A 94,740-nucleotide genomic window follows, 5' to 3' on the forward strand; every position below is an offset into this window, starting at 1 on the left:
TTGATTACAAGGGAAAGCGGCATTTCTTACCCACAGGGATGCCAGAAGAGCCCTAATTTTTTGGTTTTTGTTAAATGTAATTCTCCGTTTTTCCTGTACTAACGCCTTCAATGTATATCCTTTGTAGAAAATATATAATGAAATAACGCCAACTAGATTAATTATAGTCCCTTTTATAAATAAATCTGCTTCCATCCCCGCTATCCCTTGTTCGGTTAAAATTTCCTGTACAATGATACCTGTTAACGCTAAGGGAGATAAAGTACCACCTACAGCACCTAGAGTAGCTAAGCCGCCCATTAAGACCGGTGATATATCTAATTGCTTGGCCAATGTGACACCGATAATAATAGCTATGGGAAGAACCGGGATTGCTCCAGGACCGACAGCACTAAGAATAAAAGCTAACAGGTACACAACAAAAGGTAATAGAAATAAATGCTTGCCTATAGACTGAACCGTGAAATCAGAAATTACTTCCAACGTTTTATTTTTCTGAAGCAAGCTAAAAAATAACATCGATCCTAACAAAGTAACAAATAATTTAGTCGGAAAGCCCCCATATACTTGCTTACTAGGAATACCAGCTATCTCTGCCAACACCAATGACATACCCACAGCGATTACGCCCACATTAATTCTACGCCATATTCCCAGTACTATAGAGCCGATTAGTATAAATAATGATACGCTTGCCATAAAAGATTCCCCTTTATCCTGCCGTTACTTCGTACAAAAAATGGGTAACTGCCAATAAATCCGCCGATCCTCCTGGGCTGATACGCCGACGGCTATACTTTGCATCCAAATCAGCAATAGCCTGAAGTCCTTCATCCGTCAACGCACCACCTAAGGCCATGATGTGCCGAGCATCCGCTTGCACGTCTCGCAATTGTTGGGGATTATGACGATGTACAATCGTAGTATCCTCCGTAACCGTCATGAGTGCCAGCAATGTATGTAGGAGCACCACATCATCATTAACGGCTGCCTTCTTTGCTGCTTTATACGCCGGTAAACCCGTATAGAGAACAGCCGGTAAGCCATCCTCTACTTCACCGCGAATGCCACGGATGCCGTATTGCTTAAACAATCGTTGCCCGGCGGTCATCGCTCCCTCATCAATCTGCATGGCTTCTAATTCTTCTGCTACCAAATTTCTGCACATCTCTTTTACATATGCGAGAATCTTTTTTGCTGTAATAGCTTCCTCATAACCATGCACTTGATGATAGACCGCACCTGTAGCAGCACATAAAATCCCCATAACAAACAGTAGTCCTTTTTGTGTATTGACACCATCAGTTGCAACAAACATATCTGTTTCTGCTTGACGGCCAATAGGACGTATGCGCCTCAATAAAGTAGAGGGACTATCCTCATGCATATAACCACAAGCCGCACATGAGTACATAGCCGGGCCCAAGGCTGCAGTACTCCGCATAAAGGTGAATATATCCATATCAGTATGGGCCCCGCTATTATAACGATCTACAAGACCTGGTGCCGGCGCACACACCGCTTCCATCAACATGGCCTCTACCGCTTTACTTCCAATATATCGCACGCAATCGTCATTTCTCATAGACGTACCGGTTTAATCTTTTTAACTACATCCAGTACGCTACCATCTCTTGCTTCAACAATAGCGATAACTTGATCCTCCCATTCTAATGCATCCGGCCGCCCTACCATGCTATAGGCTTTTTCTTTCAATGCTTCAATTGATACATGCGGTATACCGGCTGTATCAAGACACTCTATAATATCAGGACGCAACGGATTTACCGCAACACCGTAATCAGTAACTAATACATCCACACAGTCCCCCGGCGTCGTAACGGTAACGACCTTTTCACAAACGGTGGCCATACGCCCACGCATTAAAGGTGTGACGATAATACAACACTTGCTACCTGCCGCCGTATCAGGATGTCCCCCGGGCGCGCCGCGTAATACACCATCGGATCCAGTAATTACATTCACGTTAAAATCTGTATCGATTTCTAAGGCTGACAAGACAACATAATCAAGTTTATTAACATATGCCCCTTTATTAGAAGGATTGGCGTATTCATCTGTGGAAATTTCTATGTGCACATCGGGATGAGCCGCCAAATGAGCAATCGCTCCTTTATCAAAATCCTGGGTATCTAAGATTTTTCGCACTAAGCCCTTATCCTGCAACTGACACATAGCACTGCTAATACCGCCGAGGGCAAAACCCATCTGAATATTTTCTCGACGCATATGTGCTTCCAAGAATCGATTAACAGCTAAGGACGGACCGCCTACTCCAGTTTGAAATGAAAATCCATCCTTAAAATAAGGGGTAGCTGCAATAATATCCGCCACACGTTCAGCCATCATCAGTTCTCGCGGATTTTCAGTCATGCGCGCCTCCGCTGTGGCAATCTTAGCCGGGTTTCCCACCTCATCAACTACAACTACACAATCTACATCAATAGATGAAATTGTAGAAGGCATATTAGGAAACTCTACTAATGTATCAGTAACAATAACAACATGATCTGCATACCGAGCATCCGGTACAGCAAAACCGATGGACCCACAATTATTTTTACCGCCAATCCCCGATGCATTACCATAATCATCGGAAGAGGAAGCCGCCAGAAAAGCAATGTCGATATGTACTTCACCGGCAGAAATCGCCCGTGGTCGACCGCCATGGCTACGAATAATAGCCGGTGTTTTTAATTTTCCCTCTGAAATAACCTCGCCGATGCGCCCGCGAACGCCGGAAGTCTGCACGCCCGTCACAATGCCCTGCTCAATATAATCTGCAATCGCATCTTGTGCACTTCCCAGTGAAGTGGCAGCAATCGTAATATCCTTAATTCCCAACTCCTCTACCAAGGTTCGTACCGCAAGGTTAGCCACATAGTCACCATTTCTAAAATCGGAATGGAAGGAAATCGTCATTCCATCATGGGCACCACAACGAAGACAAGCCTCTTTTAGGGAAGCTACCAATTTACTAGCCCGTGGTTTTTCACAGATTCGTGTACGCGGCGCTAGTCGCTGAACATAGGTTCCATCATGGGTATACTTACCTTCATATATACGTCGTCCTTCTTTTAATACCTGTTCCGGTATATCTCTGCCTACTGCGTTCTTCATCTCTTTGCCTCCTATAAATCGCCATGATACACGCCGCACGCTTTCGCTAATTCAATAACCCGTCGTGCATCTTCAAAAAATGGAATGTCTACCATCTTCCCGTCAACCGTATATACGCCTACACCGGCATCGGCCTGTTCATTAAAGGAGCGCACTAATTTCTCTGCGTAAGCAATCTCCTTCTCAGTAGGTGCAAAGGTTTCGTGGACAAAGCGAATTTGTTTGGGGCTAATAATACTTTTACCATCAAAACCCATTTCGCGATTCTGTCGCACTTCTGATTCAAAGCCTTCCTTATCGTCCAAATGTGGAAACATTGTATCAAAGCATTGCACACCTGCTGCTCTAGCAGCTAATAGCATCTGACTACGGGCTGCTAACATTTCAATACCACCACGATTAATTTGTACATGCATAGACTTTCTAAAGTCACCGCCCGAAATTGCACAACCAAACATGCGATCCGATGCAGTAACAATTTCATAGGCGTTCATAATACCTTTCGGACTTTCTAAGGCTGCCATCAATAATGTTCGCCCTTCAGTCACACCAAACTCACGTTCCGCACGCAATACATGCTCTTCTACCAGCTTTACATCATCAGCACTTTCACACTTAGCTATACGGATACCATCAGCGCCACCGGCTACAACCACTCGAATATCCTCTTGCCAATGCGCCGTATCTAAACCATTAATACGGACAATCACTTCCGTATTACCATAATCAATCGTTTTCAATGCATGGTATAAAGAAAATCGAGCCGAGTCTTTCTGATTTTCTGCTACCGCATCCTCCAGATCCAAAATAATACTATCCGATCCATAAATATATGCATCACGAATCAAAGAAGGTTTTTGCGCATTCATAAACATCATCGTACGGCGCAATCGTACTTTTTTCGGTGTCGGTCTTTGAATCATCGTATCATCCCTCCCCAAGGAATATTTTTCTCTGACATATCACAGCTGCGAAAAACGGCACATTCTACACGAGCTTGAATGGTCCAATCCAATGCGCCCTTATCAACTACGATAATATGGCCATTGGTAACAGCCAAGCGCTGCAACGTTTCTTCAACCGTCTTCTTTATCTGACGACCATATTGATTCATAACACTGCTTTCTACATCAATCGTAAGGCCTTCTTCAAGTGGCAGTACCTGCACCTGCACATCACTAGACTCCAATGTACCAGCTACAGCCGGATGTTTGATTTCCATACTCGTTCCTCCTTATCCTACATAACTCAGCAATTAGTCAGACAAACTACCAATACATAGGCAAAGCATTTCTATATTTGCATATCTATTATGCATAATCTATCTTCCTCTTCATTTAACCATTCCACCTCATCCTTGTAAAATTCACAGTTTTCTTAGAAAACCATTCCATTTCTTCATTAAAGTTAATCTTCTATAATTCTCAAAAGACATGTAAAATAATGCTATATTCTACTATGACATATAGTATCAACGGAGGTTTCTATGGATGATCGCGATTACGAGATAATTATGCTGTTGGCTGAAACAAAAAATATTACCCACGCTGCCCAGCGCCTGTACATGTCACAGTCCACCTTATCCAAGCGCATTAAACTAATGGAAAAAGAATTAGGTCAAACCATTATGCTGCGATCTCGTCAAGGAGTTCACTTTACTCCAGCCGGAGAAATACTCATAACCCACGCCAAGAGTATCACTCAGCATATACGAACCTTAAAGCAAGAATTGGCCTTAGACAATGGCACCGTACACGGTACACTACGATTAGGAGTTTCTATCAATTTTGCCCATTTCTTTTTAGCCCGCACCTTACAAGCACTAAAGATACACTATCCTCGTATCACCCCTCATATAAAAACCAATCAAAGTCGCTATATATATCATGCCTTATGGCATCACCAGATTGATGCAGCCATCGTGCGCGGTGAATTTGCCGACTGGTCGGGACAACGTCTGCATTTATTTTCTGAGAAAATTTGCCTCATTTACAGTGAAAAAAAGGATATTGATTTCCGCAGTGCTCCCTATATCAGTCGTCAGACAGATTTACATATGGAAAACTCCGTCTTGCAATGGCTCCGCGAAAACAACTTATCCATCAATACCCTAAATACAGGTATTACCGTCGATGGAATTCAAACTGTCGTATCCATGGTCGAAGCCGGGTTAGGGTGGGCTATTGTTCCCGAAATTTGTTTATCTCATTTTAAGGGCTCCGTCATGCCCTTAAACTTTACTAATGGTCAGCCGCTAATACGTAATACATACCTTCTTTACACGATGGACATGCTTGCCCTTCCGCAGCTCCATGCCTTCGTTCAATTTTTAACTCATCACAAAGGAGACTTATATGTCTGATTACACTTTGACACGAATCTATCCCTCTCATACACAGGCAATGAATCAAGTAACTCGCTTATTAGCCGCTGAAGGATTACAAATAGATGCTCACCTTGATTACACCGCCGGCCTATACGACGGTGATACACTCATTGCTACAGGAAGTTTTTTTCGAAATACCCTGCGCTGCTTTGCTATCAACTCCAACTACCAAGGTCAAGCCTTACTTAATACTTTGGTTAGCCATTTAATAGAAGAGCAATTTCGTCGCGGCTATAGTCATGTATTCGTATATACCAAATTATCAAGTGCTCCCTATTTCAAGGCACTCGGCTTTCATGAGGTGGCTCAGGGCGGTACGCTCGTTAGCCTGTTAGAAAATCATCCCCATGCCTTTACCTCCTATGTGCAAGGACTATTGCAAGATACCGAGGCCGCCCTTTCCCAATGGCCTATTTCCAACATTACCAATCCCTTGCACGTTGCCATTGTCATGAACGCTAATCCCTTTACCTACGGCCATCTTCATCTAGTAGAAACCGCAGCGGTCCATGCCGATGTACTTCATCTATTTATAGTCAGTGAAGATGCCAGCTTTTTCCCCACCTTCGTACGAAAGCAATTGGTCATCGAAGGTACTCGTCATATAAAGAATATTGTCTACCACGATTGCGGACCTTATTTAATCAGTAGCACCGTATTTCCGTCCTACTTTCAAAAAAGCGAAAATGCTACTATCACGAGTCAAGCGCTGTTGGATACTGCTATTTTTAGCCGTATTGCTCACTCGCTAGCTATTACACATCGTTATGTAGGTGATGAGCCTTTCAGTCAGGTAACCGCAATATACAATTCCATTATGGAAAAACAACTTACAGCTTCAGGGATTACCTTGCACACAGTGCCTCGTCTTACGGACGAATCGGGTCACCCCATCAGTGCCTCCGCTGTACGTCAAGCACTATCTACCGATAATTCGTCAACCGTACATTCCATGGTACCGCCTACTACGTATCGTTTTTTACAAAGTCCCCAGGCGCAACCTATCCTATCTGCCCTAAAAGGAGTCGAAGATGTTACACACTACTAATCCAGAAAAACACCTTACCGTACCATCTATCATGTCTGTCTTTGATGATGGATATCCCGTCTCGTTAGCTGCCATGCTCGATCGTCGCGAAACACGAGTTAGGCAACAAGAAGCGTGGCGGCAACATTATAAAAGCGCACTACTTAGCTTTACGCTCAACATCCCTGGTCCAATAAAAACGAGTTCCATGATACACTGGGCATTTCAAGAAGGCTACCGACTTATCCGGCAAACGCTACTTCATTTGAGTTCCACCGCTATAATTGATGAAGAAGCCATCCATCTTCCCACCGGTAACGAATATCTTTGTGCCTTCCACGGCGAACCATCATCAATAAAAAAAAGGATGATGTCTATTGAAGAACATCATCCTCTCGGTCGCCTCTTTGATATAGATATCCTCTTGCCCTCTGGGGAAAAACTATCACGCCCTCGCTATCGTCGGTGCTTTCTCTGCCATGAACAGGCCCAAGTATGTACACGAAGCCGTGCTCATACACTCGATGAATTACAAACCGCTATTTCTCATCTCATCATGATTAGCTACTATGCTAGCGCAAAGTAATAAACAAAAAAGAAAACCTTCCCCATGTCACTCTATACACAGGGAAGGTTTTCTGATTTTTCATGCTTGCATGCATTTCTACATTTCTTACTCTCTTATTTTTACTTCGCCTTTATCTTATTGTTTATCCATCACATAGTCACGCACAATATGATTACTCATAAGTAATTTCATAATGCCTACGCCGATGACCGTCACCGCAATCAGCTCACCGATGCCGATATACAGCATGGTCAACAGTAATTCGCTGTCAAAGGGAATTTCTCCCAAATACGCCAACTCCAAGCCGATAATAATTCCGTTGGAAATCACCGGCATCAGCGAAGCTTGCCAAACAGTACGGCAATAGCGCATCGCATATAAAGCGATACAGGTGGCCAGCGTGCCAATGATCATATCCGTAAGACCAAAGGGACTTCCTATATTGGCGATAAAGCAGCCAATCACCAAGCCCGGAATATAGCGCGGATTATAAAACGCCGCCAATGTTAAAAATTCCGAAATGCGCACCTGAATCGGCCCATAACTAAGCGGTGCCAGTCCCAATGTCAACGCCGCATACAGCGCTGCCATACAGGCATTCATAATCATTGTTCTCGTATTCCACATACAAAAACCTCCTCTTGATTTTTATTTTTAGGAAGTGGGTGCCAAGATAAACACTTCCTGCGTCGGTCCATTGTAACATAGGTAAGGTAGCCTAGCAACCGAAACTTCTGCTTTTTCGTGCCGAATTGCGTACCGAGATACGCCTCTCACCCCTTACTCATCAAACACGGTAATATCCTCACCGTCCAAAATACGATTGATGTTTTTCACGGCGCAGAAGTTACCGCACATACTGCAAGTATCTTCCTTTTCCGGCTTGGAGCTTTCCCGATAGCGATGCGCCTTCTCCGAATCGATGGCTAACTCAAACTGTGCCGGCCAATCGAGGACGCGCCGTGCTTCCCCCATCTTGTAGTCCCATTCGATAGCGCCGGGAATTCCCTTGGCAATATCCGCCGCATGGGCTGCTATCTTCGTAGCCACAACGCCTTCCTTTACATCCTCCAGGTTGGGCAAACGCAAATGCTCCGCCGGCGTTACGTAGCACAGAAACGCTGCGCCGGATGCCGCCGCCAATGCCCCGCCGATGGCGGACGTAATATGATCGTAACCGGGCGCAATATCCGTTACGATAGGTCCCAACACATAGAACGGCGCCCCGTGACATAATGTCTTTTGAATTTCCATATTCGCCGCTACCTGATTAAGCGGTAAATGACCGGGACCTTCGATCATGACCTGTACGTTCTTATCCCATGCGCGCTTCGTCAATTCGCCAAGCGTAATCAGCTCTTCGATTTGCGCCGCATCCGTACCATCCTGTAAGGATCCCGGACGGCAAGCATCGCCGAGGCTCAAGGTTACATCATGGGCCGCGCAAATATCCAGCAGCTCATCAAAATATTCATAAAACGGATTTTCTCGGCCGGTCATCTCCATCCACGCAAACATAATCGATCCTCCGCGGGATACAATATTCATTTGCCGCTTATTCTTCTTGAATCGTTCCGCCGTAGCTCGATTGATACCGCAGTGAACAGTCATAAAATCCACGCCGTCTTCCGCATGCATGCGCACTACATCCAGCCACTCTTCGGCAGTAATGTCCTTCAGCGCCTTATGGTAATATACCACCGCATCATAAATGGGCACGGTCCCGATCATAGCCGGACACTTCGCCGTTAAATGGCGACGGAACACCTTCGTATCACCGAAGGAGCTAAGATCCATAATCGCCTCTGCCCCCATATCTACAGCCGTCTGCACCTTTTGGTATTCCATATCAAGATCCGTAAGATCCCGCGATGTGCCAAGGTTAACATTGATCTTTGTCCGCAGCATCGAGCCGATGCCTTCCGGACTGAGCGCACGGTGATGCACATTGCAAGGAATGATTACCTTGCCCTCCGCTATAAGGCGACGAAGTGTCTCCGGTTCCATATGTTCCTTTTCGGCAACCACTTTCATTTGCGGCGTAATAAGGCCTCTGCGCGCTGCGTCCATTTGTGTAGTAAATTTCATAGTGAGTCTCCTCCTGTAACAAACGACTACGCACCACTTCACCGGAAGTGATGCAACAAAAAAGAGAGGCCCTGATGAAGGGGACCTCCCAAAAATGTCTGTCCGTTTGCTTCCTACGTTGGCATTACCCACATCAGGTTACGGGTCGAAGCGCTAGCTTCCTCTCAGCCGACTCCATTGTCAGCTCCCCGGATTTTTAGTTCGCTTTCAGTATAAAAGTAAATATTTTTTCTGTCAACAAGACTATGCTGCCATCTATTGCAATCCACCAAGTATAAAAAGTTCGTCCTGTACAAACCCACCCCACTTTTAACTAAATTAATACCTCGTTTTGATAGACTGTTGAAGACAAAATAATCTCTACCGGCAACGCTATACAAAGTATACAAAATCCTATACAACATCATGGGGGTGACAACTTTCTATATCTATCCGTCATACGCATCGATGCCGGTATACGACTGTATTTCCTTGTCAAGTCACTACGCCCTTACAGATTTCTCATAGAAATGCCACCGAACTTGCATAAGGCTATGCCAATTTTGCGGTTGTCTAATCACGATATTGATAGTATAATTTACGTTGTCTTTTTCACTATATTGTGGATGGATATAACTTTATATAAAACAACCTACTATATATTGATTTTAAATTTAGCCGTATAATTGCGATACGCACCGCCGTTACGGGCTTCTTTGGTCAATGCGTAGGTTATGTATTTGTGTATATATCATCATGTAGTACCCTCGCTTCGGCAGGGGTATTTTGTTGTCTAACAAGTAAGGAGGATCTACCGGCAATGGGAATAATGATTAAAAAACGTGACGGACATTACGAGCCGTTATCCGTCGAAAAAACTAAAAAGATGATTGCCTTCGCTTGCCTGGGGTTGGAAGAAACCTGTGACCCTATCGAGCTGGAAATGGATAGTAAGCTGCAGTTTGTAGACGGCATGAGTACGAAGGAAATTCAAAAAATCCTCGTGCAAACCGCTATCGAAAAGGTCATCCAAAAAACCGACGACGGTTTCGGCAACATGGTCAATCGCATGAATCAGGATTGGCAGTTCGTCGCCGCTCGTCTGTTCCTGTTTGACCTATACAAGGAAGCCGCTATTAATCGCAAATATAAAGCCTTCGGTTACGGCAACTTTACCGCGCTTGTACAAACCTTGGTAGAGAATGGTCGTTATGCAGACTTCTTCCTTACCGAGTACACACCGGAAGAATTGGAAGAGCTCGGCGATTACATCAAGCCGAAGCGCGACTATCTGTTCAACTACGAAGGCATCAAGCTGTTGGCCGACCGCTATTTGGTAAAAGGCTATGACAAAGAAATTTACGAATTGCCGCAGGAACGCTTCATGGCCATCGCCATGCATTTAGCACTGATTGAAGGCGATCGCAAGGTCGAGTTTGCCAAAAAATTCTACGATCTCATGAGCCAGTTAAAAATGACCACCGCTACGCCGACCTTGGCCAATGCAGGTACGCCGTTCCATCAGCTGAGCAGCTGCTTCATTTCCGGCGTTGATGACAACCTGTGGTCCATTTACGATGTAAACTGCAAATTTTCGCAGGTGTCCAAACACGGCGGTGCTCTTGGAATTTATCTGGGCAAGGTGCGTGCGCTGAACAGCGACATCCGCGGCTATAAAAATTCCTCCGGCGGCGTTATTCCTTGGGTTCGCCTTTACAACGATACGGCCGTTGCCGTTGATCAGTTGGGCAAACGCAAAGGCGGCGCTACGGTAACGCTTGATATTTGGCATAAAGACTTTTACGAATTTGTTGAGCTTCGCACCAATAACGGTGACGATCGCCGTAAAGCCCACGATATTTTCCCGGCCATTTCCATTCCGGATATTTTCATGGAGCGCTTGCTCGCCCGCGAACATTTCACTCTGTTCGACCCGCATGAAGTAGAACGGGTAATGGGATTTGCCTTGGAAGACTTCTACGACTCTGACGACAAAAAAGAATTTACCAAGCACTATCTCATGTGCGAACAGAGTCCGGACCTGCACGGCATTGAAGTAGCCGCTTTGGACATGATGAAGAAAATTATGCGCAGTGCCGTAGAAACGGGAACGCCTTTTATTTTCTTCCGCGATACCGTAAACCGCATGAATCCGAACAAGCATGCCGGCATGATTTACGCCTCCAACCTGTGCCACGAAATTGCACAGAACGTAGGCTTCTCCAAGCAGGGCGGCGAAACCATTCATCCGGACGGTTCCATTACGACCACCACAATTACCGGCGACATGGTTACCTGTAACTTGAACTCCATCAATCTCGGCAAGATTACCGATGAAGAGTTGGAAGAAAACACTCGCCTCCAAATTCGCATGTTGGACAATGTTATTTCCATCAACCAGTTCCCGGTATCGGAAGCCCGCGTTACCAGTGAAAAATATCGCGCCATCGGTCTCGGCACCAGCGGGTACCATCACTACTTGGTGCGTCACAACCTGACTTGGGAAAGCGATGCCCATATCGAAGCAGCGGACAAGCTCTTCGAAGATATTGCGTACTACGCCATCAAGGCATCCATGGATCTGGCCAAGGAAAAGGGTTCCTACCCGGCCTTTGAAGGATCCGAATGGCAAACCGGTAAATACTTTGAACGCCGCGGTTATACCTCGCCCCGTTGGCAACAGCTAAAGGCGGATGTCGCCAAGTACGGTATGCGCAACGGCTATCTCATGGCCATCGCCCCTACAGGTAGCACGTCTAATATTGCCAATACCACCGCCGGTATCGATCCGATTTTCAAAAAATTCTTCATCGAAGAAAAGAAGGGCAGCTTCACACCGAAGACCGCACCGGATCTTGATAACAGCACCTTCTGGCTTTACAAGGAAGCGCACACCATTGATCAGCAGTGGAGCATCAAGGCCTGCGCCGCCCGCCAGCGTCACATTGATCAGGCGCAATCCTTCAATTTGTATATTACACCGCAGATGAAGGCCAAAGAAATTCTCGACCTCTATGTAGAGGCCTATAAGCAAGGCGTTAAGACGATTTACTACATTCGCAACCAGTCCCTTGAAATGGATGAATGCACCAGCTGCTCGTCTTGATGACACCGGTCGCCCTCACGCATCCGCTTGCGAGTACTGCACACAGTAACCGGTCCTCCGGAGGATGCCGAGCACAGTGACTACTCCTTTTGATAGCACTAGGCGCGGTGCCCAAGCTATATTATAATAAAAGTAACCGTATGTACGGGCAGTGTTTCACTGCCCGTCTGTTTATCTGATACCCATTACCTAGAAGGAGGTTCTTCCTAATGGATAAAAAATTAATATTCAACGAACACGGCGATCGTGGTACGGAAAGCATGATCGGCGGCAATACTACTAACCTGCGCGAATGGAACCGCATCAAATACGATTGGGCCAATACATTGTATCGCACCATGCTCAACAACTTCTGGATTCCCGAAGAAATTTCTTTAAACGAAGACGTTAAGCAGTTTCCTTATTTGACGGACAGTGAACGCCGCGCCTTCGATAAAATTATTTCCTTCTTAAACTTCCTCGACTCCATTCAAAGCGAAAATCTGCCGAACCTGAGTCGCTACGTAACGGCAGCCGAAGTAGCTTCGCTGCTCAACATCCAAGCGTTCCAAGAAGAAATTCATGCCCAAAGCTATTCGTACATTCTCGACACCGTAACCAATCCGATCACCCGCGATCAGATTTACGACGAATGGCGCACGGATGAACACTTATTGAATCGAAACCGCTTTATCGCCGACATCTATCAGCGGTTCAGCGATGATCCGTCGGAACATAATTTCATTCGCACCATTATGGCCAATTATATTTTGGAAGGCATTTACTTCTATTCTGGATTCAGCTTCTTCTACACCTTAGCCCGCCAAGGCAAGATGACGGCTACCAGTACGATTTTCAAATACATTAACCGCGACGAAGTAACGCATCTCATTTTGTTCCAGAACATCATCAAGGAACTGCGCACAGAACGGCCGGAATTATTTACGCCGGAGCTGGAAGACGAATTAGTCGACATGCTGCGCCAAGGTACGGAGCATGAAATCGCATGGGGTCAGTACATTACGGATGATAAGATTTTGGGCATCAACAATGTCCTTATCGAACGCTACATTAAATACCTGGCTAACCTGCGTCTCGATGCGATCGGCCTCAAGCCGCTCTACCCGGACATCAAGGAAAATCCTATGGCTTGGATTGAAAGCTTCTCCAATCTGAACAGCACCAAGACGGACTTCTTTGAAGCGAAGGTAACCAATTATACCAAAGCAGCCGCCTTCGACTTTGACGACTTGGAATAAGCATTGGTTTGAAAAATTTTTTGTTTTTCTAAAAAATACACTTGCTTTTTATATGCGTATGGCGTTACAATATTGCCAACACTTAAGCAAAAGGAGCGTGAATACGATGCATAACCGAGTAATGAGCAGCCCATACTTTTTTTGGTATTACTTCTTTACCAACTCTATTGGTAAGGATTGTTTGGGCTGCGCTAAAACTTCGGTTAAGTAATCCAACGCGCTTATAAAGCCAAAAGGCTACCCGTACATCCTTACGGGTAGCCTTTTTATTTTGCTGTAGCGTGTAACTATATTGTGTAGAATAGTAGAATGGTACATTGTTTTGGAGGTCATAACCATGATTGTAACAGTAAAACAAAACGCAAGAGAAGAAGAGATTCAGAGTTTAATTTTATGGCTGGAGTCGTTCGGCCTGCAGGTGCGTACATGGATTGGGGAAAAATATACCCTTATCGGTTTAATCGGTGATACCTCCTCTCTCGACGGCCGACTCATCGAGTCTATGCCGGTAGTAGAAAAAATTACGCGCATTCAGGAACCGTACAAAAATGCAACGCGTCGCCTTCATCCGGAAGATACCGTAGTCGATGTAAGCGGTGTTAAAATCGGCGGTGGTCACTTCGCTATGATTGCCGGCCCGTGCTCCGTAGAATCCCGCGAACAGATTATCGATATTGCCAAACAAGTAAAAGCATCCGGTGCTACCATCCTTCGCGGCGGTGCGTTCAAACCTCGTTCCTCCCCGTACTCCTTCCAGGGCATGGGTGCCGACGGCATTGAATTATTGTTGGAAGCAAAAAAAGAAACGGGACTGCCCATCGTATCGGAAATTATGGACATTTCCCAGTTGCCTCTATTCGAAGACGTAGATATGCTGCAAATCGGCGCGCGCAATATGCAAAACTTCACCTTGCTCAAAGAAGTGGGCAAATTGGATAAACCGGTCCTCTTAAAACGCGGTCTCAGTGCCACCTACGAAGAGTGGTTGATGGCAGCGGAATACATTATGAGCGAAGGCAACCATCAGGTAGTGCTTTGCGAACGCGGCATTCGTACCTTCGAAACGAAAACACGCAATACCCTGGATGTCACCGCCATTCCTATGATGCACGAGCTGACGCATTTACCGGTAATCATCGACCCCAGTCATGCCGCCGGCATGAGCCGCATGGTACATCCCTTATCCTTGGCAGCTACCGGTGCCGGTGCAGACGGCTTGATCATTGAAGTACACAACAATCCGGCCAAAGCATTATGCGACGGACCGCAAGCCTTGACACCGGATGCCTTTGATGAAGTCACTCGCGATGTAACAGCTTTGCGCAATGCGCTTCGCCGCTAGGAGGCTCTCATGAAATCTTCACTGCATCACCCAACGAACGAATCGGTCACAGCGACGCACACTATCGGCACGGAAGCACCGGCGCTTCACAGTGACACGCGGCGCATTGTGGTTCACACCGAGCCGACCTATACCGTTCACATTGAACACGGTCTGTTAGCCACCGTCGGTCATCATATGCGTGCGTTGTCCGTAACCGGTCATCCCGTCATCATTACCGACACCCACGTGGGACCTTTATATGCGGATACCCTCGTAAGCAGCTTACAAGCCGCCGATTATGAGCCCTTGGTATATACCTTGCCGGCGGGGGAAGAATCTAAAAGTCCGGAGCAGCTACTACACATACTCAACTTTTTAGCCGATCACTGCATAACACGTCGCGATGTTCTCATTGCCCTCGGCGGTGGAGTTGTCGGTGACATTACCGGCTTTGCCGCTGCCACTTACATGCGCGGTATTGCGTATGTACAGATTCCGACGTCGCTATTGGCTATGGTCGATTCCTCCGTAGGCGGTAAAACAGCGGTTAATTTACTGGCCGGTAAAAATTTGTGGGGTGCCTTTAAACAGCCTCGTGCCGTATTTTGTGATCCCGATGTGCTTCACACCTTACCCAGAGAAGAATTCATCGGTGGCTGCGGTGAAGTTGTGAAATATACCTTCCTGGATAATCCGGCCTTACTGGGCTTGCTCACTAAGGAACCGTTAACACCACAAAGCTCACATCTGACCGATGTCATCGCCCAATGCGTTGCCGCCAAGGCACGCATTGTAGCGGCGGACGAAACGGAACAAGGGCAGCGCCAATTATTAAATCTCGGTCACACCTTGGCGCACGGCTTAGAAAAATACAGTCATTACACGATGCCTCACGGCTACGCCGTTGCCATCGGGATCGCCTTGATGGCTCATTTGGGATTCACCCATTACGGTCTGCCTGCCGAAGAATATCGGCGGCTCATCGAATTGCTCCGCGCTCATCATCTACCGGTGACAACCGAGGTACCGCTGGACTATGTATTGGAAGCTGCCCGTCACGACAAAAAAAGTCACGGTCTTGATGTGACCATTATCGTACCTACATCACACGGTCACAGTGAACGCATCACCATACCGCATGCAACCTTGGCCGAACAATTAACGGCATCCTTAGCCGATGTTTGATTACTATACCATTAAGCAACACATAGTATTTTTAACATTGGATGAATCTATAATCGGATCAGCCTGCCGTTGATGTATACATCGTACCCTTACTATTCAATTAGTAGGTACACATGTAATTGAATTGGCATGTAGGTATATAGTATATAATTGATTACTATATATTACGTTATTATACATTACTAAAGGAGATGAACTATGCGCACCATTACGGCTGCTATTCCCGGCGGCACAATCAAGGCCATCCCTGCGAAGGCTCATGCGCACCGCGCTCTTATGGCGGCCGCGCTGGCAGACTCCGCTTCTCATATACGATTTCATCGCTCGTCTCGCGACATCGATGCTACCATTGATTCCCTGTGCGGCTTAGGCGCTACCATCGAACGAACCGAAGACGGTGTTCGTGTGCATCCTATTACAACGCCGGCTTCACCGGGGCAAGTACGTCCCCATGAATCGGGTACCACCTTACGTCTGTTACTTCCCGTAGCCGCTGCTTTATGCCGCACCACCGAAGTCGACGCGAAAGGTCGTTTGCCGCAGCGTCCGTTAGAGCCCTTACTGGGACAGATGAAAGCACACGGCGTTACCTTTTCCAACGATGCGCCTCCCTTCACCATGGCCGGACTCCTTTCGGGAGGTACCTTCTCCATGGCCGGCAACATTAGCAGCCAATTCTTCTCCGGCTTGCTTCTCGCTGCTCCGCTGCTGGGGGAAACTACCGTCATCAGTGAAGGTCCCTTGCAGTCGCGCGATTACGTGCGCCTAACCATTCGCGTCCTTCAGGATTTCGGCGTCACCGTCAACGTAACCGGCGATACCTTTCATATTCCCGAAGGCAGTCACTACCATGGTGTAAAGGACTATGCCATCGAAGGAGATTGGTCGAACGGAGCCATTTGGCTCGTAGCTACGGCACTGACCGGGCAAACCATTACGGTAACCGGCCTTACTGCCGATTCCGTACAAGCCGATCGCCGCAGTGCCACCATTATCGAAAAAGCCGGCACCACTTTGACCTATACGGATGGAGGCCTTACCGCCACCGGTAAAGCTACCCTGCCGCTTAACGTAGATTTAGAGCAATGTCCGGATTTGCTTCCCATCTTGTCCATCTTAGCTTGCGGCATCGAAGGACAAAGCCGCTTCTACAATGGCGCCCGTTTACGTCTCAAGGAATCCGATCGTCTGGCAGCCATGGCGGAGATGATTACTTCCCTCGGCGGCAGTGCCCACATCGACGGCGATACGCTGTATGTAAACGGCACCGGCCGACTTACGGGGGGCCGCGCCCATTGCTATAATGACCATCGCCTCGTCATGGCCGGCACGTTGGCGGCCCTCATCAGTGACAATCCCGTCACCCTCAGCGACAGCGAAGCCATTACTAAATCGTATCCGCAATTCTTTGATGATTGGCAAGCGTTAGGAGGTAACAGCTATGAGCTCTGATTTCGGTACTCACATTCACATATCCACTTTCGGTACATCCCACGGTACCGCTATCGGTGCCGTCGTTGACGGACTTCCCTGCGGACACACCATTGATCTGGAAGAACTGCGCCGCTTTATGAAGCGCCGTGCTCCCGGTCAAAGCTTAGTCACCACACAGCGCAAGGAAGCAGACGAGCCGGTGTTCCTATCCGGCATCGTAGACGGTATGCTCAGCGGATCGCCGCTGGCCTTTTATATTGCCAATACCAATCAGCGATCGGCGGATTACAATAATTTGCGCGATGTACCGCGCCCATCGCATGCCGATTATACGGCGCGCATGCGTTACGGCGATAGTGTAGACATGCGCGGCGGCGGTCACTTCTCCGGTCGTCTTACGGCACCACTATGTTGTGCCGGCGGTATTGCCTTACAGCTTCTCGCCAAGGAAGGTATTCGCGTAGGTGCGCATCTGCGTCGCCTGGGCACCGTTAACGATGACGAAGTAAGCTACACCGCTCCCGATATGGACGCTCTTCACAAGGCCGGCTTTGAAACCGTTGCCATGCTATCCCCTACGGCTCGCCTGAATGCGATCAATTTATTGGATCGCCTACGGAACGACTCCGATTCCACCGGCGGGATCATTGAAGTCTTTGCCACCGGCATTCCCTCCGGTCTTGGCAATCCTAACTTTGACGGCATTGAAAATCGTATGAGCCGTGCCATCTTCGGTGTTCCCGGCGTAAAAGGCGTTGCTTTCGGCACCGGTTTTGATGCCTGTGATCATCTGGGCAGTGAAGAAAACGATCCCTTCGTATTGGAAAACGGCATCGTAAAGACCATAACCAATCACTGCGGTGGTATCCAAGGCGGCATTACCAACGGCATGCCTATCGTCTTGCGCGTAGGTATGAAACCGACTGCTTCCATTTCCAAACCACAGCCCAGCTTCTCCTTTGAAAAGCAGGAAAATACATCCCTCTTAATTAAAGGTCGTCACGATCCGTGCATTGCCGTGCGCGCTGTTCCCGTTGTGGAAGCCGTCGTGGCCCTCGTTCTGTTAGACTTTTTAGTAGAAATAAAAAAGGAGCTGCGTTAACCAATGAGTCATACACCGGCCTTCGGACTGCTGGGACGAACCTTGGGGCATAGCTATTCTCCCGAGATTCACGCGGCCCTGGGCAATCCCGTTTACACCTTATTTGAAAAAGAACCGCATCAGCTGGAAAGCTTCTTAGCCGATCCCGAGCTGCGCGGCATTAATATCACCATTCCTTACAAGCAAGATGTCATGCCCTATTGTACCCGTCTATCCGATACGGCAAAAAAAATAGGCTGCGTAAACACCATGGTCCGCCGCCCTGACGGTTGGTTCGGGCATAACACCGACTATAACGGCTTTGTATTTTTATTAAAGAACGCCGGCATTGACGTAGCCGGCAAGGATGTTCTTATCCTCGGCGACGGCGCAACATCCGGTACAATCCACACAGTAGTAACCGATTTAGGGGCCGCTCATACCACACATGTATCACGCCATAACGCCCCGTTCTATGAGGACATTGCCGACTTTTACGATACTGCGCAAATCATCATCAACGCCACCCCGGTAGGCATGTATCCTAAATCACCGCGCCGTCTCGTAGACATTCGCCCCTTTAAACACTTGGAAGGTGTAGCCGATGTCATTTATAATCCGTATCGCACGCAGCTTCTCATTGATGCCGAAGAGATGGGCATTCCCTACAGCGACGGATTGCCTATGCTCGTTGCTCAAGGCGTGTACGCCGCAGAATTATTTATGAATACGCAGTTTCCCATCGAACGCATTCGCGAAATGATTACCGCCATGCGCTCGGCACAGGAAAATATTATTCTCATCGGCATGCCCGGCGTGGGCAAGACAACTATCGGCGAAGCCTTAGCCAAAGAGACCGGTCGTCCTTTACTCGACTGCGACGCCATCTTTGAAGAACGCTACGAACATCCGTCACAATACATCAAGAATCACGGCGAGCCCGCCTTTCGCAAGAAGGAAACAGAAATTCTAAATGATGTGTGCAAAGAAACCGGCGCTATCATCGCCACCGGCGGCGGCGTTATCACCCGTCCCGAAAACTATGCGTTGCTTCGCCAAAACGGACGCATCTATTGGATTCAGCGACCATTGGAATCACTGGACACGGCGGATCGTATTCTCTCCACCGGCGGTATCGGCCGACTTCGTGAACTGGCTCGCGTGCGCTATCCTTTATACGAAGCCTTTTCGCAAGCCCAATGCGACTGCACCGACGCCATGGCCACCGTGCGCTTCATCAAGGAGGAGTTTTATGAACATTTTAATCATCAACGGGCCTAATATCAATCTGTTAGGACTTCGCGAACCACAGCTGTACGGCAGCACCTCCTACCCGGCCCTCTTGGAGCGCATCAAAGCCCATGCGAATCATTGCGGCGTAACCGTTACTTGTCAGCAAAGCAATCATGAAGGGGATTTAGTCGATTATATCCAAGCCGCCTATGGCGTATACGATGGCATCGTCATCAATCCCGCCGCCTATACGCATACATCGGTAGCCTTGCTGGATGCACTAAAAGCTGTCGGCATCCCCACCGTGGAGGTGCATATCACCAACCCGTTGGAACGCGAAGACTTCCGACACATATCCTATGTAGGCTACTATGCGGAAAAAACCATCCGCGGTCACGGCTTGGATGGTTACATCGAAGCCATGGATTACCTCATTGAACGATACGGGGGATGAGGTAAGGGTTTCGATATGTATATACTACTTTTGCCTTACTGAAAAACCGCTATAACATTAGATAACTCTAGTGTTATAGCGGTTTTATATTTTTATTCCGAGATATTAACAAATAACTAAAACGAATCTGTTTTCTATCCTGAACAACTATGCACAGGGATTAATTTTTGGTCAGTATTTGGTTAGTTTTAGTCTGTGTTTGGTCAGTAGTTTGGTCAGTTTTTAGTTAGTTTAGTCAGTTGTTTGGTTAGTTTTTAGTTAGTTTGGTCAGTTATTTACTTACCATAAATCACCGGTTACATCTGTATTATCTATGCTAATCTCAGTTATCCGGTTATTGTCGTTGTAACCAAAGGTAATACCTGTGCGATTACCTGAAGGATGATCTAGAGAACCGTATATCCAGGCTTGTTTTTCTTTAATAATGAAATCCGGCGTTCCGTATACCTCATACACTTTTTCGAGAGAATCACCTACGGCAATACCCCTGGCAGTTGTAGCATCCCTATTGGTTAGCACTATGTTGGCAACTGTTGCGTTATTCCCTCGACCAATTAGACCAAAAGCAATCCCACCATACCTGATTATTGCAGACAGGCCATGCTTTTGATTTTCCCAACTGGTCGGCTTCCCCAGACTTTTTATCACCGCAGATACCGGGGTGCCAATATTGACACCAATAACATTCATATCCGCCGCACTCGGCGCTGTACCGAACGATTTCCCATAATCGGCATGAGTGAGTGTATACTTAGGACCACTCGGTAACGCAGCATCAGCAACTGTTGTCGCTCCAATAAATCCGACCAATCCCATAACACCAAATAACGAAACCATCCATTTAAATCTCACTTTATGTCCCCCTCTCTCCCTAGGAGCTATCTGCTATGATCTATACAATGTTCCCTTGTTTAATTAATTGCTAGAGAATATTGAACCTTAACTTACATCATAAACACCTAGAAAGCACACCGTTATAATCATCCTACTTATTTTTTATAATCGCCTTGCACAACTAAATCACCGGCATCGGTAAATACGTAGTCCGTAATATCCCATTTCTTCGTATCCACATATTTCTTTTGGAAGTAATCCTTAATGTGCTGCTGCATTTCTTCCTTGAACTTCGTCAAGTCTCCGTTTTCTACGGGAGCCATTGTCTGATTACCAGAAATTAGATTACCTGTCTTACTGTCTAACGTAAATTCAGTACCTTCGTCCGTATATAGCTTGCCATCCCGTTCCGTCATCTTGACCGCTTCCATATCCGTAGGAAGATGTTTAAATTCAAAATCTATTTCTACCTTTGGCATTACACCTGCCGCGTTAGGCTTCTCCGGAATCATAGACAACCAATAGAAAAAGCGATCACCTTTGGCATATTCTTCTTCGTTCAACAATTTAATATCTTTCTTCACATATTTATATTGTCTGAACGTAGATTCATAGGTATGCTCACTTTTCTTTGTCATAGTAATGACATACAACATATCCGAATCATACTTATAGTCGATATTCTTCTCATTCGGTTGCATCACATACGCCCATGTACCTTCAAAGTTAGTGGACGACAAGGAGCCACAACCACCGAGTACCAACGCACACAGCATGAGCACCATAGCAATGACTACACTTATGTATTTTCTCATCTATAACTCCCCCTTATGCAGCCGCTTGTCTGCGACGGTACCATACAAAACCACCGGCTACTACAACGATAGCCAAAACACCGCCGATGATCATCCCCCACGAACCGGATTTCTTAAATTGGAATTTAATCGGCGTACCTTGTGCGAACACAATAGTATCATCGCTCTTCACCATGCCCTTGCCTACGCTTTCTTTAATGATGGTACCCGGTACGGTAATCGTCGTCGTTCCCGATGCTTGTCCCAAATTAAACATGTACACATCCGGATCGTCGCCATACGGATAAATTACATTAATCGCTTTGTCTCCATTGCTGCGTCCGAAAGCAATCTTACTAATCGAGGCCAATTCGTCTTTGTTGGCAAACTTCGTTTCCAACTTCCAACTTTGTGAACGCATTCCCGGTGTATCCCCGCTGATTTCTTTACCCGTTGCATCTACCGGCACCAGCTTAATTTTTGTCACATCAATGGATTGTGTGCCTTCCTTTTTATCCGCCACTGCACTTAAAATATCGTCTTTACTGATCGGTGCCGGTGCTTGAATGGTAGCTTGCCAACTGCCACCAAAATCGGAATCCACCTTAATCTCCGATGTCACCTGCGCACAACCGGCTACCAGCAGCGCCATAACAAATACACACAATAGCATGAGTCGTTTCATAACATCCTCCCCTTACATAAAACAAGATTCTATACCAAATAGTATATTTAATTATGCCTTTAGTGTATCATTAGATATCGAGTAGTTCAACCTCAATAAAAATTATCAGCAATGACACTATGTATCTATATCTGTAGTTTCTTATATTATAGTAAGTTTCTTCTTATATATCTGGGTAGATAAAAATTATATTGATGGGAGGGTTATGCATCGCGATAACAAAAATAGAGAAAAGAAAGAGAGCAGTGATGAAAATTTTCATTACTGCTCCCTTATCACAACTATTTAATTACGATGCAAATTTTTCTATTTTCTAGGCCAGGCTTTAATGGCCAGTTCAGCAAATAAGTTTTGCCTATCTTGAATATCCCGTTCCGTCCACTGTTTTCGTTCTTTCCCACGGCTGTCTTTCCATATAGTCTCATTTAAATCAATTTTGGAAGTTTTATATAACTCTACTTTTTCTTTAAAAAGATTGTTAGACGCCTCTTTATTAATTTTACCGCTGAGCAAGGTTAGGTTTCCTAAGCGCCAAAGATACTCCGAATGAATTTCATCATCTATCTTCCACTTACTATTATTATCCGGCATGATATGTTCAAGATGTACCTTATTATTATCTTTTGTGACTTCCATCTCACCCGTTTCATTCATTTCATAATTAAGTTTTCTTAGAATATACCGGTTAATTGTTCTATTCTGACTACACCATTCCTTAAAGGCTGTTTTAAACTCTTCATCAGTTACTATTTCCTTTTCTATAGCCTTACATACTTCCTCTACTGTAGTAATCTCACCTCTATAAATTCTCAGCGCCGTTTCTCCCATAAATCTTTCTGTGTTATTAGCCGTTCTTTTACATATAGTTGCATTACGAAATACATAGTTTTCTATGGTGTTCGCTACTTTACTTATATCTTTTTCTGTGTACTTCAATCCATCTTCTTTTTTATTTGTCTGATACATAGCTAATATAAGAGGCGTAAATGTTTTAGCATTTAGAATAGATAAGTTCTCCAAATGTTGAATCAATGTATCATCCTCTATAACAGATGCAGATGTCGGAAATATTAAATCATGATAAATCGCTGCATAACCAGCGAGATTCTTTAATAATTCCTTGGCTTCTTCTACCGTTTTTGTATTGCTCACTATTTTTCGGTATAAGGTATTCATACGCGTTAATTCATTGCTGGAGTTCCAAAAATGTCGAATATAGGTAGTTAAATCAATCTTATCCAAATCATTTGTCATAGTATTCCAGAGTTCTTGATAGCTTACTATAGAGTCTTTGTCTGCCTTACTAAATATATAATTTTTCAACAGATCCGATGTCTCCAACTCTTTCCCCCGAGCATTAAGAGTTTCAAAAATAACAAATGCTTCATCTAATTCTGTTGCTTCCATATACATGATTTCAAATCTTTTTGTAAACGCTTCAAAATAGTTATTGAGACATTTAAACTTTTCCTCTATGCTCGACTTCCCATCAACTTTTAATTTAAGATATGCCAAGAATTTACTAAATGCTTTTCTCATTCTTGCTTGGGATCTCTTTTTTGCTTTCTCACTCCCCGGACTGTCCTTTTTAAATATTTCTTCAACAAAAAACTTATTGTCACCCTCACCTAATATCAACCGTATGGGTTCTTCTTCATCAGAATCGTCACCATATGCTCCAATAATACCTTCTATTTTATATGACTTTTTAATTCCTTTTTCCCTATATGAAAGGGCTTCAGAATTATTTGAAAATTCTTTTTTGTAAAGTATAGACAAGGCTCTTAAAAAAATGACAGACGTAATGGTACGTTGTTGCCCATCAATAATATATTTTTTATTCGCTCCTTGATCATCATGCACTACTATCTGTCCAAAAAAATGTTTCTGATTGCTGTCTAATATGCTTTCCATATCTGAAAGAAAATCAGTTAACTCGTCATCTTCCCAAGAATATTCTCTTTGATAGTTGGGAATATAATAAGTTTTATTAAGAAAATCTTCCATCTCTTTCTTAGCAACATTTACTATACTCATTTTGAAACTCCTCCGTCGATCCCTAAAGACATCTATTATACTTTTATTAGATCATAAATTTAAATTTCATACAAGATCTTATGTCTCCCCCCTCTTGCTATCCCCTTGCCTTTGATCTACAATGAACTATACTTACTTATTTAATTTTTCAAAAAGGATTCTACTATGAACACATTACAACCGCTCGAACAAAAATTATTACAACGCATTTCCACTTCTGATAGTGAGGGAATTATTTTTATTTCTTTAGATGATATAGAGCTCACTCAAGTGCCCGTCAAAATTAGAGACATCTCCATTGTCTATTGGGATCTTATTCCTAAAACAATTACGGACAAACAAATAGCTGCTGTCTATTGGCAACGTCAATAAAGCCTTCTTGCATCACACTAGCAAGAAGGCTTTATTTTAAAATTCATATAACTAACTCATACAACCGTATCTTCTATTACGATTAATGACTATCTCTTCTATCACGGCATAAACGACAATCAATGTCCCTAACTGCTCGACCCTTATGTCACCTATCGCAGTTGATGACTAAGCCATCTCGCCGATGACTTCTTTCAAAATCCCCACGGCTTTTTTTAGTGTATCCCGGGGAATATTCAGCGCCGGCAGTAACCGCACTTTATTTTTGGCTGTCAGCACCACTACACCACGGTTCAGACATTCTTTTGCTATTGCTTTTGCATCGGCTGTGGTTTCAATCCCCACCATCAAACCCATACCAGAAATGCTGAGCACACCGGATGCTCCGGTTAATGCTTCGCGAATGTACTGGCCCTTTGCTTTCACTTCGCTTAATAAGGCATCATCGATACGGTCGATAACCGAAATGGCTCCGGCTGCACAAATCGGGTTGCCCCCAAAGGTAGAGCCGTGACTGCCCGCATCAAGCACGCCTTCGGTCTTGTCGTTAAACATGGTGGCGCCCATGGGAAGTCCGCCGGCAAGGCCCTTCGCGGTTGACACGATGGCCGGTGCAATGCCAAATTGCATGTAGCTGTAAAGAGTGCCTGTCCGTCCGTTCCCGGTTTGCACTTCATCTACCACCACCAAGATGTCATGTGCCGCCGCATAGTCTGCCACCTGTTTCACATACCCGGCGTCCAAAGGCATAACGCCGCCTTCGCCTTGAATCATTTCCATCATAATAGCGCATATAGATGAATCCGAATCCACCAATTGTTTAAAGGCATCGAAGTCATTGGCCGGTACATGTGCAAATCCTTTGGTGAAGGGATGGAAGTGCTGATGGAACACGTCCTGTCCCGTAGCTGCCAAGGTGGTAATGGTTCGTCCGTGGAAGCTGTTCACCAAGGTAACTACCGTCGTCCGTTCGTCGCCGTATCTATCGGCAGAATATTTTCGCGCTGCCTTAATGGCGCATTCGTTAGCTTCCGCACCGGAGTTGGAGAAGAACACTTTCTTCATGCCCGTCTTTTGACACAGCTTTTCTGCCAAGGTTGCCTGTGGCAATGTATGATACAAATTCGATACGTGATTCAGCCTCTTCACCTGATGAATGACGGCTTGTTGCCATAGGGCATCACCACTGCCGAACGCAGTCACGCCGATGCCGGATCCCAAATCGATGTATTCCTTTCCCGTCGTATCGTATAGGAGCACGCCGTCACCTTTTTCAAAGCACACATCAAAGCGTCCGTACGTGTGAGCAATGTAGGTTGTATCCAGTTCTTTATAGGATGGTACACTCATAGGGGAAGGCGCTTCGTCCGCTCCGCCCATATCATACGCAAACGAGGGTTCCGTATCTGTTGATGTCGTATGTTCTCCGGCACCGTATAGCGTAGTATCCGTCATTGTAACCATTATCGGTTCGTTTATTTCCATATATCCCATGTAACTCGCCTCTCTTTATTCTTTTACAAACATGGTTCCCAAACCTTCGTTGGTAAGCAATTCAATCAGTATGGCATGCGGGATTTCACCATTGATAATAAATACTTTCTTTACCCCTTTTTGAATGGCTTCGATGCAGCATTCCACTTTGGGAATCATTCCTCCTGCAATAACGCCGTCTGCTACCAGCTTGGTCGTATCCGCTTCGGTCAGCTTCGGCACCAGTGATGTGGGATCGTCCTTATCGAGCATAACGCCGTCAATATTTGTCATGGCTACCATGCATTCTGCTTGTAAAGCACCGGCAATGTAAGCGGCCACCGTATCGGCGTTAATGTTATAAATCGTGCCGTTATCATCGACACCAACGGAAGCGACTACGGGGATATAGCCATTATCCACCAATGCTTTAATCAGTCCCGTGTCAATGCTGTCGATCGTGCCTACTAAGCCCAGGTCTTCACTTTTTTGATGCACCTTAATCATGGCACCGTCGACACCGCAAATGCCGGTAGCTTTGCCGCCAAGGCTTGCAATGTGTGCAACCAAGCTTTTATTCACGCGCCCGGCCAATACCATTTGCACCACATCCATCGTGGCTTCATCGGTAACGCGCAGGCCGTTTTTAAATTGTGAGGCAATCCCCATCTTGCCGAGGGTATCGTTAATGTCCGGTCCACCGCCGTGAACGAGTACGACTTTAACTCCCACTAATGAAAGGAGCAACAAATCCTGCATGACGGATTGTTTGATTTCTTCGTCAATCATGGCATTGCCGCCGTATTTTACTACCACATAGGTGTTCGTATATTCTTTAATGTACGGTACCGCTGCGGTCAACAACTTGGCCCGCATTGCATTTGATATTTCATTCATTGTCATAGTTCTTCCCTCTGTCTTTTCCATATACCTAAGCACTGTATCAACTGTTCGTCCATTCATGGTTCTTTTCTGTGATAAGCAATACGCCACAAAGCGCCAAGGCTCACTGCGTACTTGCTTTTCCCTCACGCACTACAATGCCAAGCCCGTTGTTTCCGGCAAGCCCAACGCAATGTTCATACACTGCACCGCCGCACCGGATGCGCCTTTGCCAAGATTATCGAAGATGGCATGGATAACCACGCGGTCCTCGTTGCCCGTGACTTTAATAATCATACTATCCTTACCGCTGTTGGTATTTGCTGCCATACAGCCCGCATTACCCTCATTGCTGAGTGACTCCACCGTTATCAGCTTCGCCTCTTTATAGGCAGCTTTCAAGGTAGTTTCTACATCCGCCGCCGTACCGTGTAAGGCCGCCGTCTGAAATCCGATGCTGACGATCATACCGCTGTAGTAATCATCGACAATGGGCATAAAAATCGGCGGCATACCGAGGCCCGTATGATGAACAACTTCCTTCAGATGTTTATGCATCTGCCCCATGCCGTAATGACGCGGTGCATATAAGTCTTGTGACTTATCGGCGCTTTCATAGTCGGCAATCATCGACTTGCCGCCACCGCTGTACCCGGTTAAGGAGGTTACCGTCACCGGATAGGTGGCCGGTACGATGCCCGCCTTCACCAGGGGATGAAGAATGGCTACCATTCCGCTGGCATGGCAACCGGGTACGGCAATGTGTTTCGTCGTAGCAATGCCTTTGCGATAGTCGTCGCTCAATTCGGCAAAGCCATAGGCCCAGCCCGGCGTCGTTCGATGAGCCGTAGAGGCATCGATAATGCGGCAAGGCAACTCCCCGATGGCATCGACTACGTCGTTAGCCGCCGCATCCGGCAAACATAAAAAGACAACGTCCGCTTCTGCAGCCAACGCCGCAATCGCCTTTGTATCTTTGCGCTTTTCTTCATCGATGGTAAGCACTTCTATATCCGGTCGCGCCGCCAATCGTTCGTAAATACGCAGTCCCGTCGTTCCTGCCTGTCCTACGATAAATACTTTATATGTTGCTGTTTCTGTCGCACTTGTCATTGCCTTTTCCTGTGCCCCCGTCATTACCGTCATTCCTCGCTTTCTATTTCAACGGATAGTCGCCGTAGGTAGCAACCATCACCGCTTTAATCGTATGTAATCTGTTCTCTGCTTCTTCAAATGCCAACGACTGTTCGCTTTCAAACACATCGTCGGTAACTTCAATGCCATCAAGACCGAAGCGTTCAAAAATATCCTTGCCCACCTGCGTATGCGTATCATGAAAGGCCGGTAAGCAATGGCAGAATTTTGTTTGTGCCTTACCGGTCATCGCCATCATGTCCGATGTAATGCGGTACGGCGTAAATTGTGCAATACGTTCACCCCACAGTTCGTAAGGATCACCCATGGTTACCCACACTCCGGTGTAGATGACATCCGCATCCTTCACACCGGCAGCCACATCATCTGTCCAAGTAACCGTGGCGCCCGTTTCCTTCGCCACCGCTTTGCATGCTTCTACGAAAGGTCCTTCCGGGAAATATGCCGCCGGACCTACCAATCTAAAGTTCATCCCCAGCTTTACTGCACCGGCCATCAGCGCATTGCACATATTGCATTGACCGCTGCCTACATACACAAAGGTTACCTCCGATAAGGGTTTGTCCAATTGTTCCGCCAAGGTGAGGAAGTTAGCCAATGTCTGTGTCGGATGATCTGCATCGGTTAAGCCATTCCATACCGGCACGCTGCTGTAATCGGCCAAGAGCTCTACCGATTCCTGGGCAAAGCCGCGGAATTCAATGCCGTCAAACATAGCGCCCAAGACACGCGCCGTATCCTTCATGGATTCCTTTTTGTTCATCTGGCTCCCCGTCGGTCCCAAATAGGTAGTGTGCGCTCCTTGATCGGCAGCTCCTACTTCGAAAGCGCATCGCGTCCGTGTGGAATCTTTTTCAAACACAAGAGCGATGTTCTTCCCTGTCATAAGCGGTACTTCGCAGCCGGCTTTTTTATCTGCTTTGAGCTTTGCCGCCAAAGCTAAGAGATAGGTAATTTCTTCCGGTGACAAGTCCAGCAATGTTAAAAAGTTGCGCCCCTTCATGGTATTCGCCATGCTTATAAGCGAGCCGTCCGCATCGGTTACGCCTATATTCTGCCACGCCTTATGCATCAGTGCATATGCTTGTTGTTTCCCTTGTAAGCCTTCTATATGTAATGTCATCGTAATCCCTGTCCTCTCTGTTATCTAACCTAAGGTGTACCTGTTCTCAGTCTGCCGATTTTGTTTCTAAAAGAACATCCGCCGCGGCTCCGCACATAAGGGTGACGCCGGTTTTTAAAATTGTTTCATCAATGATGAAGCTAGCATTGTGTAACGCCGGGCAGCCTTCGTAGCCGGTACCGAGCCAGAAAAAAGCACCCGGTTTTTCGGCAATGTATGAAGAAAAGTCTTCCGCGCACATCGACGGATGTTCCGGAGTAACTGCCGTAATTCCATATGATGCTGCTACCTTGCGCAGTCGCTGTGCGGAAGCGGCATGGTTCACCGTTGCGCCGTGACCGCGTTTATAGGTTAGCTCGGATGTAGTATGGAAAAGCATATCCAGTGCTTGCAGTGATTCAGTCAGGCGCGTTTCAATATAATCGCGCTTCGCCGGTGCAAAGGTACGGCATGTCCCTTCCAGCGTAACCTCACCGCAGCCTACGTTATATCGATCGCCGCCGTTAATCGTGCCTACCGTAACCACGATGCTTTCCATCGGATCTGTTTCACGGGCCACAATGGATTCGATGCCCGTAATCCAATTCGCCGCTGCCACAATCGCATCAATACCATTGTGCGGTTCCGCACCATGCGTGCTCTTGCCGGTGATAGTTACATAAAAATGATCCGACGCTGCCATCATCGCTCCGTCACGCACACCTACCGTGCCTACCGGCAATCCCGGCCACACATGAAGTCCAAAGATTTCATCCACTTCATCCAGCACACCAGAGGCCATAATGTTCTTGGCTCCGTTAATAAGCGCTTCCTCTTCTGCCGGCTGGAATACAATATACACACGACCCTGCAAAAAATTCTTTACTTTGTTCAGTACAGCGGCAGCTCCCAAGGCAATGGCCATATGACTGTCATGACCGCAAGCATGCATCACGCCATCATGGTGCGATGCAAACTCCGCACCTGTCTGTTCCTTCACCGGCAATGCATCCATATCGGCTCGCAATGCCACCGTCTTTCCTGGCTTGCCGCTGTCGATACAAGCCACTACGGCGTGACCGAATACCTGATCATTGTACGGAATTCCTAATGTATCCAACGTTTGCTTTATGTATAGCGATGTGTTCTCTTCTTCGCCGGATAGCTCCGGATGTGCGTGTAAATAGCGTCGCCACTCTACTACCTTAGGCTCTATAAAAGCAACTCCTTCTTTGATTAGTGCCTGTATGTCTTCATGGTTACTTCCATGACTGCCATCATAATGACTTGCCTGTTTGCCATCATGGCTATCTTTATGATTGCATTTATTCGAATCTATTTCTTCATGTGTTCCTTCATACGCTGTCATTTACGTTACGCCTTCTTTCTTATGATCAGCCATTCACGGCTATTTATTTTTATAATCTGTTTTGTATTTTTATTCCAAACGTTAGCGTAATTCTAGCACTATGCAACGAATAATGCAAGCGTTATTTTATATTTATTCAAAATAAAATGAATTTTTATAAAACAAAAAGCCTCCGAGAAAATCTCGAAGGCCCTGTTAATTACAGATATCCTATGAAGTTACGTACACCATATAACGCTATACATTATGCAAAATCATACGCATCCTATAAAATTATGTACATCATGTAAAGTCGCACGCATCCTGTAAAACCATAGGCATACTTTAAAATTGTACATATCATGTAAAGCCATACGTATGCTAATAAAATAAAAAAAGCTTTCGGCCTACACCGAAAGCTTAGATTGCATGGCGGAGAGAGTGGGATTCGAACCCACGGTGCGTTGCCGCATCACTGGTTTTCAAGACCAGCTCCTTAAACCACTCGGACACCTCTCCATACCTTGTCATTGTATCAAACTACAAAGTTCTTTGTCAATGAAAAACACCGATACAAAAACTCCCGCCGGAGCTTAGTTGCTCCAACGGGAGTTCTCTTGGAAAGGAATTATTATATATGGATCTCATGCAGATCCTATAGCACTACGTTATTACAGCAATACTGCCGTAATATGCATCATAACTACAATCGACAGCTTACGCTTCGATAGCAGTTACAACGCCGGCGCCTACAGTGTGGCCGCCTTCACGGATAGCGAAACGAAGACCTTCTTCGATAGCGATCGGAGTGATCAATTCGATATCCATAGTAATGTTATCGCCAGGCATGCACATTTCAGTGCCTTCCGGCAAGTTGATAACACCGGTTACGTCCGTTGTACGGAAGTAGAACTGCGGACGATAGTTGGAGAAGAACGGAGTATGACGACCGCCTTCTTCTTTCGTCAATACGTACACTTCAGCTTTGAACTTAGTGTGCGGATGAATGGTACCCGGTTTAGCAAGAACCTGGCCACGTTCGATGTCTTTACGGTCAACACCGCGAAGAAGAGCACCAACGTTATCGCCGGCTACTGCGGAATCCAAAGTTTTGCGGAACATTTCCAAACCGGTTACAACGGACTGGGACGGTTTTTCCTGCAAACCAACGATTTCAACAGTGTCGCCCACTTTGATTTCGCCACGTTCAACACGGCCGGTAGCAACCGTACCACGACCGGTAATAGTGAACACGTCTTCAACCGGCATCAAGAAGGTCTTATCGGTGTCACGTTCCGGAGTCGGAATGTATTCGTCAACAGCGTTCATAAGATCGATGATCTTATCAACATATTTCTGATCGCCTTCGAGGGCTTTCAAAGCGGAGCCTACGATAATCGGCACATCATCGCCAGGGAAGTCATAGGAAGAAAGAAGTTCGCGAACTTCCATTTCTACGAGTTCCAACAATTCTTCGTCGTCAACCATGTCGGCTTTGTTGAGGAATACAACGATAGCCGGTACGCCAACCTGACGAGCCAAGAGGATGTGTTCGCGAGTCTGCGGCATCGGGCCGTCGGCTGCGGATACAACGAGGATAGCACCGTCCATCTGAGCAGCGCCGGTGATCATGTTCTTAACATAGTCGGCATGGCCCGGGCAGTCAACGTGTGCATAGTGACGTTTGTCCGTTTCGTATTCTACGTGTGCCGTATTAATCGTGATACCGCGTTCACGTTCTTCCGGCGCTTTATCGATCATGCTGTAGTCCTGGAACTGAGCCTGGCCTTTTTCAGCAAGTACCTTAGTAATAGCTGCGGTAAGAGTTGTTTTACCATGGTCAACGTGACCAATGGTACCGATGTTAACATGCGGTTTAGTACGTTCAAATTTTGCTTTTGCCATTGAAGTAAACAGCCTCCTTCATCAAATAAAAACTCTCATACCTTGATTATAATACAAATTGCCTAAGAAAAGAAGGTGTATTATGCACTAATACGCAATTTATAAAAGCACCACAGCAATCCGAACCATGCAGGGGTGAAGAAAAGGGCTACCCTCGTTTCTGCGTTAAAGGCTAAGGTAATCACCACAAAGCTAAAGAACCCAATAATAGCATAGTTCATCAACGGATACAAAGGCATGGGAAAGCGATGTGCACCTTCACGATAGGCCTCACTTTTGCGATAACGCAAATGACACAGCACGATGACCACCCAAATAAAGATGAAGCAAAAGGTGGAGATGCTGGTGATTAACACGAACACACCTTCCGGTGTCACATACTGTAAGATGACGGCTAAAAAAATAACCAGCGCCGAAAAGACAACCGCGTTCATCGGCACCTTATTGGAGCGCAAGCGAAACATAATGCGCGGCGCATTGCCTTCCTTTGCCAACGCGTACACCATGCGACTGGTACTGAAGATGCCACTGTTACACGCCGAGGCCGCCGATGTAAGAACAATAAAGTTTACCAACGAAGCGGCTGCAAGGATCCCGGCTGCTCCGAATACCTGCACAAAGGGACTCTTGTCGGGGCTTACCGTAGTCCATGGATATATGCTCATAATAACTGCCAACGCACCGACATAAAAAATAATAATCCGCAGTGGGATATTGTTGATGGCTTGAGGAATAACCTTCTCCGGGTTCTCCGTTTCTCCCGCCGTAAGTCCGACGAGTTCAATGCCGGTGAAAGCGAATACTACCATTTGGAAAGAAAGTACAAACCCTTCCCAGCCTTTCGGAAACCATCCGCCGTACGACCATAAATTACTGATGGACGCCACACCGGCATTCGTTTCAAAATTAGTAAAAATCAAGAAACCGCCGCCGACGATAAGTCCCAGTATAGCCAGAACTTTAATAAGGGCGAACCAAAATTCCATTTCCCCGAATACCTTCACTGCCATGAGATTCATAAGAAACAAACAGGCTAGTATAATTAAACTAGGCACCCATCGCTCTACGCCGGGAATCCAATATTGTATGTATAGCCCCGCAGCGGTAACATCGGCCATCGCCAACGAAATCCAACAAAACCAATAGGTCCACCCCGTGACGAAAGCCATACCCGGTCCCATATATTCATACACCACATCTACAAAGGAATGGTTGTCCGGATTTGATAGCAGCAATTCACCGAGGGCGCGCATCATAAAAAAGCAAACAATGCCGGTAATAATGTAGGCCAATAAAATAGACGGCCCTGCCAAGTGGATGGAACGGCCGGATCCCAAAAACAAACCGGTACCGATGGCTCCGCCAATGGCCAATAATTGGACATGGCGATTTTTTAAGCCTCTGGCCAATTCTTTTTGTTCAGACATACTGTTCTCCTCTCTCAGTCTATTACAAATAGACACTTGTAAATACCTAACATGTCCTATTATGCCTAATATTCGGCGGCAACGCAACTGTTAGGTGCCAATCCTCCTTGCATACTTTGCATATAGTATATGCACCGTTTCTATATAAGGAAGCTGAAGTTCCGGAAAATAAAAAGAATCGGCATAACATCCAAAGATGTAGTCCAAAGCAAAAACGGAGCTGCATGATCACTGTCATAACAACTCCGTTCAGGCATAAAAAAAAGACCTTACGGTCTCACATCTATAATAAAATTGGTGGCGGCACACGGATTTGAACCGCGGACACATCGGGTATGAACCGATTGCTCTAGCCAACTGAGCTATGCCGCCATGTCTGGAGCTAGTGACCGGGATTGAACCGGTGACCTTATCCTTACCAAGGATACGCTCTGCCGACTGAGCTACACCAGCATATAGCCTTGATAGTTCAAGCATAAAAAAATGGTTGCGGGGACAGGACTTGAACCTGCGACCTTCGGGTTATGAGCCCGACGAGCTACCAACTGCTCCACCCCGCGATGAAAATGGTGGAGGGAGAAGGATTCGAACCTTCGAAGTCGAAGACGGCAGATTTACAGTCTGCTCCCTTTGGCCGCTCGGGAATCCCTCCACATCATGGAGCTGGCGATAGGAATTGAACCCACAACCTGCTGATTACAAGTCAGCTGCTCTGCCAATTGAGCTACGCCAGCGCGTCACAACGTAATTTATTATACACAATCTATTTTATCGTGTCAAGAAAATTTTTATTATTTTCTTGTTGTATTACTATATCGTGAACACTTTGTAATAATACCATAACTTCTTATATTACGCAAGAGGTTTTACAATTTTTTTGAAATCTGCCATCTTGCACATATAGCTTGCACCGGCCCGGCTACTGCTTACAAACTACACTAGCACAATGACACTAGCACAATAACGCCGGCCCAATTACTACTTACAAGTAAAAATACCACAGCGCAATCAACGCAATGACGATGCGATAGTACGCAAAGGAAGCTAACGATGATTTATTAAGGAATTTCAAGAACCATACAATGGAAGCATAGGCTACGACGAAGGCCGTAACAAAGCCGATGACGAACATCAGAAAATCCGACCATGCCAATTGACCGGCAATTTTTAAAAAGTCGTACGTACAAGCAATGAGCATAATCGGCACAGCCATAATAAAGGAAAAATCGGCAGCCGCTTTACGACTGACACCGAGCCAAAGACCGCCGGCAATAGTCGAGCCGGATCGTGAAAAGCCCGGCCACAAGGATAACACCTGGAAGAAACCGATTTGCAAACACTGCCAAATCGAAAGGCGATCTACGCGATTCACTCGTATGTCCGGATGAAACCGTTCCGCGCACAGCATGAACACACTGCCCGCCAACAAACCAATGATAACCGTAAACGGCGAGAACAATACATTTTTAATAAAGGAATGTCCGAAGAAGCCGATGACCATAGCCGGCAGCATACCGAAGAAAATATGTACCAATGACAAACCGTTGCGCCGCGTCCAATTTTCCCGCTTCAGCATGGTCATAAATTTTTCGCGATACAGCAGGAACACCGAGAGGATGGCCCCCAGCTGAATGAACACTTCAAAAACACCGGCTTTCTCATCGGAGAATCCTAAGAAATCACCTACGATAATCATATGGCCCGTACTGGACACCGGTAAAAATTCCGTAGCCCCTTCAACGATCCCCAGTATAAACGCTATTATATTTTGATCCATAGCTCCACCTCAAAATAACGACAACTGTACAATAGCTACATTATAGCTTGTTGTCTGTCAATTCTCAATCTTTTCTTATGCGCTTTACAAAATCTTTACAAAAATACCGCTCCTTCGAAACCATCCGTCCAAACGATAGACCTTCGGTTCCAAAGGAGCGGCTATGTATAAAAGTATATGTGTTGCGTAAGTATCGGTGCTATCCGTAATCATCACAACTACCTTAACAGATAGAATCGTCCGATAGCATACGAGTGCTGCTGTATAATGCTTTATTCTACAACAATAATGCGCTGCGGATTTTCTACTTCAAAAGAGAAATACTCCGGATTGTTATTATGTTCCAAGTGAAGCTTCGTGCCGTCAAAGCGACCGCGCCACCCTACGATAATCGGATATTCCTTGCTGATTTCTTTCAACAACTCCACCGGTGTTAAATTCAGAATCGGAGCAAACAACACATTCACGCCGTCAATGAGCGCCACCTTAGCATCGTATGCTTTCAGCGACGTACTGAGTTCGTCGTACGCCCGTTGCGGTCGTAGTTCATGGGCAACTTCCAAAAATTCTTCTTCCAATAAATCCTTGGCTTCCATGTACTTCCAGCCGTCCTGTTCGGCCAACTCGCGAATCAAACGGCTCTTGCCCGACCCCGGACCGCCGACTACGAACAAAATACGTTCGCCCTGTTCCTGCAATTCTTCCCAACGTGCTTTAATGTCCTGTGCAGTAATCATTGTGTTGCCCTCCTTGTGTGAAATCTATACGTTTCTTCGCAATGTATGATTAGGCCTATCGGAAAGGATGATTTCCTTGATAAATCCTCCTTCATTGCCTACAACAAACAACAGATAGCTGTGTTCCGACATCGGATTTTTATATGTATATACCGTCGTCCCCGCCTGTTCCTTGCCTTCGCCCGGCGTCATGCTGGTGGGCATACCGTACAAATACAGCAAGAGATATTTAGTGTCCCCGATGGAAATCCCTCGCCTTGTGGCACCGCCGCTGCTGCTGATGAGCACCCGCGAAATCATGTGGCGTGCATCATAGCTGACGAGCCAATTCTTATAGCTCACAAAGTCATCGCCATACAAGCGACCTTTCTTTTCCCATCGATCATCCTGCGCGCCCAAGAACGGTTCGTTAAGTGTATAGCCGCCTAATACGAAGTCATCCGCGGTGAGTTGATTCGGTACAAAATACCGTAGCTTCGTGGCGCCCATCATGTGCGGCCACACTTGACCGTCCACGGCATCCACCGCTACGACTTTGCCCTTCGCCACGGTAAACACCAAATACCGATACGTCGGAGCCAGATCGGTAATCACTCGACTATTAGCTACATTCTCCGCGGATGGGCTAAATTCCTTCTTAGCCATTTCCTTTTTTTCTTTAACACGGTTATGTGCCGTCTGCCAATGCGGCCGATTATTACGGAAGCGGGCCATATCTTCGGCGTACACCAAGAGGACGGCCCCGTCTTCACTGCGTTGCCACATGGCTTGCGGACTGCCGTAAGCAAAGAGTACTTCGCTGCGAGTGCTGCCCACCCCGATATGGCGCGGCGTCTGGAATAAAGAATCTTCTATGTGGATACTCGTCACCGTCGCATCCGCGTAGTTATATGTAAGCCCGGACGTGCGCAATACATTGGCATCCGCCCCGCCGGCAAGACCATCATATACCGTCACCGTATTCGTCGTAAGCGGTATCGTCGGCTTTGTTACCTTTTCAGTTTTCACTGCGTGAGCATTATCAGCCGTATCCGCGCCAAGCTTATCTGCACCGGTCTTTTTAGCAGCCGCCTTTTCCGTATCGGTCGGTTTAATATCGCGCTGCTTTTCATTAACCTGTTTTGCCTCAGTCTGTTTTACATCGATTGGTTTGGCATCGGCCTGCTTTGTGTCAGCTGGCTTTATATCAGATTGTTTTACATCAGACGTTTTTACATCAGACGTTTTCTCTTCGATCTTGCGTGCACTTGTTTTATCCGCCTTCGACGCTACCTCATCGGCTGCTTTTTTATTAAGCGCCGCATAGCTGCTTAAATCAATGGTGGGCTTCTTCGGATCGCCACCGTTCTCCCCTTTGTAGGTAACAAAGGGTCCCTTTCGTTCCACCGCTTGATAGGGGAAGAGAATTTGCCGCGGTCCTGCCGTCTTGCCTACTTGCAAGCCGGCAATGGTAAACTCCTCTGCCTGTAGCGGTGGTAATCGATTGGCCGTATACGTTGTGCCTACGGCATTTAAATCAATGGTATCACCGTTATCCTTGTCCGCCGGTTCCGCTTGCTTGGCTGCCTTAGCCGTTGCTGCCGCCGTCGATGTCGGCGATGTTACCTTTGGCAACGGTTCTCCGGCCGCTTCCTTGACCAACGCCTGTACCATCCGTTCCAACAACGCTTTACTGTCAGCTTTGCTGTCGTCGCCTTTGCTTTCATCGGCAGCACCAACCATAGACATGCTACCGGTTACGGCCAATACACAGGCCAACGCCAACCATCGTTTTACTATTCTTTGCATGCCGCTCCTTTCCGCTGAGCTTCAATGCGCTCGCTAAGCCAAGCAATCCATGCATCAAGTCCCGTCTTAGCCGTGCAGCTTACTTCGAACACCGCCGCCTGCGGATGCAACATATGAATATCCGCAATCGCCTTTTCCTTGTCAAAAGGAATGTACGGCAACAAGTCCACCTTATTCAATAGCACGGCTGCAGACTCTTTGAATATCAACGGATATTTAAGTGGCTTATCTTCGCCTTCCGTAACGGACAGCACAGTTACCTTCATGGCTTCACCGATGGCAAATTCCGCCGGACATACAAGGTTGCCTACGTTCTCGATAATAATCATATCCAGCGCATCCAAATCCATAGCCGCTACTGCCTTTTCAATCATTGCTGCATCTAAGTGACAACCGCCGACCGTATTGATTTGCAGCACCGGCACACCGAGGCGTTCTATGCGATCCGCATCCTTATCTGTATATAAATCGCCTTCGATAACTGCCAATCGATACGTTTTCGACAATTCGGTCAGCGTCGCTTCCAACAGCGATGTCTTCCCGGCCCCCGGCGATCCGAGCAAATTGAATACAAAAATGCCTTTTTCTGCAAAGGTGCGTTGCAATGTATCCGCAATGGCATCATTCTTTGCGAGTACATCCGTTACCACTTGCACTTCCATGTTAGCCCTCCTCACCTGTATAGCACGCATTCGCGTTTATATCCTACGTCTTTTATTATAGTATACCATCACTGCGTGGTAAACACATGAACAAATTATAAAAGGCACGGAGCAATTTCATTGCCACCACTTTTCCATATAGAAAAAAGTGTTATCCATCAATCCATATCGATGGATAACACCTGCAATTCCCGGCCCGTCACGGTAGTGACCGTCGTACTTTGACACGCCGGACATATAAATCGATAACCTTCTACGACAAACTCCGTCAAGCAATCAAGGCACTTTGCCTTTAACGGAACATGCTCGATAACAAGCTCGGCTCCTTCTGCGGCCGTTCCCTTCGTTACCGCTTCAAAACAAAAGAGAAGCGCATCCGGCTCTACACCGGACATGGCGCCCAAGCGCAGACGGACGGCGTGCACCACCGTACCGTCATTTTTCTTCATCGTATCCAAGGCAATATCGACAATGCCTTCAGCAATCGACATTTCGTGCATAATACGCCTCGCATAAACCTTCCAATAAAATAGTTGTCGTCACGGAACCCACACCGCCCGGTACCGGCGTAGCCGCCGAAGCAATACCATCCAGCGATGCATAGTTCACATCGCCTACGGTGTGACCATCCAATTCGTTAATGCCCACATCAATAACAACTGCTCCCGGTTTAATCATCGTCCCGTCGATGACATGCGCCTTACCTACGGCGGCAATGACAATATCCGCCTGTTTCAGTTTCGCTGCCAAATCCGCCGTGCGGGAGTGACAAATGGTTACCGTCGCATTGCGATCGAGAAGCATCAACGCCACCGGCTTGCCTACCACCTGGCTTCGCCCTACAACGACAACCTCCTTACCAGCTACCGGAATATCGTAGTGATCGAGAATGGCCATACAAGCGCGCGGCGTGCATGGCCAAAAGCCTCGCTTACCGCGGATGACGCGACCGATGCTCTGCGTCGTAAGTCCGTCCAAGTCCTTATCCGGCGATAACAAATCAACAATGTATTCACTGTCGATATGCGCCGGCATAGGCATAAGCGGTAACACACCGTATATGGTGTCCGCTGCATTCCATTCGCGAATCACCGCTTCCACTTCCGCCTGCGTCGCCGTTGCCGGTAAATCGCGGCGATCGACGGCAAAGCCCATAGTACGGGCCGTCTTTTCCATAAAATGCGCATACATGTGAGCCGCTTTATCATCACCAACCAATAAAATGCCCAATGTAATGACTACCTGCTTAGCCGCCAAGTCTTCCAGCTTTTTTGCCAACGCCGCCTTGTGCGCATCAGCTACGGCTTTACCGCGCAATTCTTTCATAGCTCGTACCTCCGTTATCTCTAACTTACAACCTTGTATGTATTACCGTTTAAAGTATACGCGCACCGCCGACCCCGGGTCTACCGCTTCACCGCTTACCTGTTCCTGTGAAATCGCATAGCCTGTGCCTTCCGGCACAAAGGAGAGTCCCGCTTCATGAAGCCAATCTCGCACCTCACCGGTACTCCATCCGGTAAAGTCCGGCAACACAATTTGCCCGTCACCGTTAGTTTGTACTGTCGGTCGTTCTGCCTTTGCCGGGGCCTTGCCTTTTTTCTCCTTCGATACGGATGGAGAAATCTGGTAGTACCGCACAAGCTGACTCATAATATCTTTAAATACCGGCGCTGCGATCTGACCGCCGTAGAATGTACCGCCCGGATCATCGATAACGATAAGAGCCACAAACCGAGGATCTTCAACAGGGCCAAAGCCGATGAAGGAGGCAATATAGCGCCCTTTCAAATAGCCGCCGTTTTCCGGATCCAGTTTTTCTGCCGTCCCTGTTTTACCGCCGAAGTGATAGCCTTCCACGTACGCCTTATGGCCGCCCCCTTCAGATACTTCTTTTTCCAAGATGGCTACAATCTGTTTCGCCACACCTTCCGGTATAGGCTGACCGACCTCAACGGTTTCCTTCTTTTCATATACGGTGCCATCCGGATTATCGATGGATTTAATGATATGCGGCTGCACCATGTGTCCGCCGTTAGCCAATGCACCGAAGGCCTGTACCATCTGCAGCGGCGTAACCGCAATCCCTTGACCGATGGACATGGCTGCCGTATCGATATCACTCATACTTTCCAAAGTAAAGAGAAGTCCTTCGCCTTCACCGGGTAAATCGATGCCCGTTTGCTTGCCAAAGCCAAAGGCCTTAATGTAATCCAACAAAATAGCCGGTCCCGTAGTCAAGCCGATACGCGCCATACCGGTGTTGATGGAGAACTTCAAAATTTCCAGCAAGCGCACATCGCCGTAGCCTTCACCGTTCCAGTTTTGCATAACATGACCGGACGCCATGATATGTCCTGTGTCATGAAAGACCGTTTCCGTCGTCCATTTACCGGAAGCTAACGCCGCCGAAGCAATAATCGGTTTAAAGGTTGAGCCCGGTTCGTAAATATTGGTAACCGCACGGTTTTTAAAATCCTCTTCCGTTCCCTTTTCATATTCGTTCGGATCGTACGTCGGGCGGTTGGCCATAGCAATAATTTCACCCGTCTTAGGGTCCATGATAATAATGCTGGCACCGCTGGCTTTCGTTTCCTTCATGGCCTTATCCAAGGCGCGTTCCGCAATAAACTGCACCGTCGTATCAATGGTCAAGGTAACACTGCGTTCCTTGTCGGGAATGTACTTAGACATGATAGATCCCAAAATCGGATTGCCGCGACTGTCCGTAGCCACCAATTCCTTGGTGCGAGCTCCTTTGATTTCCTTGTCCAATACCATTTCAAGCCCGTCCAGACCTTTATCGTCGGTGCCGACAAAGCCCAGCACCTGCGCCAGCAGGTTGCCGTTTGGATAAAAGCGACGATTCTCTTCGACAAAATTCAGTCCTTCGATTTTCTGGGTATCCAGCACATCTGCAACGGCGCGCGATTTATCCGGATCCATCATGCGATCCAGCCATACAAACGCCGTATCCTCCTGCAAGCGTTCGACAATCTCTTCCTTCTTAATGCGCACGTATGGCGCAATGGCATCGGCAATGGTCGCCGGGTCCTCTTTAATCATTTTCGGATCCGCATACAGCGACCGCGTTACCATACTCATCGCCAGCGGATGACCGTTGCGATCAAAGATGGTGCCTCGCGGCGATTGCAATGTACGGTTCGTTTTCACCTGATTAAAATTTCGGCTTTCCAGTTCGGTGCGGTCGATAACCTGCAACGACAGCAGACGACACACCACGATGAATGCCGCCAGCAACAGCAGCAACAGAAACCGCCGCATATTCTTTTGTACGCGTTTACGCTCCTTTGCTTCTATCATCGAGATGCCTCCTACATCTGCTGCAATCGTTCAAGACGTCGTTGTGCCGCATGGTATAGGGCCGACGCCGTATTTTCCGTCTGTCCGTTTCTCACCTGCATAAGCAAGGTTTTCAATACTTCACCGGTATGCGGTCCCAACAACTTCGGTAGTTCCGGACCGTACGCCAAATCCCGGGTATGAATGGGCAAGCGACCGGCAATATCCGCCAAGCATGCCCCCATCGCCTTTGTGCCATCCGTCGATGCATGCGGATGACCGCAAGCGATGACATCGGCACAGCATACTTCGGTTTGCTGCAGTACGGCTTCCCTTAAATCCGCAGAACGACGGAACTTGCCGCTTACCGCTTCCTTGCGCATCCATTTCCACGGATCCGCTTCTTCATGCTGCGCAAAGAAATGAAAGCGCATGTGATTGGCCACCAACCAAGATACGCGTTCCGCCATATCCGCCGGATATCTGAGGCGCAGCAACAGCTTCCTTGCCATCTTGGCCCCCAACATGTCATGACCGCGATCCGTAATGCGCCCCTTGTGAAAGCCGCGCACGCCGGGCATCCCTTTGCCCACATCATGGAGCAAGGCACCCCAGCGAATTATTGGATCCGGTCTTGTCGCCGCCACCGCCGCCAACGTATGATACCAACCGTCGAAGGCATGGAACTCCGGCTGCTGTGGCAGATCCACCAAGTGATATAATTCCGGTAAAATGTCTACTTCCGTCACGTGGCCGTTATCATTAACACGGCACGAGCATTCCGCCAAGCGGGATTGCACCAATACATCCAATCCCTTAGCTACGGCCGGTGTAAGCATAAGCCGATCCAGCTCCTGCCGTACCCGTTCCAACGACAAGCCTTTGACGCGATCAAAATTTGGTGCCATGCCGTCGATGATCTCCCGATGCGGCAGCATATCCAGCTGTCCCACAAAGCGGCAGGCCCTGAACATGCGCAGTGCATCTTCTTGAAAGCGTTCCTCCGCACGGCCGATGGTACGCAAGGTTTGTTTCTTTATATCCCGACGACCGCCTACATAGTCGATGATGTTGCCATAGCGATCCATGGCAAGACCGTTAACCGTAAAATCACGACGCATAACATCTTCTTCCAAGGTATCTGCGTAGGTTATCTCTTCCGGTCGATGACTGTCCGCCCCATACCGTTCACTGCGAAAGGTAGCCACTTCATAGCTATAGCCTTCCGGCGTTGTCACCACCACAACGCCAAAGCTTTTACCTACTACGCCCGGCGTCGTATAGCCATGCTTCGTTACAATTGCTATCACTTCATCCGGCTTGGCCGCCGTAACGATATCGTAGTCATGCGGCACGCGGTGCATGAGAATATCGCGCACGGCCCCACCGACTACATACGCTTCAAAGCCTGCGGTATGCAAAATTTCTATGATGTGCATCGCCCCGCGGCGCAAGGCATCTGTTTGCTCTTTTGTATACTGGTCCCGAGCCATTAGGGCACCTCCTCATCATCGCAATGTATCACACATTTTTTACTACCATTGTCAACTCTTAAATTATACCAACATACCTATGATTATGCTACCGCTAAATTTTGGTTGCCTTCGTTTATTCCGATTACTTTCGGTGCATGTTATTTAATCGGATGAAACATCTCAGATAAAAAATCACATAATAAAAAAGGGCCGCCACCCCTACGATACCGCGTATCGTACAGGCAGCGACTCCATGTCCCTTATTTATAGACTTACAGTTCGCAGACTCACAACATATAGAATTACAATTTATAGATTCACACTGTATGACCCTGCCAATGTATTGGCTTATACGTGTATAGACTTACAGTTTTATAATTTTACAAATTGCGAACCCGTTCGGCAATTTGTTTGCCCGTTTCCGTTACGGCCAAACCGCCTTCACTGGTTTCGCGCAACGCACTGGGCAATGCGCGACCGATGCGATCCATTGCACCGATAACCTCATCCGCCGGAATCTGACTGCGTAAACCGGCCATGGCCATTTCTGCCGCCGTTAACGCATGAACCGCATAAATCCCGTTGCGCTTAACGCAAGGTACTTCCACCAAACCGGCTACCGGATCACACACCAAGCCCAATACATTTTTTAAACACAACGCCATCGCAGCGACCACTTCATCCGTCGTACCTTCCATCATGGCCACCGCTGCTGCCGCTGCCATCGCTGCCGCCGAACCCACTTCCGCTTGACAGCCGCCGACCGCACCGGCCACACAGGCTGCATTGGTGATAACATTGCCTACGCCGGCAGCGGCAAAAAAGCCGCGCACATACGCCTCTTCATCAAGATGATACGTATCGCCCACCGCCCGCATCACGCCGGGCACCACGCCACAGGAGCCGGCCGTTGGACAGGCTACAATGCGAAACATTTTCGCATTCGCTTCATTAACCGCAATTGCATAGGTCAATGCTTTATAGGCTAACGGACTTAAAAAGCGAGGCTGCCCGTCAAACAGTGCCTTTGCCTGTCCGCCGGACATACCGCTGGGCGTTGTCCGAATATCTGCCAAGCCATCCTCCACGGATTGATTAAAAATAGCAATGCGTTTCTTCGCTTCCCCCAGTACCGCCGCTTCATCGGCTTCGGTAAGCTCCACCTCCGAACGCAGTACTACCTGCCAGAACGGAATCCCGTCCCGTTCACTGAATGCCGCAATATCGGCAATGCTGTTGTAATTATATTTCATAGGTATACCCTCTCACGAAATGTACAAACTCTCTCTATCATAGCGGTTTGAAATACATCACCGATTCAATGCCGCTGACCGCGTTAATGCTATCCAATACATCACGGCTTACTTCCGAATCCGTATGGATTAGCATGACCGCTTGGGAATGCTTTTCCTTGCGGAACACGCGCATCGACGAAATATTAATCGCCTGCAAGCTAAGCGCCGTCGTCACCGCCGCAATCACACCGGGCTTATCCGTGTGGAATGTCATAATCGTATGTTCATCACCGGTAATTTCCACTTCTAGGCCGTCAATGCGAGTAATCAAAATCCGCCCGCCCCCAAGCGAACGCCCCAACACTGACATGTGTCGTCCCGAATGACCGTACAAATCGAAAAGCACCACATTAGGATGATCCGACGGCTCCGCCGATTCTACAAACTCGTACTGCAGGCCCGCTTCATCCGCTTCTTTAAAGGCTTGTCTGATGCGTACATCTTCCGCGCCGAAACCGAGAAGGCCTGCTATTAACGCCCGATCCGTACCGTGTCCTTTATACGTTTTTGCAAAGGAACCATATAGCGTCATCGTCACGCGCTCTACCGGTTCATCAAAAATACAACGCGCCATTTTTCCCAGCCGTGCCGCACCGGCCGTATGCGAACTGGAAGGCCCGATCATAATCGGCCCGATAATATCAAATACACTACTCATATGCTGTTACCTCACTACTTCTTTTCTCACAACAACCCCGCTGTATGCTCTCTCAGGTCATACCTACATACCCATCTGATACGTTCATTATAGCACAACACGTCCGTTGCAGATATACATTTTCAAAAATTGCTATGCTCATTTATCATGTATCCATTCACGAAAAATAGCCGACTTTACAGAGAGAACTCCGAAAATCGGCTATTTTCACTACTATTTAATTTTTCCACTCCACATACACAAATACATCTCACTACAACGCCACAGCCAATTGCGATACACTTGTCACCGGGCAACGACGATGATTGCACACCGCCGTAACGCTATGCTCTATAACCCTTTGCTCGTCAAGAAATCCTCTACCAAATTAAGACATACATCCTTGCGGTATTCCTTCGACACGCGACCGGCAGTAGGTACAATATGATCGCCGTACGCCGCTACAATAGCATCATGCATAGCTTTGACTTCCGCTTTCGTCTTACCGATTACCATAGCTTCTACATCCGGGAAACGCAATACCGTCCCCGCTACGGCACCAAAGGCCGTAGCAAAATTGGTAACTACATCACCGTCATAGCGAAGAATACCGGCAAAGGAAATGCGCGAAATAGCCAACGCCCGGCGAGCACCGACTTTTTCGTAATACCATTCATACTCGGCATCCTTCGGCAACAGTATTTCTACGATCAATTCATCCTTCGCAAGATCAAGCTGTTTGCGCCCTTTGTAAAACTCTTCGATAGGAACGATGCGTTCCCCTCGCACTGATGCCAAACGCAGCTTTGCACCCAAGACAAATTCGATGAGCACCGAATCTGCTTTGGCGGAACCGTTACCGATATTACCACCCATGGTGCCACCGTTGCGAATGGCCGGCGCACCGATTTGTTCAACGGCCGCTTTCATCAGCGGCGGTACTAACGGCGAAGCCAACACTTCCGTAAACGTACAGGAAGCGCCGATGCGAACGTACGCATCATCCACCGCAATCTGTTTCATTTCCGGAATGCGATTCACATATAAATACGTCAGCGATGTATCCGCCGCAATCATCAAGTCCGTGCCGCCGCCGTAAGGAACTACATCATGGGCCGCTCTAATTTCCAGCGCTTCCCGCAGCGAAGTCGCCATATATCCGTTTACCATAATCCGTTCCCCTCCTTCGCTGCAATACCGACGGCACGCACAATAGCATTATAACCGGTGCATCGACACAAATTACCGGATAAGCCGTCCCGAATTTCTTCTTCCGTCGGATGCGGATGCTTGCGCAATAATGCTTCCGTTGCCATAACCATGCCCGGAATGCAATAACCGCACTGCACGGCCGATACCGCACCATAGGCTTTGTCGATAACCTTGAACCGTTCCGTTTCGCTAAAGCCTTCAATGGTCATAATGTCCGCACCTTCGCAGCGGCCCATGGCTACCATACAGGAGTTGATCAATTCCCCATCCATAATGATGGAGCAGGCTCCGCATTCGCCTTCTTTGCAACCGCACTTGGTGCCCGTCAATTTATAATAATCGCGCAACACGTCAAGCAAGCGATTCGATGCATTGCCGTCATACGTAACCGGCTTGCCGTTTAATGTGAAATGTATCTTCGTATCCATTATAACTGCCCTCCTCGCATAGCCTTCAACGCATCTTCCGCCGAGAACGGAATATGCTGAATCATCGCATCATCCCCCAGCGCCTGTTCCATGGCTTCAATGTAGGCTGCCGGTGCGCCCACGCAAGGTAACTCGCCGGCCCCCTTGGCACCGTACGGACCGAAGGGATAGCTTTCCGCCACGTACAAGTCGATATCCATCTTCGGCACATCCATCGCCGTAGGAATAATATAATCGGAGAACGCATTATTGCGGATGCGCCCCTTGTTATCGTAATTCATCTGTTCCATGGAAGCGTAACCGATACTCTGCAAGGTACCGCCTTCCATCTGACCCAATACAATGTTGTAATCCATCGGCGTACCCACATCGTAAGAACCGTAAGCCCCTAACACTTTCGTAGTACCGCTTACCGTATCCGCTTCGATTTCCATGGCCACTACGCCCCAAGAATAGGTAGGATATGCATCGCCGCTGAAGGTATCAAGACTGAAAGGAATGAGGAAGTCCGGCTGAACATAATGCTCTTCAATGAGCTGTTCTTCACCGTCTACCCACTGCTCTTTCAGCTTAACCGCAGCGCGGCGAATCAGTTCGCCTACGTTCATCAAGCTGCGGGACGCTACGGTCGGTCCGGAATCCGGTACTTCGTCCGTATCCGGATATTCATAATAAATGCGTTCCAACGGCAATCCCAATTCATGAGCAGCAATCTTCGGGAAGGTCGTCCGAAGCCCTTGGCCCATATCCGTATTGGATGCCAAAATATGAACATTGCCGTCGGCTGTCTTTTTCAATTTCACTACGGCCTTGATCAAATCGCGTTCCGCCGAACCGGTAAAGCCCGCCCCATGGAAGAAGAGGGACATACCGATGCCGCGACGATACCGACCGGTTTGCGGCTTACTGTAGGCAGCTTTCTTCTTGCGGTAATCGCACATGCTGTCCACCTTGGCAATCATTGCCGGCAACGGCACATTGAAATGGAACTTCCCACCGGTGGACGTGCTGTCACCTTGCACTACCATATGACGTTCTTTAAATGCCAGCGGATCTTCGCCCAGTGCCTTCGCCACATGAGTCATCATCATTTCCGCCGTAAAGAATGTCTGCGGTGCACCAAATCCGCGGAACGCTCCGTTCGGCACGGTGTTCGTCTTAGCCACGCGACCCTTCACCAATAAATTCGGCACGTTGTAAACGCCGTTGGCACAAATCATACCGCGTTGCAATACAACGGCAGACAATGTAGTATAGGCACCGCCGTTATAAGTAATATCAATATCCATCGCCGTCACCCGACCATCCTTAATGGCTACGCGGTAGCGATCCTTCGACGGATGACGCTTGGACGTATATTCAATATCCTCGCGACGATCGAATACGCAGCGAATTTTTTTACCCGTTGCCACCGCTGCTACGGCTACCTGGCAACTCAAAATCGATGGCCATGCTTCCTTGCCGCCAAAGCCGCCGCCGGTTACATCCTGCGCAATGCGCACCTTTTCCGGTGGCAAGCCCAACGCGCGGGTCGCCGCATTTTTAATATAGTACGGGCACTGCATGGAACCGTGAATATACACCTTGCCATTCGGCAATACTTCGGCCATCATCGCCTGCGTTTCCAAATACACCTGTTCCTGATACCCCGTTTCAAAGGTTTCTTCGATAACGCGATCCGCTTCAGCAAATGCCTTGGCAATGTCCCCCTTCTTATATTCGTATTCAAAGAAAAATACGTCGGACGTATCGATGTCCAGCACCGGTTCCAACTCTTCGTAAACGACTTCCGTATCCCTTAGTAGCTGTTCCACCACCAGCTTATCGGGACCGCAGAACATACCGATCGGTTCCCCGATGTACTCTACCGTTTCCCGCGCAAACACCGGCGTGTCATCCTTGATGATATTTACATTATTATCCCCCGGCACATCCTTGACATCCACGTAATAATACCCATCCGGTAACGTCGGTACCTTCACTTCGATAACGCGCGCCTTTGCCTTTGACGAACGCAGCATCTTGCCTACCAAGATATCATCATCCCGATAATCACCTACGTACAGCGCCGTCCCACTGAGCTTTGCCAAGTGGTCGCGTTTTCTTACGGATTCACTAATCGTTGCCATAGCCTAGCCTCCCATGCGTATAACTATACCTCTATTAGATGTGTAAAATAATTTTTAAACATATATTTCTACTTTTATTATAAAAGAAGTGCGCCTGCCGTCAAATTCTTTTTCGGGAGAACTTGAACCGACAGGCGCCTACATACCCAACTATATTTACTATTGTACGACTACTCTTCATTAAACTCCGAAAAAATAGTAAAAAAAGATTCCGTTGCATACCGCCGCACAGCCTGTTCGAAACGACGATACTTAGCAAGAAATTCCTTGCCTGCCGGAAGTAACTCCGTATTACCGCCGTGCTTACCGCCATGGCGTCGTTCCACCACGGCATAGCCCAGGCCCGCCTCGAGCTCGTTGATCATGGCCCATGCTTTGCCTTTAGAAAGTGCCATATGATCGCACGCGCTCTTCACCGAATGCGTTTCGTCAATCAGCACTAACAGCAGCATGGCGCGAGAAGTAAAAAAAGCCTTCTCCTTTTCCAGCGTAATTCGCAGGAACGGATGAATCAATGCTTCATTAACGGCTTCCTCCGACGGCACCGCCATGCGTTCCAGCGGAACGGAAGGGCGCAAAATCCCTGTGTCCTCCATAGGCACCGTCACCACATCGGGCATGGATTCCAGTGCGGCACGCACACCGCCATCACCGGTGAAAGCTTTCAGAAACACCATTCCCTTACGATCGAATAAAATCGGATGTCCCTTTCGTCCGTCTTTCATCGGTACCACCGCCGCACCGTTCGCCTCGGCCAGTCGCTGCAATGTAACTGCCTTGAACAACGGCGACGCCACGGAAGCAAAGAACACGCGGTCACACTTATCCTCCAAGTAACGAAGCCCCAACGTTACCGAAGCCAGCTTATCCGAAGACAGGTATTCATGATTCTTCAAAAAAATAACGCCGTAATCCCACAGCTCCTGCTCAATGGCAAAGGACTCGTACCCCGTTACAATCACTACATCCGTAACGCCGGCCTTTTGAAAGGTCAATACCATGCGCTTAATCAGCGAAATGGATCCGATTTCCAGCAGCGGCGACACACTGCCGTTCACCTCGTGATTGCTAGCTGCCACAATCAATCCGCCCAACCGATTCATAGAACCATCCTATTTCTTACGACCTAGCCACAGCAACGCTACAGATATGACAAGCTGCAATACGCTGAGCGTTACGAACAACTTACGCGTGCGACTTTTTTCTCGCCGTGACCAACGCACTAACCCGTTCATCCCATCAAGGCATAAATTCATTGCCAACAACTGTGTTGGCGTCACATTGCGAAGCTCTTTTACCGTAGTCATAAATTTCATAGCCATCACCTATACCCTTTCTCTATGATTATTATAGCTAATAAGCATATATATGACAACCATTTACTAAAGAAGCCCTCGCTATCATTTGTAAAATAAAGAAGCTCTGTATGTTCCGCGTAGAACGTCCTTCGCATCCTCACTCGGAGCTGTTTGCTATACGCACCCTTGCTATAATTGCCGGATAAAGAAAAAGGTTCTCTCCGTTCTGTGCAGAATGCCCTTCTTCACTCGGAGCTGTTTCCTAAACAAGCCTTCGCTATCATTCAAAAAAAGAAGCTCTGTATGTTCCGCGTAGAACGTCCTTCGTATCCTCACTCGGAGCTGTTTGCTATACGCACCCTTGCTATAATTGCCGGCTAAAGGAAAAGGTTCTCTCCATTCTGTGCAGAATGCCCTTCGTAAGACCGGGCTTCAAACAAAATGGAGAGAACCTCACTACCTTTTATTCAATTATAGCGTCGGGCGCTGTTTAGCACGAACGGCTCTCGGCACTACGTTAAACGCCAACTGGTAAATAATATAACCAATCACAATGGCTATGGCGCCGCCAATAATCGGGCCTTCACCGCATGCGTAGATAGCGTACGCGGAATATGCCAACGCAAACACACTGAGAACCATAATGCTCACGCGATTTGCCATGCCGGCCCCTTCCTTTTTAAGCATTACATGCACGGCCAAGCAGCACAAAATGTACGGGAACACATTCGTTACTACCGCAAGATTTACCAAATTTTCAAACTGGCGATTCAGCGATGCATCTGTCGTCATCAACGCCATCAACGACTGCACGGCTAAAATGATGAACAATCCCTTCACCGGTGCATCCGCTTTATTTACCTTAGCGAAAATTTTCGGGAACAGCCCCACATCGGCAGAGCTTTTAAATACGCGTGCCAAGGTAAACTGCCAGCAAAGAATGGCGCCACAGCAAGAGATAACCATCATGGCCATCACGATACGACCTACCGTTTCGTTAAACATGTGCGCAAAGGCTAACCCAAACGGAGCCGTGGAGTTGAGCAGGTCTGCATTCGGCACGATACCTGCCATAATATTTGTAGACAATACATAAATAACCGCTACGGCCAATGTACCAAAGAAGGTAGCAATCGGCACATTTCTCTTAGGATTTTCTACGGCATCCATATTGGCTGCCGCCGATTCAAAGCCAAGGAATGCCCAAAGGGTAAGAGCGATGGCTTCGCTTACCGCATCAAAGAACGGAAGCTGACCCGGATTCCACACCGACTTGTACATCGTCGGATCGAACCAATACCAACCGGCTACGCTGATGAACAGCACCGGCAGGATAGCTCCCCATACGGTAATATTGGAAATACGACCTGTTTTGGCATTACCGCCGAAATTGAGCACCGCTGCCAACCACAATAATGTAATCGTGGCCAAGCTTACCTGTAACGGTGACAACGTTAAATCAAACAACACTGCCGCATATCCGACAGCGGAAATCGCAATCGCTACATTAGCGATAACAAGAGAAATGGCATATGCGTAATTAGCCATAAAATGTCCGGTTCTGCCAAACATATACTCAGAATAGCCGCCCATGCCGCCGCGCTTTGTAGTAAATGTACCGCACTGCGCAAAGATATGAGCTAAAATTAACGAGCCTACGGCTGTAATCAGCCAGGACAAAACAGAGATGGTTCCTACCTCGGCAAGTTTAGTAGGTAACATAATAATTCCGGCCCCCATCATGTTAGCAGCAACAAGCGTGGTCAACTGGAATACAGACATTTTCTTAGCGGTGGTTTTCATGTATCAATCCCCTTTCTTTGTAGTTGTTCTATGCTACAAGTTAACTTCTTCAAAACCGCTCTCGATGCCAGTCCTTGCGGGATGTGCGTGGATGTGGCACCGTATTTTGTTGACGACTTATTCTAACATCATTCGCCCGTCGTGCATAGTATTTTTTTCTCAAAAAGCCTTGTGCGCATCACGGCTATCAGCCATTTTTGAACGCCTCACACTCTCCCTCACCAAGGGCAATCCTCAAACATGGCTTGTACGCTGTATACTTCTTTTTAGGATACCTAATAGATTGATAAAGTTCCATCTAAAAATTTTAACGAATCGTGTAATTTACGAGATTTAAAACGATTTAACGTATAACCAAGCATAAGAAAAATAAAACATCATACTTTCTACTATTTTATTCGAAGGCGACATGACCTTTCTCCGAGATACGATAGGGCGCATGGCCTCTGCAAAAGACGTTTTTCTTATAGATGCGTACTGTCACGGTAACTACTCATCCGTGTGTACCTCCGCTTTATAAAGGCCCGCCTCTTTTAATACCTCTACAACATCATCAACAGAACGACCCGATGCATCTTCGTACCGATCAGACACCCCCGGATTATCTTCTGAAAAAAGAGTACCGGCAAACACTAATTCCTTTTTCTCCGGTAACAACCATCGCATCCTTTCTTTGATGGTTTTCTTTCCTACTGTTTAGTTTAGTTTGGTTTAGTTTAAGAATGGTATCGGCGTGCGTATCGGTTTGCGTATCGCTGTGCGTCTCTCTTGCGTATCACCGTGCGTATCGGTGTGCGTCTCTCTTGCGTATCGCTACATGCATTACTAGGTATAACCGGCTTTCTTCTTATAGTACATTGCTCAACGCGAAAATCTAATGGATACGACCGGCATTCAAATTTATAATGCAAGGTAGGAAACCCATTGTATCAAGAGTTGCCCTTCTTTATACACTAATCTCTATAAAGATTTTTACACTAACTAATCAGTCACATATGTTAGAATATATTTTTCTCCATCAAAATGTAATCGATAGATATCTCAGTCCCCATTCATATAAAATAGCCAGTTTCCTGCAATATAATTAGATATAAAAAAAGAAGCCATCATAGCTTTGCAGCGAGCCTTCGCCAGACTGGCCCCCATCATATAAAACAAAAAGGCAGTTATAGTTGTGAAGCGGGCCTTCGCAAGACCGGTCCCGCAAACAACTATAACTGCCTTTTTATTATTTATAAGAAATCATTCTTCCAAAGCAACACGCCTACCACCAAGGTAGCCACGCCGGCAATGCCCAACACATCAAGGAATCCGTCCAGTCCGTATTCCGTAAACGGCACCGGCACGTTGACCCCCCACAAGCTAAAGATCGCCGTAGGTACTGCCAAGATAATCGTCACTGCCGCAAGAAGCTTCATGACCATGTTCAAATTGTTGGAAATAATCGAACTGAATGCATTCATCATGTTCATCAAAATGTTAGAATACATTTCAACCATTTCGATAGCCTGCTTATTTTCGATAATAACATCTTCCAACAAATCCTCGTCCTCTTCATACATCTTGAGGACATGACGCACATCGTCATGACGGCGAATACGTAAAATGCGTTCCATTACGGTACCGTTCGTTTTTAACGCAGACGTAAAGTACGTCATGGATTTCTGTAATTCCAAAAGCTGGAAAAAGTCCTTGTTCTTCGTCGTGTGGCGAAGCTGTATTTCAATATCATCGGTGCGGCGATTGATTTGTTGCAAGTAACGCAGGAACAACGTAGCCGTACGATACATAATCTGAAACAGGAAGCGCGTCTTCTTATAGGTGTAGAACGTGGCTATCTGATTATTCAAAAACGGATAGAGCACATCCGATTCTTCCAAACAAACCGTAATAAAGAAGTCCGGCGTCAAGAAAATCCCCAGCGGTACCGTGTCGTAGCTATCGGTGCCGCGCAAGGCCGGAATATTGATAACGACAAACAAATAGTTTTCTTCAATTTCCACGTGCGAACGTTCTTCCATATCTAACGCCGTCTTTAATACGTCCGTTGGAATTTCCGTCATAATATTGACGAGAGCCAGCTCATCGGGGTCAGGATTCACCAGATTGATCCATGAACCTTTTGTCGCATCCGCAACTGTTGTATCCGAGAATAATTCTCCTTCTGCGTGCTTATATACCGTGAGCATAGGTCACCTCCTAGACATTAATTCCACACTTTATCTTATCGAAGAGTATCCGCTAAGTCAAGACAAAACCGCCGGTTTATTAGACCTGTCGCGCTTATTTCCATTCCTTTACATGTGTTTTCTGTTCACCGTCTCTATTCCATTTGTTATATATTTTTTTCGGCCATGGCTCAGCCTTTCACCTTTGTCTGCGTAGCCAAGTAAATCCCACTGATAATAATCACTACTGCCACCGCTTTATACAGACTGATGGGTTCCCCCAAAATAAGAGCCGCCAAGGTTAGCGTAAATACGGGGATTAAATTATTAAACACCGCCGAGCGCGTCGGTCCGATTTCACGCACCGCAATGAGTTGAAACAAATAGCCCATGACGGATGCAAACACCGCCATGTAGGTCACCGACAACCAACCGCCGAGAGTCACTGCTTGCAGTGTTCCGTTCAGCGCATCCCTAACAGCCCACGGCGATGCTTCCACCGTACACACGAGGAAGGTGAATGCCGTCATCTTGTACGGACTGATAGTATACTTCATCATAAACAACCGATTGAAAATCGTGTACAGAGAAATGCTGAGCACGGCGCAAAACATCATGGCATCGCCGAAGTTTAGCTGTAATTGTTGCAGCATAGCAAGGTTGCCATTAGTGATAACCGTAATGACGCCGACAAAGGCGAGGGCAATCCCCAACAACTGCCGCGCATTGGTGCGTTCCTTCAAGCCGATAACCGTCAAGAGCATCGTCACGCCGGGCATGGTGGCACCGATAAGCGCCGCATTGCCGGCGGATGTGTATTTTACGCTGAGAAAAAATAAAATGTGATATGCAAAGGTGCCGATGGTGCCCACAAAGAGAATGGGTAACCACTGCTGCTTCGTAGGCCACCACGCGTCCTTGTCCATGACTTTCAGTACACAAAAAATAAAAGGCAAAGCAATTAAAAAGCGAACGCATGTCAATGTAGGGGCCGTGAATTCTATCATGGCCAGCTTGCCTGCAATAAACGCACCCGACCAAAAGAGCGTCGTCAATATCATCAAACCGTATACCTTTTTATCCGCCATAAAGCCTCCTTATATTGCCAACGCATGCAGCCTGTTTGCGTGGCCAAGTAAATCCCGCCGATAATTCGTGCACACTTCCTACCTAATCTTGTGTCTATTGTACACCGTAGCCATCTTGCATGACCAGTACATAAAAAGCGTCTTGCCCGCTTATCGCTGCCCATACAGCTGCGACGATTCACGAACAAGACGCTTCGTTACTTATGCGTTCTTATACAAAATGCGAATGGAATTTAAAATACAAATCATAGACACGCCGGTATCCGCAAATACGGCGAGCCACATATTAGCATAGCCTACGAGGCCAAGAATCATGATGGCAATCTTGATGCCCAGCGCAATCACTACGTTTTGCCAAGCAATGGACAAGGTAGACGAAGCAATGCTGAACGATTTCAACACGGATCCGATGCCGGGACGCATGTATACTACATCGGCCGCTTCGATGGCCGCATCCGCACCACTTCCCATGGCACCGCCCACATCGGCACCAGCCAGTACCGGCGCATCGTTAATGCCGTCGCCTACAAACATAACGGGACCGAACTCACGGCGAAGCTGCGCCATTTCTTGCAGCTTATCCTCCGGCAATAATTCTGCCCGCACCGTTTGAATGCCTGCTTCGTTGGCAATATAATTGGCGCTTTCCCAATTATCCCCGGTGAGCATCACCGTTTCCAAACCGCGGCGACGCAAACCGGCTACGGCTTCCACCGTATCTTCCTTGAGACTGTCCGCAATGCTGATACGCCCCGCATAGCTACCGTCTACAGCCATAAGCACTTCGCTGCCATAGGCCGACGGCGCTTGAGGATACCCGGTAATTCCTTCTTCATCAAGAAGACGACGATTGCCGAGAAGGATGCGTTTGCCTTCCACGGTGCCCACCATACCGCGGCCGGATAGTTCTCGAAGATTTTCTACCGGCTGCACCTGTATGTGACGTGCCTTTGCTTCTTCGGAAATACTGAGCGCAATGGGATGTGTAGAACTTGCTTCCAGTGACGCTGCATAACCAAGCACAGTCAACTCGTCCCATGCCTTAGCGCCTTCCACCGATTGTACCGCAAAGCGACCGGTGGTTACCGTTCCCGTTTTATCCAGCGCGACGGCAGTAATGGCACGCATCGCTTCGATGGATGCACCGCCTTTAAAAAGAATGCCCTCTTTCGAAGCGCGGCCGATACCGGCAAAGAACGCCAACGGCACGCTGAGTACCAACGCACAAGGACAGCTGATAACCAAAAAGGTTAACGCTGTATAAATCCAATACTCCCATTGCCCCGTAATAAGGGACGGAATCACAGCCGTCAATACGGCCAAGGCCACCACAATAGGCGTATAGATACGAGCGAATCGCGTAATAAACCGATCAATGCGTGGCTTGCTGGCTGCCGCATGTTCCACCGCATCAAGGATGCGCGTTACCATAGACTCGCTCAGCTCTTTATCGACGCGCACCACAATCCGTCCCGATTCGTTAACACAACCGGACAATATGGCCGTGCCGGGGCCGGCGCTGATCGGTACCGGTTCGCCGGTTACCGGTGCCGTGTCGATACGCGTTTCCCCTTCTACTACCGTGCCGTCCAAAGGAATTCGATCGCCGGCGCGTACTTCTACCAAATCGCCGATTCGCACTGTATCCGGTGCCGTAACGGTTACGCTGCCATCCGCATTGACAAGGCGTACCTCTTCCGGTCGCATGTCCACGGCTTCCATAATAGCCGAGCGACTGCGTTCGGTAGCGTGTTCTTCAAAATAGCTGCCAATCTGAAAAAACAGCATAACACCGGCGGCTTCCGGATATTCGCCGATAGCCATAGCCCCTATTGTCGCAATGGCCATGAGGAAGTTTTCGTCAAAAATCTGTCCGCCTACAATATTTTTAACGGCGCCCCACAGAACGCGCCATCCCAATAATAAATATGTCAGTACCAACACAATACGCTCCGCCGTTTCCGGAATCCAATCGGTGAAGCCCGTCACCGCCATGACAATGGCACCGATGATAATGGCTGTCAAGCTGCTGTCGTGATGATGCTCCTCTTCTTCGCTTCCCTTCGGAGTCCGTACGAAAGGCTCCACCACAACGCCGTCCTCCGTAGCATCGCAAATTGCCTGCACCGTATCTTTAAACACCGGCGTGTCCACCTGACGGCCGCGCACGCGCAGTTGCTGCGTTCCGATGGCAAAATCCGCTGCCTCCACATCCGGCAAGGCGCGAATCCGATCTTCTATTTTAGCGGCACAATTAGCACATGTAAGATTTTTTAGCACATAAATATGTTCCATACCTGTTACCTCTCTAGCACCTACCGCTCACTCACTTAGCGGTATTGATTATCATGTACTCTCATTTCATTTTAATATATGAACAATCATTCATATGTATTTGTCTTCATTATAAATTTGTGACCTACCAATGTCAATAGAGGAGTATATGCTATCTTTGCAATACTTGCGCTATGTTATGGTGATTGGATGTGCAGTGATGTTATCCAATCAAAAGAAATCTGCCGCCTGTCTTCGCTATCATTATCTGCATAGCCATATACGACTCGCTGCCACGAATCCAGTTTACTTACTATAAGGCATTGCGTCACATAATGACCACCGGCCTTTTGCGGATGCGGTGCGAAGTAAGTGATTTGCACGACCGGCGTATCCCCCCGACTAAGGGCCGCTTCTATATCACGGGCCACCGCATCTAAGTCATGCAGTATGTCTTCACTTTGCTCCTGCCATTCTTCGGTAACTTCCCGTTCTAATGCCAACGCCTCTTCATGACCTACCAAGGCGGCAAAGGGCATGAACTGAGCGGCCCGCTGTTGTCGTTGCATGCGCGGGCGCACATACTGCGGCGGTGCCGCTTGATCCATAAGGTCCTCATAGCCCGTGTAGGTAACTTGCTTTTCGTTTCCCTTCTCTTGTTTATTTTCTTCCTTCGTTTCTCTTTCCGTTTCTTTTTCCTTTACTTTTTCTGATGTCATTTGCCTATCCTCTGCCAAGCCATGTTCCTGGTATGCTGCGCTATCATATTCGTATCCTTGTAAGACTTGTAAGCCGCCACGACATGGTATCGACTATGCGCGATGACCACCGATTTGACGATGTCGATCGCGACCGGTGGCTTCCTCTTGCAGACTTACGCCTTTAATGATACCGTCCTTACCGAAGCGGCGCCGAATGGTAAGCACTGCCTGCTGCAATTTCGCACGCTTTTCCATCGTGCGTTCCGCCGTACCGGACGTAGTCATTTCCATCCCAGCCTCACTAAAATCCCACAGGCTCTGTCCTTTGTTCTCGCTTGCCTTTCTCTTTCCGTGATCCGTATCGCCTTCATTGGCACCGACCGTAATTCGCCGCACCCATAACCCCGGCGTTACAATGCGTTCAAAGACTGCACACGCCGCATCGGCCAAACAGGTGCTGTCGTTGGTAGGCATCAAGAATCGGTGCGTGCCTCTCACCGACGCCGGTTTGCATCGTCCGTAGCTATCCGTTTTCCACGGTCCCGTATAACCGATACGCGCCGCCGCTTGCTCACTGTTACACACATCGTAACCGACATGAAGCACCAAGGTATGAGCACACATCCTCTGTTCCGCCAAATCCAACGCCAGCTCGTCCGCCATTTCGCGCACCACCGTAGCCGCCTCCGCCGTACTGTACGGGCGATGAAGTACCTGCCCCGACACCTTGCTATGCCCCTTCGGGCGATACGATTTAATATCTGCCATCGTGCAACTTTCACGCCCCCAAGCATGATCCATGAGAAGCTCCGCTTGCACACCGAACAGCTTGTAAAGCAGCCATGGATTATACCACTGACTCGCCTTGCCGATAGAGCAGCGCGCAATGTCTCCCATGGTGTGAATGCCTACCCCGGACAGGGCACGGGCGTAGCCTTTGCCGACGCGCCAAAAATCCGTTAACGGCGTATGATTCCACAAGAGCCGCCGATAGCTCATTTCATCCAAGGTAGCAATGCGCAGTCCTTCACTGTCCGCCGGTAAATGCTTGGCCACAATATCCATGGCAATTTTAGCCAAATATAAATTGGTACCAATGCCGGCCGTAGCCGTAATGCCCACTTCTTTCTCAATCGTGCGAAGCAAGCGCGCCACCAATTGACGCGCCGTCACACCATAGAGTTTGCAATACGCCGTAGCATCGATAAACACTTCGTCAATGGAATACACATGAATATCCTCCGGCGCAATGTAACGCAAATAAATGCGATAAATAGCTTCACTATAGGTAATGTACAGCGCCATGCGCGGCACTGCGCGAATAAAGTCCAACGACAACCGAGGATTTCGGGCCAGCTCCTCTGCTTGGCAGGACGTGCCTACAAAGGATTGCCGTCGCAAGCGTAACCGCCGCTTCGTGTTAATCTGCTGCACCGCCTGTTCCACCTCGAACAAGCGCGGTCGTCCCGGAATCCCGTACGCCTTCAGTGACGGCGACACGGCAAGACAAATCGTCTTCGATGTGCGCGCTTCATCGGCGACCACCAAATGCGTCGAAAGCGGTGACAATCCACGCTCTCGACATTCCACGGATGCATAAAATGACTTTAAATCAATGGCTACATACACACGGCTCTTCTCGCTCATCATCCTTGCTCCTTTCTTTATATCGAACTTATATATGTATTATAGCAAATATTTGTTCCATGTAAATATAAGAAAACACCACGCCAACAAGAAAAGGGACCGCCTATCCTATGCGTTCCCTCACAACAGAAAATACCGAATGCTACGCGTCTCTCCCCTCCTCCGCAAGAAAAAGGACCGCCCTATGTTATACGACACTCTCTCCCATAATAAAAAGCACCGAATGCTATGCGTAAGAAACGCCCTAACTACGTACGGGCTTTCGACGCATAGCATTCGGTGATTAAAACTTACAGCATCTCTACAAACGCTGCCAGTCGTGTACTGAGCTGACCCACGTCGGTAGTGGAGTAATCCGTTTCGATGTATATATAGGGAATATTCTTTTTCTTCGTTACAAAATCGCGGATGGATTTGGATTCCACGCTGTATGTATGACAGGCTTGCAATACCATTTCCACCACGCCGTCTACATGATACTCATCAATCAACGTATCCAGCGATTCATAGCGATTCGGATTCGGCGTCATTACCGAACAGCCGATGGCCAAGTACCGTTCCGCCAAGGCTTGGTAAATATCCTCGGCCTCCTCATCGACCAAGCGTTCCACATTTTTGGTGCCCGTACAATTTTCATACGCCACTACGACGCCGCCGTTTTCTTCGATGGCGCGAATCACCTTTTCCGTCGCACCGCCCATGGGGCAACCGGTAATCAGAATGCGCGGCTTCTTGTCCTGCCGTTTGCCTGCGGCGTATTCCTTTTCGATGGTATCCGTCAACGCATCGATTTCCGCCGGAATAACGGAGCGATCCAGCTTAAAGGTCGTCCCATACAATACCTTGAACATATCATGCCCCGTCATCGGTGTAGGTTCGTAACGCATCGTAGAATAGAACCGTTTCAAGGAACGGCGCACCGCATTTTCCTCGCGTACCGCACGGCGCACATCCTCATCGGTAATAGTTACATTAAATTTCTTTTCCAAATAATGTTTGAACGCAATAATTTCTTCTTTCCAAAAAGCCAATCCCCGTTCGCTTTGCGAATTCGGCAGCTCCATCATGTACACATCCTTAAATTCCTGCATGAGCTCGTACATTTTCTTTTTGCCGTCGCACGTGGTTTCGCCAACGACTACATCAGAAAAATAAAAGTACGGACACTTATCGGTTTTCGCAAAACCGTAGCTGGATTTAATTAAGGGACATAAATTTTTCGGCAAATCCCGTTCCGCTTCCGCAATGGTTTCATCCGACGTCGAACACAGCCCAACCGTCGCAGCGCCCATGGCCATAGCGATTTCTTTGGGGAAGTATGTGCAATACGCACCGACTACCGGCACGCCCTTATCCTTTAATTCCTTTACCGTTAAAAATGATTTCTTGCGTTGTTCCGCAAAGTCCGCAAACACCTGCGGCAATTCTTTGATGACTTCCATCATAATCCCTCACTGTTCCTATACCTATATCCAAATCGTAAATCTTACTTGCTATTTGATTATAGCAGTTATGCCGTGACGGCGACTAATAGTGTTTTTAAATAAACATATATATCTATACAGATTTCTAATAAATCATCGGTTTTACCCGTTCCGGCCATCGTAGGCTATGCCCATTTTATTTGATTCATGCTATAGTGAAAGATAATACATGCACTGTAAGGGAGATTTCCATGCTTGCTACCGATACTGCAGTACCGCTGCTGAAGGAGATGCCCCATATGTATTACAAATACTACTGTACCACTACCGAAGGAGATGTCCTATGCTTACTACCAAACCTACCTTAATCATTACCTTTCCCACCACTACGCAGGCAATGGCTGCCGAACGATGCTGCGAGCACCATCATTTACCGGGTCGCCTCGTTCCCATCCCTGCCGTTCTTTCCGCCGGCTGCGGTTTGTCTTGGGCCGCTGATTCATCGGACAAAGAGGGGCTCCTGCGCGCCTTTGCCGATGATGGCATTACTTACGAAACCGTTACCGTCATCGACCTTTAATGAAGACCATGCACTGTGTCGTATACATTTCAGCCTGAAAGGAGTTCCTATGATTTATCTCGACAATGCCGCCACTACGCTGCAAAAACCACCGGCTGTCATTACCGCCGTCACAAAAGCCCTGACGCAGTTGGGCAATGCTGCCCGCGGCAATCACACCGGAGCCTTAACGGCCAATCGTCTGCTCTATGATACCCGTGTATTGGTGGCACAGCTTTTCCATGCGCCCTTACCGGAGCGAGTTGTCTTCACCGCCAATGCTACGGAAGCACTCAATATCACCCTTAACGGCCTCTTCCAATCAGGCGATCACATCATCACCACCGACTACGAACACAACGCCGTGCTTCGCCCTCTTTACCGACTGCAATCGGAGCAGGGCATCCATGTTACCCATCTGCCTCTGTCACCGGACGGGCCTATCGACTACGACGCCCTTGCCCATGCCGTATTACCAAACACCAAAGCCATCGTCTGTACGCACGCCTCCAATGTAACCGGCCGTCGCCTTGACCTCTACCGCATCGGTGCCATCGCCAAACGTCACGGACTGCTCTTCATCGTCGATGCGTCGCAAACGGCAGGCAGTGTGCCTATCGATATGGCGGCTCTTGGCATTGATGTTCTTTGCTTCACCGGGCACAAGGGGCTGATGGGGCCGCAAGGCACCGGCGGTCTTTGCTTTACGGAACAAGTAAATATTCGCCCGTGGTGTGTAGGCGGCTCCGGCACGCACAGCTTTTCGCCTACACAACCGGCCGACTACCCTACTCGCTTGGAAGCAGGCACGCCGAACGGTCACGGCTTGGCCGGTCTTAATGCAGCCCTTCGCACCGTCTTAGCCATAGGGCCGACAAAAATAGGTGCCCATGAAGAGCACCTTTGTCGTTTGTTCTATGAAGAAGTGGCCTCACTACCGCGCATAACCCTTTACGGTCCCGATCTCAGACAGCATCCGCACGAAGCCGGTTCCATCGTATCGATGACGATTGACGGCGTAGACTCCGGTCGCGTAGCCGATGTACTGGCACGTCGTTACGACATAGCCGTTCGTCCCGGCATCCATTGTGCTCCGCGCATGCATCAAGCCCTGGGCACCCAAGCCAGCGGCACCGTTCGTTTCAGCATCGGCTACTATACCACCGAAGAGGATGTGCGCGCTGCCATTGCCGCTTTACAGGATATTGTCGATTGAGTGCGGTTTCGTAGGCAACATCCGGACACGAAATATTTTATTTTTGCTTCAGGTCCTTAGCAATTAAAGCGGCACCGTACGCTCCGGCCAAGCGCGCCTCCGGCGAAGACACCACGGTACGCCCCAAGGCATTCGCTACCAATTCAATAAAATAGGCACTGTCGCATAAGCCGCCGGTAAGCACCACCTGTCCCTGTACCTCGCTGAGCTTTGCAAACTCCTGACTTACTTTTTTCACTACCGACTGCAGCACACCCCAGGCAATGTTTTCCTTTGATGCACCGCCACCGATTAATGAGATAACTTCGGATTCCGCAAACACCGTACACATGGCACTGATGGATAGCTCTTCCGTATGAGTGCGCGCAATGTGATCCAACTCGCCGACGGACACATCAAGACGCTGCGCCATAATTTCCAAAAAACGTCCTGTGCCGGCCGAGCACTTATCGTTCATATAAAATTCCTCTACCCGACCGTCACGACAAGCGATGACCTTTGTGTCCTGGCCGCCGATATCTATAATCGTCAAGGTTTCCTCCGGAAATAATGCGGCTGCGCCGCGCGCATGACAGGTAATCTCCGTCACTCGCTTAGCGGCGTTCGCCACCGCTTCACGCCCGTAGCCGGTAGCCACCAGCGGCGCTTCATCCACTAAAATACCTTGCTCCGCCAAGGCCTGCTGGATAGCTTTCAGCGCTTCCTTGCTGCTCCATCCCGTAGGCAGGCAAACGGAAGCTATCAGCGTTCCCGCCCCATCGACGGCTACCGCCTTAGCCCATGTGGATCCGATATCGACACCGATACCTGCTGCCTGTACAAAAGGCAATGCTGCGGCTGTCGACGAACCCCTCTTGACCTCTGTGCGATTCGCGTCTTGCTGTACCGTTACTGCGTCCTGCATATCTGCTTCTCTCCTTACCCTTGTGTTATAACTACTGTTGTATTCCATAATTGTCTTCACAGGCTAATTACCTTGCCCGTGAATTATCTTGTGCGTTAATTATCTTCCGCGTTAATCACCTTCACGCGTTAATTGTCTTGTGCGTTAATTATCTTGTGCATTACTTATCTTGCGCATTAATTATCTTACCTGTTAATTATCTTTGTATATCTACTTGATAACTATCGCCAGTGTACCATGAGAGGCACGCCTTGACCAATAGACTTTGCTGATAAGTACAACCTTTTATTTAAAAATCCAATAGACCATGCTATGATACATATAACTATGTATTAAAAAATCTGCTAAAGGAGTCTTTCTCATGGAGTTAAAACAACTGGAGTCCTTCGTTGCCGTTGTAAAATACGGCAGTTTTACCAAAGCTGCGGAAGCGCTTTTTATTTCACAGCCCTCTATCAGCAGTCACCTGCGCGCCTTGGAAACCAGTCTGGACACGACGCTGCTCATCCGTACTACGAAAAGCTTGCGCGTAACACCGCGCGGCTACGAATTGTACGACTGGGCCTGCCAGCTTCTTCGCGACCGGGACCACCTCATGGCGCGATGGCAACAGGTCGATGCCAAGGAGATTCACATCGAAGCCTCCACCATTCCGTCCACCTACTTTCTGCCTCGCATTCTTCCCGAATTTTGTCGGCGCTATCCGCACATTCCCTTCACCATCCGCCAAAGCGTAAGTCATGAAGTGATTGAGCACTTGCGTCACGGTGATAACCAAGTGGGATTTACGGGACTTCACATTCCCGATGAAGCCCTGGCCTATACGCCGGTTATGACGGATACATTAGTACTGATTACCCCACCGAGCGAAGCCTTCCGTCGCCTGCCGAAGACGGTGGACACTGCGGTTTCTCTCTTAGCAAAAAACTATATCATCCTGCGCAGCAAAGGCAGTGGCAGCCTTGATGTAGCCAACACCGTTCTTGATGCACTACCCTTGGACCGCAATCAGTTAAAGCTCACCGCTCACATCAGCGATCCGGAGGCCATCAAGAATCTTGTCGTCAACGGCCTCGGCGTGTCCATTATTTCCGAAACCGCCGTCGATTATTATCGCAATCAAGGTCGCCTGTTGACCTTTCCCTTGCCGGACGAAGTGGCTACCCGCTATTTATACTTGGTCTATCGCAAGCATGACACCTTGTCCAGCTATGTGCGGGCCTTCATCGAATACGTCAACGAAATTTCATTATAAAAAAGACGCGCAGCCTCGGCTTGCGCGTCTTTCTGTATATACATTGCCTACTGACGTTCCTACGTCCCATCAATAGTTTTTAACTCTATTTTCTATTTTGTCCTATAACTCTATTTTGTTGCTCCCTATTTATCCAATGTATATTCCATCGCATCCATTATATAAATTTGCCCGCCAAGGCTTCCAGCTCTTCTTGATGATCGCCGATCCATGCTTCATACGGAAGCTTAGCATCCTGTAACAGCTTTGCCAAGGCTACGAAAAATTCGGGAATATCCGCAGCGGCCATCACGCCCAGCTGCTTGCCGAAGCGCTCATGACCATGCTCTTCGCTGCCGCCTACAAACATAGTAAAACCGGGTACCGGCTTTTTATCCACTAACTTCACTGCGCCGTGGAAACCGATGTGACCTACCTGATGCGTGCCGCATGAGGAAGGGCAACCGGAAATATGGATCTTCGGCAAGTATTCATGAGACAGGCCTTCTTCGCGCAACCGGCGAATGCACGTAGCCAACAAGCCTTGCGAATCCTGGAAGCCGATTTGGCACACCGTCGATCCGATGCAGGATACGGACGCTTCGAAACGCGTGCGGGCACCGTCTTCCGTCATAGCGGCCACAGTCTTAGCTTCCTCCGCGGTCAAATTAACAATATACAGACCTTCTTCACCGGTCAAGCGAATTTCCGTGCCCTCACTATTTGAAAGATAGTGAAGCAGCGCTAAGAACACCTCCCGCGGAATTGTGCCCCCTACGGGATGGTAGCTTACATAATAAAGCCCAGCTTGCTTCTGCGCGCCGATGCGCGGGTGCGTAAGCACCCCCGCATCATGGGAGGCAGCCTGTACGTTTGCGTCGGACGCTGCTGCGATCCCCCGCTTTGGCTCTACAGGCAACGTAAACGCTAAGTTCTCTTCTGCCTGTACCCGTACCAAGAATTCTTTATAGCGTGCAACAAAGGCCTCTTCGCCTAAGCGAGCCAAAATAAATCGCGTCCGTCCCTTCGTATGACTGGTGCGATCTCCTTCTTCGGAAGACATGAGCAGCATTGCTTTCATATAATACAATATGTCTTCCGGTGCCACATCACGACCCACACAAACACCTTGCGCCGATGCCGCACCGATGCCGCCGGCCGCATATACATCGAAGCGCCCTTCCGGCTTTGCCAAGAAACCGATGTCCTTAAACCGTCCGTGACTGGCCGTTTCATAATCACCGACAAAGGCGGTCTTAAATTTATTCGGCAAATCAATATATAGAATTTGCGACAAAATATATTCGGACATAATCGCCACATACGGTGCCACCACGAATTGCTCTGCCGGATGAACGCCGCTCAATGCCGGTCCGGTAATGTTATGAATATAATTTCCGCCGCAGCCTCGCGAATAAATCCCCTTCGCATGGCATTCCTTAAAAAGTGCTACGATGCGCTTACCGTCAAGCTTGTGAAACTGTAGTGACTGCCCCGTAGTGCAGTGAATAACGGGCAATTCGTATCGCTCGATTACATCGGCGATGAACCCCAAATGCTCATGACGAATTCGACCGCCCGGTAACCGCATGCGGAACATGCCCGATCCGGCGCCGCGTTCCGCAAAGCTACCGAAGCCACCGGAGTATCCCTTGTAATCTCGAATGGATACTTCCTTTTTATAAAAGCGATCCGTCGTCTCCGCGAAGGATTCGATATCTCGCAATAAATCCGCCTTAACTTGTTCCGTCAGAAAAGACATAATATGTACCTCCATGTATGTAATTCAGCTGCATGCATACAGTTTCGCCGAGATCCTTCGCATAGCATAGCGCCACAAAAAAATCGGCAATCCCGTAGGAGTACCGATTTTCCCTGTATATTTCAGGTTTTCTTCCATGCGTCTTCCTTTATTTTTAGCGGCGCATATACCGTCTGCTACAGCCTACCGTGATTAGGAAGTATTGTAACATGTATAATCGTAAAGGACTACGCAAATTCTATACAAATTGTAGATATTAAGTATCCGTTGCGGTAATCGCCGTTCCCATTCGCTATGATAATCGCCGTTCCCATTCGCTGTGATAACCACCTTACGCATCCGCAGCAGTATCCGCTTACGTATCCATTGCGGTTATCAGCTTACGTATTCATTACAGTGATTCCCGTTATATCGCATCTACCAACAACCGGAAGTGATTCTTTTCATATTCGATCAAACCATCATCCCGCATGCGACTCAGTTCACGGGTCAATGCGCTGCGATCGGCACAAAGATACTCACCCAATCCGACCCGTCCCAGCGGCACATCGAATTCATCACTACCATGCGCCCGTGCCATCAAGGAAAAGTAGGTGAGTAGCTTTTCCCGCAAGGTGCGCTTCGATACGATGTCCAGCTTTTGCATAAGCCGCACATTTTTATCGGCAATCGACGTTAAGATATTCCCCATCAGCTGTACTTGACTGCGATCCATGTCCGGCGTCAATTGCATAACCGCTTGGAACGGAATATTCAGTGCCACCACATCGCGGGCTGCCAAAAAGTTGACCACCGATGCTTGCGAGGTACCGCACGCAAAGGTTTCGCCGAATAAATCGCCGCGATTCATAAATACCAAAATCGTCCGGTTCCCCCACACGTCCTCGCTTTCCATGTGTACTACCCCTTCCAGTACAATGCTGACGCAGCGCACCGGTTCCTCGGACAAAGCGATGTAGCTGCCTTTTTTATAGCGCTTCACATACATGCCCAGCGATGTATATAATCGATTGAATTCCTCTTCCTTGATATTCTTAAATAGCCGTAACTCCTTTACCTCATTGTAATGTGTTTTCATTCGTATCCTCACTTGATTATTAACTCTCTTCCCAACTCCAATATCTCGTGTTTTGGCGGCGATAGCCTAACGGTATTCGTATATTCTTCGCCGACAACGTTTAATTTCTGCTTATATTATAACAAGTTTTTTCAGTAAATACATACTATTTTCACCGTTCGTGATTTTCATCACATACAGCCTGTGGCTTTTCTCCTATACTCCATGGTAGCAACATCGTATCGTTCCCTTTTGTTCGGATTTGCGGGAGCGACCAATATATTACGTAAAGGGGTAATAACACTATGAGCGAATTTCAAGGATTATCGGCGACCTCATCGCGCCGTGAAATCTTGCAGCATTGGCAACCGGAAAACGAAGCCTTCTGGAATACGTACGGCAAAAAAATTGCCAATCAAAACTTAATTGTTTCCACCATTGCCTTAACGTTGTCCTTCTGTGTTTGGACATTGTGGTCAACGGTAGCGGTCAAGCTGAATGCCATCGGCTTTCACTTTACTAACGAAGAGCTGTTTACCTTGACGGCCATTCCCGGCCTTATCGGTGCCACCGGTCGTCTTATCTACACATATATGCCGGGCATCTTCGGCGGCAAGAACTGGACCTTCTTTGCCACGGCCATCATGCTGGTACCGCTCTTTGGCTTAGCACAGGCTATGCAGGATCCTACTACATCTTATGAAACCTTCTTGATTTACGTAGCGCTCCTCGGTATTGCCGGTGCCAACTTCTCCTCATCCATGTCCAACATCGGCCATTTCTTTCCGCGGTCGCGTCGCGGTACGGCATTGGGCATTAACGCCGGCATCGGTAACCTCGGCGTATCGGTGATCTTCCTGTTAGCACCGGTTGTCATTGCCATGGATATTTTCGTCCCCATCTTCGGTGGACCGCAAACCTTGTCCGACGGTGGCAAGATTTTCTTGCAAAATGCCTGCTATGTAGGTATCGTTCAAATCATCGCCGTCCTCTTCTTCATTGCCAAGTACATGGACAATCTACCGATTCCCAAGCAGAGTCCGAAAGCATTACTGTCCATGTTCACCAATAAACACACGTGGATTATGACATGGATTTACACCTGCGGCTTCGGTTCCTTCATCGGTTACTCCGTGGCCCTTTCCCTGTTGGTAGCCAAGGAATTCCCGGAAGTATCCTTCGCCTACGCGGCGTTCCTCGGACCTTTCATCGGTGCCGGCATTCGCCCCTTCGGCGGTTGGTTGTCCGATAAAATCAACAACGGATCGTTGATTACGCTGTTGTCCTTAATCGGTATTTTTGTCGCTGCCATTGCCGTTCTCTTCGGTATAGAACAGCATAACTTCCCGCTTTTCTTCGGTGCCTTCTTGGTACTCTTCCTCATGACCGGCTTTGAAACGGGCGCATCGTTCCGCATGATTCCGTACATCTTCGCCGATACCGTACAGTCCTCGTTGGTAACGGGCTTTACCGCAGCCATCGGTGCTTACGGTGCCTTCTTCGTACCGAAAATTTTCGGTTGGTCCTATGCGTCTACCGGTAGCGTAAGTGCTGCCTTCTATATCTTGATTGCTTTCACGGCGGCAACTATTGTAATTACCTACTGGTTCTACGCACGCAAGAATTCCGGTATTCGATGCTAATCTCCCTGCGGCTTGCAGACGAAACAAGCTCGCAGAATTCTTTGAGAAGCGGTCAAGGCTGTCACCATCTCCGGCAGTCCCGGCCGTAGCATCATACCGTTTCTATATAAAACCTAAAACCTAAAACCTAAACTTACTAAGCAAAAAGGCGATGCCCTCGGTTCGTATCGAGAGCATCGCCTTTTGCGATTTACCTTTACGATTTGCTTCTGCAATTTACTTTTACGTTTTGCTTCTGCAATTTACTTTTATGGTTTGCTTCTGCAATTTACTTTTATAGTTTACTTTTGCTTTAGCCTTCTACGTGGCGAATAGCACTGTCGCCGTCTTCATGATTGAGATCGGCCTGCGCAAAATCCTGTCGCTCCGGCAAGCGGATACCGAAGCCTTGGTACACCTCATACTCCACGGTTCCTTCTGCCAACGTGCAGTCCAGCACATGACCGCCGGTCTGTTTGGCTTCATCCATAAAGTGAATGTGCAAGCCTGCCACGGTAATCCCTTGGTATGCTTCCGGTGCCCAAAAGCCGATCACCGTACCGCGAATGGACGGCTCGGAAAATTCTTTCTGCCCCGCAAAAAGCTCAACCAAAGACGGATACGGCTTATCTGCCTTGGGTGCCAAGCGCAGCTTCATATCCGTAAAGGTCCCCATCACGCGAAGGGCAATAAAATAATTTTCAGAACCTACACGGCGAAGCACTTCCTCCATTAACGCATGCTTATCCAACTTCGCCGCCGTAAAGCTATCGTCTGCCGCGAACGGCGCCACCTGTGCAAAGGGCACGCGTTCGTTTGTATCCATGCGACTAAACGGCGAGCCAATGCGTCCAATGTACGATGTGCTGTCATCCATAATCATTTCACCGTCCATGCAGTCGCCGCAGCCAAGGCCAATCGTACCTTCCGCTTCGATGAGGTGTACGGGAAATCCCCCTTCATATAATCGTCCCAATAGGGCATTCATTGTCGAAAATTGTGTAACTTGTTTCTGACACGACTGTTCTTTCTGTGCCATTTCTATCTCTCCTCTCGCACTCACAACTGCGGTACCTATTGTACACCAAAATACTAGGAACGCAAATAGGGGAGATGTATCTTACTTATCATCAATAGTATCGTCCGTAAACCGAGGTGACCGTTTTTCCTTAAACGCAGCTACCCCTTCCGCATAGGCATCACCGCCCAAGCGCCGTGCCTGTACTCTGGCTTCTCGGGCCAATACTTCTTCCAGAGTCGTATCCTCGGCCAACATATGCTTCATTGCACGAATGGCTCCCGGTGATCCGGCAGCGATGCGTGCGGCCAACGCTTCCGTTTCACTAACCAATGTGTCGCTGTCATAGAGAAAGGTAACCATGCCCAATGCCAAGGCTTCCTCCGCTTTCACCGGTCGCGCCGTATACATCAACTCCTTAGCGCGCTGCTTACCTACGACGCGAGGCAAGAAATACAGTCCTCCGCAGTCGGGAATGAGACCTACATTGACAAAGGATTGAATGAACTTGGCACTGTCCGCGGCGCATACCATGTCACAAGCCAGCATGATATTCACACCGGCACCGGCCGTAACACCATTGACCATGGCAATGACCGGCTTGTCCGCCCGATTGATGCGCAGTGTCATTTCGCCTACACGGGCAATAAACGTCTGCCGTTCGCTTTCCTCTGTCATCGTTTCCATATACGCTAAATCACCGCCGGCGCAAAATGCCCGTCCCGCACCGGTTAAGATGATAACCCGCACCGCCTCATCGTCGAGCAGCTTCGTCAGCCCTGCATGAAAGCCTTCCACCAATTCACCGTTCATCGCATTCAACGATTCCGGTCGATTCAATATTACATATCCGATATGTCCCGTTACCTTCGTTTCTACTGCTGCCATAGTGCACCTCCTGAAAGTACGCTGCATCACCCATTGACTATATCACTTATTTTCTATGAATGGCCCGGATTGATTCCGTATCATCCATTTCGCTATATATGTATTATACTATAGGTGTGAAGGAAAACGGGATGCTTTGACTTTTATCTAGCAAAAGCTTTTATGCTAACTGTAGCAATCTGTACATCCAACGTCCGTCATAATGTATTCTTACCTAATCATATAACTACTATGTAATATAACATTCTCTATCGATATTACTTAATGTAGATTTACAACAACTTTATCCTTAAAAGGAGTATATACCTATGAAAATAATCCCCCTTGTTGATGATATGTGCCATCATATCCCATGCAACCCGTAAAAAAAAGCTCATGGACTTAGCCTATTAATACAGCATAATAACAAAACACTTCTCTTTGATACTGGTCCCTCCGATGCTATTCTACATAACTCACGTAAGTTACATATAAATCTTCATACCATTGATCACATTATTATTTCTCACCCCCATTATGACCATATCGGTGGTTTACCTTACGTTCTTACCCAAAACGATTCCGCGCCAATACACCTATCACCGTATTGTTTTCAATCCTGCTACTACAAGCTGGGGCCATTCTCCTTTCCTATCAGCCACCCCACATTATTAGACAACCTATATACTGACTACAGATCACGGTTTCATTTTATTTCAACAACACAGGCTATTGATCCAGACACCATTCTTCTTACTAATATTTTTGGAAAGGACGCTTCATTTAAAATAAAGAATAACGGAAAATGGCAATTTGACACGTTTAATTATGAAGTAAGCCTCCTCATCAGAGATGGAGCTTATATGTATCTCATTACTGGATGCTCACACGCAGGTATCTCCACCCTTTTAGAAAAAGCCATAGAATATACTACCGAAAACTACGGTTCTCTTCTATTTGTTGTCATCGGCGGTCTACATCTCATTCAGTTTCCTAAATACAATCTAGGCTTCTTACGCCAAAATGAAATAGACTATCTTGTTACTCAAACTCGCCGTGGTGTTATCTCTCACCTATACGTAAATCATTGTACCAGTCAAAGAGCTTATAAAAAGTTAAAACAAAAACTGGGAATGCCGTCACTTACCTTTGCGCCGGTCAGTGGACACCTTGACTTTTATACCTATACCATTTACAATGTAGATACGAAAAGATGTAAAAATGAGTGCTCTCGAACATCGAGCATCAAAAAACCCCTTCTCAGCGGCAATCTGAGAAGGGGTTTTCCCATTCTTATTTAACGATGTATGGATGCATCGAGGCTGTACCATCACGGGCTATCTTTCCAACCATTTGCAAACATAATAGGCCACAATGCTTGCCATAAGAGATACGATAAAAGATGTAAAAATCTCGAACACTAAGCACCACCTCCATTCTCGTCGAGAATAGGGCCTTGCCCGCAACATCAACTATTATACTCTCTTTTTCATCATAGCCCAAACTCCCCTATTTCCCCCTACCTCTATGGCGTACTCAATTATTATTTACTCGTCACCTTTACACACAACGAAGAGCCCGCCGTATCTTTTCCGAAGAACGCCTTAGCCACGCACTCTCCTCTCCCGGTTTCGCCCTCCTCTAACCGGTCTTTTATCTAATTCTCTATATAAAAAGACTACCCCGCCAGCATCAGACTTTTGATCCGATGATGGCGGGGTAGTTCGTTTTCTAATACAGATATGCTCTTTTTCTCCTCAATATATTTTTTTGTAGTAAATGCTTATATGCATCGTTAAAAGGTAGAAGGAACTTAGCGTCTAAATTTCATAGACAGATTGAATGAGCCTACGAGTATACGGATTGTCGGACTGAACCAATGTATCGGCAGCTAGATAATCAACGAGCTTTCCCTTGTGCATGACAGCCACTTTATGACAAATGCACCGCACAAAAGCAATATCATGAGCAACAAAAATATATGTATAACCATGTTCTTTCTGAAGCTTTACCAGCAAACGCGCAATGGCATCCTGTACCGATACATCCAGAGCTGATGTAGCTTCATCAAAGATGATAATATCCGGATGAGCTACCAAGGCTCTTGCGATAGCAATGCGCTGTCGTTGACCACCGCTGAGTTCATGAGGATATCGATAGGCAATATCCTTCGACAGTTCCACCATGTCCAGATAGGTAGCGGCCACCTCTACGGAATCGCGCCCTTTCAACAAGCCTTGATTATATAAGGGCTCACATAAACTATCTGCTACCTTCATACGAGGATTAAAAGCAGATGTAGAATCTTGGAATACCATCTGAATATGCTGATGGTATTCCAACTGTTGTGATTTATTACGACAATCAATAGCATGACCTTGAAAGTAAATCGTTCCCGATGAAGCCGGTATAAGCTGCATCAACATCTTCATCAACGTAGTTTTACCCGAACCAGATTCACCAACGATACCAAGGGATTGCCCTTCATCGACTGTGAGTGATATCGAATCGCAAGCCTTTACTATACTGCCTCCGGGCAAAGCAAATGATTTACACAGCCCTTCCACTCGCAACAGAGGCGTGGCTGCCGCTATTGCGTCCGAATCTATCACATTCCTGTCCATACTCCTATTCACTCCTTTCCATTCATAGGGGATCTATCAAATATAGCGCTTACCGTACAGGGAAGGTACAACAGCTAACAACGTCTTAGTATACTCTGACTTAGGCTCCGTTACTATGACATCCTTCCTATCATAATCAACTACTCGGCCTTCTTTCATAACCATGATTTTATCAGCCATATGCACTGCTACGCCCATATTATGGGTAACGATAATAATTGCCGTACCCTTGTCCTTTGCCAATCGCAACAGCTCCTCCACGATTTGTGCTTGTGTCGTCGTATCTAATGCCGAAGTAGGTTCATCCGCTAAGAGCAGCTTTGGTGTTACCGTCATGGCCATAGCAATCCCCAGTCGTTGACGTTGCCCTCCGCTAAGTTCAAAAGGATATCGATGTAATACATCCGACGGTAATGCTACGCGCGCTAACAACGTACACGCCTCTTCCTCGGCGGCTTCTTTATCTTTGCCTGTAAGCCGAGATATATGTTCCACCATTTGCTTCCCAATGCGCATAATCTGATCCAACGCATTACCCGAGTCTTGAAAGATCATCGAAATACTACGCCCTCGATAACGACGCCATTCTTCATTCGTCAACGCCGTAATATCTGTTCCATCAAACGTAATCGTACCCTTGGCAATCTGACCATCACCGGATATACATCCCAGTAACGCACGAATAATAGATGTTTTACCCGAACCGGATTCGCCTACAATAGCTAACACCTCACCGGGCCTAATAGTAAAGGATATACCACGAATAGCTGCTGCACCTTTACCATATGTAATATCCATATCTTCGACACTAAGCAGCACCTGTTTCCCCAACGCTTCTCGCGTTCCCTTATCATTAATCACTGCAGTATCCACTTTCATCGCTTCTATCTCCGTCCCACTTCTCTATATACCCTTTCAATATCTCATTATTTACGGTATGCAATATCGCTGGTAATCCAATAATAATCGGATGGAAACATTTCTACATTATCCAAGTATCCCGCATTGACAATGTTTGTCTTCGGATATCCCAGGAAAAGAGCCGCACTATCATCAAGCAAAATTTGCTGCAATTCAATAGCTAATCGGCGGCGCTTAGCCGGATCAAACGACGCTGCCATTTCAGCCAATTTAGCGTCATAGGTGGGGTTACTGTAACCGGAACCATTCTGTGGATTGCTACCGTTTATATTCGTACCCCAATACCATTTAAGAAACATCTGTGGGTCGCCGGTGTTAGCCGTAACAATATTGGAAATAAGCAAATCATAGTCCCCATCAATACCTATCTTATCAATCAGATTATAATCTACGGTTTTAATGGAAATATCCATCCCCACCTTACGCGCATCGGCCTGTACCCCTTCTGCAAAAATAGGAAGCTCTGCCCGGCTGTTATAAATAACAAAATCTGCATGAAGCGGTTTTCCATTCTTATCTAAGATGCCGTCCCCATCAGTATCCTTCCAGCCTGCTTCAGCCAACAGTTGCTTTGCTCGTTCCGGATTATAGCTGTTAGGATCTGTTAACTCATTGAAGCCAAAGTCAAGCGATGGCGGAATCGGAGCTTTCCCCGGGCTAAACGTTCCCTTTAATAATACATCTGCATAACTCTTGCGATCCGTTGCACTGATCAGTGCTGCACGTACATTAGGATCTTTAAAGATACCCCGTTGATTAAGTCTGGCTACCACTACACGCAACGAATCAATTTCATGTACTTTATATGCCGAATTTTCTTTAAACATCGGCAATTCACCGGGTCCGATATTCACTGCCATATCTACCTCACCGGATTGCAAGGCCATGGCCCTTGTATTCGGATCATCAATGGATGGAATTTCTATCGTCTTAAAAGGTACCTTACCTTGCCAATAATTCGGGTTTGCCTCTACTACGGCCTTATCGCGGCTGAAAGATACCACCCTATAAGGACCTGTCGCAATCGGGCCCTCTTTGGCAAAATTGCGACCGTCCTTTTCTGCCTGTACATCAACGATGAGGAACAGAGGATCCGCTAACAAACCCGGCATATTGGGCACCGGTGTCGTCGTATGAATCGTCAATGTCTGTCCATCGGCCTGTATAGTATCATACGTAAAAAATGTGTTAGCACGATTACTTTTGGCAAATACCCGTTCAATAGAAGCTTTCACCGCTTCTGCCGTTACCGGCTTGCCATTCGAAAATGTAGCTTTCTCATCAATAATAAATGTCCAAGTCATATGATCTTTGCTGACCGACCATTCCTTAGCCAACCAAGGTACAGGCTTCATTTCTTTGTCGAACTTTGCTAATGCTTCACCAATACCATAACGCATAACTACCCAAGCAAAGTAATTCTCCGTTGGCTCAAGAGTATCTGCAAAGTTGGTCACCCCTACCTTCAATACATCCGGGTTACCACTCCTGCTACCGCCGCAACCGGCTAACATGCCTACACAAGCAAGAGCGGCTAAGCCTCCTACTACCCAACGGCGTAATGTCTTTTTCTTGCCTATCATTCTATACATACCATATTTCATCATATATACTACCTCCTACTCACTACCTCTATGTACCAAATGCCTACCTACAATCCTTGTTATAGTTGCTTCGGATCTAATATATCCCGCAAGCTATCGCTCCATAAATTAAAAACAGTGACTACCAACAAAATAGCTACCCCCGGAAATACCATTAACCACGGTGCCATCTGCAAATATTGGCGACCCTCGTTGAGCATACGTCCCCACTCCGGTGTCGGCGGCTGCGCGCCGAACCCCAGAAAAGAAAGTCCGGCCACTTCGAGTATCATTGTCCCTAAGTCCATACCGGCCGTAACAAATACCAAAGGCAATGTGTTTGGCAAGATATGTCGACGCATAATGACGAACGGACTGGCACCACTGAGCCGTGCCGCGGTGACATAATCCTCGCCGCGCACTTTCAATACCAAGCTACGGACAATCCGAGCATATTTAGCCCAGCCTACCAAGGTAAGTGCTAAAATAGCATTTCCTATGCTACCGCCCATAACTCCGGCAATGGCAATGGCCAAGATAATTCCCGGAAAAGAAATCATAATATCACAAAGCCGCATCAACACCATTTCTACCTTACCGCCGTAAAATCCGGCTACCACACCGACCAGTGTTCCCGTCATAGCCATCAAGCTAACAATGGAAAAGGACATTCCCAACGACAACTGCATACCATGTATAATACGAGCAAATACATCTCTCCCTAATTTGTCCGTACCAAACCAATGATCCGCACTGGGGGCCTGTAGAGCACGTCCCAAATCGGACGTGTATATATCGGTTGACATACATAATGGTCCGATGAGAGCAATTAAAATCATCACGCCTAACAAAACAGAATATGTTATAAAATATCGTTTCTTTTCATTCATTAGCTATGTCCTCCCTTACGCAAACGTGGATCCAGCAAAGAGTAGGACACATCAATCAGCATATTAATACTCATATAGGCTAATGCCGCCCAAAGAACAAATCCTTGTAATAAGGGATAGTCACGCATGGTAATCGCCTGTACCGCCATCTTACCAAGGCCGGGCCATGCGAATACCATTTCGACAACGGCAACACCGCCAAGGAGCCAACCAAAACTGAGCCCTAAAATGGTGATCAAAGGCAAACACGCATTGGGAAATATATGACGCCATAAAATAGCTCGTTCTGTCATCCCTCGTGCACGGGCACCAATAACATACTCCTTGTTCATTTCCTCCAACACAACTAAGCGCACCTGCCGCATATATTTGGCCGCCATCGTAAACGCCATAGTAATAGCCGGTAACATGACATTAGCAAGTGACACCGTTGCCGTCGCAATGGGTGCCATCCCCAATTTATAACCAAAAACATATAACAATACGAGACCCAACCAAAAGGTAGGCATAGAAATCCCTATGAACGACACCGCTCGCAATATATAATCGAGCCAACGATTGCGATACACCGCCGCCATTACCCCTGCGGGGATTGCTATGAGCAGCATCAACACAATACTCGTTGTAGCCAATAGCAATGTTCCCGGAAACGCTTCTGCCATCTTATCGACTACCGGTTTTTTAGCCGAATACGACATTCCCAAATCACCGGTAAGCGCATGACCAAGCCATGATCCGTATTGCACAAGAAACGGTCTATCCAACCCCAATTCATGTCGTGTCTGTTCTACTACGTCTTGCGAAATAATCGTATCGCCTGTTTCTAATAACATCGCTACCGGGTCCCCCGGAGCCATATAAGTCAGCGAAAACGTAATAAATGTTACTCCCAATAATGTAATTAACAGCTGTACTAGTCGTTTTCCTATCCTAACTACCATGTGTTCTATCAACCTTCCTCCATTCCTCGTGTTCAAAACCAACCTTACCATATAATTAGCCGCTCCGATCATACTCCCCATCCCGTTGAGGAAAGATGTGTATATACCGCAAAAAGATAACCAACAATACAGACTCTAAGAAATATGTCCCCGCATACGTAATCCACAGCCCTGTATTTCCCCAGTATTTTGTTAACTGCCAGTCACCCATAAAAAAGACTATAACAGCGATTAACATCATATTGCGCACCCATGCCGTCTCTCCGCAACCCGTATACATACCATACAGTACCAGCCCCACAGCCGCACAAATAGGATACACTTGCAGTACCCAACGATAATCCATAGCCACCATTTTCACTGCCACCACATTTGTCATCGCTTCAATCAATACATGTCCCCCCGATACCAATAGTAGCTCCCACATCATTACCATCACTCCGGCACACCCCAGACCAATACGGATAGTATCTTTCCATAATCCTGGGTGACCTTCTCCTTTAGCTCGACCGCTAAAAACGCTAACACCATTAGCAATACCATCAAAAAAATAGGCCATAATAAAAATGATTTCCAGCAATACCGCATTAGCCGCCAGTATGGTTGTCCCCATAGCGCTTCCTGTATTAGCAAAAAGATTATTAATCGTTAACAAACACACCGTACGAATCATGAGATCGCCATTGACCTTCATAATTTGTAACAATGCCTTGCCATGAAACACCCGGCGTATAATGACTGCCGACCGCGTCAATCGCTCTCTTACACAGGCTAATATAAAGAGGCCTACCACGAATCCATACATCTGTGCTAATAACGTGCCCCATGCAACTCCGGCCACACCCCATCCACCATAGAACACGAAGACAAAAGATAAGATCATATTGAGCACATTCATAGATATTTGCATCCATAAGGTAAGACGTACTAACATCTGTCCCATCAGCCACCCCAGTATGACATAATTTCCCAATACAAAGGGAGCGCCCCAGATTAAAACATCACAATACTGTTTCAGAAAAAAGAGTACGCGTCCTTCTGCCTTCATAAATGTTGCATATGCAGGGAAAAGAACTGTGTATATGAGAATGCAAAAGATACTGATTCCGGCTGCTAACAAAGCCGGGCGGTAGAGAGCTAAACTGACTGCCTCGCGATCACCTTTTCCTAAGGCTTGCGCCGAAAACCCCGTCGTAGCTACACGTAAAAAACCAAACAGCCAATACATACTGTTAAATAAAATGACGCCCAAAGCGACGGCTGCAATATAAGCCGCATCGGATAAATGTCCCATAATAGCGGTATTGACTGCCCCCAATAGCGGCTGCGTTGCCGTAGAAATCATAAAGGGAACTGTCAATACTAAGAACTCTTTATAGGAAAGATACTTAATCGCCTTCGTCATACCTTCACCTTGTATAGCTGCAAACCGCGAGCCTGTAAAGAACGGAGCTTACCACCAAACACCCGCCGCCAGCCTCGTTCTTTACGTCTTCGATACTGACTAACATATGGCTTATACACCTCTCTCTCGTACACTGCCCTCAGCTTTCCTTGATACGTACGTCTCACTGTACGCCATACAAAATCCCTACTCATTGAAATCTCGCTCCTTTCCACTTTCTTCTACAGTCCCAATGTAACAGTACGGATTATCGCCACTCGCCAGTTACTCAACGTAACGCAATACGACATACGCCCTTTAGCAGCAGGATTAGACATATAAACAAAAACGGCCGCCTTATTCGAACGACCGCTTCTATATGCGCCTTTTTCTATACATAACGCAGCTATATACCATTAATAGCCAATACTAATACACTGTATCCATTTACAAAAACGTCACAGTAGCGCATTGCTTCAATGGTGCGGCAGCTTCTTTGCTGATTCCTTAGCTTCTTTGCTTACATCATATGACACAATACTGACTGTGACGGCTGTTATTTCTTATATATTACTGTATATCATCATTATGTACAATCGCCATTCCCATCGCTCGTAGGTACTTCATCGGTGATTATTCATTAGGCAGTTCTCCTGGCTTGCTGTCATCGCTGATTACGTCTTCCCACAACAATTCCTGTTGCAGTGACATCATTGTAACTTCGCTCTTGCTTACAGTGGCGGGACCGCTTCGGCTTATACCGAATTCCCTATTAAGTCGTAAGACACCTAATGTCTTCTACACGTATTCGTATGTCATATTCATAATACGTTATGTAATAAAACACTGTCAATCAAAAGATGATTATATCGACTTTTATAATTATAAAAAATAGTTATATGTCAAATGGTTTGCATCTATATTATTTACTATATTAGTGCCACCCGCTAACCGGTCTTTATCCAATAACACAAAACAGCCTGACCTATTTCTGCAGAACGCCTTAGCCACGCAGGGCACCCTACCCTTTTCTCGGATTATTACTGCCTCTACCTCTATGGCATATTCAATTATTATTTACTCGTCACCTTTACACACAACAAAAGCCCGTCGTATCTTTTCCGAAGAACGCCTTAGCCACGCAGGGCTTCAAGGGAAAGATACGACGGGCTCTTTTTACTTAATAAAGGCTCATCCTTGTAAATAATAATTGTCGCTATAGCCGGTTAGAGGCGGGCGATAACCGCATCTCGCATGCCCGCCGTCCCCACTTTTTTCATACCGTCTTTATAAATCTCGCCGGTGCGATAGCCATCGTTTAACGTCTGCTCTACCGCCTTTTCGATAGCATCGGCTACCGCCGGTAATCCCAAGGAATGACGACACATCATCGCTGCCGACAGGATCGTCCCCAACGGATTGGCAATGCCTTGTCCCGCAATATCCGGTGCCGATCCGTGAATCGGTTCGTACAATGCGGTACCTTCTCCCATGGAAGCCGACGGCAACAAACCGATGGAGCCGGAAATAACAGCCCCTTCATCACTTAAAATATCGCCGAATAAATTCGAGGTGACGATGACATCGAATTGTCCGGGATTGACCACCAGCTGCATCGCCGTATTGTCTACATACAAATAATCCATCGCAATCTCCGGATGCGCCTTTGCTTTTTCTTCCGCAATGCGTCGCCATAAGCGAGACGCTGCCAACACATTGGCTTTATCTACGCTGGCGATTTTGCCGCGCCGCTTCTTCGCCGTTTCCACCGCCACATCCATAATGCGTTCGATTTCATAGCGGTGATACGTTTCCTTGTCCCACGCTACTTCGTCCGGCCCTTCACCGGTAGCTTCCTGGCGTTCACCAAAATAAATACCGCCGGTTAACTCGCGAACAATAACGAAATCCACATCTGCTACCAAGTCCGCTTTTAACGGAGAATACTCCTCTAAGGCCTTATAAATTTTTACAGGCCGTAAATTACAAAAGAGACCTAACGCTTTACGCAATCCCAAGATAGCTTGCTCCGGTCGCAAATGCGGTGCTACCGCATCCCACTTTGGTCCGCCTACGGCACCTAACAAAACGGCATCTGCCTTGCGACAGGCTTCTATGGTATCCTGCGGCAACGGTTCACCGTATGCATCGATGGCTGCGCCGCCGGCTTTCTTTTCAATCCAATGTGCCGTCACACCGGCTTTTTGAAAGGCTGCCTCCGTAACGGCTCTGGCAGCGGCCGTTATCTCTTCACCGATCCCATCGCCGGCAATGATGACTATCTCTTTTTCATTACTCATCGTCGTCCCTCTTTCTCTTGTCTCGTCTCTCTCATAGGCTATCTATCACTCGGCTGCGCCCCCTGCTTTCCATGACAGGACGCTATGCCTACTCTATTAGCTGTCTTTGTACACACATATATCCGCAGCTATTTATGAAAGCTGCGGCACCTATGTGAACTGCTACCCTACTACCTTGCTACTATACTATCGCGCATCTGTAATACACCTGTGGGCAACACATTCATGCCACCCTATCGCATGGTACCATCCTACATTGCTACCTATATCTACAATCTTCGCGGCGTTTGCCGTATGGTTGGTTACCGGCTTTCGCCAATGGTGACGGTACATGCCGTCACACCGTAACATATACATTTTGGTTTTGGTTTTTGGTTTATTGGTTTTGTTGTATAGACGGATGAACAAACAATGTCCATCCTTGGGTTTTGGTTTATAGGTTTATTTGATTTACCACCGAAAACGCCTCGAAGAATGCGACCAAATATAATTGTTAATCGTCCTGCTGCTTAGCAAAGTTAACAAGCCCACCGGCTTTGGCAATGGCCTGAATAAAAGGCGGCAATGCCGTTCCCTGATATTCTTCGCCGGTCGTCAAATTATATACAATCCCTTGACCCATATCTACGCCGATTTCATGATTGGCCTTGATATGTTCCACGGCTTCGCCGATTTCAATCACCGGCAACCCGATGTTGATGGCATTGCGGAAAAAGATACGCGCAAAGCTGTCCGCTACGATGCAGCTGATGCCGCTGGCTTTAATCACCGCCGGTGCATGCTCGCGCGAGGAGCCACAACCGAAATTTTTACCGGCAACCATAATCTGCCCTTCCTTTACATTCGCCGCAAAGGTGGTATCAATATCTTCCATGGCATGTGTCGCCAATTCTTTCATATCCGCAATCGCCAAATAGCGTGCCGGAATAATTACGTCTGTATCTACATTGTCGCCGTAGCGCCAAATCGTTCCTTTACAATCCATTTACTGTACCTCCTCGGGACCGGCTAAGCGTCCCATCACTGCACTGGCTGCCGCAACATAGGGACTTGCCAAATATACTTCGCTGTCTACGTGACCCATGCGTCCGCGGAAATTGCGATTCGTCGTCGATACCGTGCGTTCACCGGCGGCCATGATTCCCATGTAACCGCCCAGGCACGGTCCGCAGGTTGGTGTGGATACGGCGCAGCCTGCTTTGATGAAAATATCAATCAAGCCTGCTTTCATCGCTTCGTCATACACGGTTTGACTGCCGGGCACCACAATGCAGCGCACAAAGTCGGCTACCTTACGGTCCTTCAAAATAGATGCCGCTGCCTGTAAATCCTCAAAGCGACCGTTCGTACAAGATCCGATGACCACTTGGTCAATCGCGATAGGCTCCTTCACATCCGTAATGTAATGCGTGTTGGACGGCAAATGCGGGAACGCCACTACCGGCTGCAGCTTGCTTACATCAATGTGAACCTCTTCGCAGTACTCTGCATCGGGATCAGCCGTAATCGGCGTGAAATCCCGTTTCACTCGTCCCGTTACATACGCCTTAGTGATTTCATCGTACGGGAAGACGCCGCATTTACCACCGGCTTCGATGGCCATGTTGCAAATGGTCAAGCGATCCGTCATAGACATGTATTGAAGCGCCGTCCCATGATACTCGATGGCTTTATAGCGCGCACCGTCAACACCGATGCGACCGATAAGCTCCAGCACGATATCTTTACCGGTAATCCATTTGCCCGGCTTACCGTCCAGCACCACCTTAATGGTTTCCGGTACCTTGAACCATGTCTTGCCGCGCGCCATGGCAACACCGGCATCGGTGGAGCCTACGCCGGTAGCGAAAGCCCCTAACGCACCGTACGTACAGGTGTGAGAATCTGCGCCGATGATCATATCCCCCGGTGCCACCAAGCCTTCTTCCGGTAACAGCACATGTTCAATCCCCATGCGACCTACTTCAAAGTAATGCGTAATCCCTTCGGCCCGTACAAAGTCGCGCATGATCTTGGACTGCTCTGCGGACTTAATATCTTTATTCGGCGTGAAGTGGTCCGGCACCAAGTAAATGCGTTCCTTATCGAACACGGGTTTCCCGATTTTCTTAAATTCTTTCAGCGCCGGCGGAAAGGTGATGTCATTCATCAGAATTGCATCCACCTTGCACTCCACGATCTGTCCCGCTTTCACTTCGGCCACCCCTGCATGGCGGGCCATATTTTTTTCCGTTATTGTCATTCCCATAATCTATGCCTCCTCCGCATCGGTCGTAATTGCCTTTGCGAAATATATACTGTTAATGGCGTTCACATATGCGTTAACGCTGGATGTAATAATATCTGTGTGAATGGCCCTGCCGTGATACAGCTTGCCTTCGTATTCTACCTTGAGCATAACCTCGCCCAACGCATCCTTGCCGGACGTAACGGCGCGCACTTGAAAATCCTTCAAGCTGATCGGTTTACCAAGAGCTCGTTCCGCTGCTTTTAGCGATGCATCAACGGCACCGTCACCGACGGCAGCATCTTCGCGAATGCCTTCCGGTGTCTTCAGCCGCACATCGGCATAGGCATAGCCTTGTTCGTCGGAATGGTAATGATGATGCACAACCTCTACGGCCTTTTCGTGATCGATCATGTCCATCACCAAGGCGATAATATCTTCATCGAAAATTTGCTTTTTCCGATCCGCCAAGGATTTAAACTTAGTGAACAAATCCGGAATCTTGCTGTCATCCACGGTAAAGCCCAGGCGCACCAGATGATCGACAAAGGCGTGCTTGCCGGAATGCTTACCGAGAACAATGGCACTCTTTTCGGCGCCTACGCTTTCCGGCGTCATAATTTCATAGGTCGTCGGATTGCTCAGCACACCGTGCTGATGAATGCCCGATTCGTGGGCAAACGCATTGGCACCGACAATCGCTTTGTTAGGTGGCACCACCATGCCGGTAAGGCGACTGACCAAATGGCTGACACGGGTAAACTGTTTCGTATCAATGTCTACATCAACGCCGTAAATATCGCGGCGCGTTTTCAATGCCATCACCACTTCTTCGATACCGACGTTACCGGCTCGTTCGCCAAGACCGTTCACCGTACATTCCACCTGACGGGCACCGGCTTCGATGGCTGCCAAGGTGTTCGCGTTGGCCATGCCCAGATCATCATGACAATGCACACTGATGATGGCCTTTTCAATGCCTCGCACATGTTCTTTCAAGTAGCGAATCTTTCCGGCAAATTCCATGGGCGTCATATAGCCTACCGTGTCCGGCACGTTCAATATGGTTGCGCCCCCTTCGATGGCTGCGGAAAAAACTTCGCTTAAATAATCCATATCGGTGCGCGATGCATCTTCGGCGGAAAACTCGATTTCATCGAATTTACCGGCAGCAAATGCCAAGCAGTCCTTTACCGTTTCGATAACTTCTTCTCTCGTCTTTTTCAATTTATATTCCAAATGAATATCGCTGGTAGCGATGAATACATGTAGGCGGCTGTGTTCGGCTCCGGCCAAGGCTTCTGCCGTTTTTTCAATGTCGGCCTTGTTGGCTCTGGCCAACCCGGCAATGGTGCAGCCCTTTACCGTATTGGCAATGGCGGCTACCGCTTCAAAATCCCCCGGCGAAGCAGCCGGGAACCCGGCTTCGATAACATCTACGCCCATGCGCGCCAAGCTTTGCGCAATTTCGATTTTTTCCGGCGTCTGCAAGGATACGCCCGGGCTCTGTTCGCCGTCGCGAAGCGTAGTATCGAAGAAATACACCTTATCTTTGCTCGTTTCATTCTGTGTCGTGTGGCCGGTAGTCCGGCTCACCACACCAACCGTTACATCGTCTTTCACTGCTACCTTGTCTTTCATAATAGTCTCTCCTTTTTAACAAAAAACGCCCCCGGATCCGCGCACTCGTCACGGTTCCAGGGGCGTCATAGCAATCTCTTCTCTCTCAAATCATTAGGGACATGGCCTCTACCCATACGCATGAACACCGGCCGTCTTACCACCGATTGTTGCCGATGGCCTGCTGGCTACAGCGCACCCCATAGTTACCGGTCGCAACGTAATCCATTGCTACAATCAGTTAACCGGATGTCATCCTCTTTGATTCGATTAAAAAAGCCCCTTACGATGCATTGCATCATAAGGGGCGTTATATACTATAACACGGTACCACCCTAGTTGGTCCTCTATGGTTATAACGGCACCACCGTCGTCGGTTACTTTGTTTCACCGCCGATGCTCCCAGGCGAGTTGTCGACACCGATCGTTCCACCGTCTCACACCACCCGACGGCTCTCTGTAGGCAACCTTACCGGCTCTTTAAACCTGTTCATCGCAACTTCTGTTTTGTGTTGGTGTTATTGTGCCACAAACAAAAGTCCTTGTCAATAGGCTTTTTAATTTTTTTGCACCGGGTTGTGCCGTATAGGACACTTTACTGTGACTAGGGAAGAGGGTATAGCCTGCTAGGGATCTCGGTCTTGCGAAGAGCTCCTGCGCCAGCAAATGACATCCGTACATATTTGCGCTATAATATATTCGAGATAGTTAAGCGGCGTTAGGTTCAGCGCGAAGAGGCGGTGATTCTATGAGTGTTTACGAAGCCATATCATTAATGATTGGATTCGGTACGCTTATAGCTATTCTTCTTAAATAGAAAATAGCCCTGACGTAACGTAAACGACAAGGCCATCTCTCAAGTTATGTTTAATTTCTTCGAGATGAGCCAAACGGTACCAACGCTTAGCTATCTCTTTCTGTTTTCATTATATCTATTTCTTCTTCTGTCGTCAAATCATGACGCCAAGCTACCCCTCTTAAAATTTCCCTTCTCAATAAAAAGAGCAGATACTTCTCTGAAGTGGTCCTTCGCAAGACCGGACCGCAGGGAGAAGTATCTGCTCTTAGTACATTATTTTTTTGCTATCATGAATCCCGTAGCCTGCTGATTAGCCATGATGGTAATGTCGGAAATCTGCACGCGGCGCGGGCGATTGGAGGCAAAGAGGATGATGTCCGCAATGTCCTCCGGCTGCAGCGCATCCACACCGGCATAGACAGCGGCGGCTTTTTCTTTATCCCCATGGAAGCGCACTTCGCTAAACGGCGTTTCCACGATGCCCGGCTGAATCGTAGTCACCTTAATGTCGCTTTCAATGGTATCGATGCGAATACCATCACTCAAGGTTTTAACGGCAGCCTTGGTTGCACAATATACGGCGCCTTTGGCGTAGGCATAAATACCGGCAGTAGAGCCAAGGTTAATGATGTGACCGATATTGCGTTTTAACATGTACGGCAATACGGTGCGGGATACGTAAAGGAGACCTTTCACATTGGTGTCGATCATGGTTTCCATGTCGTCGATGGAGCTGTCTTCAAAGGCATCAAGCCCCTGTGCCAAACCGGCGTTATTTACCAGAATATCTACATGATCGATGCCTTCAATCATCGTCGGTACCTTTTCCGCTACGGCCGCACGATCCGTCACATCCAATTCAAAGACGGTAACATCTACCTTGTACAAATCTTCTAGACCCTGCTTCATTTCGTCCAGTTTATCCTTGCGACGGGCGCAAAGCAGCAAATTGTCGCCGTTCTTTGCAAAAGCGATGGCTGTTTCACGACCAATACCCGAAGTAGCTCCCGTAATAAATACATTTCTTCCCATGATGGTTCCCTCCTTAATTCATTTCTCAGTAGTTGCTTTCGCAGTAATTACTTTCTTAGCAATTCACTTCTTAGTAATTACTCTCTTAGTAATTCACTTCTTAGCAATTCGCTTCTTAGTAATTCACTTCTTAGTAATTGCTTTCTCAATAATTCATTTCTTAGTAATTACTGTCTCAGCCTTATTTTTCCAGCATAGATTCTAAAATGACGATGTCCGTTTCCTTCATGCCCACTCTGGCTACATCGCCGATGGTGGCTACCGTGCGATCCACCGTGCCTTTCACCAGGCCTTCGCCGGACTTAAAGTTATTATCGGTGCGCGCCATTTTATATGCCAACAGCGCATTGCCGACGGACAAGGCAATTTTCATGGCACATGACGGCTTGGCCCCATCGCATACCACGCCGGATGTACCGGCCAACGCATTCGACAACGTAGCTTCCACCACCGCTTTCGGCTCGCCCATGAGATAGGCCACACCGGCCGCCCCTGCGGAAGCGGCACTGACTACGGCACAATACGCACTGAGTCGGCCGATGCCCTGCTTAATGTAAAGGGCCAACAGGTTTGCCAACGCCAAGGCTTTAATGCGCCGCTCCATAGGAATGTTGTGTTCCTCCGCATACACCCAAATCGGCACGGAAATCGTAATCCCCTGATTACCGCTGCCGCAGTTAATCATAACCGGCATACTGCAACCACCCATGCGCGCATCGGACCCGGCCGCTGCATAAGCCCTTGCTTTATCCCGCAAGCTGGTCGCCTCTTCCATGATTAGCTTGCCTATGTTCGCACCGTACTCATGGGTCATCCCCTCTTCGGCAATGGCCATGTTATAGGTAAACTGCTGTAACAGGCGCTCCTGTACCTCCGACAAATCGGCGGTATCCGCAAACGCGTAGCAATCGTCAAAGGTCAACAGCTCATCGGCAGCCTGCGCCGCTGCTAACGGCTCATCGAAAACGGTAACACCGTCCTTTTCGATATGCGTAATATGCGTATGTTTATTTTGAACGACTACGCGAGTGCGATGATCGCCTTTTATCGCCGTTACATCAATAAACAAATTCTCTACGTTTTCCGCCAACGTTACCTTGCAAAAGTCGCTGTTCATCAGCTCATCCGCCTTTTCAATATCCGACGGCGTCAACGCTTCCAATACCTCCAGTTCCCGCCGGGCATTGCCGACCAGTGCCCCTAGAATCAGGCTGTAGTAAATGCCTCGACGACCCTTGGAATTAGGAATGACCACGCTTTTTGCATTCTTTATAATATTACCGCTGCAGGACACCACCAGTGCATCGGGAAATATACCCAACTCCTCCACTGCCTTGGCCGCCGTAAAAGCCAAAGCAATCGGCTCGGTACACCCAAAAGCCGGTACGACTTCCTGCGTCAGCATAGATACCATTCGTTTCATTGTAGACCTCCACATCACACATATTTATGTTAATTATACCATAGGAGTATGCTAGGCTCATAGAAAGACAGACAAGCTACCACGCAACAAAAGGGCAGACGATGTTCGCCTACCCTTTTTCTATGTAATTATGCTTCATCGGCCGATGGCACTTGCTGCGTTTGGACAAGTGCCGCAGCGGCATCGCCGCCGTTCGCCTTAATTCGCTTACACTGCCTGATCATTTCGTCAATCACCTGCAACGCATCGCCTACGATACCGTAATCGCACACGTTGAAAATCGGAGCCTCCGGATCATTGTTGACCGCCACGATGACCTCCGCGCCGGTGATACCTGCGGTGTGCTGAATGACACCGGAAATACCAAAGGCCAAGTACAGCTTCGGCGCAATGGTCTTACCGGTTTGCCCGATTTGGCGGCTAAGGTCAAACCAACCCTTTTCCACGATTGGTCTTGTTACACCGACAACGCCTCCCAGCACATCGGCCAGCTCCTGCAATTTGGCAAAGTTTGCCTGATTGCCCATGCCCCGTCCGCCGGCAACGACAATCTCCGCGTCTTCAATATTCACATCGCCCTTGTCGATATGAATCATTTCCACAAAGCGATTGCGAATATCCCCGTCCACCAGCTGTACCGGTTCCTTGCAAATCTCGCCTTGCCTTGTTTCATCAGGCTCCGGCTTTTTAAATACATTCGGTCGCACCGAACCCATTTGCGGACGATGCTCCGGACAAATAATTTCCGCCAGAATATTACCGCCCAAAGCCGGCCGCGTCCATTCTACCAACCCATCCTTTGTATCTACCGTTAAAATAGTACAGTCTGCTACAACGCCGTTCTTCATGCGCCCGGAAATGCGCGGCGCCAAATCGCGACCGTCATTGGTCGCCCCGATAAGAATAACATTCGGTTTATGGTCGGCAAAGAAATCGGTAATTACCTTCGTGTAGCCGTCCGTCGTATACCGCCCGAGCAAGGGATGCTCAAACACATGCACCACATCGCTGCCGTGCGCAATCATACTCGGGGCGGTAGTCGCCACGGCCTCTCCCAACACCAATGTATGTACCTTTTCCCCAAGCTGATCCGCAATCAAGCGTGCCTGTCCTATTAGTTCGTAGGTGACGCCGCGTACCTGCCCTTCAAAGCAGTCGGCAATCACATACACACCTTTGTACTCTTCAAACATCGTGATTCCTCCTCGCCTTAAAGAACTTCCTTAGCCACCAATGCATCGATAAGCTTACCTACCGCTTCCTGCGGCGGCTCCTGCCATACGGTACCGGCGGCGCGAAGCGGCGGTTGGTATACCTTGCGCACCCGCGTCGGCGATCCTTGTAAGCCCAGGCGCGTCGGATCCACATCAAGATCCTTAACGGTAAGCATGCCGATGTCATAGCGATTGGCGCGAATGGAATAGATGAGCTGCGGATACCGCGGAATGTTCAAGGACTTCACCGCCGTCACCAACAAAGGCATGGTCGTTTCTAACACCTCAAAGCCCGCTTCATGTTCACGCTTCGTTTTCACCGTATCGCCGGTTACCTCGATACCGCACACATAGGTCACTTGCGGAATGCCCAGCTCTTCCGCAATCTGCGGGCCCACCTGTGCCGTATCCCCGTCGATCGCCTGCTTGCCGCAGAAAATAATATCGAACGGATGCCCTTGATCCTGTTGTAATTTTTTTATCGCACAAGCAATGGTATAACTGGTGGCCAGCGTATCCGCTCCCGCAAAGGCACGGTCCGTAATCAAATAGGCTTCATCGGCCCCCATAGACAAGCACTCGCGCAAAGCAATCTGCGCCTGCGGCGGTCCCATGGTAATCACCGTAATGCGCGCCCCCGGATTGGCATCCTTTACCTCCAATGCCGCTTCCAGCGCATTCAAATCAAAGGGGTTCACAATACTGGGCAGCCCCGTGCGAATCAATGTATTTGTTTCCGGATCCAGTTTGATTTCCGATGTATCCGGTACTTGTTTAATGCAAACCAATAACTCCATACTTCGGTCCTCCGTTAGCCTTGACGAAACTCAATGCCCTTCGTATCATCCGGGTATTCCCATTTTTTTATAATCGTATTGCCGCAAAGTACGCGACACGTACCGCATTCCACACAGCCTGCATAATCAAAGGCCAGCGTGCCATCGTCCTGCAAGGTATACAAACCGGCGGGGCAAGCATTGACGAGCTTCATCTTTTCTGCCATGTCCGGATAGTCGTGGATGATTTCAATATGCGGATGACCTTCGTTGACATAATATTTATTGACGCCTAACTTTTCTTCCAATTTCATAGGGCACGACCTCCTTTCAGCGCATCCATGGCAAGGCCCACCAAGCCGGCCTTGTTCACGCGTTTTAACAGCTTAGGCACCAACGGCGATGCCCCTTTACCGTTCACCGTAAAGACATCCTGCATAATGCCGTTGACCATGGCCGGGTAGGCCGTAAAAATACGCGGATTGTTGAGGAAGTCCGGCAAGCGGCGATATTGTTTCAAATCCTTGCCGATGAAGCTGTCCTCCACCTTGAGATCGTAATAGCGCATGGCACCGGCGGAAAAATCGCCTAGCTTATGCGCCTTAATCACCGCATCCGCCGCATACATGCCGGACGCGATGGCAAAGTCCATACCCCGTACGGTGTAGCCCATGTTCACACAGAAACCGGCGGCATCTCCGACGATGATAAACCCGTCACCGCTGAGAGTAGATACCGCTTGGTACCCGGCTTCCGGCACCATATGACCGCTGCGTTCCACCAGCTTGCCCCCCTTAAGAAGGCGCGCCACCGTAGGATACGCCATGAATTCATTCATCATATCTTCAATCGTCGCATCCGCTTCGCCGATGTGCTCCAAGCTGACCACAATGCCGATGGACACGCTGTTTTTATTGGTATATAAAAAGCCGCCGCCCATAAGGCCATGCGTAATATCTCCCATGAAAAGCCAGGAGGCCCCTTCATCCGCGGCCAACCCGAATCGTTCCTCGATGACCCCCTTGTTAAAGGTGTATACTTCTTTGGCACTGACCGCTACCTCTGCCGGGCGTAGGGGCGCACGCAAACCGGCGCGCTCTGCCAACAACGAGTTAACGCCGTCTGCCAGAATCACTACATTGGCATAGGCTTCATCATTACCGCAACGCACGCCTACTACGCGATCACCCTGCATAAGCAATCTGTCCACCTGAATGCGGTTGACCACCATCGCACCGGCGCTAGCCGCTTCATCCGCCAGCCACTTATCAAACACGCTGCGCAGTACCACATAGGACTCTTCATCGGAATGCTCTGCGGCGCCGTTATATTCTATGGTTGTCGACTTACCGCCTTCTAAAATAGAAATGCGCTCCTGCGTTACTTTTCGTTCCAAGGGGGCTCGCTTTCTAAAATCAGGGATAAGCTGCTCCAGCGAATGCGTGTAAATGCGTCCGCCGGTTACGTTCTTGGCCCCTGCATAATTGCCGCGTTCAACGAGCAGCACACGAATGCCGGCCTTGGCCAAACGATAGGCTGCCGAGGCACCGGCCATACCGCCGCCTACCACAATCGTATCAAAACGTTCTTGGCTCATACTTGTCACTCCTTATGTCTATTTGGCTACATTTGGTTTCATTCTAGCAAAGGAAGTATCGAAATAACGTCAAATTTCATAAATCACATATTGTATATATTCAAAGTGCAATGACAAAAATCCTTTTTTATTAGGGAAAATTTATCGGGGGATCACCTGGTAAAGTAATTTATGCACAGTAAAAAAGCCGGAGCACAACGATGGACATCATCATTGTATTCCGGTTTTTTCATTAACCATTTTATAAAATTCTTTCACACATATAATTCGTTTTTCAGGCTATTTGTACGAAATATGATATACTTGTATTAAGATAGCTGACGAGGTTGGGTTCATCACTAAAGGCGGTGATCCCATGAGCACATACGAAGTTCTTTCTTTAATGATTGCCTTTGCTATGCTTGTGGCTTTTATCCTAAAATGATAAAAGACCCAACATTGTAGGAACGTCGGGCCCTTTCATCAATCCTAATGTTTAATTTCGAGAGATGAGCCCGACGCATCCACTCGTCAGCTATCTCTTTTCACACACTCATTATACGTTATCCATAAGGGGAGAGTCAAATTTTCTCTTCTCTCATGATTGCCATCGCTGTTGCTACCTACAGCGAATGGTTAGTAAGAAAGCGCAAAAAATAAGCAAGAAAAAAGGACGGCTGCCACCGTCCTTTTTAATCTCTCTTTGAGCTAGTTACATCTGTAATTTGGGTGCCCTTGCTCGCCCCGCTCATTGTTGCCATCGCTGTCACTACCTGCTAATAGTATAACACACGATCTATAAAATGGTAAGACTATCAATGATTACTCTGTTATACTTGTATTGAGATAGCTGACGAGGTTGGGTTCATCACTAAAGGTAGTGATCCCATGAGCACATACGAAGTTCTTTCTTTAATGATTGCCATCGCTGTCACTATCTACAGCGAATGGTTAGCAAGAAAGCGCAAAAAATAAGCAAGAAAAAAGTACGGTCCCCACCGTCCTTTTTCCGAGAGTTAAAAAGATAAATAGTGGCTCTTCTGGCATCCCTGTGGGTAAGAAATGCCGCTTTCCCTTGTAATCAAGC

General features: G+C 47.8%; 81 protein-coding genes, 6 tRNA genes, 1 pseudogene and 1 riboswitch. Of the genes and pseudogenes, 19 read left to right on the top strand and 69 right to left on the bottom strand.

The window, feature by feature from the left end; genetic code table 11:
• The 5 genes from Q5873_RS06665 to citD form a co-directional block, all read right to left on the bottom strand.
• Positions 1-699: SLC13 family permease (locus Q5873_RS06665; protein WP_303060004.1), on the bottom strand; the 699-nt coding region annotated here is incomplete at its 3' end.
• Positions 700-712: 13 nt separating this feature from the next.
• A complete protein-coding gene (gene citG, locus Q5873_RS06670; protein ID WP_303060006.1) occupies positions 713-1,567 on the bottom strand; it encodes a triphosphoribosyl-dephospho-CoA synthase CitG in 855 nt (284 codons plus the stop codon).
• A 14-nt stretch (positions 1,568-1,581) separates the two neighbouring features.
• Entirely contained in the window at positions 1,582-3,141 is a 1,560-nt protein-coding gene (gene citF, locus Q5873_RS06675) for a citrate lyase subunit alpha (RefSeq protein ID WP_303060008.1), read from the bottom strand.
• Between the two features lie 11 nt (positions 3,142-3,152).
• Entirely contained in the window at positions 3,153-4,064 is a 912-nt protein-coding gene (locus Q5873_RS06680) for an aldolase/citrate lyase family protein (protein ID WP_205088379.1), read from the bottom strand.
• Positions 4,061-4,363, bottom strand: a complete 303-nt coding sequence (gene citD / locus Q5873_RS06685) for a citrate lyase acyl carrier protein (protein WP_205088380.1) — start codon at positions 4,361-4,363, stop codon at positions 4,061-4,063. The genes Q5873_RS06680 and citD overlap by 4 nt, the downstream gene beginning before the upstream one ends.
• A 264-nt stretch (positions 4,364-4,627) precedes the next feature.
• On the opposite strand from citD, the gene Q5873_RS06690 reads away from it, so the two are divergent.
• Genes Q5873_RS06690 through citX form a run of 3 tightly spaced genes read left to right on the top strand, consistent with a single transcriptional unit; the run spans position 4,628 to position 7,140 of the window.
• Positions 4,628-5,503: a LysR family transcriptional regulator gene (locus tag Q5873_RS06690; RefSeq protein WP_205088381.1), complete on the top strand. Its 876-nt coding sequence runs from the start codon at positions 4,628-4,630 to the stop codon at positions 5,501-5,503.
• Positions 5,496-6,575, top strand: a complete 1,080-nt coding sequence (locus Q5873_RS06695) for a [citrate (pro-3S)-lyase] ligase (RefSeq protein ID WP_303060010.1) — start codon at positions 5,496-5,498, stop codon at positions 6,573-6,575. Before Q5873_RS06690 ends, Q5873_RS06695 begins: the two co-directional genes overlap by 8 nt.
• On the top strand, positions 6,559-7,140 hold the full coding sequence (gene citX, locus Q5873_RS06700) for a citrate lyase holo-[acyl-carrier protein] synthase (protein WP_205088383.1): 582 nt from the start codon (positions 6,559-6,561) through the stop codon (positions 7,138-7,140). The genes Q5873_RS06695 and citX overlap by 17 nt, the downstream gene beginning before the upstream one ends.
• Positions 7,141-7,257: 117 nt before the next feature.
• Here the strand turns inward: citX and Q5873_RS06705 are convergent, their stop codons facing one another.
• Both Q5873_RS06705 and thiC read right to left on the bottom strand, forming a co-directional pair.
• On the bottom strand, positions 7,258-7,749 hold the full coding sequence (locus tag Q5873_RS06705) for a QueT transporter family protein (protein WP_303060012.1): 492 nt from the start codon (positions 7,747-7,749) through the stop codon (positions 7,258-7,260).
• A 153-nt stretch (positions 7,750-7,902) separates the two neighbouring features.
• Positions 7,903-9,210, bottom strand: coding sequence for a phosphomethylpyrimidine synthase ThiC (gene thiC, locus Q5873_RS06710; RefSeq protein WP_303060014.1), 1,308 nt, complete (start codon positions 9,208-9,210; stop codon positions 7,903-7,905).
• A gap of 799 nt (positions 9,211-10,009) precedes the next feature.
• Here thiC and Q5873_RS06715 point away from each other — a divergent pair.
• From Q5873_RS06715 to Q5873_RS06750, 8 genes are all read left to right on the top strand, one after another.
• Positions 10,010-12,295, top strand: coding sequence for a ribonucleoside-diphosphate reductase subunit alpha (locus Q5873_RS06715; RefSeq protein ID WP_303060016.1), 2,286 nt, complete (start codon positions 10,010-10,012; stop codon positions 12,293-12,295).
• A gap of 209 nt (positions 12,296-12,504) precedes the next feature.
• Positions 12,505-13,533 carry a ribonucleotide-diphosphate reductase subunit beta gene (locus Q5873_RS06720; protein ID WP_028254407.1) on the top strand — a complete coding sequence of 343 codons (1,029 nt, stop codon included), beginning with the start codon at positions 12,505-12,507 and terminating at the stop codon, positions 13,531-13,533.
• A 337-nt stretch (positions 13,534-13,870) separates the two neighbouring features.
• Positions 13,871-14,875, top strand: coding sequence for a 3-deoxy-7-phosphoheptulonate synthase (gene aroF / locus Q5873_RS06725; RefSeq protein WP_288190040.1), 1,005 nt, complete (start codon positions 13,871-13,873; stop codon positions 14,873-14,875).
• Between the two features lie 9 nt (positions 14,876-14,884).
• Positions 14,885-16,042, top strand: a complete 1,158-nt coding sequence (gene aroB, locus Q5873_RS06730) for a 3-dehydroquinate synthase (protein WP_303060019.1) — start codon at positions 14,885-14,887, stop codon at positions 16,040-16,042.
• 198 nt (positions 16,043-16,240) lie between these two features.
• Positions 16,241-17,494 carry a 3-phosphoshikimate 1-carboxyvinyltransferase gene (gene aroA, locus Q5873_RS06735; protein WP_303060020.1) on the top strand — a complete coding sequence of 418 codons (1,254 nt, stop codon included), beginning with the start codon at positions 16,241-16,243 and terminating at the stop codon, positions 17,492-17,494.
• Positions 17,484-18,578, top strand: coding sequence for a chorismate synthase (aroC, locus tag Q5873_RS06740; protein ID WP_303060022.1), 1,095 nt, complete (start codon positions 17,484-17,486; stop codon positions 18,576-18,578). Before aroA ends, aroC begins: the two co-directional genes overlap by 11 nt.
• A 3-nt stretch (positions 18,579-18,581) precedes the next feature.
• Complete coding sequence (locus tag Q5873_RS06745; protein ID WP_303060024.1) at positions 18,582-19,838, top strand: shikimate kinase; 1,257 nt, start codon at positions 18,582-18,584, stop codon at positions 19,836-19,838.
• Positions 19,810-20,244: a type II 3-dehydroquinate dehydratase gene (locus Q5873_RS06750; protein ID WP_028254401.1), complete on the top strand. Its 435-nt coding sequence runs from the start codon at positions 19,810-19,812 to the stop codon at positions 20,242-20,244. Before Q5873_RS06745 ends, Q5873_RS06750 begins: the two co-directional genes overlap by 29 nt.
• A gap of 279 nt (positions 20,245-20,523) precedes the next feature.
• Here Q5873_RS06750 and Q5873_RS06755 read toward each other — a convergent pair whose 3' ends face one another.
• The 4 genes from Q5873_RS06755 to Q5873_RS06770 all read right to left on the bottom strand — a co-directional run bounded on the left by Q5873_RS06755 (position 20,524) and on the right by Q5873_RS06770 (position 24,594).
• Positions 20,524-21,096, bottom strand: a complete 573-nt coding sequence (locus Q5873_RS06755) for a TonB-dependent receptor (protein WP_303060027.1) — start codon at positions 21,094-21,096, stop codon at positions 20,524-20,526.
• A 137-nt stretch (positions 21,097-21,233) separates the two neighbouring features.
• Positions 21,234-21,893 (bottom strand): hypothetical protein, encoded by a 660-nt coding sequence (locus tag Q5873_RS06760; protein WP_303060028.1) that lies wholly within the window; start codon positions 21,891-21,893, stop codon positions 21,234-21,236.
• A 13-nt stretch (positions 21,894-21,906) separates the two neighbouring features.
• Positions 21,907-22,557, bottom strand: a complete 651-nt coding sequence (locus Q5873_RS06765; RefSeq protein ID WP_205088396.1) for a YajG family lipoprotein — start codon at positions 22,555-22,557, stop codon at positions 21,907-21,909.
• Positions 22,558-22,863: 306 nt separating this feature from the next.
• Positions 22,864-24,594, bottom strand: coding sequence for a DUF262 domain-containing protein (locus Q5873_RS06770; protein ID WP_303060030.1), 1,731 nt, complete (start codon positions 24,592-24,594; stop codon positions 22,864-22,866).
• A gap of 165 nt (positions 24,595-24,759) precedes the next feature.
• Between Q5873_RS06770 and Q5873_RS06775 the strand changes: the two genes are divergently transcribed.
• The gene (locus tag Q5873_RS06775; RefSeq protein WP_303060032.1) at positions 24,760-24,966 is read left to right on the top strand and encodes a hypothetical protein; all 207 of its coding nucleotides are present in this window, start codon (positions 24,760-24,762) and stop codon (positions 24,964-24,966) included.
• 168 nt (positions 24,967-25,134) lie between these two features.
• Here the strand turns inward: Q5873_RS06775 and Q5873_RS06780 are convergent, their stop codons facing one another.
• From Q5873_RS06780 to Q5873_RS06955, 36 genes are all read right to left on the bottom strand, one after another.
• Complete coding sequence (locus Q5873_RS06780; protein ID WP_303060099.1) at positions 25,135-26,316, bottom strand: aminotransferase class III-fold pyridoxal phosphate-dependent enzyme; 1,182 nt, start codon at positions 26,314-26,316, stop codon at positions 25,135-25,137.
• 159 nt (positions 26,317-26,475) lie between these two features.
• Positions 26,476-27,336, bottom strand: coding sequence for an acetylglutamate kinase (gene argB, locus Q5873_RS06785; RefSeq protein ID WP_276626174.1), 861 nt, complete (start codon positions 27,334-27,336; stop codon positions 26,476-26,478).
• 138 nt (positions 27,337-27,474) lie between these two features.
• Entirely contained in the window at positions 27,475-28,458 is a 984-nt protein-coding gene (gene argC, locus Q5873_RS06790) for an N-acetyl-gamma-glutamyl-phosphate reductase (RefSeq protein ID WP_303060101.1), read from the bottom strand.
• Between the two features lie 19 nt (positions 28,459-28,477).
• Entirely contained in the window at positions 28,478-29,479 is a 1,002-nt protein-coding gene (argF, locus tag Q5873_RS06795; RefSeq protein ID WP_438364095.1) for an ornithine carbamoyltransferase, read from the bottom strand.
• A 166-nt stretch (positions 29,480-29,645) separates the two neighbouring features.
• Complete coding sequence (locus tag Q5873_RS06800) at positions 29,646-30,947, bottom strand: M20 metallopeptidase family protein (protein WP_303060035.1); 1,302 nt, start codon at positions 30,945-30,947, stop codon at positions 29,646-29,648.
• A 409-nt stretch (positions 30,948-31,356) separates the two neighbouring features.
• A tRNA-Ser gene (locus Q5873_RS06805) sits at positions 31,357-31,445 on the bottom strand.
• A 198-nt stretch (positions 31,446-31,643) separates the two neighbouring features.
• Positions 31,644-32,831: an elongation factor Tu gene (gene tuf / locus Q5873_RS06810; RefSeq protein WP_276788128.1), complete on the bottom strand. Its 1,188-nt coding sequence runs from the start codon at positions 32,829-32,831 to the stop codon at positions 31,644-31,646.
• Positions 32,832-32,911: 80 nt separating this feature from the next.
• Complete coding sequence (locus Q5873_RS06815; RefSeq protein WP_288758927.1) at positions 32,912-34,258, bottom strand: amino acid permease; 1,347 nt, start codon at positions 34,256-34,258, stop codon at positions 32,912-32,914.
• 295 nt (positions 34,259-34,553) lie between these two features.
• Positions 34,554-34,630 (bottom strand) — tRNA-Met (locus Q5873_RS06820).
• Between the two features lie 5 nt (positions 34,631-34,635).
• Positions 34,636-34,711 (bottom strand) — tRNA-Thr (locus Q5873_RS06825).
• Between the two features lie 31 nt (positions 34,712-34,742).
• A tRNA-Met gene (locus Q5873_RS06830) sits at positions 34,743-34,818 on the bottom strand.
• Positions 34,819-34,825: 7 nt separating this feature from the next.
• A tRNA-Tyr gene (locus tag Q5873_RS06835) sits at positions 34,826-34,910 on the bottom strand.
• A gap of 6 nt (positions 34,911-34,916) precedes the next feature.
• Positions 34,917-34,992 (bottom strand) — tRNA-Thr (locus Q5873_RS06840).
• 248 nt (positions 34,993-35,240) lie between these two features.
• Positions 35,241-36,035: an undecaprenyl-diphosphate phosphatase gene (locus Q5873_RS06845; RefSeq protein ID WP_276626864.1), complete on the bottom strand. Its 795-nt coding sequence runs from the start codon at positions 36,033-36,035 to the stop codon at positions 35,241-35,243.
• A gap of 272 nt (positions 36,036-36,307) precedes the next feature.
• Positions 36,308-36,772 (bottom strand): BREX-3 system P-loop-containing protein BrxF, encoded by a 465-nt coding sequence (brxF, locus tag Q5873_RS06850; RefSeq protein ID WP_276788134.1) that lies wholly within the window; start codon positions 36,770-36,772, stop codon positions 36,308-36,310.
• Between the two features lie 24 nt (positions 36,773-36,796).
• Complete coding sequence (locus tag Q5873_RS06855) at positions 36,797-38,560, bottom strand: hypothetical protein (protein ID WP_303060039.1); 1,764 nt, start codon at positions 38,558-38,560, stop codon at positions 36,797-36,799.
• Positions 38,548-39,222 carry a hydrogenase nickel incorporation protein HypB gene (hypB, locus tag Q5873_RS06860; RefSeq protein WP_028254885.1) on the bottom strand — a complete coding sequence of 225 codons (675 nt, stop codon included), beginning with the start codon at positions 39,220-39,222 and terminating at the stop codon, positions 38,548-38,550. The genes Q5873_RS06855 and hypB overlap by 13 nt, the downstream gene beginning before the upstream one ends.
• 158 nt (positions 39,223-39,380) lie before the next feature.
• The gene (gene hypA, locus Q5873_RS06865; RefSeq protein WP_303060042.1) at positions 39,381-39,722 is read right to left on the bottom strand and encodes a hydrogenase maturation nickel metallochaperone HypA; all 342 of its coding nucleotides are present in this window, start codon (positions 39,720-39,722) and stop codon (positions 39,381-39,383) included.
• The gene (locus Q5873_RS06870) at positions 39,700-40,548 is read right to left on the bottom strand and encodes a bifunctional 5,10-methylenetetrahydrofolate dehydrogenase/5,10-methenyltetrahydrofolate cyclohydrolase (RefSeq protein WP_303060044.1); all 849 of its coding nucleotides are present in this window, start codon (positions 40,546-40,548) and stop codon (positions 39,700-39,702) included. Before Q5873_RS06870 ends, hypA begins: the two co-directional genes overlap by 23 nt.
• Positions 40,549-40,590: 42 nt before the next feature.
• Complete coding sequence (locus tag Q5873_RS06875) at positions 40,591-42,546, bottom strand: penicillin-binding protein (RefSeq protein ID WP_303060046.1); 1,956 nt, start codon at positions 42,544-42,546, stop codon at positions 40,591-40,593.
• An 11-nt stretch (positions 42,547-42,557) separates the two neighbouring features.
• Positions 42,558-44,018: a CCA tRNA nucleotidyltransferase gene (locus Q5873_RS06880; RefSeq protein ID WP_303060048.1), complete on the bottom strand. Its 1,461-nt coding sequence runs from the start codon at positions 44,016-44,018 to the stop codon at positions 42,558-42,560.
• Positions 44,019-44,380: 362 nt separating this feature from the next.
• On the bottom strand, positions 44,381-45,253 hold the full coding sequence (gene sdaAA / locus Q5873_RS06885; RefSeq protein WP_028254880.1) for an L-serine ammonia-lyase, iron-sulfur-dependent, subunit alpha: 873 nt from the start codon (positions 45,251-45,253) through the stop codon (positions 44,381-44,383).
• Positions 45,254-45,290: 37 nt separating this feature from the next.
• Complete coding sequence (gene sdaAB, locus Q5873_RS06890) at positions 45,291-45,953, bottom strand: L-serine ammonia-lyase, iron-sulfur-dependent subunit beta (protein ID WP_028254879.1); 663 nt, start codon at positions 45,951-45,953, stop codon at positions 45,291-45,293.
• Positions 45,954-46,283: 330 nt separating this feature from the next.
• Positions 46,284-47,102 carry an FAD binding domain-containing protein gene (locus Q5873_RS06895; protein WP_303060051.1) on the bottom strand — a complete coding sequence of 273 codons (819 nt, stop codon included), beginning with the start codon at positions 47,100-47,102 and terminating at the stop codon, positions 46,284-46,286.
• The gene (locus Q5873_RS06900) at positions 47,096-47,572 is read right to left on the bottom strand and encodes a (2Fe-2S)-binding protein (protein WP_028254877.1); all 477 of its coding nucleotides are present in this window, start codon (positions 47,570-47,572) and stop codon (positions 47,096-47,098) included. Before Q5873_RS06900 ends, Q5873_RS06895 begins: the two co-directional genes overlap by 7 nt.
• On the bottom strand, positions 47,572-49,701 hold the full coding sequence (locus Q5873_RS06905; RefSeq protein ID WP_303060054.1) for a xanthine dehydrogenase family protein molybdopterin-binding subunit: 2,130 nt from the start codon (positions 49,699-49,701) through the stop codon (positions 47,572-47,574). Before Q5873_RS06905 ends, Q5873_RS06900 begins: the two co-directional genes overlap by 1 nt.
• Before the next feature lie 170 nt (positions 49,702-49,871).
• Positions 49,872-50,804: an NTP transferase domain-containing protein gene (locus tag Q5873_RS06910; RefSeq protein WP_303060055.1), complete on the bottom strand. Its 933-nt coding sequence runs from the start codon at positions 50,802-50,804 to the stop codon at positions 49,872-49,874.
• Positions 50,805-50,813: 9 nt separating this feature from the next.
• A complete protein-coding gene (locus Q5873_RS06915) occupies positions 50,814-51,017 on the bottom strand; it encodes a hypothetical protein (RefSeq protein ID WP_303060056.1) in 204 nt (67 codons plus the stop codon).
• Between the two features lie 453 nt (positions 51,018-51,470).
• A complete protein-coding gene (gene potE, locus Q5873_RS06920) occupies positions 51,471-52,802 on the bottom strand; it encodes a putrescine-ornithine antiporter (protein WP_205087668.1) in 1,332 nt (443 codons plus the stop codon).
• A gap of 489 nt (positions 52,803-53,291) precedes the next feature.
• Positions 53,292-53,459 carry a hypothetical protein gene (locus tag Q5873_RS06925; RefSeq protein ID WP_303060057.1) on the bottom strand — a complete coding sequence of 56 codons (168 nt, stop codon included), beginning with the start codon at positions 53,457-53,459 and terminating at the stop codon, positions 53,292-53,294.
• 575 nt (positions 53,460-54,034) lie between these two features.
• Positions 54,035-54,991, bottom strand: coding sequence for a magnesium transporter CorA family protein (locus Q5873_RS06930; RefSeq protein ID WP_028254869.1), 957 nt, complete (start codon positions 54,989-54,991; stop codon positions 54,035-54,037).
• A gap of 170 nt (positions 54,992-55,161) precedes the next feature.
• Entirely contained in the window at positions 55,162-56,058 is an 897-nt protein-coding gene (locus Q5873_RS06935) for a DMT family transporter (RefSeq protein ID WP_288301946.1), read from the bottom strand.
• A 201-nt stretch (positions 56,059-56,259) separates the two neighbouring features.
• Positions 56,260-58,353 (bottom strand): heavy metal translocating P-type ATPase, encoded by a 2,094-nt coding sequence (locus tag Q5873_RS06940; protein WP_303060060.1) that lies wholly within the window; start codon positions 58,351-58,353, stop codon positions 56,260-56,262.
• A 176-nt stretch (positions 58,354-58,529) separates the two neighbouring features.
• Positions 58,530-59,051: a hypothetical protein gene (locus Q5873_RS06945; RefSeq protein WP_303060062.1), complete on the bottom strand. Its 522-nt coding sequence runs from the start codon at positions 59,049-59,051 to the stop codon at positions 58,530-58,532.
• A 93-nt stretch (positions 59,052-59,144) separates the two neighbouring features.
• The gene (locus Q5873_RS06950) at positions 59,145-60,680 is read right to left on the bottom strand and encodes a Y-family DNA polymerase (RefSeq protein WP_303060064.1); all 1,536 of its coding nucleotides are present in this window, start codon (positions 60,678-60,680) and stop codon (positions 59,145-59,147) included.
• Between the two features lie 290 nt (positions 60,681-60,970).
• Positions 60,971-62,125 carry a double-cubane-cluster-containing anaerobic reductase gene (locus tag Q5873_RS06955; protein ID WP_303060066.1) on the bottom strand — a complete coding sequence of 385 codons (1,155 nt, stop codon included), beginning with the start codon at positions 62,123-62,125 and terminating at the stop codon, positions 60,971-60,973.
• A 322-nt stretch (positions 62,126-62,447) separates the two neighbouring features.
• Here Q5873_RS06955 and Q5873_RS06960 point away from each other — a divergent pair, with 322 nt between their 5' ends.
• Positions 62,448-62,684 (top strand): putative Se/S carrier protein, encoded by a 237-nt coding sequence (locus Q5873_RS06960; RefSeq protein WP_288301942.1) that lies wholly within the window; start codon positions 62,448-62,450, stop codon positions 62,682-62,684.
• Between the two features lie 49 nt (positions 62,685-62,733).
• Positions 62,734-63,879 (top strand): aminotransferase class V-fold PLP-dependent enzyme, encoded by a 1,146-nt coding sequence (locus Q5873_RS06965; protein ID WP_303060067.1) that lies wholly within the window; start codon positions 62,734-62,736, stop codon positions 63,877-63,879.
• Positions 63,880-63,916: 37 nt separating this feature from the next.
• On the opposite strand, the gene Q5873_RS06970 is transcribed toward Q5873_RS06965, so the two are convergent.
• Positions 63,917-64,783, bottom strand: a complete 867-nt coding sequence (locus Q5873_RS06970) for an acyl-CoA dehydratase activase (protein ID WP_288190768.1) — start codon at positions 64,781-64,783, stop codon at positions 63,917-63,919.
• Positions 64,784-65,144: 361 nt separating this feature from the next.
• Between Q5873_RS06970 and Q5873_RS06975 the strand changes: the two genes are divergently transcribed.
• The gene (locus tag Q5873_RS06975; RefSeq protein WP_303060068.1) at positions 65,145-66,038 is read left to right on the top strand and encodes a selenium metabolism-associated LysR family transcriptional regulator; all 894 of its coding nucleotides are present in this window, start codon (positions 65,145-65,147) and stop codon (positions 66,036-66,038) included.
• 157 nt (positions 66,039-66,195) lie between these two features.
• On the opposite strand, the gene Q5873_RS06980 is transcribed toward Q5873_RS06975, so the two are convergent.
• Both Q5873_RS06980 and Q5873_RS06985 read right to left on the bottom strand, forming a co-directional pair.
• Positions 66,196-67,779, bottom strand: coding sequence for a nitrite/sulfite reductase (locus Q5873_RS06980; protein ID WP_303060070.1), 1,584 nt, complete (start codon positions 67,777-67,779; stop codon positions 66,196-66,198).
• A 406-nt stretch (positions 67,780-68,185) separates the two neighbouring features.
• Positions 68,186-68,857 (bottom strand): Crp/Fnr family transcriptional regulator, encoded by a 672-nt coding sequence (locus Q5873_RS06985; protein ID WP_276626657.1) that lies wholly within the window; start codon positions 68,855-68,857, stop codon positions 68,186-68,188.
• Between the two features lie 284 nt (positions 68,858-69,141).
• Here Q5873_RS06985 and Q5873_RS06990 point away from each other — a divergent pair, with 284 nt between their 5' ends.
• Positions 69,142-70,479 (top strand): MFS transporter, encoded by a 1,338-nt coding sequence (locus Q5873_RS06990; protein WP_276788180.1) that lies wholly within the window; start codon positions 69,142-69,144, stop codon positions 70,477-70,479.
• Positions 70,480-70,771: 292 nt separating this feature from the next.
• Here the strand turns inward: Q5873_RS06990 and budA are convergent, their stop codons facing one another.
• Both budA and Q5873_RS07000 read right to left on the bottom strand, forming a co-directional pair.
• Complete coding sequence (gene budA / locus Q5873_RS06995; RefSeq protein ID WP_303060074.1) at positions 70,772-71,497, bottom strand: acetolactate decarboxylase; 726 nt, start codon at positions 71,495-71,497, stop codon at positions 70,772-70,774.
• A gap of 81 nt (positions 71,498-71,578) precedes the next feature.
• Positions 71,579-72,364, bottom strand: a complete 786-nt coding sequence (locus Q5873_RS07000) for an enoyl-CoA hydratase/isomerase family protein (RefSeq protein ID WP_303060076.1) — start codon at positions 72,362-72,364, stop codon at positions 71,579-71,581.
• Between the two features lie 389 nt (positions 72,365-72,753).
• Between Q5873_RS07000 and Q5873_RS09680 the strand changes: the two are divergent.
• Positions 72,754-73,644, top strand: a pseudogene (locus Q5873_RS09680) (MBL fold metallo-hydrolase); the annotation flags it as partial.
• 519 nt (positions 73,645-74,163) lie between these two features.
• Here Q5873_RS09680 and Q5873_RS07005 read toward each other — a convergent pair.
• From Q5873_RS07005 to Q5873_RS07055, 11 genes are all read right to left on the bottom strand, one after another.
• Positions 74,164-74,967 carry an ABC transporter ATP-binding protein gene (locus tag Q5873_RS07005; protein ID WP_051245682.1) on the bottom strand — a complete coding sequence of 268 codons (804 nt, stop codon included), beginning with the start codon at positions 74,965-74,967 and terminating at the stop codon, positions 74,164-74,166.
• Positions 74,968-75,003: 36 nt separating this feature from the next.
• The gene (locus tag Q5873_RS07010; RefSeq protein WP_303060078.1) at positions 75,004-75,846 is read right to left on the bottom strand and encodes an ABC transporter ATP-binding protein; all 843 of its coding nucleotides are present in this window, start codon (positions 75,844-75,846) and stop codon (positions 75,004-75,006) included.
• A gap of 47 nt (positions 75,847-75,893) precedes the next feature.
• Positions 75,894-77,402 (bottom strand): ABC transporter substrate-binding protein, encoded by a 1,509-nt coding sequence (locus Q5873_RS07015; RefSeq protein WP_438364096.1) that lies wholly within the window; start codon positions 77,400-77,402, stop codon positions 75,894-75,896.
• Between the two features lie 149 nt (positions 77,403-77,551).
• The gene (gene nikC, locus Q5873_RS07020; RefSeq protein WP_303060082.1) at positions 77,552-78,361 is read right to left on the bottom strand and encodes a nickel transporter permease; all 810 of its coding nucleotides are present in this window, start codon (positions 78,359-78,361) and stop codon (positions 77,552-77,554) included.
• Positions 78,361-79,302 carry a nickel ABC transporter permease gene (gene nikB / locus Q5873_RS07025; RefSeq protein WP_303060084.1) on the bottom strand — a complete coding sequence of 314 codons (942 nt, stop codon included), beginning with the start codon at positions 79,300-79,302 and terminating at the stop codon, positions 78,361-78,363. Before nikB ends, nikC begins: the two co-directional genes overlap by 1 nt.
• Before the next feature lie 55 nt (positions 79,303-79,357).
• On the bottom strand, positions 79,358-80,707 hold the full coding sequence (locus Q5873_RS07030) for an MATE family efflux transporter (protein ID WP_303060085.1): 1,350 nt from the start codon (positions 80,705-80,707) through the stop codon (positions 79,358-79,360).
• Positions 80,704-80,901, bottom strand: coding sequence for a hypothetical protein (locus Q5873_RS07035; RefSeq protein WP_288301930.1), 198 nt, complete (start codon positions 80,899-80,901; stop codon positions 80,704-80,706). The genes Q5873_RS07030 and Q5873_RS07035 overlap by 4 nt, the downstream gene beginning before the upstream one ends.
• Before the next feature lie 411 nt (positions 80,902-81,312).
• Positions 81,313-81,493, bottom strand: a riboswitch (cobalamin riboswitch).
• 419 nt (positions 81,494-81,912) lie between these two features.
• Complete coding sequence (gene leuB / locus Q5873_RS07040) at positions 81,913-82,986, bottom strand: 3-isopropylmalate dehydrogenase (RefSeq protein WP_205087690.1); 1,074 nt, start codon at positions 82,984-82,986, stop codon at positions 81,913-81,915.
• 493 nt (positions 82,987-83,479) lie between these two features.
• Positions 83,480-83,971, bottom strand: coding sequence for a 3-isopropylmalate dehydratase small subunit (locus Q5873_RS07045; protein WP_303060087.1), 492 nt, complete (start codon positions 83,969-83,971; stop codon positions 83,480-83,482).
• A complete protein-coding gene (gene leuC / locus Q5873_RS07050; protein ID WP_303060088.1) occupies positions 83,972-85,234 on the bottom strand; it encodes a 3-isopropylmalate dehydratase large subunit in 1,263 nt (420 codons plus the stop codon).
• Positions 85,235-85,237: 3 nt separating this feature from the next.
• Positions 85,238-86,854: a 2-isopropylmalate synthase gene (locus Q5873_RS07055; protein ID WP_303060089.1), complete on the bottom strand. Its 1,617-nt coding sequence runs from the start codon at positions 86,852-86,854 to the stop codon at positions 85,238-85,240.
• Between the two features lie 727 nt (positions 86,855-87,581).
• Between Q5873_RS07055 and Q5873_RS09685 the strand changes: the two genes are divergently transcribed.
• On the top strand, positions 87,582-87,650 hold the full coding sequence (locus tag Q5873_RS09685; protein WP_353934431.1) for a putative holin-like toxin: 69 nt from the start codon (positions 87,582-87,584) through the stop codon (positions 87,648-87,650).
• A gap of 255 nt (positions 87,651-87,905) precedes the next feature.
• Here the strand turns inward: Q5873_RS09685 and Q5873_RS07060 are convergent, their stop codons facing one another.
• The 6 genes from Q5873_RS07060 to Q5873_RS07085 all read right to left on the bottom strand — a co-directional run bounded on the left by Q5873_RS07060 (position 87,906) and on the right by Q5873_RS07085 (position 93,674).
• A complete protein-coding gene (locus tag Q5873_RS07060; RefSeq protein WP_303060091.1) occupies positions 87,906-88,664 on the bottom strand; it encodes an SDR family NAD(P)-dependent oxidoreductase in 759 nt (252 codons plus the stop codon).
• A gap of 181 nt (positions 88,665-88,845) precedes the next feature.
• Positions 88,846-90,087 carry an L-cysteine desulfidase family protein gene (locus Q5873_RS07065; RefSeq protein ID WP_303060093.1) on the bottom strand — a complete coding sequence of 414 codons (1,242 nt, stop codon included), beginning with the start codon at positions 90,085-90,087 and terminating at the stop codon, positions 88,846-88,848.
• 128 nt (positions 90,088-90,215) lie between these two features.
• On the bottom strand, positions 90,216-91,280 hold the full coding sequence (locus Q5873_RS07070; RefSeq protein WP_303060095.1) for an electron transfer flavoprotein subunit alpha/FixB family protein: 1,065 nt from the start codon (positions 91,278-91,280) through the stop codon (positions 90,216-90,218).
• A gap of 17 nt (positions 91,281-91,297) precedes the next feature.
• Positions 91,298-92,098 carry an electron transfer flavoprotein subunit beta/FixA family protein gene (locus Q5873_RS07075; RefSeq protein WP_288191047.1) on the bottom strand — a complete coding sequence of 267 codons (801 nt, stop codon included), beginning with the start codon at positions 92,096-92,098 and terminating at the stop codon, positions 91,298-91,300.
• 14 nt (positions 92,099-92,112) lie between these two features.
• The gene (locus Q5873_RS07080; RefSeq protein WP_205087696.1) at positions 92,113-92,391 is read right to left on the bottom strand and encodes a ferredoxin family protein; all 279 of its coding nucleotides are present in this window, start codon (positions 92,389-92,391) and stop codon (positions 92,113-92,115) included.
• The gene (locus Q5873_RS07085) at positions 92,388-93,674 is read right to left on the bottom strand and encodes an FAD-dependent oxidoreductase (RefSeq protein ID WP_303060098.1); all 1,287 of its coding nucleotides are present in this window, start codon (positions 93,672-93,674) and stop codon (positions 92,388-92,390) included. Before Q5873_RS07085 ends, Q5873_RS07080 begins: the two co-directional genes overlap by 4 nt.
• 355 nt (positions 93,675-94,029) lie before the next feature.
• On the opposite strand from Q5873_RS07085, the gene Q5873_RS09690 reads away from it, so the two are divergent.
• Positions 94,030-94,098 carry a putative holin-like toxin gene (locus Q5873_RS09690; protein WP_353885608.1) on the top strand — a complete coding sequence of 23 codons (69 nt, stop codon included), beginning with the start codon at positions 94,030-94,032 and terminating at the stop codon, positions 94,096-94,098.
• The last annotated feature ends 642 nt before the right edge of the window (positions 94,099-94,740 follow it).

It is taken from the genome of Veillonella magna (genome assembly GCF_959600285.1).
GTDB lineage: Bacteria > Bacillota > Negativicutes > Veillonellales > Veillonellaceae > Veillonella_A > Veillonella_A magna.

Excerpts from the sequence above, each read along its gene's own strand:
- citF (WP_303060008.1), bottom strand. The coding sequence starts at position 3,141 with ATGAAGAACGCAGTAGGCAGAGATATACCGGAACAGGTATTAAAAGAA.
- Q5873_RS06680 (WP_205088379.1), bottom strand. The coding sequence starts at position 4,064 with ATGATTCAAAGACCGACACCGAAAAAAGTACGATTGCGCCGTACGATG.
- citD (WP_205088380.1), bottom strand. The coding sequence starts at position 4,363 with ATGGAAATCAAACATCCGGCTGTAGCTGGTACATTGGAGTCTAGTGAT.
- Q5873_RS06690 (WP_205088381.1), top strand. The coding sequence starts at position 4,628 with ATGGATGATCGCGATTACGAGATAATTATGCTGTTGGCTGAAACAAAA.
- Q5873_RS06695 (WP_303060010.1), top strand. The coding sequence starts at position 5,496 with ATGTCTGATTACACTTTGACACGAATCTATCCCTCTCATACACAGGCA.
- citX (WP_205088383.1), top strand. The coding sequence starts at position 6,559 with ATGTTACACACTACTAATCCAGAAAAACACCTTACCGTACCATCTATC.
- Q5873_RS06705 (WP_303060012.1), bottom strand. The coding sequence starts at position 7,749 with ATGTGGAATACGAGAACAATGATTATGAATGCCTGTATGGCAGCGCTG.
- thiC (WP_303060014.1), bottom strand. The coding sequence starts at position 9,210 with ATGAAATTTACTACACAAATGGACGCAGCGCGCAGAGGCCTTATTACG.
- Q5873_RS06715 (WP_303060016.1), top strand. The coding sequence starts at position 10,010 with ATGGGAATAATGATTAAAAAACGTGACGGACATTACGAGCCGTTATCC.
- Q5873_RS06720 (WP_028254407.1), top strand. The coding sequence starts at position 12,505 with ATGGATAAAAAATTAATATTCAACGAACACGGCGATCGTGGTACGGAA.
- aroF (WP_288190040.1), top strand. The coding sequence starts at position 13,871 with ATGATTGTAACAGTAAAACAAAACGCAAGAGAAGAAGAGATTCAGAGT.
- aroB (WP_303060019.1), top strand. The coding sequence starts at position 14,885 with ATGAAATCTTCACTGCATCACCCAACGAACGAATCGGTCACAGCGACG.
- aroA (WP_303060020.1), top strand. The coding sequence starts at position 16,241 with ATGCGCACCATTACGGCTGCTATTCCCGGCGGCACAATCAAGGCCATC.
- aroC (WP_303060022.1), top strand. The coding sequence starts at position 17,484 with ATGAGCTCTGATTTCGGTACTCACATTCACATATCCACTTTCGGTACA.
- Q5873_RS06745 (WP_303060024.1), top strand. The coding sequence starts at position 18,582 with ATGAGTCATACACCGGCCTTCGGACTGCTGGGACGAACCTTGGGGCAT.
- Q5873_RS06750 (WP_028254401.1), top strand. The coding sequence starts at position 19,810 with ATGAACATTTTAATCATCAACGGGCCTAATATCAATCTGTTAGGACTT.
- Q5873_RS06760 (WP_303060028.1), bottom strand. The coding sequence starts at position 21,893 with ATGAGAAAATACATAAGTGTAGTCATTGCTATGGTGCTCATGCTGTGT.
- Q5873_RS06765 (WP_205088396.1), bottom strand. The coding sequence starts at position 22,557 with ATGAAACGACTCATGCTATTGTGTGTATTTGTTATGGCGCTGCTGGTA.
- Q5873_RS06770 (WP_303060030.1), bottom strand. The coding sequence starts at position 24,594 with ATGAGTATAGTAAATGTTGCTAAGAAAGAGATGGAAGATTTTCTTAAT.
- Q5873_RS06775 (WP_303060032.1), top strand. The coding sequence starts at position 24,760 with ATGAACACATTACAACCGCTCGAACAAAAATTATTACAACGCATTTCC.
- Q5873_RS06780 (WP_303060099.1), bottom strand. The coding sequence starts at position 26,316 with ATGAGTGTACCATCCTATAAAGAACTGGATACAACCTACATTGCTCAC.
- argB (WP_276626174.1), bottom strand. The coding sequence starts at position 27,336 with ATGAATGAAATATCAAATGCAATGCGGGCCAAGTTGTTGACCGCAGCG.
- argC (WP_303060101.1), bottom strand. The coding sequence starts at position 28,458 with ATGACGGGGGCACAGGAAAAGGCAATGACAAGTGCGACAGAAACAGCA.
- argF (WP_438364095.1), bottom strand. The coding sequence starts at position 29,479 with ATGAAGGGGCGCAACTTTTTAACATTGCTGGACTTGTCACCGGAAGAA.
- Q5873_RS06800 (WP_303060035.1), bottom strand. The coding sequence starts at position 30,947 with ATGACAGCGTATGAAGGAACACATGAAGAAATAGATTCGAATAAATGC.
- tuf (WP_276788128.1), bottom strand. The coding sequence starts at position 32,831 with ATGGCAAAAGCAAAATTTGAACGTACTAAACCGCATGTTAACATCGGT.
- Q5873_RS06815 (WP_288758927.1), bottom strand. The coding sequence starts at position 34,258 with ATGTCTGAACAAAAAGAATTGGCCAGAGGCTTAAAAAATCGCCATGTC.
- Q5873_RS06845 (WP_276626864.1), bottom strand. The coding sequence starts at position 36,035 with ATGGATCAAAATATAATAGCGTTTATACTGGGGATCGTTGAAGGGGCT.
- brxF (WP_276788134.1), bottom strand. The coding sequence starts at position 36,772 with ATGATTACTGCACAGGACATTAAAGCACGTTGGGAAGAATTGCAGGAA.
- Q5873_RS06855 (WP_303060039.1), bottom strand. The coding sequence starts at position 38,560 with ATGCAAAGAATAGTAAAACGATGGTTGGCGTTGGCCTGTGTATTGGCC.
- hypB (WP_028254885.1), bottom strand. The coding sequence starts at position 39,222 with ATGGAAGTGCAAGTGGTAACGGATGTACTCGCAAAGAATGATGCCATT.
- hypA (WP_303060042.1), bottom strand. The coding sequence starts at position 39,722 with ATGCACGAAATGTCGATTGCTGAAGGCATTGTCGATATTGCCTTGGAT.
- Q5873_RS06870 (WP_303060044.1), bottom strand. The coding sequence starts at position 40,548 with ATGAAAGAATTGCGCGGTAAAGCCGTAGCTGATGCGCACAAGGCGGCG.
- Q5873_RS06875 (WP_303060046.1), bottom strand. The coding sequence starts at position 42,546 with ATGATAGAAGCAAAGGAGCGTAAACGCGTACAAAAGAATATGCGGCGG.
- Q5873_RS06880 (WP_303060048.1), bottom strand. The coding sequence starts at position 44,018 with ATGGCTCGGGACCAGTATACAAAAGAGCAAACAGATGCCTTGCGCCGC.
- sdaAA (WP_028254880.1), bottom strand. The coding sequence starts at position 45,253 with ATGAAATATAATTACAACAGCATTGCCGATATTGCGGCATTCAGTGAA.
- sdaAB (WP_028254879.1), bottom strand. The coding sequence starts at position 45,953 with ATGAGTAGTGTATTTGATATTATCGGGCCGATTATGATCGGGCCTTCC.
- Q5873_RS06895 (WP_303060051.1), bottom strand. The coding sequence starts at position 47,102 with ATGGTAAACGGATATATGGCGACTTCGCTGCGGGAAGCGCTGGAAATT.
- Q5873_RS06900 (WP_028254877.1), bottom strand. The coding sequence starts at position 47,572 with ATGGATACGAAGATACATTTCACATTAAACGGCAAGCCGGTTACGTAT.
- Q5873_RS06905 (WP_303060054.1), bottom strand. The coding sequence starts at position 49,701 with ATGGCAACGATTAGTGAATCCGTAAGAAAACGCGACCACTTGGCAAAG.
- Q5873_RS06910 (WP_303060055.1), bottom strand. The coding sequence starts at position 50,804 with ATGAATCGGTTGGGCGGATTGATTGTGGCAGCTAGCAATCACGAGGTG.
- Q5873_RS06915 (WP_303060056.1), bottom strand. The coding sequence starts at position 51,017 with ATGAAATTTATGACTACGGTAAAAGAGCTTCGCAATGTGACGCCAACA.
- potE (WP_205087668.1), bottom strand. The coding sequence starts at position 52,802 with ATGAAAACCACCGCTAAGAAAATGTCTGTATTCCAGTTGACCACGCTT.
- Q5873_RS06930 (WP_028254869.1), bottom strand. The coding sequence starts at position 54,991 with ATGCTCACGGTATATAAGCACGCAGAAGGAGAATTATTCTCGGATACA.
- Q5873_RS06935 (WP_288301946.1), bottom strand. The coding sequence starts at position 56,058 with ATGGCGGATAAAAAGGTATACGGTTTGATGATATTGACGACGCTCTTT.
- Q5873_RS06940 (WP_303060060.1), bottom strand. The coding sequence starts at position 58,353 with ATGGAACATATTTATGTGCTAAAAAATCTTACATGTGCTAATTGTGCC.
- Q5873_RS06945 (WP_303060062.1), bottom strand. The coding sequence starts at position 59,051 with ATGACATCAGAAAAAGTAAAGGAAAAAGAAACGGAAAGAGAAACGAAG.
- Q5873_RS06950 (WP_303060064.1), bottom strand. The coding sequence starts at position 60,680 with ATGAGCGAGAAGAGCCGTGTGTATGTAGCCATTGATTTAAAGTCATTT.
- Q5873_RS06955 (WP_303060066.1), bottom strand. The coding sequence starts at position 62,125 with ATGATGGAAGTCATCAAAGAATTGCCGCAGGTGTTTGCGGACTTTGCG.
- Q5873_RS06960 (WP_288301942.1), top strand. The coding sequence starts at position 62,448 with ATGCTTACTACCAAACCTACCTTAATCATTACCTTTCCCACCACTACG.
- Q5873_RS06965 (WP_303060067.1), top strand. The coding sequence starts at position 62,734 with ATGATTTATCTCGACAATGCCGCCACTACGCTGCAAAAACCACCGGCT.
- Q5873_RS06970 (WP_288190768.1), bottom strand. The coding sequence starts at position 64,783 with ATGCAGGACGCAGTAACGGTACAGCAAGACGCGAATCGCACAGAGGTC.
- Q5873_RS06975 (WP_303060068.1), top strand. The coding sequence starts at position 65,145 with ATGGAGTTAAAACAACTGGAGTCCTTCGTTGCCGTTGTAAAATACGGC.
- Q5873_RS06980 (WP_303060070.1), bottom strand. The coding sequence starts at position 67,779 with ATGTCTTTTCTGACGGAACAAGTTAAGGCGGATTTATTGCGAGATATC.
- Q5873_RS06985 (WP_276626657.1), bottom strand. The coding sequence starts at position 68,857 with ATGAAAACACATTACAATGAGGTAAAGGAGTTACGGCTATTTAAGAAT.
- Q5873_RS06990 (WP_276788180.1), top strand. The coding sequence starts at position 69,142 with ATGAGCGAATTTCAAGGATTATCGGCGACCTCATCGCGCCGTGAAATC.
- budA (WP_303060074.1), bottom strand. The coding sequence starts at position 71,497 with ATGGCACAGAAAGAACAGTCGTGTCAGAAACAAGTTACACAATTTTCG.
- Q5873_RS07000 (WP_303060076.1), bottom strand. The coding sequence starts at position 72,364 with ATGGCAGCAGTAGAAACGAAGGTAACGGGACATATCGGATATGTAATA.
- Q5873_RS07005 (WP_051245682.1), bottom strand. The coding sequence starts at position 74,967 with ATGGACAGGAATGTGATAGATTCGGACGCAATAGCGGCAGCCACGCCT.
- Q5873_RS07010 (WP_303060078.1), bottom strand. The coding sequence starts at position 75,846 with ATGAAAGTGGATACTGCAGTGATTAATGATAAGGGAACGCGAGAAGCG.
- Q5873_RS07015 (WP_438364096.1), bottom strand. The coding sequence starts at position 77,402 with ATGTTAGCCGGTTGCGGCGGTAGCAGGAGTGGTAACCCGGATGTATTG.
- nikC (WP_303060082.1), bottom strand. The coding sequence starts at position 78,361 with ATGAATGAAAAGAAACGATATTTTATAACATATTCTGTTTTGTTAGGC.
- nikB (WP_303060084.1), bottom strand. The coding sequence starts at position 79,302 with ATGGTAGTTAGGATAGGAAAACGACTAGTACAGCTGTTAATTACATTA.
- Q5873_RS07030 (WP_303060085.1), bottom strand. The coding sequence starts at position 80,707 with ATGACGAAGGCGATTAAGTATCTTTCCTATAAAGAGTTCTTAGTATTG.
- Q5873_RS07035 (WP_288301930.1), bottom strand. The coding sequence starts at position 80,901 with ATGAGTAGGGATTTTGTATGGCGTACAGTGAGACGTACGTATCAAGGA.
- leuB (WP_205087690.1), bottom strand. The coding sequence starts at position 82,986 with ATGAGTAATGAAAAAGAGATAGTCATCATTGCCGGCGATGGGATCGGT.
- Q5873_RS07045 (WP_303060087.1), bottom strand. The coding sequence starts at position 83,971 with ATGGATTGTAAAGGAACGATTTGGCGCTACGGCGACAATGTAGATACA.
- leuC (WP_303060088.1), bottom strand. The coding sequence starts at position 85,234 with ATGGGAATGACAATAACGGAAAAAAATATGGCCCGCCATGCAGGGGTG.
- Q5873_RS07055 (WP_303060089.1), bottom strand. The coding sequence starts at position 86,854 with ATGAAAGACAAGGTAGCAGTGAAAGACGATGTAACGGTTGGTGTGGTG.
- Q5873_RS07060 (WP_303060091.1), bottom strand. The coding sequence starts at position 88,664 with ATGGGAAGAAATGTATTTATTACGGGAGCTACTTCGGGTATTGGTCGT.
- Q5873_RS07065 (WP_303060093.1), bottom strand. The coding sequence starts at position 90,087 with ATGAAACGAATGGTATCTATGCTGACGCAGGAAGTCGTACCGGCTTTT.
- Q5873_RS07070 (WP_303060095.1), bottom strand. The coding sequence starts at position 91,280 with ATGTTTGAAGAGTACAAAGGTGTGTATGTGATTGCCGACTGCTTTGAA.
- Q5873_RS07075 (WP_288191047.1), bottom strand. The coding sequence starts at position 92,098 with ATGGAGTTATTGGTTTGCATTAAACAAGTACCGGATACATCGGAAATC.
- Q5873_RS07080 (WP_205087696.1), bottom strand. The coding sequence starts at position 92,391 with ATGAAATTGGAAGAAAAGTTAGGCGTCAATAAATATTATGTCAACGAA.
- Q5873_RS07085 (WP_303060098.1), bottom strand. The coding sequence starts at position 93,674 with ATGAGCCAAGAACGTTTTGATACGATTGTGGTAGGCGGCGGTATGGCC.